The organism is Sphingobacterium sp. SYP-B4668 (assembly GCF_027627455.1).
Taxonomy (GTDB): Bacteria; Bacteroidota; Bacteroidia; order Sphingobacteriales; family Sphingobacteriaceae; genus Sphingobacterium.
In genome coordinates, this window is the sequence record NZ_CP115483.1 from 1,499,459 (window position 1) to 1,614,801 (window position 115,343).

The 115,343-nt window shown below is 41.5% G+C and carries 84 protein-coding genes (1 of these 84 cut by a window edge); 52 read left to right on the top strand and 32 right to left on the bottom strand.

What is annotated here, in order from left to right:
• Positions 1–28 precede the first annotated feature (28 nt).
• From OQ289_RS06505 to OQ289_RS06515, 3 genes are all read right to left on the bottom strand, one after another.
• A complete protein-coding gene (locus OQ289_RS06505) occupies positions 29–436 on the bottom strand; it encodes a GNAT family N-acetyltransferase (protein ID WP_270089926.1) in 408 nt (135 codons plus the stop codon).
• A gap of 97 nt (positions 437–533) precedes the next feature.
• Positions 534–953: a hypothetical protein gene (locus OQ289_RS06510; protein WP_270089927.1), complete on the bottom strand. Its 420-nt coding sequence runs from the start codon at positions 951–953 to the stop codon at positions 534–536.
• Entirely contained in the window at positions 908–1,093 is a 186-nt protein-coding gene (locus OQ289_RS06515; protein WP_033565144.1) for a hypothetical protein, read from the bottom strand. The genes OQ289_RS06510 and OQ289_RS06515 overlap by 46 nt, the downstream gene beginning before the upstream one ends.
• 156 nt (positions 1,094–1,249) lie before the next feature.
• On the opposite strand from OQ289_RS06515, the gene OQ289_RS06520 reads away from it, so the two are divergent.
• Both OQ289_RS06520 and OQ289_RS06525 read left to right on the top strand, forming a co-directional pair.
• On the top strand, positions 1,250–1,834 hold the full coding sequence (locus OQ289_RS06520) for a TetR/AcrR family transcriptional regulator (protein WP_270089928.1): 585 nt from the start codon (positions 1,250–1,252) through the stop codon (positions 1,832–1,834).
• Between the two features lie 151 nt (positions 1,835–1,985).
• Positions 1,986–4,397: an ABC transporter permease gene (locus tag OQ289_RS06525; protein WP_270089929.1), complete on the top strand. Its 2,412-nt coding sequence runs from the start codon at positions 1,986–1,988 to the stop codon at positions 4,395–4,397.
• A 123-nt stretch (positions 4,398–4,520) separates the two neighbouring features.
• On the opposite strand, the gene OQ289_RS06530 is transcribed toward OQ289_RS06525, so the two are convergent.
• A complete protein-coding gene (locus tag OQ289_RS06530; protein ID WP_270089930.1) occupies positions 4,521–5,741 on the bottom strand; it encodes an ROK family transcriptional regulator in 1,221 nt (406 codons plus the stop codon).
• Between the two features lie 372 nt (positions 5,742–6,113).
• Here OQ289_RS06530 and OQ289_RS06535 point away from each other — a divergent pair, with 372 nt between their 5' ends.
• The 11 genes from OQ289_RS06535 to OQ289_RS06585 all read left to right on the top strand — a co-directional run bounded on the left by OQ289_RS06535 (position 6,114) and on the right by OQ289_RS06585 (position 23,588).
• A complete protein-coding gene (locus tag OQ289_RS06535) occupies positions 6,114–7,514 on the top strand; it encodes a sugar porter family MFS transporter (protein WP_270089931.1) in 1,401 nt (466 codons plus the stop codon).
• Positions 7,515–7,547: 33 nt separating this feature from the next.
• Positions 7,548–8,741, top strand: a complete 1,194-nt coding sequence (locus tag OQ289_RS06540) for an AGE family epimerase/isomerase (protein WP_270089932.1) — start codon at positions 7,548–7,550, stop codon at positions 8,739–8,741.
• 223 nt (positions 8,742–8,964) lie between these two features.
• Entirely contained in the window at positions 8,965–10,395 is a 1,431-nt protein-coding gene (locus tag OQ289_RS06545; protein WP_270089933.1) for a calcineurin-like phosphoesterase family protein, read from the top strand.
• Positions 10,385–11,575 carry a glycerophosphodiester phosphodiesterase family protein gene (locus OQ289_RS06550; RefSeq protein WP_270089934.1) on the top strand — a complete coding sequence of 397 codons (1,191 nt, stop codon included), beginning with the start codon at positions 10,385–10,387 and terminating at the stop codon, positions 11,573–11,575. The genes OQ289_RS06545 and OQ289_RS06550 overlap by 11 nt, the downstream gene beginning before the upstream one ends.
• A complete protein-coding gene (locus tag OQ289_RS06555; protein ID WP_270089935.1) occupies positions 11,463–12,866 on the top strand; it encodes a DUF4434 domain-containing protein in 1,404 nt (467 codons plus the stop codon). Before OQ289_RS06550 ends, OQ289_RS06555 begins: the two co-directional genes overlap by 113 nt.
• 99 nt (positions 12,867–12,965) lie before the next feature.
• Positions 12,966–16,133, top strand: coding sequence for a SusC/RagA family TonB-linked outer membrane protein (locus OQ289_RS06560; protein WP_270089936.1), 3,168 nt, complete (start codon positions 12,966–12,968; stop codon positions 16,131–16,133).
• Positions 16,134–16,296: 163 nt separating this feature from the next.
• Positions 16,297–17,880 (top strand): RagB/SusD family nutrient uptake outer membrane protein, encoded by a 1,584-nt coding sequence (locus tag OQ289_RS06565; protein ID WP_270089937.1) that lies wholly within the window; start codon positions 16,297–16,299, stop codon positions 17,878–17,880.
• A gap of 154 nt (positions 17,881–18,034) precedes the next feature.
• Positions 18,035–19,432, top strand: a complete 1,398-nt coding sequence (locus OQ289_RS06570) for a DUF5018 domain-containing protein (protein WP_270089938.1) — start codon at positions 18,035–18,037, stop codon at positions 19,430–19,432.
• Positions 19,433–19,529: 97 nt separating this feature from the next.
• Complete coding sequence (locus OQ289_RS06575; RefSeq protein WP_270089939.1) at positions 19,530–20,606, top strand: SGNH/GDSL hydrolase family protein; 1,077 nt, start codon at positions 19,530–19,532, stop codon at positions 20,604–20,606.
• A gap of 21 nt (positions 20,607–20,627) precedes the next feature.
• On the top strand, positions 20,628–21,974 hold the full coding sequence (locus OQ289_RS06580) for a hypothetical protein (RefSeq protein WP_270089940.1): 1,347 nt from the start codon (positions 20,628–20,630) through the stop codon (positions 21,972–21,974).
• An 84-nt stretch (positions 21,975–22,058) separates the two neighbouring features.
• Positions 22,059–23,588 (top strand): DUF4434 domain-containing protein, encoded by a 1,530-nt coding sequence (locus OQ289_RS06585; protein WP_270089941.1) that lies wholly within the window; start codon positions 22,059–22,061, stop codon positions 23,586–23,588.
• Between the two features lie 197 nt (positions 23,589–23,785).
• Here OQ289_RS06585 and OQ289_RS06590 read toward each other — a convergent pair whose 3' ends face one another.
• Both OQ289_RS06590 and OQ289_RS06595 read right to left on the bottom strand, forming a co-directional pair.
• Positions 23,786–24,616, bottom strand: a complete 831-nt coding sequence (locus OQ289_RS06590) for an aminotransferase class IV (protein ID WP_270089942.1) — start codon at positions 24,614–24,616, stop codon at positions 23,786–23,788.
• A gap of 383 nt (positions 24,617–24,999) precedes the next feature.
• Positions 25,000–25,461 (bottom strand): GyrI-like domain-containing protein, encoded by a 462-nt coding sequence (locus OQ289_RS06595; protein WP_270089943.1) that lies wholly within the window; start codon positions 25,459–25,461, stop codon positions 25,000–25,002.
• 423 nt (positions 25,462–25,884) lie between these two features.
• Between OQ289_RS06595 and OQ289_RS06600 the strand changes: the two genes are divergently transcribed.
• Positions 25,885–26,673 (top strand): hypothetical protein, encoded by a 789-nt coding sequence (locus OQ289_RS06600; protein ID WP_270089944.1) that lies wholly within the window; start codon positions 25,885–25,887, stop codon positions 26,671–26,673.
• 152 nt (positions 26,674–26,825) lie between these two features.
• Here the strand turns inward: OQ289_RS06600 and OQ289_RS06605 are convergent, their stop codons facing one another.
• Positions 26,826–27,719 (bottom strand): metallophosphoesterase, encoded by an 894-nt coding sequence (locus OQ289_RS06605; protein WP_270089945.1) that lies wholly within the window; start codon positions 27,717–27,719, stop codon positions 26,826–26,828.
• Between the two features lie 335 nt (positions 27,720–28,054).
• On the opposite strand from OQ289_RS06605, the gene OQ289_RS06610 reads away from it, so the two are divergent.
• On the top strand, positions 28,055–28,513 hold the full coding sequence (locus OQ289_RS06610) for a DinB family protein (RefSeq protein WP_270089946.1): 459 nt from the start codon (positions 28,055–28,057) through the stop codon (positions 28,511–28,513).
• 168 nt (positions 28,514–28,681) lie between these two features.
• Here OQ289_RS06610 and OQ289_RS06615 read toward each other — a convergent pair whose 3' ends face one another.
• The 8 genes from OQ289_RS06615 to OQ289_RS06650 form a co-directional block, all read right to left on the bottom strand.
• Positions 28,682–30,103, bottom strand: a complete 1,422-nt coding sequence (locus OQ289_RS06615; protein WP_270089947.1) for a BT_3987 domain-containing protein — start codon at positions 30,101–30,103, stop codon at positions 28,682–28,684.
• A 137-nt stretch (positions 30,104–30,240) separates the two neighbouring features.
• Positions 30,241–31,386: a DUF1735 and LamG domain-containing protein gene (locus tag OQ289_RS06620; protein ID WP_270089948.1), complete on the bottom strand. Its 1,146-nt coding sequence runs from the start codon at positions 31,384–31,386 to the stop codon at positions 30,241–30,243.
• Between the two features lie 6 nt (positions 31,387–31,392).
• Positions 31,393–32,421 (bottom strand): glycoside hydrolase family 18, encoded by a 1,029-nt coding sequence (locus OQ289_RS06625; protein ID WP_270089949.1) that lies wholly within the window; start codon positions 32,419–32,421, stop codon positions 31,393–31,395.
• 10 nt (positions 32,422–32,431) lie between these two features.
• Positions 32,432–33,997 (bottom strand): RagB/SusD family nutrient uptake outer membrane protein, encoded by a 1,566-nt coding sequence (locus OQ289_RS06630; RefSeq protein ID WP_033565353.1) that lies wholly within the window; start codon positions 33,995–33,997, stop codon positions 32,432–32,434.
• Positions 33,998–34,004: 7 nt separating this feature from the next.
• Positions 34,005–37,334, bottom strand: a complete 3,330-nt coding sequence (locus tag OQ289_RS06635) for a SusC/RagA family TonB-linked outer membrane protein (protein WP_270089950.1) — start codon at positions 37,332–37,334, stop codon at positions 34,005–34,007.
• Between the two features lie 100 nt (positions 37,335–37,434).
• Positions 37,435–38,541: a FecR family protein gene (locus OQ289_RS06640; protein WP_270089951.1), complete on the bottom strand. Its 1,107-nt coding sequence runs from the start codon at positions 38,539–38,541 to the stop codon at positions 37,435–37,437.
• A 71-nt stretch (positions 38,542–38,612) separates the two neighbouring features.
• Positions 38,613–39,218, bottom strand: coding sequence for an RNA polymerase sigma factor (locus OQ289_RS06645; protein ID WP_052144217.1), 606 nt, complete (start codon positions 39,216–39,218; stop codon positions 38,613–38,615).
• Between the two features lie 475 nt (positions 39,219–39,693).
• Positions 39,694–40,266 carry a YdeI/OmpD-associated family protein gene (locus OQ289_RS06650; RefSeq protein WP_033565128.1) on the bottom strand — a complete coding sequence of 191 codons (573 nt, stop codon included), beginning with the start codon at positions 40,264–40,266 and terminating at the stop codon, positions 39,694–39,696.
• A 344-nt stretch (positions 40,267–40,610) separates the two neighbouring features.
• Between OQ289_RS06650 and OQ289_RS06655 the strand changes: the two genes are divergently transcribed.
• The 6 genes from OQ289_RS06655 to OQ289_RS06680 all read left to right on the top strand — a co-directional run bounded on the left by OQ289_RS06655 (position 40,611) and on the right by OQ289_RS06680 (position 46,707).
• Entirely contained in the window at positions 40,611–40,979 is a 369-nt protein-coding gene (locus OQ289_RS06655; RefSeq protein WP_270089952.1) for a hypothetical protein, read from the top strand.
• Between the two features lie 266 nt (positions 40,980–41,245).
• Positions 41,246–42,172 carry a hypothetical protein gene (locus tag OQ289_RS06660; RefSeq protein ID WP_270089953.1) on the top strand — a complete coding sequence of 309 codons (927 nt, stop codon included), beginning with the start codon at positions 41,246–41,248 and terminating at the stop codon, positions 42,170–42,172.
• 5 nt (positions 42,173–42,177) lie between these two features.
• On the top strand, positions 42,178–44,166 hold the full coding sequence (locus OQ289_RS06665) for a TonB-dependent receptor plug domain-containing protein (RefSeq protein ID WP_270089954.1): 1,989 nt from the start codon (positions 42,178–42,180) through the stop codon (positions 44,164–44,166).
• Between the two features lie 4 nt (positions 44,167–44,170).
• The gene (locus tag OQ289_RS06670) at positions 44,171–44,536 is read left to right on the top strand and encodes a hypothetical protein (protein WP_270089955.1); all 366 of its coding nucleotides are present in this window, start codon (positions 44,171–44,173) and stop codon (positions 44,534–44,536) included.
• A 178-nt stretch (positions 44,537–44,714) separates the two neighbouring features.
• The gene (locus OQ289_RS06675; protein ID WP_270089956.1) at positions 44,715–45,581 is read left to right on the top strand and encodes an MbnP family protein; all 867 of its coding nucleotides are present in this window, start codon (positions 44,715–44,717) and stop codon (positions 45,579–45,581) included.
• 103 nt (positions 45,582–45,684) lie between these two features.
• Positions 45,685–46,707, top strand: a complete 1,023-nt coding sequence (locus tag OQ289_RS06680) for a cytochrome-c peroxidase (protein ID WP_270089957.1) — start codon at positions 45,685–45,687, stop codon at positions 46,705–46,707.
• A 174-nt stretch (positions 46,708–46,881) separates the two neighbouring features.
• Here OQ289_RS06680 and OQ289_RS06685 read toward each other — a convergent pair whose 3' ends face one another.
• The 5 genes from OQ289_RS06685 to OQ289_RS06705 all read right to left on the bottom strand — a co-directional run bounded on the left by OQ289_RS06685 (position 46,882) and on the right by OQ289_RS06705 (position 55,969).
• The gene (locus OQ289_RS06685) at positions 46,882–49,182 is read right to left on the bottom strand and encodes an alpha-L-rhamnosidase-related protein (RefSeq protein ID WP_270089958.1); all 2,301 of its coding nucleotides are present in this window, start codon (positions 49,180–49,182) and stop codon (positions 46,882–46,884) included.
• A gap of 35 nt (positions 49,183–49,217) precedes the next feature.
• The gene (locus tag OQ289_RS06690) at positions 49,218–50,942 is read right to left on the bottom strand and encodes a RagB/SusD family nutrient uptake outer membrane protein (RefSeq protein WP_270089959.1); all 1,725 of its coding nucleotides are present in this window, start codon (positions 50,940–50,942) and stop codon (positions 49,218–49,220) included.
• Positions 50,943–50,961: 19 nt separating this feature from the next.
• A complete protein-coding gene (locus OQ289_RS06695) occupies positions 50,962–54,123 on the bottom strand; it encodes a SusC/RagA family TonB-linked outer membrane protein (RefSeq protein ID WP_270089960.1) in 3,162 nt (1,053 codons plus the stop codon).
• A gap of 188 nt (positions 54,124–54,311) precedes the next feature.
• Positions 54,312–55,154 carry a hypothetical protein gene (locus OQ289_RS06700; RefSeq protein WP_033565120.1) on the bottom strand — a complete coding sequence of 281 codons (843 nt, stop codon included), beginning with the start codon at positions 55,152–55,154 and terminating at the stop codon, positions 54,312–54,314.
• Positions 55,154–55,969 (bottom strand): phytanoyl-CoA dioxygenase family protein, encoded by an 816-nt coding sequence (locus OQ289_RS06705; RefSeq protein ID WP_033565119.1) that lies wholly within the window; start codon positions 55,967–55,969, stop codon positions 55,154–55,156. The genes OQ289_RS06700 and OQ289_RS06705 overlap by 1 nt, the downstream gene beginning before the upstream one ends.
• 183 nt (positions 55,970–56,152) lie before the next feature.
• Here OQ289_RS06705 and OQ289_RS06710 point away from each other — a divergent pair, with 183 nt between their 5' ends.
• The 12 genes from OQ289_RS06710 (at position 56,153) to OQ289_RS06765 (ending at position 69,102) form a co-directional block, all read left to right on the top strand.
• Complete coding sequence (locus OQ289_RS06710) at positions 56,153–57,019, top strand: helix-turn-helix transcriptional regulator (protein ID WP_033565348.1); 867 nt, start codon at positions 56,153–56,155, stop codon at positions 57,017–57,019.
• Between the two features lie 314 nt (positions 57,020–57,333).
• Positions 57,334–58,266 (top strand): alpha/beta hydrolase, encoded by a 933-nt coding sequence (locus OQ289_RS06715; protein WP_270089961.1) that lies wholly within the window; start codon positions 57,334–57,336, stop codon positions 58,264–58,266.
• Between the two features lie 315 nt (positions 58,267–58,581).
• Positions 58,582–58,932: a DoxX family protein gene (locus OQ289_RS06720; RefSeq protein ID WP_033565118.1), complete on the top strand. Its 351-nt coding sequence runs from the start codon at positions 58,582–58,584 to the stop codon at positions 58,930–58,932.
• A 1-nt stretch (position 58,933) separates the two neighbouring features.
• The gene (locus OQ289_RS06725; protein ID WP_270089962.1) at positions 58,934–59,950 is read left to right on the top strand and encodes a bestrophin family protein; all 1,017 of its coding nucleotides are present in this window, start codon (positions 58,934–58,936) and stop codon (positions 59,948–59,950) included.
• Between the two features lie 113 nt (positions 59,951–60,063).
• Entirely contained in the window at positions 60,064–60,489 is a 426-nt protein-coding gene (locus tag OQ289_RS06730) for a hypothetical protein (protein WP_270089963.1), read from the top strand.
• A gap of 203 nt (positions 60,490–60,692) precedes the next feature.
• Positions 60,693–61,229: an RNA polymerase sigma-70 factor gene (locus tag OQ289_RS06735; protein WP_270089964.1), complete on the top strand. Its 537-nt coding sequence runs from the start codon at positions 60,693–60,695 to the stop codon at positions 61,227–61,229.
• 51 nt (positions 61,230–61,280) lie between these two features.
• On the top strand, positions 61,281–61,883 hold the full coding sequence (locus OQ289_RS06740) for a hypothetical protein (protein WP_033565115.1): 603 nt from the start codon (positions 61,281–61,283) through the stop codon (positions 61,881–61,883).
• 104 nt (positions 61,884–61,987) lie between these two features.
• Complete coding sequence (locus OQ289_RS06745; protein WP_270089965.1) at positions 61,988–63,091, top strand: hypothetical protein; 1,104 nt, start codon at positions 61,988–61,990, stop codon at positions 63,089–63,091.
• 137 nt (positions 63,092–63,228) lie between these two features.
• On the top strand, positions 63,229–65,637 hold the full coding sequence (locus tag OQ289_RS06750; protein ID WP_270089966.1) for a TonB-dependent receptor: 2,409 nt from the start codon (positions 63,229–63,231) through the stop codon (positions 65,635–65,637).
• Between the two features lie 19 nt (positions 65,638–65,656).
• Complete coding sequence (locus OQ289_RS06755; RefSeq protein ID WP_270089967.1) at positions 65,657–66,889, top strand: hypothetical protein; 1,233 nt, start codon at positions 65,657–65,659, stop codon at positions 66,887–66,889.
• A gap of 163 nt (positions 66,890–67,052) precedes the next feature.
• Positions 67,053–67,751 (top strand): DUF4198 domain-containing protein, encoded by a 699-nt coding sequence (locus OQ289_RS06760; protein WP_270089968.1) that lies wholly within the window; start codon positions 67,053–67,055, stop codon positions 67,749–67,751.
• 34 nt (positions 67,752–67,785) lie between these two features.
• The gene (locus tag OQ289_RS06765) at positions 67,786–69,102 is read left to right on the top strand and encodes a PepSY-associated TM helix domain-containing protein (protein WP_270089969.1); all 1,317 of its coding nucleotides are present in this window, start codon (positions 67,786–67,788) and stop codon (positions 69,100–69,102) included.
• A 65-nt stretch (positions 69,103–69,167) separates the two neighbouring features.
• Here the strand turns inward: OQ289_RS06765 and OQ289_RS06770 are convergent, their stop codons facing one another.
• From OQ289_RS06770 to OQ289_RS06785, 4 genes are all read right to left on the bottom strand, one after another.
• Positions 69,168–70,511 carry a M56 family metallopeptidase gene (locus OQ289_RS06770; protein WP_270089970.1) on the bottom strand — a complete coding sequence of 448 codons (1,344 nt, stop codon included), beginning with the start codon at positions 70,509–70,511 and terminating at the stop codon, positions 69,168–69,170.
• 77 nt (positions 70,512–70,588) lie between these two features.
• On the bottom strand, positions 70,589–70,960 hold the full coding sequence (locus tag OQ289_RS06775; protein WP_270089971.1) for a BlaI/MecI/CopY family transcriptional regulator: 372 nt from the start codon (positions 70,958–70,960) through the stop codon (positions 70,589–70,591).
• A gap of 186 nt (positions 70,961–71,146) precedes the next feature.
• Positions 71,147–72,202, bottom strand: a complete 1,056-nt coding sequence (locus OQ289_RS06780) for a nucleoside hydrolase (RefSeq protein ID WP_270089972.1) — start codon at positions 72,200–72,202, stop codon at positions 71,147–71,149.
• A 180-nt stretch (positions 72,203–72,382) separates the two neighbouring features.
• Complete coding sequence (locus OQ289_RS06785; RefSeq protein WP_270089973.1) at positions 72,383–75,484, bottom strand: hybrid sensor histidine kinase/response regulator transcription factor; 3,102 nt, start codon at positions 75,482–75,484, stop codon at positions 72,383–72,385.
• Between the two features lie 1,709 nt (positions 75,485–77,193).
• Here OQ289_RS06785 and OQ289_RS22150 point away from each other — a divergent pair.
• Positions 77,194–77,340 carry an IS3 family transposase gene (locus OQ289_RS22150; RefSeq protein ID WP_443020430.1) on the top strand — a complete coding sequence of 49 codons (147 nt, stop codon included), beginning with the start codon at positions 77,194–77,196 and terminating at the stop codon, positions 77,338–77,340.
• Between the two features lie 34 nt (positions 77,341–77,374).
• Here the strand turns inward: OQ289_RS22150 and OQ289_RS06790 are convergent, their stop codons facing one another.
• The 4 genes from OQ289_RS06790 to OQ289_RS06805 all read right to left on the bottom strand — a co-directional run bounded on the left by OQ289_RS06790 (position 77,375) and on the right by OQ289_RS06805 (position 82,667).
• Entirely contained in the window at positions 77,375–79,342 is a 1,968-nt protein-coding gene (locus OQ289_RS06790; RefSeq protein WP_270089974.1) for a tetratricopeptide repeat protein, read from the bottom strand.
• A gap of 875 nt (positions 79,343–80,217) precedes the next feature.
• On the bottom strand, positions 80,218–81,033 hold the full coding sequence (locus OQ289_RS06795; protein ID WP_270089975.1) for a hypothetical protein: 816 nt from the start codon (positions 81,031–81,033) through the stop codon (positions 80,218–80,220).
• A 211-nt stretch (positions 81,034–81,244) separates the two neighbouring features.
• Entirely contained in the window at positions 81,245–82,270 is a 1,026-nt protein-coding gene (locus OQ289_RS06800) for a hypothetical protein (protein WP_270089976.1), read from the bottom strand.
• A gap of 106 nt (positions 82,271–82,376) precedes the next feature.
• Entirely contained in the window at positions 82,377–82,667 is a 291-nt protein-coding gene (locus OQ289_RS06805) for a hypothetical protein (RefSeq protein ID WP_270089977.1), read from the bottom strand.
• Between the two features lie 821 nt (positions 82,668–83,488).
• Between OQ289_RS06805 and OQ289_RS06810 the strand changes: the two genes are divergently transcribed.
• From OQ289_RS06810 to OQ289_RS06820, 3 genes are read left to right on the top strand one after another with little or no spacing between them, the layout of a single operon-like run.
• Positions 83,489–86,923 (top strand): SusC/RagA family TonB-linked outer membrane protein, encoded by a 3,435-nt coding sequence (locus OQ289_RS06810; protein ID WP_270089978.1) that lies wholly within the window; start codon positions 83,489–83,491, stop codon positions 86,921–86,923.
• Positions 86,924–86,948: 25 nt separating this feature from the next.
• Positions 86,949–88,331 carry a RagB/SusD family nutrient uptake outer membrane protein gene (locus tag OQ289_RS06815; RefSeq protein ID WP_270089979.1) on the top strand — a complete coding sequence of 461 codons (1,383 nt, stop codon included), beginning with the start codon at positions 86,949–86,951 and terminating at the stop codon, positions 88,329–88,331.
• A gap of 13 nt (positions 88,332–88,344) precedes the next feature.
• Positions 88,345–89,580, top strand: a complete 1,236-nt coding sequence (locus OQ289_RS06820; RefSeq protein WP_270089980.1) for a TlpA family protein disulfide reductase — start codon at positions 88,345–88,347, stop codon at positions 89,578–89,580.
• Between the two features lie 48 nt (positions 89,581–89,628).
• Here OQ289_RS06820 and OQ289_RS06825 read toward each other — a convergent pair whose 3' ends face one another.
• The 3 genes from OQ289_RS06825 to OQ289_RS06835 form a co-directional block, all read right to left on the bottom strand.
• A complete protein-coding gene (locus OQ289_RS06825) occupies positions 89,629–89,847 on the bottom strand; it encodes a hypothetical protein (protein ID WP_270089981.1) in 219 nt (72 codons plus the stop codon).
• Between the two features lie 339 nt (positions 89,848–90,186).
• Positions 90,187–90,708: a hypothetical protein gene (locus OQ289_RS06830; RefSeq protein WP_270089982.1), complete on the bottom strand. Its 522-nt coding sequence runs from the start codon at positions 90,706–90,708 to the stop codon at positions 90,187–90,189.
• A 2-nt stretch (positions 90,709–90,710) separates the two neighbouring features.
• Entirely contained in the window at positions 90,711–91,088 is a 378-nt protein-coding gene (locus OQ289_RS06835) for a hypothetical protein (protein ID WP_270089983.1), read from the bottom strand.
• Positions 91,089–91,346: 258 nt separating this feature from the next.
• On the opposite strand from OQ289_RS06835, the gene OQ289_RS06840 reads away from it, so the two are divergent.
• From OQ289_RS06840 to OQ289_RS06875, 8 genes are all read left to right on the top strand, one after another.
• Entirely contained in the window at positions 91,347–92,333 is a 987-nt protein-coding gene (locus tag OQ289_RS06840) for a hypothetical protein (protein WP_270089984.1), read from the top strand.
• A 204-nt stretch (positions 92,334–92,537) separates the two neighbouring features.
• Entirely contained in the window at positions 92,538–93,110 is a 573-nt protein-coding gene (locus tag OQ289_RS06845; protein WP_270089985.1) for an RNA polymerase sigma factor, read from the top strand.
• Between the two features lie 118 nt (positions 93,111–93,228).
• Positions 93,229–94,416 carry a FecR family protein gene (locus OQ289_RS06850; RefSeq protein ID WP_270089986.1) on the top strand — a complete coding sequence of 396 codons (1,188 nt, stop codon included), beginning with the start codon at positions 93,229–93,231 and terminating at the stop codon, positions 94,414–94,416.
• 198 nt (positions 94,417–94,614) lie between these two features.
• Positions 94,615–98,097: a TonB-dependent receptor gene (locus tag OQ289_RS06855; RefSeq protein WP_270089987.1), complete on the top strand. Its 3,483-nt coding sequence runs from the start codon at positions 94,615–94,617 to the stop codon at positions 98,095–98,097.
• An 18-nt stretch (positions 98,098–98,115) separates the two neighbouring features.
• On the top strand, positions 98,116–99,825 hold the full coding sequence (locus OQ289_RS06860) for a RagB/SusD family nutrient uptake outer membrane protein (protein ID WP_270089988.1): 1,710 nt from the start codon (positions 98,116–98,118) through the stop codon (positions 99,823–99,825).
• A gap of 27 nt (positions 99,826–99,852) precedes the next feature.
• Positions 99,853–100,980 (top strand): glycan-binding surface protein, encoded by a 1,128-nt coding sequence (locus tag OQ289_RS06865; protein WP_270089989.1) that lies wholly within the window; start codon positions 99,853–99,855, stop codon positions 100,978–100,980.
• A 1-nt stretch (position 100,981) separates the two neighbouring features.
• On the top strand, positions 100,982–102,256 hold the full coding sequence (locus tag OQ289_RS06870) for a DUF4434 domain-containing protein (protein WP_270089990.1): 1,275 nt from the start codon (positions 100,982–100,984) through the stop codon (positions 102,254–102,256).
• Positions 102,257–102,305: 49 nt separating this feature from the next.
• Complete coding sequence (locus OQ289_RS06875) at positions 102,306–103,814, top strand: Gfo/Idh/MocA family protein (RefSeq protein WP_270089991.1); 1,509 nt, start codon at positions 102,306–102,308, stop codon at positions 103,812–103,814.
• A 78-nt stretch (positions 103,815–103,892) separates the two neighbouring features.
• On the opposite strand, the gene OQ289_RS06880 is transcribed toward OQ289_RS06875, so the two are convergent.
• A complete protein-coding gene (locus OQ289_RS06880; RefSeq protein WP_270089992.1) occupies positions 103,893–105,371 on the bottom strand; it encodes a hypothetical protein in 1,479 nt (492 codons plus the stop codon).
• 192 nt (positions 105,372–105,563) lie between these two features.
• Between OQ289_RS06880 and rbsK the strand changes: the two genes are divergently transcribed.
• The 7 genes from rbsK to OQ289_RS06915 form a co-directional block, all read left to right on the top strand.
• Positions 105,564–106,481 (top strand): ribokinase, encoded by a 918-nt coding sequence (gene rbsK / locus OQ289_RS06885; protein WP_270089993.1) that lies wholly within the window; start codon positions 105,564–105,566, stop codon positions 106,479–106,481.
• A gap of 37 nt (positions 106,482–106,518) precedes the next feature.
• The gene (locus OQ289_RS06890; protein ID WP_270089994.1) at positions 106,519–107,526 is read left to right on the top strand and encodes a GRP family sugar transporter; all 1,008 of its coding nucleotides are present in this window, start codon (positions 106,519–106,521) and stop codon (positions 107,524–107,526) included.
• 44 nt (positions 107,527–107,570) lie between these two features.
• Positions 107,571–109,133, top strand: a complete 1,563-nt coding sequence (locus OQ289_RS06895; protein WP_270089995.1) for an ADP-ribosylglycohydrolase family protein — start codon at positions 107,571–107,573, stop codon at positions 109,131–109,133.
• Entirely contained in the window at positions 109,120–109,938 is an 819-nt protein-coding gene (locus OQ289_RS06900) for an endonuclease/exonuclease/phosphatase family protein (protein WP_270089996.1), read from the top strand. Before OQ289_RS06895 ends, OQ289_RS06900 begins: the two co-directional genes overlap by 14 nt.
• Positions 109,925–110,938, top strand: a complete 1,014-nt coding sequence (locus OQ289_RS06905) for a Gfo/Idh/MocA family protein (RefSeq protein WP_270089997.1) — start codon at positions 109,925–109,927, stop codon at positions 110,936–110,938. The genes OQ289_RS06900 and OQ289_RS06905 overlap by 14 nt, the downstream gene beginning before the upstream one ends.
• Positions 110,939–111,329: 391 nt before the next feature.
• Positions 111,330–112,862 (top strand): ADP-ribosylglycohydrolase family protein, encoded by a 1,533-nt coding sequence (locus OQ289_RS06910; protein ID WP_270089998.1) that lies wholly within the window; start codon positions 111,330–111,332, stop codon positions 112,860–112,862.
• A 116-nt stretch (positions 112,863–112,978) separates the two neighbouring features.
• On the top strand, positions 112,979–115,343 hold the 5' portion of the coding sequence (locus OQ289_RS06915; RefSeq protein ID WP_270089999.1) for a SusC/RagA family TonB-linked outer membrane protein. 842 nt of this gene lie beyond the right edge of the window; the window shows 2,365 of its 3,207 coding nt (coding positions 1–2,365); the start codon lies at positions 112,979–112,981; the stop codon falls past the right edge of the window.

The following is a 115,343-nucleotide window of genomic DNA, read 5'->3' on the forward strand; positions in this document are numbered from 1 at the left end:
TTATGAAACGACCATCCCTTATGAAGAACTAATGTTCGTTCCCTTTGTATATCCACATCGGAGAGGTTTGTCCGGCCCGACTGAAACCAACTTTCTCATAAAATTCAATGGCTTTGCCATCGGCTGTCAACATCTGCATGTGAAAATTGCCATATTTCTCCTGCATTTTGTTGACTATCATTTTCCCGATGCCGTTGCCTTGATAGAAAGGATGTACCAATAAATGTGGATAATAGACTACGAGGTATCCGTCAGAGATAGCATTCCCTATTCCTACTAGTTTGTTGCCGTCCCAAGCGGAGATTAAGGAATCGGAATTTATCAGCGCTTTGTACAGTTCATTCGGTTTATCAGCAGCGCTCCATTTATTTGCGCTATAAAGATCAAGTATAGCCTCGAGTTCTATATCCCGAGTATCAGAGATTGTAATAGACATTGTATAATGTTTGTGTGCGGTGTACAAAGTGTTCGAAATCCTATTTTATTCCAATAAAGTTAAAATTTTTGAATGAATTTTGTAAATCTATGTAATGCTAGGAGAAGTTGTACCTCTTATGGGTATAGGGTTGATGGACATAGTAGTAAAACATGCCTCCCAAAAAATATACGACTACATCCCATAAATCGGAGGTATGATGGATGGTAAATTCTGGCATCATCCATTCAAAGACATATGAAGTAGCAAGTGAGATGAGTAAAATCTGAAATAGTGGATAGCGGAAAGGTTTTTTAGTTTGGAGAAAGTAGATACCAACGGCTTGAGACACGTGAATTATAAGTGGAACGAATACAAAGTCGGTTAACCAGTTGTTGAGTAAAGGGATAGGGTGTCCACCTTGTCTAGTAAAGCGAATGAGTATCCAGCTGATGGAATAGCCAATAAAATAGCTATCGTCCAAGAGATAAACTAATGCACGAACGAAACGGCTACAAGCATGGCTAACGCTCCACATGTCATCAGTATCAAAAACATATACCACCCAATTGCTTTTTGCTTTTTCTGGAAGGATGAATCCTCAGGGCTATTTTCAAATAGGGTCTCGCGAATCTCCTTTAGATTTCTGGATAACCAACCCTTTTTTCTTTCAGTCATATACCTGCTATTTATTGCAAAAATACACATTCTTTCTTTAATTAGAACATTTGTTCTATTTTTGACAAAAAAATAGTTGAAGGAATGACATGAGCTTCGATACACGCTGTCCAATCTGATGACGCGACCTCTAATCGACATTAAAAAATGTAATAGATGAAAACAAGTGATAAGATTTTGGATGTAGCCCGGCAACTTTTTAATGAATCGGGAATTCGGAATACAACGACAAGGGGTATAGCGGTTACAATGGCTATTAGTCCTGGAAATCTACACTACCATTTTAAACATACCGAAGATATCGTCATTGCGCTTTTTCGTCAGTTGATAGATTGGTATGATCATATTATTGAACAGGTTCAATACTTAAGCTTGGAATGTATTGATGACTTAATCCCAATTTTAGAGTTGATATATGAAAAAATGGACGAATTCCGATTCCTGTTTCTACATTTCGTAGAAATTGGGATTTGGATACCTGATATACGAATAGATTATCAACACCTTGTTGCAAAGCGAGAAAATCAATTCATAAATTGGTTGGAGCGATTGGAAGAACAGGGAGTATTAGTAACACTATCCCCTCAAATAAAGACTAATTTGGTGAAAAAGCTATTTATAGTTGGTGATTTTTGGATGTCCTATAATACGCTTTCCTATCGGTATTCAGGTATTGAAGCCAAGAAGGATTATGTTGACACCATGATGTCTCTGTTGTTACCTTACGTAAAAGACAGATAAGAAATCCACTGTCCGAAAGTGGACATCCAATTGTGCGATGGCGAACACCTAGTGGTATTGGTGTCGTCTCAATGTTTTGAATAACAGTGTTTTACTTTTTGGCCGATATATTGTTCGCAGGTATGATGAACGGAAATTCAGTAATTGTACCATGATAAAGAACTACTTCAAAATCGCTTGGCGTAATCTCAGAAGGCAACTGACCTTCTCCTTGATTAATATTGTAGGCTTGGCTATTGGATTAGCGACTTGCATTTTGATTAGTATGTATGTTTTGGATGAATGGAGTTACGATCGTTTTCATGCTCATGCAAATCGAATTGTTCGGGTTGTTTTTAAGGGTACTGTCCCTGGCGGCAAACTCAATGAAGCCCATGTCATGCCGCCTGTTGCCCAGGCTCTGAAGATCGAATTTCCAGAGGTTGAGGAGACGGTACGTATACGCTCAGGCGGACGTCCTAAGTTTGTCATAGCCGACAAGCTTTTTTACGAAGAGGATATGGCTTTTGTTGATCCGACTATTTTTAAGGTTTTCTCTCTACCCCTTGTTGAAGGTGATTCCCAAACGGCTTTGATTGAACCTAACACTGTTATTCTTTCGGAATCCACTGCCGAAAGGTACTTTGGGACCACGCAGGTTGTAGGGCGTTCGCTGACAGTTGAGGATGATGCCAAGACTAATTTGACTATTACTGGGGTAATGCGTAACATTCCATCCAACTCCCATTTTCAATTTGATATGTTGATTTCCATGGCCAGTTTTTCTGGTGCGCAATCAACATCTTGGATGGAGTCCGAATTTTTCACCTATCTACTTCTTCGTGAGGGTACTGATTTTAGACAGATGGAAAGCAAATTGCCAACCATTTTTGAAAAATATGCAGGTCCACAAGTACCCGAAGCATTTGGGATGAGCTACACAGCCTTTCGTCAAATGGGGAATAAGATCGGTCTCTATCTCCAACCCCTCACCGATATTCATTTGTATTCAGACTTTGCCTATGATCTAGGGTTGTCAGGAGATATCCGCTATGTATATATTTTTGGATCCATAGCGGTATTTATGCTTATCATTGCCTGCATCAATTTCATGAATCTATCTACAGCGGGCGCATCCAAACGCGCGAAGGAGGTTGGTATACGCAAAGTGTTAGGGTCTAGTCGAAAGGCACTCGTTCTTCAGTTTTTTGCAGAATCCTCGATGTTGGTTTTCATCAGTTTGCTTTTAGCCCTAGGACTGGTTGCTGCTGGTTTACCCTTATTCAATAAGCTTTCCGGTAAAGCATTTGACGTGACAGTATTCCAACATTTTTGGGTTTTTCCAGCAATCTTATGTTTTGGTCTCGTCATCGGTGCCCTAGCAGGGAGTTATCCAGCACTTTTCTTGTCATCTTTTAAGCCGATTAGGGTCCTAAAAGGGAAGTTGTTTCCAGAAAAGAGAGATGTCGGTCTGCGTGGAAGTTTGGTCGTTTTCCAATTTTTTATTTCCATCTGTTTACTCATCTGTACTGTGGTCGTTTATCAACAGCTTCTTTACATTCAGCAGAAGAAATTGGGATATGATAAGAGCCAAATCTTGATTATCCAAAGTTGGCCGCTTGGTAAAAGTGAGGGTGCCTTTTATGCAAAGTTGATGCAAGATTCACGTATTCTTCATGCCACACATTCCCATTACATCCCTGCGGGTCCAACAGCCAATAATAATTTCTTTGTCCATTCCCAATCCGCTCCTCATGAATGGGTAAAAACGTTACGCTACGATGTCGATGAGCACTATATTCCTACGTTGGGAATAGAAATGAAAAGTGGACGTAATTTCTCTAACACCTATGGTACAGATTCTTTGAGCGTTATCCTGAATGTAACTGCAGCCAAGACTTTTGGATGGAATGAACAAGAAGCTCTTGAGCAGACCATTATCAATAAAGATCATCAAGTATATCGTGTCGTAGGTGTTGTTAAGGACTTTCATTTTAAATCACTGCATGAATCCATATCGCCATTAGTCATGATTATGCAAAAAACCACGGGAAATTTGTTAATAAAGGTGAAGACAGAAGATATGACTGCAATTTTGAATTCGTTGAAAAAACAATATGAATCTTTTCGTCCCGACTTTCCGTTTACCTATTCTTTTCTTGACGATCGGATTAATGACACATACCAGTCTGAGATCAAGACAGCCTATCTGCTTGGTATATTCGCTGGATTGACTATTTTCGTTGCCTGCTTAGGCTTGTTCGGCTTAGCGATGTATACGGCTAATCAACGTACAAAAGAAATCGGTATACGAAAAGTATTAGGTGCCTCTGTTCCCAATATCCTTCATCTTTTATCCAAGGATTTTATTAAACTTGTGCTTATTGCGCTCATGGTTGCTACTCCGATTACTTGGTGGATCATGCAAAAATGGTTAGATGGATTTGCCTATCGAATAGAAATTCCTTGGTGGTCTTTTGTGATATCGGGGTTTGGCGCAATTATTATCGCTTTGTTTACAATTGGCTTTCAAGCAATGAAAACTGCGATTGCTAATCCTGTGGATAGTCTACGAAATGAGTAAATTGAACGGATCAAAAGCGAGTGATAATCTGCCCAATGCTTTCCATTTACAAAAATGAATAGTATCCTGTTATTAAGTAGTTGTCAGCGTTGAATGCCATCGTAAATTTTTCTCAGTACGGATTTAATTGTTTATATCCAGTAATCGATCTCTTACTAAAAGGCAAGCTCCAATCACACCTGCTTTCTCCTGTAATTCTGAAAGTTTAATTTTCGTATCCGTACTCACTAAGTTTAGTGAATATTTGTTGATTGCGCTCTTAATAGGGAGCAGTATGTAATCGTGAGTTCGAGCCAATGAACCGCCTAATACGATCAGCTGCGGATTGTATAGGTTTATTAACATGGCTATTGCTCGCCCCAGCTTTCCACCAATCTCGGCTAACAGCTCAATCGCCAATACATCGTCATTTTGTACAGCTTCGAGAATATGTTTCAATTTGATGTCATCTGGGTCTATGGTCTTGGTCAATGTACTAGCATAACCTTCTCTTATTTTTTGAATAAAGAGGTTATTCAGTGCTCGTCCTGAAGCTTCTGTTTCTAAGCAACCCTTTTTTCCACAGTGACATAAAATTTCGTTGTCGAATAAAGGAATATGCCCGAATTCGCCAGCAAATCCCGATTCCCCGTAGTAGATGTGACCGTTGATTAACGTTCCCATTCCAATACCATAATCTAGGTTCAAGAAAAGGACATTCTTTTCTTGCTTCACAACTCCCGCCATGAACTCGCCGTAGGCCATAGCCCTTGAATCGTTTTCGATGAAGGTCTTTATTTTTAATGTATCTTCCAAATATTTGCTTAGCGGCGTCTCGCTGAAGTGAAAAAAACTGTAACTGTAGCCGGTCTTGTAGTTAATCCGACCACTAAGATTCAGACCCAAAGCTAAGATTTTGTCTTTTGGAACCCCTGATTTTTTGATAAAGTTCTTAATAATTTGACATAGGTCATCAAGAGACTCTTGACTATTGGCGAGTTGGTAAGGAAGGTTCTCCGCAATAGAAACAATAGTCTTGTTTAAATCTATCAATCCTATATTTACATGATTGTGTTTCACATCAACACCTACAAAGAAACCAGACGTAGGTACTAAACCATACATATTCGGCTTGCGTCCGCTGAGTGTCGTTGATTTCCCATAATCTTTAACCAATCCGTCTTCTATCAGTTCATTGATTACATTGGTCACCTTAGGTACACTTAGTTTCAACTCTTTGCTCAGTTCGGCAATGGTGCTGTTTCCGTCGTTTGAGAGTATAGCAATTATGTTCTTCTTAATGGAGTTGTTCTTATAAGCAACTCCAGAAACGTTTTCGTTTTCTATTTCTTCAAAAAATGTCATGATTCCTATTAAGTTTAGCAAAACTAACAAATAAAACTGTACATATTTAATTTTGTGTTCAGTAATCGTTAATTCATCATTATTATTTATATCTGATGGGTCAATCTTAAAATAAAATAATAAACAACGGTTGATATATTAAATTTTATTTTTAATTTAGCCCTTGAAATTGTTCGAACCCTTATCTCCGTATAGAAATATAAGATAGAACGAAATACCAAGTAACTGTGTAAATATTATGAATAGAAGCAATAGAAGCAGAATTTTTATGGTAGTCGAGTTTGTTACACTCCAATATGTTAGAAGTTTTGTTTGAAAAACAACGTAAAACCTTATACTATATAATAACCTGAAAAAAACGAACCTAATAAAATGAATCAAACAATTAACTTAAATTATATCGGTTTTTTATCGATGGTCGCAGCCATAGGAGGCTTTCTGTTTGGATACGATACTGCTGTTATTTCGGGAACCATCGCTCAGATAAGTTCACAGTTTGGATTGGACACTGTCTCACAAGGCTGGTATGTAGGGTGTGCACTGATAGGGTCCATAGCTGGCGTATCTTGTGGAGGATTCCTCGGCGATCGTTTCGGGCGGCGTAATACGTTATTTATTTCTGCTTTTTTATTTACTGTTTCAGCGGTATACTGCGCGCTATCATCGGATTTCAATCAATTGATATATGCTAGGATTATAGGTGGTGTTGGAATCGGTGTTGTATCTATTGTATCGCCAATGTATATTTCTGAATTGTCGGTGCCACAGTACCGAGGTAGATTGGTGTCGCTTTACCAATTGGCGGTCACAATTGGTTTTTTGGGAGCATACTTGGTCAACTACGCACTTTTAAATTATTCCTTAGGGGATGCACAATATCTACAAAATAGTTGGTTAAAGTTAGTTTTTCACGAAGAGGTGTGGCGCGGTATGTTGGGTGTATCGGGATTACCAGCTATCTTTTTCTTTATCATTATCTTTTTTATTCCGGAGAGTCCACGGTGGCTGGTCATGAATGGTCGTACCGAGCGTGCACAAAAAATCTTGACACTTATTTATCGCTCCGAGAATACAGCTGGGGCTGAGTTGGACAAGATACAGCAGGTAAGTATGACAAGCCAAAAGGTAAATTGGAAATTGTTGGCTCAGCCGGGTATAAGGAAAGCTGTTTGGATAGGAGCGGCTATAGCGATTTTGGGACAATTTATGGGCGTCAACGCAGTGTTGTATTATGGTCCTACAATTTTTGAAAGTAGTGGTATTTCTGGTGGCGATTCGCTTTTTTATCAAGTCATTGTGGGATTGGTCAATGTGCTGACTACGGTGTTGGCGGTCTTTATTATTGACAAAGTTGGCCGTAAGAAATTAGTTTATATGGGCGTGTCGGGAATGATATTCTTCTTGTTGCTGATTGGTACGTATTTTTTCTGGGGATCGGAAATTGGTCTATCCAGCATGTTTATGCTGATTTGCTTTTTAGCATATGTTTTCTGTTGTGCAATCTCTATTTCGGCAGTCATTTGGGTATTACTTTCGGAGATGTACCCCAATTCTATCCGAGGACTGGCTATGTCAATTGCAGGTTTATCGCTGTGGATAGGAACTTACCTGATTGGTCAACTTACCCCTTGGATGTTGGAGAATTTAACGCCTGGGGGGACATTTTTTCTCTTTGCGGCGATGTGTATCCCTTATATGCTCATCGTTTGGAAATTGGTGCCCGAGACCACGGGCAAATCTTTGGAGGATATCGAACGTCATTGGATTCATTAACCTTAAGTATAGTACGTAGAATAATACAATAACATGAATTTTAAGAAACTTAGTGAACAGTACAAAACGGAACTGTTGGAGAACGTATTGCCCTTTTGGTTGGAAAAATCATTGGATAGAGAGCATGGCGGATACTTTACTTGTCTAGATCGGGAGGGAAAAGTTTTTGACACGGACAAATTTATATGGCTACAGGCACGAGAAGTATATATGTTTTCATCCCTGTACAATAAGATCGAAAAGAACCAAGCGTGGTTGGATGCTGCTGATCATGGCGCTGCTTTCTTATTGGAACGTGGGCATGATGGAAACTTTAACTGGTACTTTTCATTGGATGTTGAAGGAAATCCCCTGACCGAACCTTATAACATTTTTTCCTACACATTTGCAACAATAGCTTTTGGACAGTTGAATTTAGCTACCGGCAATCAGCTTTATGCAGATGTGGCCATGAAGACATTTGACATCATCCGCTCGAAGGTGGATAACCCCAAAGGCAAGTGGAATAAAGCGGTTCCTGGTAGTAGGGCGCTGAAGAATTTTGCGCTGCCTATGATTCTTTGTAATCTGGCATTAGAGATTGAGCATTTACTTCCAAAATCATTATTAGATCAACTTATTGAGGATTGTTTACATGAGGTGTTGGAAGTGTTTTATAGGCCGGAGTTGGGTGGGATTATCATCGAAAATGTGTGTTTGGATGGAGAATTGTCAGACACTTTTGACGGACGTGTGGTCAACCCTGGACATGCTATCGAAGCGATGTGGTTCATTATGGATCTAGGTGTACGTTTGCAACGCGAAGACCTCATTCAAAAAGCAGTGAATATCACCCTTAATATGTTGGAATACGGATGGGATAAAAAATATGGAGGTATATTCTATTTTATGGATAGGTCAGGACATCCACCTCAACAGTTGGAGTGGGATCAAAAGCTATGGTGGGTTCATATGGAAACCTTGATTTCTTTGATAAAAGGCTATCAATTGACTGGATCGCAAGAGTGTTTGGTATGGTTTGAGAAAGTTCATAACTATACTTGGGCCCATTTCAAAGACGTCGAATATCCAGAGTGGTATGGTTATTTGAACCGTCAAGGAGAGGTCTTGCTGTCCCTAAAAGGGGGTAAATGGAAGGGTTGCTTCCACGTACCACGTGCCTTGTATCAATGTTGGAGGACATTGGAAGACATCGCACAAAAGGACTTGATTGTTCATGTTGTTTAGTTTAGGCTGGCTCTTGAGCCAGCTTTTTACCACATTCAAAATGTATCAGTGAAAGTAAAAGTAGATGTGTTAGTCGACGATCTAGCCCCAAATTACCGATGTCTTGTCTCCTATCGAAGATGCAGCCCGGTAACCCCATTATCTGTCACTATCATAATCCTCTAGCTGAATATTAAGGACCCTCGTCTTGTCGAGTTTGTTGCACGCTTAAGTTAACTCAAGTATGAAAAGATTGACCATATTATGCTGGTTTGTTTCGCTTTTTTCTGTGGTCGTATCCTATGCCCAATCCGTATCCAGGAGTGTCCAAGGTCGAGTGACGACTACAAATGGAGGTGCCTTGGCAAACATATCCGTAACTGACGGACGGACTATCGTACTTACTGACAAAAATGGAAATTATCGATTGACTACAGCGCCAGGTGCAAAGCATGTATATATCACTATTCCTGGAGGCTACAGAATACCTATAAGAGATTATGCGCCTTGTTTTTACCTGGAGTTGAATGATGCAGCATTTACCAGATCTTATGATTTTCAATTGGAGCCGACGCTACCGGATGATCGCCATGCCATGATTGTTGTCGGCGATCCACAGGTGTACACGCATCAGGATGTGGAGGCTTGTCGGCCATTTATCCAAGACATGCAGAAGTACATATCTTCTCATTTAGAAGGATATCCTGTCCATGGTATGGTTACGGGCGATATGGTTGGAGATAAACCTGAGCTTTTCGTCCCCTTAAAGGAGGTCTTTTCAGACATACAAATTCCTTTTTTCTACGCCAAAGGCAATCATGATATCCAATTCGGGACACGATCCAATATTCAAGCTGATTTGGCCTTTCAAAAGTATTTTGGTCCTAATTATTATGCGTTTAATAGAGGAAAGATTCACTACGTAGTGCTGGATAATGTTTTTTATCTAGGGCGAGCACAAGAGTATATCAGTTATTTACCAGAAGAGCAATTGGCGTGGTTGGAACAGGACTTGAAGCAGGTGTCACCGGGAAGTACGGTTGTGCTGATGCTACATATTCCTACAACTAACAAAGCATTTCGAAAATCAGAAGGGCAACAGGTTTTAAAAAATTCCGCTTTTCTATATGACCTATTGCAGCCGTACCAAGTGCATATCATCTCTGGACACACTCATTTACAAGACCATCATCGACCTGCTCCACATATCTGGGAACATACACAGAGTTCTATTTCCGGTATTTTTTGGCAGGGGCCGGATTGCGCGGATGGTACGCCTCCCGGATATATGGTATATATGGCAGATGGAAATCAGTTATCCTGGAAATACAAAGCTTTAGGCCTTGAAGACCATGTACAGTCCCGAGTATATGCTGTAGGGGATAATCCAGAGCGGCCAGATGATTTAACCGTGCTGATTTGGAATTATGACCCTACTTGGACGGTATCTTGGTACGAAGACGATGTGTATAGAGGTGCCATGCAGAATTACATTGGGCGCGACCCACAGACGACGAAAGAGATTATTAAAAATAAGAAAACCTACAGCTACGATTGGATTTGGACGACAGAGACAGATCATCTTTTTTTCGCCCGTCCGCAGCGGAGTGGTAGTAAGCTGACTGTAGAGATACGTGATGGTTTCGGCAATATATCTAAAGAATATGTACAATAAAGTAAAATACAACATTTACATCTTTAGCCTATGGATGCTATTGGCTTCTATAAGCTGTGTTAAAGCCCAAGGCGTGGCATCCGGCATCGTATCATTGAACAGTTATGTTATTCCGCTTGATCAACCGGGGGTGGCGATTGGAAAAATTATCAAGCCTGAAGTTATTAAAGGGAATCGGGTCAAGCTAAGCGCTGATACCTCGGGTTTGTTTCGGATATCGAAAGATGGCATCATTAGCTTACGCAAAGGTACGATGGTGAACACGGAGAGTGGTCCCCACGCGTATGGAATAACTTTGAAAATAGCGTCTGCATATTACCATATCGAACTTGTTAGAAATGAATTTATTCGCAATAAAGTGATAGCCCATCGTGGGGCTTGGCGTCAAGCTGGTGTCATGCAAAATTCTATTCGCTCATTTTTGCATGCTGCTAACCTAGGCTGCGAAGGGTCTGAATTCGATGTATGGTTGACTAAAGACAAGGAGGTTGTTTTGTCCCATGACCCACATATCGGTGGATTATCCGTCGAAGAGTCGACGGCTAAAGATTTGTATGCATCTACGTTATCTGGCGGAGATCCTGTTCCTAGGTTGATCGAGTTCATTCAAGTGGCCAAACAACAGAACAAAACCAAAATGATTTTGGAAATCAAGTCGTCACCTACGGGACGTAGTCTAGAATTGACTGATTCTGTCCTATCCATTGTACATCGGTTGAAGGCGCAGGGTTATATCTCATACATCAGTTTTGATTATGAGGTTCTCAAACGGATTCGTCAACTTGATCCATCGGCAGAGACGGCCTACCTCTACGGGAATAAAACTGTGGATGAGTTGAAACGTGACGGTATCTCTGGTTTGGATTATGATTTCTATCAATACGGTAATGACCCTATGCTAGTGGAAAAAGCAAAACGTTTGGAACTTTCAACTAATGTTTGGACAGTGAATGAGGCGGGGGCCTTACGGAAATTCTTACATAGTGGAGTCGATTTAATTACTACTGACGAACCAGAAATCCTCCTTCAGTTAATACAAGACGAAAAAAGTAAAATACATGAGCAATATGAAGAACTTGAATTTATTATGGCTAATCCTGTTGGTAGCAATCCCATCGTTGACTTGGGCAAAAGAGGGAATTTCACTGACGCTGATACCTCCTACTACCATTACGAATAAAGTAGATCTCGATATTCGAGCTGGACTTAAAAATGAAGAAAATAGATTTAAAAAAATTGAATTGTCAATTTACCACCAAACGGAGAATCCCAAAAATCTGTTACACTACTCCAAAAAGGAGATTGCTCCTGGGGGGAGTTTCGAGGTAAAGCATGTGCTGCCTACGACCAATTTAGTTGGTAAAAATACGATTGTTTTAGTAGTAAAGGATGGTGGAAAGACCTACCGCGAGAGCAAGGAGATTGACGTGATTTCATCTGATATACGGTCGACTCGATTGATTGATGGGGCTTGGGCCGGCATTTACCATTGGAGTGAAACCGAGGGAAAACATTGGAATGCAGACATCAAGAAGATGACCGATGACCAATGGCGGGAAATGGTGCGAGGTATGCACAAATTGAAAATGGATATTGTCGTCATACAAGAAGTCTTTCGTAATGAAGAATATGTTGGCAAACATCAAACAACTGTAGAAAACTATAAAGGTCAAGCATTTTATCCTTCTAAACTTTATGAGGGTAGAATGCCGATTGCTGCCAATGACCCTATTGAAGCCATCTTGTCGGAAGCAGATCGGTTGAATATGCATGTTTTTTTAGGTGTGGGCATGTTTGCTTGGTTTGATTTCACAAGTGAATCTCTGGAATGGCATAAAAAAGTAGCGCAGGAATTGTGGGATAAATATGGACATCACCGATCGTTCTATGGATTTTATGTATCCGAGGAGAGTGGCGGCAATCTTGATAATTGGGAACAGACAGAAGGTAAACGTATACAACGGAAGAAAGAAATTGTCGATTTCTTTAGAGAATTTAAAGCGTATTGCAACAGTATAGCCCCCGCAAAACCCGTTATGCTCGCAACTAACAGTATGCAGGTACCTACGGGATTGGATACTTACCCTGGACTTTTACAAAATCTAGATATTCTTTGTCCTTTTGGATTTGCTCGTATGCCAGAAGGTGACTTGACTGGCAAGGAGTCCGCTGACTTGCTACAGTCGCTGTGTGATACGGCAGGTGCTCACCTATGGTTTGATTTGGAAACTTTCTTGTTTAACGAAGATCAGTCCCTTTACCCCCGTCCGATGGATGAGATTATACGAGATTTGAATTTATTTCAAAATTTCGAAAAGATACTCTGCTATCAATTCCCGGGGGTGTTTAATGATCCCAAGATGTCCATCCGAGTAGGAGAAAAGCGGACATTGGATCTTTTTAAAGACTATCAGGAGTACCTACAAAAAATAACCGCAAAAACGTTGCCTCATAGCCTTCATAGGAAGTAACCTATGGCGTGAGCATGTTTGCTCAATATACTATAACACATATATCAATATCAAAGACAATCATTTTTTTATTCAGAAACAATTAACCAGTAATCTTTTATGAAGACATTAAAAAAAATGCAAGAAAGAGGGAGAAAGCGGTTTCGATATGCTTTGCTGTCGAAGAGCTTGCTTCTGTTTTGCGTCGTCTCCTTCGTGCTTACCGCTGCTCATGCCCAACAATCTCGAATTGAGGGGGTGGTTCGTAGGGCCCTAGACCGCCAACCTCTTGATGGTGTTACCATCCGTTCTACCAACCAGAAAGTGAATGCTTTCAGTAATTCCAATGGGCGTTTCTCCTTGCTTGCAGAAGGTTCGAGCGTTCGTCTCTCTTTTACGACCATTGGCTATGTGTCGAAAGATACGGTGGTCAAAGTAGGCGCAGGACCCATCGAAATCTTGATGAATCAGGATAATAGCCAATTGGATGAGGTAATCGTGGTGGGCTATGGCCAAATGAAGAAAGCTAGCGTGACCGGCGCGATCGCACAAGTTAGCGGAGAGGAGCTTAAACAAGCCCCTACTGCAAATTTATCATCGATGTTGCAAGGTCGCTTGCCAGGATTGGTAACCCGTCAAACGAGCGGGCAGCCAGGATCTGATGGGGCATCTTTAACGGTGCGTGGCTACAACACGTTGACTAATAACAATCCCTTGGTTATTGTTGATGGCATCGAGCGAGAATTTCCACAAATCAATCCGGATGAGGTGGAGAGTATCTCCATATTGAAGGATGCATCAGCAGCCATTTACGGCGTGCGTGGAGCAAATGGGGTAATCATGGTCACTACCAAACGAGGTAAGGCGCAGAAACCAACTATCACGTACAATGGCTCCTATGCGTTGAGTACCAATACTTCCTTTCCCGAATTTTTAAATGGAAGGGACTATGCTTATTACTACAATAAAGCCCAAGAACTTGATGGGGTGGCTGAGGCTTCCAGACGATTTACCACCGCAGAAATCGATCGCATCACCAACGGCGATCCAGAAGGGGTATATGGTAATACAAATTGGTTCGATTTGTTGTTTAAAAACAGTGCACCTACCCTCACCAATAATTTGACGCTAAACGGTGGAAGCGATCGTTATCGCTATTTTGTATCTGCAGGAGCTTATAACCAAGATGGTATTATCGATCGTACTTCTTATGATCGCTATAACGGTCGGATTAATTTTGATGCAGATGTCTTGGATAATTTGAAACTGACATTAAACGTGGCTTATCGGGATGATGTCCGTAAAGAACCTGGATTATCTGCTGGCTTAGGCAATAGTTATGCGTCTATCTTCGCTCAGGCCATGATGTCTTATCCCTATTTGCCGGCTTACAATGCCAACGGTGTGCCGGTAGGAAGTCTAAACCCCGGTAATGGCAATCAGAACCCGATAGCAGCCCGAGATTTATCTGGTGAGAATTCGACCCGTTCCAATCGCTTGCAAACCAATTTATCCTTAACGTATCAGGTGCCCGGTGTATCGGGATTGAGTCTCAAGGTCAATGGCGGCTATGACAAAGGATACAGTATGAAGAAAAGCTATTTACTGCCGTATCAACTGGATGTGTATAACAATTCTACGAAGCAGTATGCATTGGGTTGGGCGCGCCATGCCAATGCTGGGGTAGCAAGCTTGAATCAGTGGTTTTCTGATTCTTGGCAAAAAACTATCCAACCATCTATCAGTTATGCCAACAAATTTGGAGATCATACGGTCAATGCATTACTTCTCTATGAGTATATGCGTACAGACAATAGCGGTCTTTCGGGAGGACGCCGAGGATATCCCATTACCGACATCATGGATCTGACTTTTGGCGATGAGGTTATCGATGATTTGGTAAAGGGGGGACATAGTATGTTTAGTCGGGCCGGATACTCATTTCGTTTCAACTACGACTATGCTGATAAATATCTTTTAGAAGTATTGGGTCGCTACGATGGTTCACCTCTGTTACCAGGAGAGACACGTTGGGATATCTTCCCTGCAGTATCGGCAGGTTGGCGTATTTCCAATGAACCCTTCTTCCGAGATAATGTGAGTTTTGTCGATAATCTGAAGTTGAGGGCGTCTGTAGGTAAATTAGGAAATGATCTCATAAAAAAATATCAGTATTTAAGAGTGATGGAACCGAGTGTTAATCCAGTAGTGTTGATTGGAAATACCCCGTCGAAGTCACTGAATATCTATGCTGTTCCCAATTTTGACGTGCGCTGGGAAACGACCATGACCTATAATGGAGGTGTGGAAGCCAGTCTGTGGAATGGCCTATTAGGAGTAGAGGCGGATGTTTTTTATCGGGTGACCAAAGATATCTTGCAAGGACAGTCTGGGCTTAGACCGCCATCATTCGGCGAGTATTTTCCAGAAGTAGTTAACTCAGGAATCGTAGATAGTCGAGGTTTTGAGCTTATCTTGACGCATCGGAAGCAAATCAATGACTTTAGTTACAATGTCCGAGGTAACCTGAGCTTCGCCCGCAGTAAGGTGATTGAGACTACCGAAGATGCAAACGTGCCCGATCATCTACGTCGTACAGGTAAGCCAGTCGGGCTTAAATATGGCTTCGTAGCCGATGGTTTTTTTCAAAGTCAGGAAGAGATCGATCATAGTGCCCTTTTTGGCCCTACCCGCCCCGGCGAAATCCGATTAAAGGATCTCAATGGCGATGGACGCATTACGTGGGATCAGGATTGGACAGTTATTGGTAAAGGAGATTTACCAGAAATGATGTTTGGCCTGAATTTCAGTGCAAGCTATAAAGGTTTTGATGCCAGTGCTTTCTTTCAAGGGGCTGCTCTTTCAGATGTTGCACTATCTGGATTATATACCAACTCCGGTGTACACGACAATACATTTTACACCATGCCCTTCTATCAAGACGGCAATTCGCCCAAATATTTGGTCGAGAAAGCCTGGACTCCTGAAAATCCCAATGCTACTTATCCACGCTTGAGTACACAATCTGCGCAGAGTGGGGGCAAATTTTCGTCCTTTTGGATCAAAGATGGTTCTTATCTTCGTTTAAAAGCAGCTCAAATTGGATATACCTTACCAAAATCTTGGTTGAACCAAGCCAACATACAGCAGCTTAGGCTTCACATCTCGGGTAGCAATCTTTTCACTTGGAGTAATTTGGATTATTTGGATCCGGAGATGCCAAGTGTCAATCAGGGATATTATCCACAACAGCGTATTTACGAATTTGGTCTATCCTTGACGTTTTAATTATGGCGACACAGACTTTGCAATCACAGATGAACACAAAGTCGTATGAATGCAAAAATAATATACAGAAATAAGGTCATCCGAATGAATTTAGCTAAAGGATGACAACAAATAATCAAATGGACCGCCGGTTGGCGGATCACGAAATAATTAAAAAATAGATATGAAATTCAAACATATATTTTGGACTCTTTCGATGGCGACCGTCATTACAGTGAGTAGCTGTACAATCGAGCCTGAATTGACAGATGTCTTTTCCGAAAAAGTTGCTTGGAACAGTGAAGCCAATGTGGAATTATCATTGAATAAATTCTACCCATTAATTGGGCAGACCTACTATTCTGCTCATGTCAATCAAGATGCCTATGCCGATTTGCTCAAGAAAAATACGCCCAATGACGAAGTCAATCTACTCATATTAGGGTCTTCTTCCATCACTCCGGGAGCCAATGCGCTCGATAATTGGGCATGGAGTTATTTATGGATTCGTCATTGTAACGAATTTTTGGACGGATTACATACAAAAGGGACCGGTCTTCCTTCGGAATTCTACCAGCGGGCCGAAGGCGAGGTGCTATTTTTCAGAGCCTATGTATACTTTGAGTTGGCCAAGCGATACGGCGCTAGTGTCATCTTATACGACGGCTTGAGCGATGATATTGGCAAATCCGTGAGTACTCCCGAGCAAGTCTGGGATTTTATAGCTGCTGATTTGGACAAAGCCGCAGCACAGTTGCCGGCTACCGTTCCCGCTACAAAGCGAGGAAAGGTGACCAAAGGGGCTGCATTAGGACTTAAAGCTAGGGCGATGTTATATGCCAAGCGTTGGAAGGCATCCTCTGACGCAGTGGTTGCTTTGCAGGCATTAAATCTGTATGATTTATATCCCGACTATGCGAAATTATTTAATCAGCGTCGTAGCGAAGGTACGGATAATAAGGAAAGCGTGCTGGAGTTTGGGTTTTTGACGCCTAATTTTACCTATTCATTTGACTACTTCTTCGGGCCACCATTGGATGGGGGATATGCGCAGATCAGCCCGACTGATAATTTGGTGAGGGAATACCAAATGGCAGATGGGTCTAATTTCAGTTGGAGTAATCCGACCCATGCCGCCAATCCCTACGAAGGAAGAGAGCCTCGTTTTTATGCCTCCATTTTATATAATGGGGCACCTTGGAAGGGACGGACAATGGAAACTTTCGAAGGGTCAAAAGACGGGTATGCTGTAGGTGGTGGTACCACGTCCACAGGCTATTATATGCGCAAACTATTTGATGAGAAGCTAACCGATCTGGGACGGGGAGAGTTGACATTTTATTTTATGCGCTATGCTGAGGTGTTGTTGATCCAGGCGGAGGCTCTTGCTGAACAAGGACAGCTTGTATTAGGTGTCGAGGCTTTGAACAAGGTGCGACGTCGGGCTGGCTTTACGACTGACCTAGCTGCCACGAATAAGAACCATTTATTGGATTTGATTCGTCATGAGCGTATGGTTGAGTTGGCTTTTGAAGGGCATCGTTATTGGGATTTGAGACGCTGGGGACTTGCTACGACTTTGCTCAATGGAACACATGTTGAAGGGGTCAAGATTACGAAAGCGGCGGAAGGTAAATTTAATTATCAATTGGTTGATGCGGATAACGGACGGACACGAGTGTATCCTGAAAAATATAATCGTTTCCCAATTCCTATCGCTGAGATTCAGCGCAATCCGAATATTCAACAATTTGACGAGTGGAAGTAAGGTAAATGATATAAGCAATGGAACCTGTTATGTATATATCGCGTGCTAACAGAAGCTAATTGTTGGCTTGGTTACACAACATGAGATCATACAGGTGTGAAGCCAGCGGTATACCACAAGGTTGCATTGCTTTTTTAACGCAATTTGTATTCTAATGAAAAGATTAATAACATATACGCTTATAGCGAACATGGCACTTGTATTGGGCTCGTGTCAAAAAGTGGAGTTGCATAAAGGTACCAAATTCGACAAAGGTCTTTTGAATTTTATGCTGACCATTCCTGGGCAAACTTCTGAATATACAGCCCGGCAATTGGGACCTTATGCCAATGGTGATACCATTTATGTAGAAGTCCCTACGACAGAAGATGATCCTTTGGATTTGTCGCAATTACGAGCTACTGCCAGTTTAGAGAATAACGCGACTGTAGAGCCCGCCCTTACTGGCATAATGGATTTTACCAAACCCTTGGATATACGCGTTACTGATGGAGATGGAAATGTCAAGCAGCATGTCATCAAGGCAGTAGCTACTCTTCCACGGACGACCTTTAAAAAATTGTGGTTTAATACGTCGGATCAGCTAGGAGTGTTGCGGACCAATATCTCGGGTTTTGCCGTGGTTAAGGACAAGTTGCTAGTCGCAGATTTCTCAGGAGGAAGTCTAGGGGCGACTGTGGGGGTACGCGTTTACAATGCTAACGACGGAAGCTTTGTGAAGACAATCCCAGCTCCAACGACCTTTTGTATGCAAGTAGTTGCTGATGATGCCGATCATTTTATTGTCAACAGGTACAATATCTACAGTGCAGGTTTAATGCTGTATTACTATGAAGATATCGATAGTGATCCTAAGCTTATCCTCGATTATACGGCAGCGGCTGGAGCACCGGTAGAGTTAGGGCGCAAAGTGACAGTAATAGGTAACTTGAAACAAGGTAAAGCCTATGTATATGCTACAGCTCCAGCAGTCAATAATCAGATTTACTATTGGGAGTTTAATGACGGTGTCGTGAAAGATAGCAATCCGACGGTGATTCGTTACGCAGCGGCAGAACCATGGACGTATGCTACCGTGCAACGCAAATCCCTAGAAGCCAATTCGGACCATTACCTAACATATTGCAATTATGTCGCCTCGGATGCCAACCGTGAAAAAGGAAGTCGTTTTGTACAATTTTCTCCCACCATGGATGTCATCGAAATGGCACCTTCCAATCATTACTATAAAGTTCTGGATTTTGAAGTATTTACAGTAGATGGCAATCAATTCATGGCCATGTTGACGCAAGGCTTTTTTGCCTGGGATGCAACGCATGTTAAGGTATATGATATTACCGATCCATCCAAAATGACTTTGGTAGCCCAGTCAAGCGGCTATAGAGATTTTATGCTCTTCGAGTCTGATGCATATGGTGGTACCAACTACAATAGGTACGGTGATATAGATGTTCGTGTCGTTGGTAAAAAGATTTCAATCTATGCCACTATGGCTACTAATGATAAGGCTTACGCTGGTGTCATGGCCTATGAAATGAAATACAACCGCTAGTTTAGCAAATTCACTATGCTGCTTTATTCGTGATGTTGATCAAGGAATAAAGCAGCAATTTAACGAAATTATGGTTCATAGATGTATAAGTATAATAATGATTTGGGCCCTCGCGCTCACGGGTTTTTCTCAAGACGGAAAAGCAAAGAGGATACCCGCCAATTCTGTTAGTATCACCTATTTGGGGCGGACACTTATCGGTGATGGTGGAGAGGTAACATTTGATTGGCCAGGGACCTATTTTCAGTTTATGCTAACGGGTGAATCTTGTTCCATGCGAGCTTCTGATACGGGTGAAAGCTATTATAATGTTTTTGCAGATGGTCAGTTGGTCAATCAGATCATGATTTCTAGCCGGGATACGACTGTTCAGCTTGTGTCTAAGCTGAACAAAAAAAAGGCTCATCACATTATCGTTCAGAAAAAATCTGAAGGAGAGTTTGGCAGGACGACTCTTCATGAATTTGTCGTGGGGAAAGATGCTGTTATCAAGCAGTACCTGAACAAACGCAGTCGTTTTATTGAATTTATCGGCGATTCTTACACCGTTGGATATGGTACAGATGGAAAGCACCGTGACGAGCCATTTGCTGTAGCTACAGAAAATGCAAACAAGACTTATGCGCGCATGGTCGCAGATTATTTTGATGCTGACTATGCTTTGATAGCGCATTCGGGGCGTGGAGCTGCCCGAAATTATGGAGATTCGCTTACCCAGTCGGCATATACAATGAAAAATGCGATGATGAATACGCTAAATAGTGATACATCAACTCGTTACTCCTTTGCACAGTACAAGCCTGATCTCGTTGTTATTAATTTGGGGATTAATGATTTTTCTACCTTTCCTAATCCCTCTCAATTGGAGTTTCAAGAAGCTTATAGACGTATTATCAACCAAGTGCAACATGCGTATGGTTCTAAAGTAAAGATACTATGTGTTATTCCTTATTTAGGAGGTGCATTGGAGCAATATATCAATAATTTGGTTGCCGATCTGAAAGATCCTAATATAGGAGCGACCGCTTCATTGCGTGGGGTAATCAATAGCGACTCGGATATGGGAGCAGCGTGGCATCCCGGATACGCAGGACATCAAAAAATGGCCACGTTTATGATTCCATACGTCTCTACCTTTACAGGTTGGCAGATGGAAGATAGGTTTATTAAATAGATTCATTAAAAAAATTAGATTATGCGAATTGGATTATTAAAAATATTAGCTTGTCTTTACCTTATTGTTCTATGCGGTTGTAAGACCTCCCCACCTAGCCCCAAAGACAAGCCAGGGGGAGAGGGTGATGACGATCACACAAATCAAGTTTTTGTCGAAACTGACCAATTGAAGAAAATAAAAGGTAACTCTATTCAAATCGATCCAAGTGTACTCTATCAACAGGAGATTTCGCCAGAAAGATTGATTGCCGATTTGAAGATGGCAAATATCAAATCTGTTCATTTTTTTATCGCTGGTTTTTGGGATGGTAGCAAAAATGACCAACTGCTACGTCCCGAATATCTTACCGCTTTAAAAAAGGAGGGAATTGGTATTTGGATTATGTTGCTGGGAAATTGTATATACGGTACATCTACACTGCCAAAAGAATGGCACATGGAGTTTTTGACACCCTATCCAAGTCAGGGCATTAGTTTTTACTCTTTTCATCGCCCCGAATTTGTAGATTGGCAAGTCAATAGGGTAAAGCAGATTCTTCAGAATTATGAAATAGAAGGGGTTGAATTTGCAGAAAGCTACTTTCCAGAATGGAAGACGCTAGCCGGAAATGGTTTTTACGGAGACATAAGCCTTTTTGCTCGTAAAAAATTCACAGAAAAATATGTAGGCAGCAATTCAGCGACTTTATCCTTTGATTTTATTCGAAAAGATATCACACTTTACAACAAATGGGTAGACTTTAGGGTTGATGCCATTCTCCAATTCAATAAAAGGATAAAAGCTGCGGTCAAGGAAGTGGCGCCAGATGTATTGTATGCGGCATGGGGTATGGGTGTACGCAACGGCACAATGGGTGAGATCCGAGAACATTTCGGCTTGGACATGATTCAGTTGGTGAAGGATGTGCAGCCGGATATCATGGTCTTGCAGACATCGGCACAAGATTGGTTGGATCCCCAATTGCCGTACGACTATCTTAAAGAATATGCGGCCTTGACCAAAGCTATACAAGCAGCCAATCCTAAGGTTGCCTTAAGTATTCAGGCAGACATAGTTTCCTTGGGATATAGTGATCCTAAGGTTGCAAAAAGATTCCCAGAGTGGTGGTTACGCTTTTTTGATTTCTCTTTGAAATCAGGTTACTATACCAACACGGCCTATGAATACGCTTTTTCCAAAAAAGATGGAATATGGCTTAAGGAAAATCTGTCCGATCGTACGCCCCGTAAACTTTATAAAGATGCATCCCTACAAGCGGAGGTCTTAGCTGAGGCGGTAGTACCATTAGCGCTGGTGCAGACACAGGGAGACCACTGGAAAATGGTCTATACCGAAAAGGGATTAGGTTGGTTTTATCTTAATTAATCAATTTCAAAATGCGATTCTTTATAACCTGTGATATGGGTTGTATATTGCGAACACAAATTTTAAAACAAATCCCTAATATATATGAAATTATATTCTCGTAAAACATGCTTTTCCTTCCTTATGTTATTGCTCGGCCTGTTCAGTAGTCAGATTCAGGCACAGACCGTAAAGCCGTTGAAGGGAAGCTGGATTAATCTTCCTTACCAGGACGTACGGAACAAGTATATGAATCCGGCTCATGTAGATTATATGAGACCCGAGTTTTGGAAAACAAAGATGGCAGAATACGCCCAAATGGGACTTTCTTATATTGTCATTATGGCGGTGGCCAACGATCAGAAATCTTTTTATCCATCTCAATTTATGTCACCAGCCTATCCAGAGGGGCAACAGAGCCCTGTTGAGGCGATTATGGAAGCTGCGGATAAGCACAATATGCACGTATTCATGAGCTGCGGATGGGCTATCGATCAAGATGACAATATTCGCGACCCTAAGATCAAGATGCTCCAACAGCAGATCATGCAAGAGACGGCGACGCTTTTTGGTAAGTATAAGTCCTTTTACGGTTGGTATCTACCAGTTGAAGATAGCATGGAACCCATTCTTCCAGAGCAAGCTATTGAAGCTGCCAATGCAATGGCAATCACGGCTCGTAGTTTGACACCCAATAAGAAAATTATGATATCCCCTTATGGTATTTGCCATGCGGATATCGACAATCCAAAGTTTGCAGAACAGATTAAAAAATTGAAAGTAGACATTATTGCTTATCAGGATGAGATCGGATGTGTACGTGAACCCATGCCTATACCAAGGATGAAAGCCAATTTTAAAAAACTAGGGCAGATACATAAAGAGACTGGGATTCAATTTTGGTCCAATGTTGAATCTTTCACATGGGAGCGCGAGGACAACTCTCGTGAATCCGCCTTGATTCCAGCAGCCTTCCCGCGATATTTATCCCAAATTGTAGGCGCTTCCATGGCTGGAGCTGAGCAGGTTATTAGCTTTTCGGTCTATGGGATTATAGACGATGTCAAGTCTAGTATGCCTATCGGGCAACCAATTGAGTCGGCTCAGTCATTCGTTGACTTTACGGAATGGCAGCAAGGTAAGGGACGTTGGCCTTTACTGGAAAGGACGTTCAAAGGAGACGTGCAGCACGAGGGAGTAGGGGCTAGAGTGACTTACGAAACAAAGCCTTCCCAGACCTACAATAGCGGTAGCTTGACGGATTCTCGACTTGGACAGGAAGATTATAGACAGAGCCAATGGGTAGGTTTTGAGAATGGAAAAATGAGCCTTGTCCTTGATTTAAAGAAACAGGTCTCCCTACGATCGTTGGCTGCTAGATTTTTACAATATCGTCCTTCGAATATCGCTTTGCCTAATACTGTGGATTTTTACGTTTCGACAAATGGGAAAACTTTTGAAAAGGTCAAAACTGTGGTCATGCATGCTTCAAAGAATGATCGTCATGACTGTTGGATTGATATCGCTTTGGCCGACAGTTTCGATATGGAAGCGCGCTATATTAAGGTGGTAGCTAACCAAGATGTTGCCGCCAATATCTTGTGTGATGAGATTTTAGTCAATGTAACGAAGTAGTTGACTGTTTCATTAGCTTCAAGGGAGCACTTGGCGATACCCCAAGTGTTCCTTTTTTCTGTTTGGATTACCTTAAGTAAGGCTTTCCAATTGATTGCCTAGGTAGCTCACAATAGTGCGGCTTATCTGCATATCTTAAGTTCTTGCTGAAGAAACTGATAATGTTAAGGACGCTATCACAGTTTGGGCTTTTAACACTATCCATTTTTGTAAATCAAATTTTGCAAAAGTCGTTGCAAACGTTTAGTAATAGGTCCTGCCTGTGGGGCAAATTCCTTATATCCCAATACGGATGTCACAGGTGTTATATTTTTGGTAGTAGAGCTGATAAATGCTTCTGATGCACATTTCAAATCCTGTAAATTGATATCCCGGACTTCCACATCTATTTCAGTAGACGCCAGCTCTAGAATCTTTTTACGGGTGATACCTTGTAAGACGTCATCGGCCGGAGAAAGCAGTTTGCCCTCTGGACTTATCAAAAAGAAGTTGGCGCGTGGACATTCGGAGATTAACCCATCTTGTACATACACCACATCATCGGCACCTTGTGATTTCGCTGCTTTTAGCGCATGTATCCCCATGACATAATCAATCGATTTGACCTGACTGAAAGGGCGGTGATAGTCAAATGGTAATAATTTTAAGCCTTCTCGCTCTAAGGTGATGTTGCGTTTCAGCGGGTGCTGGCTGATAATTAAATTCGGTTCGGAGATACTGTACCCATCTGCGCTGTATCCTCCCGTTAATAGTAGTTTAATGCCCGAATCAGGCATGGCGTTGGCCCGCATCAATGTGTCGATTAGACTTTTGAGTTCCGTTTGGGAGTAGTTAACTGGCAGGTCCATCAAATTGGCCGATTGTTGAAAACGATTTAAGTTGTCTTCCAAAAAAATTGGGACACCCGCAACAGTTTTAAAATAATCGAAAATGCCGTATCCACGTACAATCGCTAGGTCATTAATGGATAATTGGGCTTCGCTCTCTGGAATTAGCTTTCCGTTGAAAATCACATGAGAAATTAGCATGTCCTGTTTGTGTTAAGTGTGCTTTTGTGCAGGCAAACCTAGGTAATACCTAGTTCAAATACAAGTTTTAGTAATCTACTAAGTCTTTTTCGAAAAGTACAAGACACCCCTTTTTTGGGGATGCATACCCTTTATTATTTCCCGTTGTGTTTGTTGATGGGTATACTGGCATTAATTCTTAGAATAAGTAAATGGGTTCTTTCAAAAATAAATATGGTTGTGACCACTGGATGGAGCTAAGGAGTCCATAAGTTTATGGGTATAGCTCTTTGATCAAGTGCAATCCAATCTTCCTCTACTTCCCATTTGTCGTATGTCAGTAACACAAAAGTGGGCAAATTCCCTCCCTATTATCTGCTCACTTTTGCGCCAAATAGAAGGTGTTATTCTTTCACAGATATAAAAGTCTCGACCTCCGCTTGATCTCCGTCGTAATATTTCTTTCCATGAACTGTAAAATCTGCCTTATAGGCTCGATTTAAGTTGGTATTTTGCCATATTTCTAACCAAGTATTGAAAACAGCTTCCGGCATTTTACCTTTTGAAACAAATTTCTGGTACGTTGCTGTTTCGATTGTTAACCCAATCATTCCGTCGGGAATGTTCTCCAATGTATGAACTGGAAGACCAATGATGGTAGTATAAGGCCCGGTAAAGTCGGTCTCGTAATCGGTATATACGGCGTAAATTTCTTCACTTATGGCATTTGGAATTTGTTTTTGAATCTCTTCGCTCCAGAACTTACTCCATAATGCCTCGATATCTTTTGCGGATTTTCCATTATCATTGGTCGTCCTGGTTGAAATTCCGATTACATTAAACGTTTTAATAATTTGATTGTTCATAGTTCTATTTGTTTTTGTCCGTATTTGCGACTGGGCTGTGAATGGTTGAAGTAGGAATATAAAAAATACCCAAGGATATACTTGTTTCATGATTTCTGTGCTTTTATTTGTGTAATCAAATTTAAGATGTACCTGTGACAACCCTATGTCAAGAGGGAGGACAATTATTTTGCAAATTGACTTTTATTTCGGGTGTAAAGCGGATATCATAGTAGATGAGGAGCACCGGCTCCAGTAACAGTTAGAAAAAAAATAGGCCTATCAAGAGTCTAGGGAAAACGGGAACGTAAAACGCAGTGAATAATGTAATAGATTTTCAGGGGTGTAGCAATTTCCATCGTCTGTGTTATTAAAAAAATTACGTATATTTAACGCAGGCTATTCACGAGTGTAGTTATCATTATTAACTTAATATTATCCCCTATGGCGACTCTATTCAAATACCTATTTATCATCATACAGTTTGTGTGCCTCTGTGTTCCTATGCATGCACAATTCAATGTAGATAAGTACGACAAGCTTAATTTTCTTTTAGGGACGCTCGATGAGTATATGGGGTATGATCGCAGTTTTGTACCTGCCCGTGGGCAGCGTAGTTATCAAAAGGTTGACATCTTCTATAAAGAGGAACTCAAAAATACTTTCTTTATGCAGGACCTTTTTAAAACTCAATATCCAGACCTTTATATAGAGAATAATTTTGCTCCAAAAGGAATCGTACTATTTTCTCCAAAACTCTCACAAGAGATAGATCGTTTTTTTGAGTATAAGCCTTCTGGTAATTATTCATTGGCTGGAGACACCGTGTATGCTGGCACAATAAAATCCGATATGATTATTACTGAACAGCAAAAACGTTCTTATATTCTTGGGATTCTCGTCCGCGCTGGCTATAAAAAAGATGGTGCAGGAGTTTATACAGTTGGTCTGCCCAATGCTGGACCTAAAGCTGCGTTCCTATCCAAATTGCTCCAAGAATTAGCGTGTGAGGATGTACAGTATACAATTTCGCAAGGTTGGATTCCAGTCGGGCACTATGTACGGTTTAAACCTTCCATACAAGTTGGTGAAATAATTGATGATGCTTACCAGCTCAGAAGTCAGATTGCAGCAATAGACGTCAGTACGGTAGCCTTCAAGTCAAACGGCCGTCTAAGTGCCCGTTTCAAACAGAGCCCTTTGGATATATGGCGTTTGACGCTCGATAACTGAGTTCGTGTCCTAATCTGTTTTTTCACCCAATAGCTCTATTTTTTTATATTGAAATGCAAACCCTATGATGTTCTATCTACGCTTGTCTTCCCTTCATATTACTACAACAGGGTTGATGTAAAAGATTGCCATATTCCTCTTTAGGAATAATTTCAGAATTCAAATACTCTCGATGTCATTCTTCCGTAACCAGTAAGCACAATTCTCTTGGAATATAGGTCTATAGTACCGTAGGAATTTGTCTTATCCGTTTCAATCATACCTTCCAATGTAACCATAGGAATCCCTTTATAAGTTCCAAAATTGCCCTCGTGATGATGTCCCGATATTACAGCGCGGATATTGGTATATTTGGTAATTATGGATAGAATTTCCCTGTTGTTCAAAGTTTCCAATCCGTTCTCGGGAAATAAAGGGTGATGCGTAAATATGATGACATCTTTCGATTTTTTTTGCGCCTCTTTTATTTTTTTTTCCATCCATTGGAGTTGTTTATTTCCTACACCTCCATTCCAAGGTTGCGCATTCTTCCTTTTTTCCGATGTTAGACCGTCGTTCATATTTTTCCACGCCTCCTGTTCAGATGAACCTAGCTTAGTTGCATATTCGGATAGTTCATTTGTATTGAGTAAAATAAAAGTCCAATTGCCTTTCTCAACAACGTAGTAGGGGGCTTGCATGCCCAACTCCTTGTATAGTTGAGTGCCGTCTTTAGTATCGACGAAGTCGTGGTTGCCCAACATATTGTATACTGGTGAATGCAGTCTTGCAAGTCGTCGTCGTACCGGTTCAAGATCTTTTGTTCCCACATCAACCAAATCACCGAGTACGATCGTAAAATCAACTTTCCCATTATTTAGGACCTCCGAAGCCGTGTCTAGTTTTAAAAGAGAGTTACGATAGAAACGACTACCTTTACTATCTTTGTCTGCATATTGTGGATCGGCTATTACTCCTAAACGTATCTTTGTCGATTTTTCTTGCGCGTAGTTGATGTTATGCAAGAGTGAGCACAGAATAGGTATCAATAAAAATCTTATTCCCATTTTTGAATCTTGTTTTAGGTCAGTATTTGCTATTATTTATGCCAGATAAATACTCTTTCTTATCTTCATTTCTGAAATATCATAGGAAGTAAAGTCGATTCCTTACTGTCTCGATGATGCTCATTAATTGGATGTAATACAAACTTAATAGATTTTTCGAATTTTTAAATATCAAATGACATCAATCGATTGGGTGCATTTAATTATATTTACAAATGAGATTTAATTACCCAGCGATGGATGAAGAGGGATATTAGGTATAAGATGTTATATCCAAAAACGCTATAAATATCGGATGATTTCATCTTTTTTGCTTGAAAACAAAAGTATGTACTATGGATGCAATATTTTTTAGGCCGTTGTTTGATTATTCCCATTATTATAATCAACAGTTGTCAGCAATCTTTGTTAAGAATTCAACTTTAGGTGATTCAAAGTCTATGCGATTATTTTGTCATATACTGAATGCTCATCACATCTGGAACTCGAGGCTGTTGGGGAACGCTATCCAATACAATATTTGGGATGTTCATTCTGAATCCCTCCTCAGTGAGATAGACGCTGAAAACTTTCGAAATACGGGATATATCTTGAGCAACTTGGACCTACAGAATATGGTGTCATATCAAACCATGAAGGGACAGCCCTTTGAAAATAGGATTTGTGATATTTTGTTTCATGTTATCAATCATTCGACCTATCATAGGGGGCAGATAGCAACTGATTTTAGACAAATTGGAATAGAACCACTTGTAACAGATTATATTTTTTGGAAAAATGTAATAAATGAATAGGTATCTTAGATACCATACTTGTAAAAATATTCCTAAGGTTTCTAATATCTAATGCCATCGTAAATGGGGAAGGGAGTGGGAGAGGGACTTTTGGGAAATCTTATATAAAGGGCTGCCATCCCGAAGAATGACAGCCTAACTATTACCTAAATAAATAAAGTTTTTGATTTACCAATCTTTGCTATAGATTTGGCTTCGATCGATTACCAGCTCATCGTCAAACAGTATTTTAGCGACATTTTGTAATGCAGGTGTTTGAAGCCATTCGAAGTTGCTCCTGTTTGGGTCAAATGCAAAAATCATGTGTGCCCCAAATCCCCCTGTTCGAAGATTGTTTAAAGCCGTTGCTGAGGGCAACCTACCTAGTGCGTACTCGGCCGAAGACATTCCCCAACGAGATTTGGGAAGACCTGGATAGCGGGTAGATAAATCAAAGCTACCTCCATAATCATGCAGTGCATAGTCTACATACTGTCCAGCAGGCGCTTCTGCAATAGCACTTGTACCACCAAAATTATTCGTTCTGGAATACACATATACCATTGTTAGCTTGTTGGGCATGGCCATTTTTGTTTCATATACGAGTCGGGCTGCTGCTTTATTGGACGGCGATACAAACCCTGGAGGAACAGGATTCTGATAGGAAGAATACTCATCGTCAAAAAATACCCCATCCAAATTATAGGCATCACACACGGCCTTAATCTCTTGGGCAAAAATCTTAGCCGCAGCATCAGAAAGATTGGCTACTCCCGAACGGTCGTGGTTCCCCAATATACTCAAGATTACTTTCATGCCCTTATCCTGCAAAGGTTTAATATATTTAGCACGATTGGCCAATAGGTGTGTCACATTTGGATTATGTGTTACTTTCACCTTACCTGTAGCAGCATCATAGTTGATATTCGAAGAAAACAAGATGACCATATCGATGAGATATTTATCACTATTCTTTAGCTTCAAGCTCAAATTATTCAACGGGTTGGTATCATTCACCTCCATACAACTGATAATCTTGATTCCAGTACTTTTGTCTGTTGATGGTATTTTTGTTAAGTCATTTACAAAAAGTAGCAAGTCGCTAGATTTGGAGAGTACTCCACCCACTAGTAGCGTTGTACTTAAGGGGATGACATACGTTTCTTTTGCGTCTACCTCAGCACCTGTCTTCACAGACACATGTACGGGGTCAGAAGACACTGCATTGGCTTTCACTTCTACCTGACCATTGCCCGAAAAAGTCACCAAAGTTTTCGGAAAAGGTTTGAAAGTAGTTCCATTCTTTTGGTTATATGCGTTGAGGACCTCCTCATTGTATATGACGGCTCCCTTCACACCTTGTGTATTGGGTTTGGAAAGCTGCAGCAGTACATCGTATGTTCCTTCACTACGAAACTCCAAAGTAGAGTTATCCATTCTACCATCTACCCCGGCTAAATACCCAATAGATTCTGCATTTACTTCATATCTTGACTCGTCTATTGATTTGACGGTGATAGCATCATCCTTGCAAGATTGCAGGGCTATCATGGAGAATATTGTGACCAGTCCCCAAAGTAGAAGACTGTATTTCTTTGCTAAATATTTCATGTGTGTATAATTATTACATGAGTTCGTTACACTCGGTTTGATTTTCAACAGTCACATGAAATATCCACACTATATTCATTCGTGTTTGTGCAGTCTGTGCTACATGGATATTTCATATGTTTATAATTTATCGTCTATTATTTTGCAGGCAGTGATACCGGTGTCCATTTCACGGCTTTTTTCGCTGTCAGATCATTGCCATTGGCTGTATGATCCTTGACCACACTGCCACTACCTTCATTACATTTCCAGTAAGCGACCAGACCGTCGGCAGTAGGACTTACTTCGTAAGGATTGCTGGCAATTTCCTCCGCAGTTCGTTCGACATTCCAAATACGACATTCCGAAATATCACCTGCTAAGAAACGTGCATCCTCATATGATCTACCAATGTAGAATCCATTCGGCCCATTTACACCAAAGCTCACTGTGGATAAAGTCGTGTTTGCTTCTGATTGTAGTTTACCATTTACATATACACGAATCTTCTTGTCCTGACCATTAAAAGCTACTGCGACATGTACCCATTGATTGGTCGGTAATCCTTTAGTAGCAGCATCAGAACCAGGCATGTTTCCAGCAGATGTAGCTACTTGAATCTGGTTTGGAGGGAAGTTTGCATCGCCTAGACGAATCAAGAATCTACCCTCGATTCCCATAATCGTACTGATCATGCGGTCGTAATTGCGAACCTGGATCAAAGCCTCTAAGGTAAATTTTGATAAGTTATTGACAGGTGCTGGAGTTTTCCATTGATCGATGTGTAGGTAGTTATCTTCGATATCCGCGACAACATCTATCAAAGCCCCGCCTTTAATGACATAGAATACTGTTTTTTCACTCTCTAATATGGATATACTTCCTCCCGTAAGCGATATTGGGAGCACGAAGATTTTTTCTCTATCAAGACTGTTGATTTTATCAAACGTTACCGTCACGGGTGCAGACTCTACCGATCCCTGACTTATTTGAACTTTATTGTTGGATATTGTATAAAATTCGGAGGGTAGTATCTCTACTTTTTCATTGTAAATTTTGGTGTATACCTCCAGTTTTGAAGGGTCAACACCGAGATTGACTTCCACAGGAGCCGATTCGAGGTTAGCCATAGCTACTTTAATATCAAATTGCTCCATAGTAACGGACGGTTTATTGATAATCCGCTCCAATTTTCCTGTCGAAATGTAGACTTTATTATCGAAGGTCTCCTCGCTTTTGCAGGATACAAGTAGGGTCAACAACGCTACCATGAACCCTAAGGAATAAAAATGTTTCTTTCTCATGGTCTCTTATTTTACTTTTATTGCCGGATTTGTAATTTGAATCGCTTCCCTACTATATTGATAACTTTTTAATACATTGAAGTAGTCGTAGGAAAGGTTTTTATAGCCCACTCCCTGTATCCGTAGGCCATTTTGCAAAGATGCAGCCCATCGTGCCGTAGCTATAGCTGCACGTGTACCGTCTGCAAAATAACCCAGTTTGGCCTCGTCGGCTTTATAGGATGTCATGCTGGCTAAGACTATATATTTGTCTACGGGTACATCGTTCGTGGTTGCGGATAATAATGCGTAGCCCAGTCCTCCAGCATCTACTGCATTTTCGGTTGGTAAAATAATGTAATTCACTTCTTGCAGGATGTTTTTGCCGATTAGGTATTGAGGGTTTCCTTTGAAAAATGATGTTTTGTCTACATTTTTTTCGAACCAAGGACTTACAAGTCCAAAGAAGAGGTTTTCCTCTGCCTCTACCTGCATTTTTTCAGCGGCTGTCAAATGTAACAGCTCTTTCCCCTGATAAGATACAATCAGTCCTTGGTAAGGGTACTTGTCTGCCGCAGTAAGAATGGTATTGATTGTATCTTTTACGAAATCATCCAATATCAGCGTTTTATCTTCTTTTTTGACAAAGGCGGTCTTAATACTGTTAAAATCAATTTCAAAGATGACTTTGGTACCCTTTTTCTCCAAAAGGTTCTTCATCTCGCTGGTCTCTCTGTCCACCAAGGCTATCGGAGATTCTAAAACAACGAAATCCAAGCTGTCGGGCACTTTCGAAAAATGGTCGCCTTGGCTTACAAGTTCCTTCCTACTGTTATTGAACCAACCCATGTTTATTTTATGAGGATTCCTTTTAAAGGCACGAAGGTCTTCTAGATATTTTGCATAGAGTTTCGGATTTTGTTGTTCCATATCTTGGCTTGATATCTCCAAAGGCTCCGCCTCCGTCCATTCATTACACGCTGTTACACTTGCCAGTACTGCTCCAAGCAGTAGGGCCATGCTGTATTTCTTTATCTTGAAAACTACTAAATTCATAATTCAAATATTACTTTTTGACCCACCATAGATCTGTACCCATATTATCGGCACCTTTCAATAAATTAGTTACTGCATCCGTGACATTCTTGCCATTTTCGGTATACTCTTCCTGTGGATACGGTAAGCGTCTCGCCATACGTTTGCTATCCACGCGGCCACCACTATTATTGACCATTACCTCCATTAATTTAGGATATCCAGTACGGCGGTATTCCGTCCAAGCCTCAATTCCTAGCGGAAAGTTGGCAATCCATTTTTGGGTAATGATACGTTCCAGTTTTTGTGAAGTCGTACCGGCCTCTTGCCATTTGATTGTGATGGCACTTGGTACACCAGCATATGAAAATGTACCTAGTGGATCCACATATGCCGCAGGTCTGTTGGTGCTGTTATTTAAATAATCGTCTGCACCATTTACATTCCATTGTTCAAAAGATAAACGTATTCCTTGGTTATAAAGGGCCTCTGCATTGGCACCAGCCATATTCCATCCCTTCAAAGCCCCCTCGGCCTGAAGAAAGGAAGTTTCTGCGGCATTAAACCACAACAGTTTATCACTTTCTGCTACATTCATGTTGGTGTACTCTTTCGGGGTATTTCCACTTGGGATTTGTATTCCTGAACGAATGCCATAGTAACCATTTGTTATCGTTCCTGTAAATGTAGAAGGTGTAAAATACTTCGCCCTACGAGGATCGACGTAACCGTTCATATAGGAAGTGATATCGGCAGATACACGAGAATCTCCGTTATTGTATTCATACATGATGATACGGAATGGATTTCTGTTGATGGGCTTTATAAAAGCATTGTCCGAATTGCTACGGATTACACCCACTTCATGGTTTACTGCTTCTTCAGCTTTTTGACGACCCTTTGTAGGGTCTACATCTGAAATATGGATGGCCAAGCGCAATTTTAGAGAGTTGGCAAGTTTAATCCATTGCAATACATTGCCGCCATATACCAAGTCTGCCTTACTCGAGAAATTTTGTGTTCTACGCTCTGTAAGTACGTTGATTGCAGCGTCCAATTGTGTAAACATTAAGTCATACACTTGTTCTTGGGAGTCATATGGAGCTTCCAAAGCACCATTTTCACCGACTTTGGAATAGGGAATGGGACCGTATATATCCGTCACTCTAGAGGCCGCCATCACTTTGATGATGTCAGCTACAGCATGTACTGACACATCTTGAGACACTTGTCTAATAGTCTTGGTCTGTACAAATAGTTTGGGCAGTATATCATTAAATGGTACCCGCGCCCAACCATTTTCAGGATTATACGTAGCAAAGTTCTTACCGTTGAACCCATTGTTTGAATCAGCCAAATAACCGCCCATGGAGCCACCTAACAAGCATTCGATAAATTGGTTTGCATTTACATCTAAAGGCACTACCCATGCTTGTAGACCAATCATTGCTGAAGATAGCACATATGCGTCGCGTTCCACCTCCTCAGGAGTTGCGCCTGCAGGATCTGTGTTGTATTTGTCGAAGTTTTTGGTACAGGATAAGTGTGTCATTGACGACAGCATCGCTCCCCAAAATAAAATCTTATATAGTTTCATAATTAGTTTAAAATTTAAGACGAACATTAAAACCTAGATTGCGGGTACTTGGCGTCATAAAGTAGTCTATACCTTGATAGTAATTGCCTGTACTCGCCGTAGATTCTGGATCAAATGGTGCTTTGTTGTAAATCATCAATAGATTACGGCCCACTAAGTTTAAGCTCAGGGCAGCTTTATTTCCGAAGAATGATTTTGGGAATGTGTATCCAATCGTTGCTTCCTGCAACCGTACATTGGTCGCACTATAAGTGTAGAATTGCGGAATACCTGAGTTGATTCCTACTACATTATAGTAGGCTTCCGCATTCACTTGGTCTGTGCCATTCACAATAAAGCCACCATTGTCACGCGCTTGAGCCGAAGCCTCCGAGACACCGTAGTAGTCCATGTACGCCTGCGTCGCTGAATAAACCACTCCACCAAAACGAGCTGCAATCGTAAAGTCAGCCATCCAGTTTTTGTATTGGAAGCCATTTCTCCAAGCCATATTAGATTTTGGGAATATACTACCTAAGTAGATGTCGCCCACATTGTTATTATTCACTACTTTTCCATCTGGTGTCACATACACTTGTCCATTGTCGTCACGTAGCAAATCAGACAAAGAGTACAGGTCTCCTAGTGTACCTCCTTCTTTGAGGATAAATCTAGCTTGTGAAAGTCCACCTACGTCTAAACGATTTTTATTGATGACCGCGCCGGTTTCAGGATGTACATAGTCCCTTACCAACTCTTTTATTTCATTCCTATTCACAGTGAGGGTATAGTTGGAATTCCATTGAAAATCAGCCCATTTCTTTTCATAACCCAATCCAATTTCGATACCCCTATTGACTACTTTACCCGTCTGTACATACAGGCGGTTATACCCGGATGAGACAGAGAGTTGAGGGTTAAATGTTTGATTGAGCGTAGTTGCATGGTACAAGGTCAGGTCCAGGTTAAATCCGTTCAAGAATTTGGCATTCAATCCCACTTCCGCCGAGTTGGTACGCTCTGGTTTTAAATTAGTGATAGGGTAATTCGATAAGGCCTTATATTGTTGTGTGGCAACATCCCACTCATATACAGGATTTGCTAGAAATTCAGGGAAAGGTCTTCCTACAGATGCGTACGAAGACCGAACCTTTAAATATTGAAATACATTAGACATATCTACAATCTGCGATAGTACTGCTGTACCACCTATCGAAGGATAGAAGAAGGAGGATTGGGTAGACTTTGGTCCAGCCAAATTGGAATGCCAATCATTTCGACCAGTTGCCGTCACAAAATAGGTATTCTTATAACCCAATTCTACACTCGCAAAGAGCGATTGAGACTCTCGGCTTCTATCGATCATCGGTGTTTTCTTCCGATCGTCAATCTGGGTAATGTCAAATTTGTTGGTCAAGCCATTTTCCATAATTGGTCCTCTGATTGGTAGCGAACCTGTTTTGTCATGTAAGATTATACCGCCTAGATTGGCCTGTAGTGTAAAATCATTGAACGACCTGTTGATATTGGCCATCACATCTCCATAGTATTGATTGGACTTTTGCTCATCTAAACCGAAAAATCCATTTCTCGAACCCTCAGTGATAGTGGTATTTGTGCTAGCATATAGTTTTTCTGTAAATCGACCTGTCGTATTATCCATACGGCCACGAGCTGATAAGCTCAACCAATTATTCACTTGATAATTTAAGCTAGCATTTATCATGTAGCGGTCTTTGTTCGTCTCTCTTAAGTTACGATAGTTAATCCAATATGGGTTTTGACCTACCACCTCGTTCAATCCCTGTGGCCAGTATTGTTCATATATTTTGCGTGACACATTATATCTTTCGTACATACGTATGGCATCCCAGTCATCACCACGTGGGAATAAATAAGCTGTAGTCAACGGATTAGAATATATTCCCTGATTCGTCATATTCAAATCGCGTTGCTTGATATAGTTTAATCCAGCATCCAAAGTCAATTTATCATCTAAGAATTTGGACGTATTGCGGAAGGTAAAGTTGTATCGATCGTATTTGTTGTTGGGTACGATACCAGTAGCATTGACAGCGCCCGCCGATGCATAGGTTTGGTTTTTATCCGTCCCGGTAGAAAATGAAATTCCCTCAGTAGACACTATTCCGGTTTGCAGGTAATCTTTGGATGGTGAGTAGTGATAATTGTTAACATCCGTTAGCGGAGCTCCCCAGCTTTTGTCATTGACACCTGAGGCCAGCCCCGATCCAGTACCATATCGATTTTGGAAAGAAGGCATGACAAACGCGTTGTTAAACTGTGTGTTTTGTGTTAAGGTTAACGATGTCTTGCCGGCGATACCTTTACGGGTATTCACAATAATAGCTCCATTCGCTGCATCCGATCCGTACAAAGCCGCTGCCGCCGCACCGGTCAATACTGACATTGACTCGATGTCATCGGGATTAAGGTCGGCAATACCTTCTGATGTGCCCGTGGAAGCGAACTCAGAGCCTTCCGTGGATTTTTTATTAAACATAGGAATACCGTCGATGACATAGAGTACATTGTTGTCCTGCTCGATGGTTTTGGCTCCGCGCATCACAACCTTAGCGGCTCCCCCAATGCCTCCCGAACTACTATTAATCGTTACCCCCGCAATTTTGCCAGTGAGGGAATTAATCATGTTGGCATCTCTTACCTGCGTCAGATCATCACCCTTCACTTGTTGCACATGATAACTTAGCGCTTTTTCTGACCGTTTAATGCCCAAGGCTGTTACGACCACCTCATCAATTGAGGCTTCTTCCTGGAGCAGTTGAATTTGAATTTCTTTGTTTACATTTTCAACGACTATTTCTTGCGATACATACCCTACATAACGTATTGAAAGGATGTCCCCTGGTTTTACATCGTTGATTGTAAAGATGCCTTCTGCGTTCGATTTAGTCCCTTTGTTTGTCCCTTTCAGCAAGACACTTGCACCCAAAAGTGGTTTGCCCGTTCCATCAACAATGAGTCCCTTGACCGCTTGTTGCGTCGCTTTTGTTGGCATCTCAGCAGTCGTCTGCGTTTCTTTTGCTGGCAAAGACGTTATGAGCAGGGTGTTGTCTTTCTGGTCATAAGATAAGTTTTGATCCTGTAACAATGCCTTCATCACCTCATGCAGACTTGCGTCTTTGAAATCGACATTCAAAAGGCGATTGTCATTAAGCATTTGGTTGGAATACAGTACATTATACCCCGTTTGTTTTTTGATTTCCCTGATGAGATCAATGGCCTTGATACGTTGTTTGCGCAACGTAATACTCCCTTGACCCGCAGCTGATATGGAAATCTGAAGCATAAGCATAGAGATGCCTACAGTTCGTATCATTTTAAATGATTTAAACCACATAATTCTACTTTTGGATTTTAATTGATATTGTTGAGTTTATAAAGTTATTGCTGCCCCGAAGGGTCTTTTTGGTTATTTATTATTTTATAGTTATGATTCGATCTTGAATATCAAATTTTACCTTAGAAGTCACCTTTAAAAGATTTAAGACATCTTCAACCTTTGCATATCGAGATATCTCGCCATTAAAGGTGATGTTTCGAGTATCCATGTTCTCAAACGTATAGTCTACATTGTACCATCTACCGACACGTTCCATTATGGATTCCAAGCGCTCATTTCTGAAAATAAAGGCATTATTTTTCCAGTCCACAAAATCATTGACATCCACATTCTTGACACTCACATGGTTTCCCTCAACATGGGCCTGCTGCCCAGGGCGCAATCTTTGTTTCTGATTGATGAGTACCGATCCTTCTAACAGCGTTGTCAGGTTGCGTGCGGCATGGTAGGTATTGACATTAAAAACAGTTCCTAATACTTGGATTTCCTGTTGTTCTGATTTGACGACAAAAGGTCGTTTGGTATCTTTAGCGACGTCAAAATATCCTTCCCCTTTCAGTTCTACAATACGCTTGGTTTGATGGTGCATATCTACTGCAAAGCGTAAGGAGGATTCAGCATTTAAGGTTACTTGGGAGCCATCAGGAAGGACAATCTCGTATTGCCCACCCCGGGGAGTCGTAATGGTATTATATCCCTTGCCTACAGCCAAGTTGGGGTCTATTCTATACTGTAGTAGGCCCTCTGTCGTTTTCGTGATTGAAATACCTTGGTCCTTGGTCGTTTCCGAATGGTTGTCTGTCAACGCGATTTGACGACCATCGCTTAAGGTCAATACAGCTTTGTTTTCTCCAGGGAAAATATCTGTGCTCACCAATTCGGATGATAAATCTATAGCATTATTTCGTTGGGATACGAAATAAGTGCTTATAGCGAGCGATATCACAATTACGGCTGCTGCGACCCACCGATAATATATGGGCTTGATAATCGTCACAGTAGGTGCACGCTCTGTTTTAGCTTCTATTTGCTGCCAAAGTCTGATTTTATCAGGCGCACTAAGGGGATGTCGATCTTTGATCTCCTGTTGCTCAAACCACAGCTCGAGCAGTTGCCGTTCTTCGACCGTACAAGTGCCTTGGGCATACTTATTCAGTAATTTTTTGATTTTATCCTTGGTCATAATTGATTATTTTACTGCCTAATCACATACATGTTGCACAAGTAAGTCTTAGGGAGTATAAAAAAAATCAATTATTTTTTATCCCATAAAAAAGCAACCAAAATAAGTCCTTCAAGGGTTTTGTATCCAAGTTTATACCGAAAGACTTTGAGGACATTTTGGACTTGTTTACGAACTGTTTTTTCTGAAATATCCAATCTTTCGGCTATCTCTTTATACGACAAGTATTCTTTTCTACTCAGACGGAATATCTCTTGTGCCCTTGGGGGCAATTTTTCCAGCTGACTATCCAGATACATTTGGAGCTCCTTTTCCTGAATTACTCCCAAAATAGGGTCATAAAAAGGAGACACAAAATCTACAATACTTTGCATGTACTGATCTCTGTATTTCTTTTTTCGTAATTGATACAGCGCTTGTTTACGAACAGACATGAACAGCCAGGCACCTAGATTTTCAATCTTCAGATCAGCTCTACGCAACCACAAAGAGGAGAATACTTCTTGGATAATATCCTCCCGATCGGAATTGTCGAGTGCAATCTTTTGTGAAAATAGATATAATTTATCGACAAAACGGGTGTACACTTCCGTGAATGCTGCGTAATCTCCACGCTGAATTCCGAAAAGTAAATCTTGTTCAGACCAACTAAAATAGTGTGTGACAGCATTTCCCATGATTACGTTTTTTACGAATAGAAATTATAACTGGTGGGTCAAATATAGGGGATATTTTAAAATGTTAGATATCCTATTAACAAATTTATAACGATTTAGCTACATTATAATCACATAAATGGCGTCAAATCTTCTTCTATGATTAAACTTACCTACGTCATATTATCAGATTCATGGTAGAATCTTTCTTCTGTCCAAAGTCAGATGTAAGGAGCTTAACCACGTTATTTGGATAAGAATTTATTCCGATACAATGAAAAATATCACTACGTTATTCACATTTTTTAAATACGTACGTACCTCGCCGCTAGCTAAACATTCCTCCTAGAAAATCCGCACATAGGAATGAAGAGAGCTTAAGTAGAATTGCAGACAGTAACAAACCCTCCAGAGTATGATGTCCGAAGGAGGTCTTGATGTATTTTCAATTGCTTTCTGCTTAAAATAAGACGGTGGCTTTAGACAAGTAGAGTCTCTAAAATTGCTTGGGCTTCCGTTGCTGTCCCGCTAATTCGGCTATTTCTTTTATACGATTTTGGCGGGTTTCAGGTCGCTTTGCAAGTACCACCCATTGTAACATCATTTTTTTTATACTCTTACTTAATCCTAAAAAATATTCCGTTGATCCAGGGTGCTTTGTGAAAGCATTTTCCAAGTCCACAGGTATAATCACTGCTTCTACTTCGTCAAGGATAGTCCACGAGCCGTTTTGTTTAGCTATTTCAATGCTTTCATAACCAGCTTTTTCCATTAATCCCTTTTCTATAAGTTGTGCGACTTTCTCTTTATTGATTTTTGACCAAGTACTTTGGGCTTTCCGTTTGCTGAAAAATTGGTGCGAGGTTATGTCATCTATCTTTATTTTTTTACTATCTATCCAACCAAAACAAAGAGCGATATCAACAGCTTCCCGCCAAGTAATTGATGGTTTCTCCGATAGTTTAGCATGAAAAACGAGCCATATAGACTGCTGTGAACGATGATTCCTCTCTAGCCATGTTCGCCAATCGGTTTGACTTGTGGGATAAAAAATTTCTATTTTTTGCATGCTTGTGCCCTCCTTTCCAAAAATAGACAATAAATACATATCCTATATCTAATTCTGTATACCAGGGACAACCTTCCAAAAAAATCTACTCAACTATTTGCATGGGGTGTTACCTCCCCATTACAATCCTGCATAGTAGGAGATGGTTCTTATGTAAAGGAATTAGTCTATAACATGAATCCATCAACGTGTCACGCTTTTAGCACATCTTTTTGCAACAACTTCTTAAATTACCGTGGGGGTCGCAGCAATTTCAGGTGACCTTTGGTGCAATCATATTGCACATAAAAATGAAATTATGTAAGTTTGAAAAAAAATAACTCCCATAAGGCATAAGTTAGGTTTTGAAAAGATTTTGTACATATATACTATTGGTCGCTTTGACACTGCAGTCGTTTTACCGCAGTATCATGACCGTAGACTATCAGATACACTTGCCGGACTACCTAGCCAAATGTATCAATAAAGACCGAGTACAGCTTCATTGTAATGGCCAGTGTGTGTTGATGGGGAAAATTCGAGATAACGAAAAAAAAGAAACCAAAAAAAACTTAGTGGTTTACGAATATAGCTCCCTCTATATCCACAAGGAGAACGATAATCACATCGTACAACAGCCACATGAGGAATTTTCCGAAGATCATTTTTCGCGATATCTCGTTGACTATCGGTTCACCTATAACAACCCTATTTTTCATCCCCCCATTAGTTAATTTTCACCAGTAGTACATATAGCTTACACTCATCTGTCGTAATCGTTTGGGTAGACCTTAGTCCTTGGTGACAATATAAGGTTCCATATGTGGCGCCGGTTAAGTCGGTAATGTGCTATTCATTTTGGCTACTATCTTTCAGGGGTGTTTATGATTAGGTATTTTCTTATCTTTTTTCTCCCTTCAGGATGCCATAAACCCAGTTGTCCTCTAGAGGATTACTACTACTGGTTTCTAATTATTTTTTCACTAAACATTCATCCATAATGAATAAAGCAATACTATTTCTAGCCGTATTGTGCTTTACAATGTTGTCCTGTACCAAAGAAAAGACGGACTACGAAGCAGAAATCGATACGGTAGTTCCGGAGAGCCAGGAGTTTAAAGAAGCCTATACAATCCATAGCGATGGATATAAAATCAGTATTGAAGCCTTGAACGGCACCTTGTATACAGGCTATAACCAACTCCGTTTCAAGGTTAGCAATAGTCAGACCAATCAACCTGTCAAGGCTTCTGCTATCACATTCCTACCCATCATGACCAGTGGTGATGGGACTCAGGTGTCCTGCCCACACCAATATCATACGTCTTTAACGCCAGATGGTACTTCTTTTTTAGGATACTCGGTATTTACGGAAGAAAGTACTGCAGGACGCAATTGGCATCTCTATCTTAGCTTTACCATTGCTGAGCAAATCCATTCCATTAAGCAGGATATCTCTATTCAGAAGCAGCCTAACAAAAACCTCAATATGACGACATTCATTGGAAAGGATGACGAACAATATTTCATCGCACTGGCAGCACCACAGAAGCCCAAGGTAGGGGAGAACGAACTAATAGCTGGCATTTACAAATTCAACAGACCCACTAGCCCACCGGTCATGAGCTTTCCTGATCCCTTACAGTTTTCATATACCGCAGTAGAAGACTATATCCTACAATTGGATCCACGTATGCCAGAACCTTCCATGGGCAACCATTCATCACCGAATAATAAGGATTTGACAAAGCATACTGATGGCTTATATCACGGACTTGTCAATTACACCATGACCGGTAACTGGACGTTGAATTTTATCTTGCTAAATCAAAATGGACGCATCCTAAAAGGCACCCAAGTCCCGACTGATTTTACACCTGGAGTTGTAGGCGTGAAAAGTGACTTACATATTGACATCCTATTCTAAGAAATATGAAAAATATAAGTTTTGCCTTTTTTGCTCTTTTAATTGGGATGGATGTAAATGCCCAAATCAGGCCGATCCAAGCAGATAGTACTAAGTACCTTGAAGAGGTGAAAATCAATGTCATTGCTAAAAAGAAAATTGAGACCGAATTGAAGATGGCGGTTTCTGTAGATGAATTTTTAGCCTCCTCTGCCAATATCAGTTTTATCAAACGAGGGGCTTATGCGTGGGAACCTTTATTGAACAACATGAGTACAGAACGTTCTGTCATCACCATCGATGGGATGCATGTTTTTGGAGCATGTACTGACAAGATGGACCCCGTCACCTCATATGTCGAAAGTAACAACCTTTCGTCCATTGATATCGCTTCTGGTCAGGAAGGAAGTATGCACGGGTCGACGATTGCTGGTAGCATTGATCTGAAGAGGAAAAGTACCTCATTTGGCCTCGAAAAGCAGTGGAACGGCGCGTATCAGACAGGCTTTGAATTCAATAACAAACAATTTTTCAATCTTGCGAATCTCTCTTATTCAAGTGACAAGTTTGTAGCAGACGGAAGCATTTCTCTTCGCAAAGCAGGCAACTATTCCGATGGCAACAAGGATGAGGTGCGCCATTCTCAATATAACAAATTCAATACCTCTTTAGGATTGGCGTACAAGACTGGTTCACTTTCCTCTATACGCGTAGATGCAATTTACGACAAAGCCAAAGATGTCGGTTTTCCGGCGCTCCCGATGGATTTGTGGCTCTCTCGAGCCATCATTACCTCTGTATCCTACAAGCAATTATTTGAAGATGGAATATGGAAAGCCTGGGATACCAAGCTTTACTTTAATGCTATAGAACATTATATGGATGACACCAAGCGTCCTGAAAATTTAGTTCATATGGACATGCCCGGTTGGAGCACCACGTACGGACTAGTATCCCGGGCCAATTTGAAGAGCGGTGACTTAGTTTCGGAAATCCAGCTCAACGTATACGATAATCTATCCATTGCGGAGATGACCATGTATCCACAGGATAGGAGCAACAAGACGATGTTTGCCTATAGTTGGCCTTGGGTTACGACCCGTTTTGCTGGTCTTTCCATGAATAATTCTTGGGATATCTCCGAGAGGAGTCGGTTGAATTTTGGCGGTTCACTAGGCTATAATTACAACCACTCCAAATATGTCGAATTCAATTGGATTTTCCATCCCGGAGCTCCCCAGCAGAAGAGTAGAGTACTCCCAGGCATACATGCTAGTTATCAACTCGATGTCGATCGGTTTGATTTTTCTCTTGGTACGGGTTATGGCCATAGAGCACCTTCCGTTTCAGAAGGCTATGGATATTATATTTATAACAGTTTTGATCGCTATGATTATATTGGTAATCCCGATTTGAACAACGAGATTTCATACGAGGCCAATGCCAGTGCGGGCTTTAAAAACGAAAAGCTGCGTGTCGAAACTAAAGTAAATTATTTCTATATCCAAAATTATATAATTGGACGAATCCTGAGTTTAGGTAGCCCGATGAATTATCAGTCTGTGGGTGTCAAAAGCTATACGGCGCTAGAGCACGCCAAGCTTTTCAATTTCGCTTTGAGTGGCACCTACGATATTCTACCTCATTTACATTGGAAGGGCACCCTTACTTATGCACGCGCTACCGATGATAAGAGTACCAATTTGCCATTCATTCGTCCATTGAGTTATCAATCCTCCCTACATTACATGCACAAAAAAATAGGTATACAGACCTCTGTCCATGGTGATTTGGCACAGGAGAATTATAGTCCCGAATATGGAGAAGATCTCACCTCCGCTTACCAAGTGTGGAATATATCTGCAGACTATACCTTCAACTTCAAAAAAATGACAACCATTTTGCAGGTAGGCGCTGAAAATTTGTTCAACACCTATTACAGCACCTATGCTGATTGGGGAAATATCCCACGGATGGGGCGCAATGTCTTTACATCGTTAAAGTTCAATTTCTAGTACTATGAGGTCGGTTTTTTGTGTTTTGATGATGATTTTGTCCTTGTTGATCGGTTTTCAGCAAGCAATTATTGTCGTACATTTTAAGCTAAATCAGGCAGCTATCGAGCAGCAATTCTGTGTCAATAAGGATAAGCCTCAATTGCATTGCCACGGAATATGTCATTTGAAAAAGCAGTTACAAGAGACCGAGAATACAGATACGGCTTCCCTCAATATTTTTCAACGGGTGGACATGCTGCCCATTACGATTTTTAAATTTGAAGCTTATAAGCTCTCGATTGAATTATTGTGTACTCCATCCATCTACAAAGAAATCCCATACACTGACCCCTATCTCGAAATCTTTGTACCGCCCCCACTGGTTTGACAATTATCAACAATTTCATTCAATCGCACTTCATTCATCTCGATTCCCAGAGGCTGAAGGGCTATTGATAATTCTACGAAACATAAATTATAACGATAATATGATGCTGCGATGTATACAGGTCCTCAGGATAAGTGGTACGAGCGCAAGCACTCATTAACAATTTGAAAATAATAAGATGAAACCATTCTCAAAATACCTTTTACTTTTCGTTGCTTTGCCGTCATTAATAGCCTGTGGCAAAAATGATAACAATCCTGTGGCGAATAATATCACTTTACAGTTCAACAATACCCTCAACAATACCACTATCCAGCTTGGTGATGCTACATCCCTCACAGCAACTAAAGCCACCTCCGCCGAAGGACAGGTCCATCATTTCTCCGAAATAAAATATGTAGTTAGCAATATTCGCCTCATCAAGGCCGATGGCAACGAGTTTCCATATCATATCAATGATTTGGATAAAGGGGCTGCTGTAATCAACCATTCCAAGCCACAGACACTAGATTATATTTTGAGTAATATTCCAGCCGGTGAATACAAGCAGATAAAATTTGGATTAGGAGTAAAGCAGCAGCTGAATAAGCTAGATGAGGTCAAATTTCCAAAATTCTATACAGAGGCTGGTGCCAATGACACCAAGATGATGTGGGAGTGGGGGACAGGCTATCGCTTCACCAAATTGGAAGGTTTTTACGGTACAGACAATAAGCAGATGTCCATCCACACAGGCAGTACCATAGAAGGTTCTGCTGAGCCCTATACACAAGGGGTAGACGGCTATCGAGATATTACATTGAATCTAACGACGCTTGCAATAGTAGGTCGCAATGCACCTAAGATTACCATCAAAGCAGATTTTGATAAGTTGTTGAGTGGAAAGACCAATACCATCAAGCTTACAACAGGCACAGGAATGGGCGACAATGCGACCCCCAATACCCACACTGCCCTTCAAATGGTCAAATTTGTGGATAATTTAGGCGGAGATGGAGCCAGCGATCTCTCCGGAATGTTTTCCATCAGTAGTGTAGAAAATTAGCATCCTTTCATGAGCCACCATAAGTCCATTGCGTATGGTGGCTCTTTTTCTGGATTGTTATCAGCTAGCAGTCAGCCCACATTCAGAAATAAATAGTAGATAAATGAAAAAAATACTCAGCGTCATATTCACGTTATTATTGCTGTTATCCTGCAATAGAGAAGAAAGTTTGACGCCAATATCGGGTGACAATCCTCCACTTCAGTTAGCGGTCCCCGTTGGTTTTCCCTCGTTGAGCCGATTCGTTGCAGAAAATAGTCCCACTACACATGGCGTAGCATTGGGCGAAAAATTATTTCACGAGAAAAAATTCAGTGGTAACAATACCATTTCCTGTGCCAGCTGTCACAATCAGTCCAATGCCTTTGCTGATAATAATATTCAGGCCATAGGTATTTATGGTAGGGTGGGGCTGCGCAATACACCTTCAATCCAAAACATGGCATTTATGGAGTTCTATAATTGGGATGGACATATCCGCCAATTGGAAAAACAACCCTTAGTTCCCATCATCACCTATGAAGAAATGAACTCTTCCATTTTAGAAGTAATCGGGAAGTTAAAAGCAGATCCGCAATATCCTGTCCTATTCAGAAAAGCATTTGGAGATGAAAGCATTACTTCTGATCGGATCTATCAAAGTATTGCGCAGTATGAGTACACCTTAATCTCAGCCAATAGTAAATATGACAAAGTAAGACGGAGTGAGGGAGAGACATTTACCATTAGTGAAGCGCAAGGGTATAAAGTATTTAAAGCCAAGTGCGCCAGTTGCCACAGTACTGAACTGTTTACCGATCAGAGTTTTCGAAATATCGGTTTCCCGCTAAATCCCAGTTCAGAAGAAGCTGGACGCGCCCGTGTGACCGGTGTTCCTGAAGATTATATGCGTTTTCGAGTACCGTCCCTAAGGAATGCGGCCTATACAGCCCCTTATGGTAGTTTCGGGCAGTTTCCATCCTTGAAGGCTGTTTTGGATTATCTTGATAATGGAGTTTTGGATGCTGCCAATCTTGATCCTATTTTGAAAAACAACGGTAATCGGATACCACTTACCGAGCAGGAGAAACAAGTTCTAATTTCCTTTATTAATACCTTGAGTGATCGTTCATTTTTAAATCATTGATTTTTGGATAATAATTATTGTTGAAATATACCGCTTCAAAGATATGGGTAGAAAGAGGACCTTTAAATACTCTTTTTGGTGTTTGTAATGGCTTAATTTAAAACATGCTCGACTACATTATTGAGATAGTTGTGGGAAAGCAAATCGAATAGTGGGGACAACGTCCCCACTATTTTATTGAAATGTTTGATTGGTTACACCCAATGCAAATTCGTGTTTTCCAGCCCCGATGTCTTTCACCAAAATATAATTTCCGGTTCGCATTGCCCCTTTTACTAATTTTCCATTCTGCAAAAGTGTGAAATCTTTCACATGTTCAGGAATGGGAATATAGACATCGGCCTCGATATTTGCTGGCAAAGATACCATCAGTTTGAAATCGATAGGTTGACTGTCAAACCCAACTTCGATAGCTCCACTGATAGTTGGTATTTTTGCCTTAGCCCAAGTTAGCCCTGATGGCTGGGGCTTAATACTTACCCTTCTGAAACCAGCTGAAGTCGGAGTAATCCCTATCAATTTCCGAGGGAGTATATGGGCTGGAGATGAGCTCCAGGCGTGGCTCCAACCATTATTTTTTTTGTACTTATTGTCCCAAGCCTCCGTGGTCATAGTAGCTCCTACAAGGAGCATGTTATACCAACTTCGATCACTTTTTGACGTCAAAAGTGACAGTGCGTATTCTCCTTCTTCTGCATCAAAAAGCCCCTCTAATAAATAGTTGGCACTGTAAACACCACAGGCCATACCTTTTGACTTGATATAGTTCAGCACCCGATTTCGTTCCTTCTTTGGGACCAAACCAAATACCAAAGGATACAGATTTGCATGAATCGATGCATGGTCTGTTCCCATCCCGTCTGTATAGACACCTCTTTCACTATCGAAGAATTGGCGTTGGAAGATGGTATATAGCCTTGTGTGTGTTTTTTGAAATTGTTCAGCCTCTTGCTGCTTTCCAGTAATACGTGCCATATGTTCCATTAATCTCAATGTGTGGTAGTGGAAGGCATTTACTACTGTATTATAATCGGTAAAGACATAATTATCTGTTTCGCCACCTTGGGGAAGAGCGTCTGAGCTATGGGACCAATCTACAATATCCTGTAATGTCTTCCCATTAAAAAAAATGGATTTTTTAAATTCATCGGTTATTAAACCCGTGGTTGTCGAAATTAGTCCATTGGGCATGGTCAGAGCATCCATCAATTTAGGTCGAATATCATCATAATTTTTTAGGATTACGCTCGTATCTCCAGTATGCAAGAAATCCATCCATACCATCATGATTGAATGAGATATCCACTCCGTGGGCCAGGTCGCGTGGTAAATCATATTTTCCAAGCTATACCGAGCTGTTGCAAATTCACGGTCGACTGCATAATGTCCCAGTTGGTGAATATAAGCGTCCGCCTCATACATCATCCGTTCACGTTGGCTCGCAGCGTAATCACCATTAAAAGTATTCGCGATAATGGAATAGCGGCATAGGTCATAAACCTTGTTCAACAACGTGTCGCTGCTCACAAAATAGGATGCGCATTCATCAAATGGCACATGAAGACTCAATTGCTCGGCAGAGACTAGTGAAACATCTAAATCAGAACCCACTACTTCTAGGAACTGAAAGGGGATTACTTCCATCATGTGTATAGGCATCACTTGACTATGTGGATAACGAGCCTTAAAACGTGGGATGTCTAAATAGTAGGTGTGCATACCCGCCTTTATGGGTAACGTGTACTCTTGGTATATCACACCGCCGCCCGGATTAGAATCGATGGAATCGCCGACATTTTTCTCGCCAATACGAATATATAGCGTCGTGTCTTTGCGTTCACTTGGAGCTGTCTTCCAATTCAAGGTAAGTGCCACATTGGCGAATCCGGCCCGCTCAAATGCGACAAACCAAGTACCATTTGACTTACGACTCAGACGTACCGGATACGCGGGATGATATTGGATAGGAGGGCGGTCTTCAAATGTCCACATTCCTTGGTCTTGCATTGTATCCAATCGTACCCAGCGACTTTCGCCCGGCCATTGTTTGCTTCGTGCGGCATCACCTATATTGAATTGCTGGATTTTACTGTATTCAGAAGGTTCGCCACCTTCATTCCAGACACGGACCTTCCAATAATATGTCGTATATGGCTGCAGTGTTTTTCCGGCGTAGGGAATATGCAACGCATTTCTGCCTTTGGTTTTCCCACTGTCCCACACATCTGGGGAGCTCCCTTCCAGTGCGGCCATAGATGATGCCACCAAAAGTTGGTAGGCTGTTTGATGGTCGTGGCTACCAGTTGTAGGTACAATCCAACTAAATGTAGGGACCAGTGTTGTAATGACAGATATTTCGGGTTTTGTCAGCAAGTTGGTCATTAGTCCTGTAGGTGTTACAATTGTGTCGAGAGGAGCAGCTTTAGCCATACCTACTATCATCCACACCAAGCAAAATGTTAATAACTTTCTCATCAATTTAGTTTTTAGCCTACACAATATATCATCAATTATCTATTTTGCCAACCTTCATTTTGCGGAAGTGGTACATCCTTGTTCGTATCAATGACGGTGTTGGGAATTGGCCATAGGTTGTAGTCAAATGTTAAGGTTGCTTTCGCTTCTGGCCAAAATGCATGTTTACGAATCCGATTGACTGCGATGGTACCTCCCATGCGCAGCAGGGTGTTCCAACGGCTTTCTTCGTACAGTAGCTCTCTCGCGCGCTCGTCCAAAATCAAGTTGAACTGATCGTCGACATCGGCTGCAGTCACCAAATAGGTACATTTTGCTCGTTCGCGTAGCAGGTTGATATCCGTAGCGGCGCCAGCTTTATCTCCCAATCGTTGTTTAGCCTCTGCTCGCAGTAGGATAGTCTCCGACAAACGGATGAAGTAATCGTCTCGAAACAAGTTGCTTTTATTCTCGCCATCTGCTAATCCAGTGTAACGATCGGTAGCAATTTTACAAGAAATGGGGTAGCATAAACTTTGATTCGCCATATTTGTGTTGGCATCATTGCTACCATTATACATGAGTTCCCAAGGCACGGGTTTCCCAAAATATGGGGATGTGGACACATTTCCGATGATATTTCGACGGAATACGATATCTGAATTTCGCAGGTCATTTCCCCATTGGCCTACATAGATTTCGTCACGTGCATACATGGTCGGTACAATCTGGGCGATACCCCTGCCCCCCACATCCTCATTCGTTCCTGTAAGGTGAGCGGGGACAGCATCCCGGAATACGGGGCCATATGTACGGGAATAGGGTAGCTTAGATTTGCTATCTTCTGCACGGTAAGCCATATAGTCGATCTGTAAAGCCCAAATTGATTCTGTATTCCCATTTTGATAATTGACATTTTCTTCCTGGAACAGGTCCCAATAGACGTTTCCTTGGGTTTCCTCTTTACGTGAACCGAATCGGGATTTCATTAAAAAGAATGTTCCACCGTTGATGATTTTGTCGGCGTTTGCTAGTGATTGAGTAAAGGCTGACTGCGCGGCCGTCACATTCCCATCGGCTGCTAGCTGTGTGCCCATTGCGAGGTATGCCCTAGATAGCATGTGTTGAGCCGCACCACGAACCAACCGACCACCACTAGCTGTTGTTAACGGAAGTCCGTTTTCCACAGCCAACAACTCGTCTATAGCAAATTGATAGGTTTCAACCCGTGTGGTGCGCGAAAAATCATACTTTGGTGCGGTCGTGATTTCCGTCACAAGAGGTACCCCCCCAAAGAGTTCGGCTAGATTTAGATAGGCAAATGCCCTAAAGAATCGAGCCTGAGCCACGGTGTAAGCTTTCTCTTCAGCGCTGGACCAGGAGATGTGGGACAAATCAGCAGCATAGATTGCTAAGTTTGCCTTGGCAATGATTTCATACCATGCACTATATATCTCATAAAACGCGGTATTATCCGGATTGATATTGCCATAGTTGTTGAAGGAAGCTCCTCGACGAATACTGGCCACGTCGAACATGTCCGTTCCGTTGCCACGAAGTACAAAAATCCAAGCTTGCTCAGTGGGGTTGGCCCACAAATCACGAAGCTGTGAATAAATGGCGACTAGTGTTTGGTCGATTTGGGCTGATGTGCTGAACGCGTTGTCAACCGTGTAGAAGGTCGGCGGTACTTCCGTCAAAAAATCCTTGTCCTTACACCCCACTATACCCCATGTTAGGCTTATGATTGTGATGACACTGTATTGATAAATCCTTTTCATATCTCTGTAGTGATAACGATTAAAAACTTAAGTTAATACCCAATGAATATGTTGAAGCAACAGGTAGACGCAATGCTGATTCTGTCTCCCGGAGTCGGGTTCCCGTTTCAGGATCGCCGCCAAACCAGTTTGTGAATGTGGCCAGATTCTTGGCTGTTGCAAATACCTTTAGCGAACTGATATGCGCAGCGGACAACCACGGCTGTTTGAATGTATAAGATAATGATATATCTTGTATACGTACGAACCCACGATGTTGAAGTCCAAGAAAGCGCCCGTCCCCTGCAAACAATGCCGAGGGGTATTCATTGCTTCTATTTTCAGAAGTCCAATACGGAATATCAGGCAAATTATCGTTGAATCTTCCAGTTCCATTGACTAGGTAAGCCGGTAGATTGGACTTAAGGTACATATTATTGCCACCGAATGTACCTGTCACCATTATGTAGAAGCCAAAATTCTTATACGAGAGGTTATTGCTGAAATTCAAACGAAAATTCTCTTTGTCAACGCCCAATACTTTTCGGTCGGCTGCGGTGATACCGGGCTGTCCGTCTAAGTCCCGGTATTTTGGTGCTCCCGGCTTAGCGCCCGTCAATGCTATGTATTCGGTGTCATCTTCCTGTACGATACCGATTTGTTCATAACCATAGATGGCGCCCAATGATTCGCCGATGAACAAACCATTGGCAATGTCATCATCTTCCCGTCCATCGCCATCTAAGTCATCTCCATAGAGAGAAACCAACTTATTGAAGTTTTTCCAGAAAGTGAATGTTGTACTCCACATGAGGTCTGTTTTCTTTATATTTACTGTCCGCAGGGTCGCTTCTATCCCCGTGTTATTGACCTGTCCCATCGACGTTAGCATTCTTTTGAATCCAGTCATCACTGGAATATTACGGTTAAATATTTGGTCGGTGGTTTTAGAAAAATAGAGGTCCAGATCAGCAAAAACACGATTACCGAGCCATGCCGATTCAAATCCCGCGTTCCAAGAAGACGTAGTCTCCCAACCCAGTGATGTATTGCCGAGTGTACCTTGGTATAGTCCATAGTAAATTCGCCCCGGTGTATTCGAAAATTCATACCGTGCTCCGCCACTGGCTGCATTTGCTACTGTTGATAATGTCCCATAGGGAGCAACACCTTGATTCCCATTTTGACCCCATGACACTTTCAACTTTAAATCATCCAAAGCTTGGATTGGCTTCATAAATGTTTCGTTGCTAATTCGCCAAGAAAATCCAGCTCCAAAGAAATTGGCCCATTTGTTATCAGTCCCAAAAACGGAAGCACCATCGCGACGATATGATCCCGTAAAATAATAGGTATCGTTTAAGGAATAGTTGACCCGACCTAAGTATCCAACATTCGAACGTTCATAATTACGCGTCTCTAGATTATCGGCATCTGTTCCATCATAATCGATCCGTTGTACGGTTGCTTTGTGTAGTCCTTGCAGACCAAGTGTGGTATTGCCATTTGCGGCAAAATCTCGTCCGGTCATGACATTGCGTTGATATTTTATATGGTCGCGCGTAGCTACCAAAGTGACATCGAGAGAGTGACGGTCAAATTTTCGATTGAAGTTGAGGATATTATCCCATACGTAGCTATTCCCTTTACGCTTCTCGATACTCCCATTAGCATTCGTTAACAATGCTTGAAGAGTCGCAGGCGAATACCGGTCAGGAGATTCTCCTTCCTGCACATAGTAATCCTCGTAGAAAAAATTTCCGAAATGTGTCTCATCCTGATTAATCAGATAGTTTATGCGATAACTCAATCCCTCTACCCAAGGGGCTTTTACCACAGCGTAGGTATTCAATCGGTAATTGTATAAAAAATCCTCATTATCTCGTGTACCGTCATTTACGCCCCAAAGTGGGTTTACCCCCGATTGCGTATAGGGGTATTTCTCTAGGTTGCCTTGGTCGTCGCGGTACATCACACCATAGGGAGACATGGTTTGCGCCTCGTTTATGTTTGCCGCTATCCCTGAATAATCTCGTTTGGAATAGCCAGCATCAACCCCAACTTCCAGCCACTTAGTAACATCCATATTGATTTTACCCAAGAGTGCTATACGGCTAAATTGATCCCCCACAATGATACTCTTATTATCGTCATACGAAGTAGATAAGTAATAGTTAATGTTCTCTGTGGCACCTGATATAGCAGCTTGGTAATTTTGCATTACCCCAGTACGGGATACTTCGTCTAGCCACACCGTCTCACGCCCTGTATCCCGATTAGACAATTCACCCTTCTTCAGCCAGTTGATGGTGCCAGGAGTGTACTGATTTCGAGCATTGACCATCTCGATCCATTCCTCACCTTTTAACATTACTGGTCGTTTTTGCCATTCCTGAAAGCCCACCGAAGAATTAAAACTTATCATCGGTTTGCCACTGCGACCACGCTTGGTACTAATAGCGATCACGCCGTTGGCCGATCGTGAGCCATATGCTGCTGCCGATGTTGCATCCTTGAGTACATCGATGGTGGCGATATCATTTGGATTGATGTCACTCAGACTACCCATAAAAATTACGCCGTCCAATACAATCAAGGGAGTATTCGTTCCATTAATCGAATTTTGTCCACGTATTTCCATTCCTGGTTCTCCACCGGCTGAGTTTGTCGAGCCGATATTCAATCCACTGATGCTGCCTTTTACAGATTCCAATACGTTTAGATTTGGGGCCAAGGCAACGGGCGAATTTTCGAGATTTAGCGATCCTACTGAACCAGTAAAATCTTTCCGTTTCGTTGTGCCGTAGCCTACCACCACCACCTCATCCAGATTGGAAGATTCCGATTGAAGTATTACGTCGATAGTGCGCTGATTTCCTATAGTAGTTTCTTGAGATAAGTAACCTATAGCGGTGAATATTAATACTTCTCCTGCTGATGCTTGTATCTTAAATTCTCCCTTGGCATCGGAGGCAGCGCCACGCGACGTTCCGCGTACGAGTACGGAGACACCTTCGATAGGCTTCCCCATTTCATCTCGCACAAAGCCAGTAACAGGCTCCTGACTCGTTGTAATCGGTAATGCTGTTGCCATCAGGGTGAATGTCGGGGCGCATAACATCAACATTGTCATCATGCCCATACAAAGCAATGGATGAATACCCTGTTTCTTAGAACAGATTGTCGTAAATACTTTATTCATAAAAAAATCTTGATTAGGGTTATAAATGGTCTCTATCGCCCTCCGTAGAGGTCAAGACGTTTAATGCACATGGCGGTTGTATGAGATAAGTTTTAATCTCTTTATTCGAAATCCTCCTTTCAGTTTCGTATGGTTTACATGTCAATTATTCTTAATACAGACCATTCTTGTAGAATCGATTCTTTGTATTATTCGAGATAAGCCTTATAACGCTCTTCTAACATCTGTCGCATCCAACAATTGATTTCCCATTGACCGGCAATGGGTTGCTGAGTGAAAGGCTGGTATTGCATATAAGGGTAGGGCCCGAATTCAGGCGTAATGGTAGTACGATTTGTCCCGATTGTCTTTAAATAGGTTATCCACTGATCCCACCAGGCAAGATGGTGCTGCAGAGCCTGATGGTTTTCGGGGGCACGTGGATCCGTAACCTGTGGTCCCTCTAAAAATCCCACACGTGCATGTAGATGTCGACCATGCTTGATTGCTAAATCGATAGCTTCCACCTGATCCTCGAGATAACTCTCAGAAACACAGACCCAATGTGAAAAATCAAGAGCTAGCTCAAGAGATGGGAATTCCGTTAAATAGTCTTTAACTACATGTGCTGCAAATGACCATTTGTTGCGATGCGTTTCTTGGACAATCTTAATCGAGGATTCTTCACTAATCCGGTCACAGATAGCAAAGCATATTTCCATCTGTGATCGACTGTAATATTCTCTTCCAGTTTGCGAAACAATAAACTCTGGTTTCGAATATCCATCTTGATACTCCAGTAACGTATATAGGTTGCGTTCAAGTGCATATATATATCGATTGAAATCTTTTCCTTCTTGGAGTTCGGCATGGAGTAGGATGTAAGAAAGACCCGAATCACCGAATGTGGTGACCATATCTATGTTGTTCGGCTTATCGCCCAATGGAAAAACCTCTACACCGGCAAAGCCTTCCTGCTTCACTTTTTTGGTGAATTGGCACCATGGGATGTGTTCGGCACCCCAGCGTGGGCAATAGAAATCGATTTGCATTATCGTTTATAGATAAGTGGATTTTGCACATCATTATCCAACACGTCTCCTAGCTGAATGGTTTTCAGGTATTCATGAGGCAAGATGTTGGGAATCCCGTTGTAGATGTTTCCATCTGGCATATAGGCACATGTCATCGCACGACGAAATCCTGGCGTCATATTGGCATGGGCTCCATGGATAGTCAATCCGTTGTGGAACGAACAGCTACCAGCTTTCATGATGGCAGCATATGGTTTCGTCCGTCTAAATTCTGGATAGACCTCGAAAATACCCCCCATGTTTTTCCCGATTCCGGAATTTTCGAATGTTGTTGTTTTGTGCGATCCTGGGATAAAGAATAAACATCCGTTTTCTAAAGTGGCGTCGTCCAATGCAATCCAAATAGATAACGCTCGTCTATCCGAAAATGACCAAAATGGAGTGTCTAGATGCCAAGATGTAGGATTAGCCCAAGGACGTTTGATGAGCGCTTGATCATGCCAAATACGGATACCATCTACACCCGCGAGGTCTGCCGCCATCTTGCCGATGCGTTCATCAACCATCAAGTTCTTCATATCTCTGTTCGTTTGCCAAAGGTTCAAGAGTTGATCGAATACATTGTTGAAATATGCAGCATCTGTATTAATGCCATCATCATCGCCAAGACGAACGTCTTTTCCTGGCATTTTTTGACCGTTACGTTCCTCTATAGCTTTGGTGACTACGCTGCGCCAGTGTTCCAGTTCTTCCGTATTCAAAAAATCCTCTACAACTAGGTAGCCGTTGTTGCGGTAAAAATCAATTTGATTTTCGCTCAAGTTGGTGTTCATAATGCACTTATAATTGGTAAATCAGTATTACAAATATCGTCTTATACCTGATAGATAAAATGACTGATTCTGATGTTTTTTTTGCACTTTTTGATATTTTTAAATATTTCAATGTGTAGATTTTATCTTGATAAATCCTATTGGATTTGGTATGTTTGATATGCTGACTCATACATGCTCATTATGACCAATTACCACAAATACCTGCATATACGCGATATTGATCGTGATTTGGGTTTTTATGTGACCACGGTAGGGTATAGTAAAATTGACAAGTATACCCACTATCCAGATGTTGACCAACATCCTGCAGACCATGTCTTTTCTTGGAATAACGGTCGTATCCTTGATGGATATTACATCGTCTTTATCACGGCTGGGCGTGGGGTATTTGAATCCGCTAATACTTCGCCTCAAGTCATGGAACCCGGTATGTGTTTTCTTTTATTTCCAGGTATTTGGCACCGGTATAAACCTGATCCTGCATTTGGATGGGAAGAATATTGGGTGGGCTTTAATGGCAATTATCCCCAACATATCATGAGTCGCCTTTTCAATCCTGAGTCCCCATTCATTAAGACGGGGCTGAGTAAAGATGTCATGGGGGCGTTGACCCAGTTATTGGGAGCAGTTTCTCAGGCCCAAATCGGTTATCAACAAGTCATTTCAGGCACCACACTACAGATTATTGGATTACTTAATCGAATCAATCTAACCGAAAAGACAGATAGTGATCCCGAAACCATTTGGGTATCCAAAGCCATATTCAAGTTTCAGAACGAATTAGCGAATCCAATCAACATGGAAGATTTGGTTGCGGAATTCCCCATTAGTTATTCGAAATTCCGAAAATCTTTTAAACGGCTCACGGGTAAATCTCCAAATCAATATCACCTTGATCTTCGTCTTGACAAAGCGCAAGAACTGTTAAGGACCACGCGACTCTCAATCACTGAAGTGGGGTATCAAACAGGTTTTGATTCTCCATTCTATTTTTCGAGGCTTTTCAAAAAGAAGTTTGGGCTTTCTCCAAAGAATCTGCGCGGATGATAGTCGTGTAGCTTTCATTATTTAATTTAGAAAAACTACTAATTTTCATGCGTTGGCAGAAAATACGGGTTGTAGTAACCTCAATACCTTCATTGGGAAGACTCGTCACAGTTTTAATTATTAAAGACAGTATGATATTATTTTCACGACCGGTAAGAGCAGGATGGGTTGTATTTCTTGGTAGAACGTCATTTTATTTCGATACATTTGGTAAACGATAATTGCACTGGATGGTTTTTCCAATTCAGTTGACATGTGGGATTTTCATATGATAAGGTACCTTTACCTTTTTTAATTCGAAATAATAAAACCTAATGATGAGGAAAATAACCGTATTGCTTTTTACAGTACTTACCAATTTAGTATGTCTGGCTCAACAAGGTGAAGAAGTGGAGCTGTATGTCCATATTCCCGGACAAAAAATATCACAAACCTATAAAGAGAAAACAGAGACCGTTGTAGACGTACATCCGTTTCTATGGACAACAAAAGTTTCAAAACCCACACTTAATTATTTCCAACCCGCTGCCTCCGCTAAGACCGATGTTGCTGTAATCATATGTCCAGGCGGTGGGTATGGAGGATTAGCCGTTAGCCATGAGGGCTATGATGTGGCAGCTGAATTTGCGAAAAAGGGTATTTCTGCATTTGTATTAAAGTATCGTTTGCCTAATGAGGAGATCATGGAGGACAAGAAAATCGGTCCCTTGCAGGATGCGCAGCGCGCTATACAATATGTTCGGGAGAACGCGTTGAAATATGGGATAAATCCAAACAAAATTGGTATCATGGGATTCTCCGCTGGGGGACATCTTGCTTCCACAGCCTCTACACACTTTACACGACATACCATTCCAAATAAAAATAACACAAGTCTTCGCCCTGATTTTTCCATTTTGATGTATCCTGTGATTACTTTTGGCGAGTTTACGCATATAGGTTCCCGAAATAATCTGATTGGACAGGAAGCTACTCCCGAATTAATTGATTTATATTCAAATGAAAAGCAGGTCACTGCCCAAACACCCATTACATTTCTCGTTCATTCCAATGATGATAAGGTGGTGCCGGTCGAAAATGCCTTTGGCTATATGAGAGCTTTAAATAAATTCGGAGTAAAGAATGAGGCTCATATCTACGCCACAGGCGGGCATGGGTATGGGTTAGATAGTAGCAGAATAAACGATGTGTGGTTTGATCGATTACTCAATTGGATGAAGGGTAGCGGCCTATTTTCCAGTAACTAGACGCTTGTTTTGAATCGAGTGAACATCTCACGAGGTGGATTTTCGGACGTAAGATAGATTTATCAGCGATGTCCTGGTCTACCCAAGATGTAATAAGAATAGCTAGTACTGCGCTCACGTATGTTGACGTAGATAATAGGTATTCACTATATATCCATTAGTATCCTCTAAGACGTTTTCTTAGATTCCGAAAAGTTCACCATACTAATATCGGATTATCTTGTCAAATTCGAATCATCAAATATAAAGAGATTATGATATTTTTTGCAAACAGATGATAGCATATGTCTGTTTCATATTTAAAATCTAAAAATTATGATAGTAAAAATCATCAATTCGATCCTGATTCTCTTTGCCGTTTTTATGGGGACAAAGCATGGCTGGAATATGTTAACCGCTAAACCCGAAATGCTAGAAATGTTCGGAAAATGGAATTTTAGTAAAAATGCTGTAATCTTTAATGGTGTTGTGACCTTATTGGCCTCTCTCCTGATTTTATTCCCTAAGACATTTGTTTGGGGAAATTTACTCATGGCCATCGGGATATTGATGATTATGTGTTTACAACTCCTACATAGAGATTTAAAGGGGGCGGCAATAGAGGTTCCCTTTCTATTGCTAAATCTGGTTATTGTTTATTTGCAACATCCGTTGAAAAACCCTTAGCATGAATACGGCAAGTCATTATAAAATACAGCATTTCATTCCATGGACACGGAAGAAGATTTATACGATGCTTTTACTAAGTATTGTACCTACGGCATTGGTTTATTTTTTGGGTTGGAACTGGTTAGCTATTCCTTGGGTTCCCGTCGCTTTGATAGGTACAGCTGCTGCTTTCATTTCGGGGTTTAAGAATACACAGACCTATAATCGGACTTGGGAAGCAAGGCAGATTTATGGGGCAATTATTAACAGCAGTCGTGCCTTTGGAGTAATGGTACGAGATTTTGTGCGGGTAGACGATTCTGCAATCGCCGCAGCATTGCATAGCGAGATTATTTATCGACATTTTGCATGGCTCACAGCCCTACGTTTCCAATTGCGGGAAGTTAAAAGTTGGGAGAATGTCAAAACCAAAAGTTACAACCGTGAGTATCTAAAGTACTACCAGGTCCCAGAATGGGAAAGCGATCTAGAGCGTGAGTTAATGCCCTTTCTGTCCAACGATGAGAGACAGGAAATTCTTTCCACCAAAAACAGAGCCACCCAGCTATTAGCACGTCAATCTTTGCAGTTTAAGGAACTCAATATCCAAGGAATCATCGCGGACTTCAATTATATAACATTAGAAAACCAATTGAAAGATTTGTATGATCAACAAGGTAAGTGCGAACGTATCAAAAACTTCCCCTATCCCAGGCAGTTTTCGAGTATCAATCTCTATTTTACTAGCCTGCTTTGCTTTCTGATACCCTTTGGGTTTATTGGGGAGCTGTCCAAACATACTGAAACATTTGGTGAATGGTTTATTTGGATGAGTGTTCCGTTGAGTGTGTTGGTCGGTTGGGTATTTTTGGTATTGGAGCAAATAGGCGAAAGTACCCAAAATCCTTTTGAGGGTAATGCTAACGACATTCCAATAACCCAAATAAGCCGTAATATCGAAATTGATTTAAGGGAAATGCTGGGTGAGAAAGATTTACCACCTGCTATTCAACCTCAAAATAATATTTTAATGTAGCTATGAACAAATAATATCTTCCCAGTATCACCAGAAAGGATACGAGCTTTAGGAAAGTAGAATGTTAAATTTAATGCAACACTATGATAAGGGCCAATAAGCCAATGCTAATCATGATACTTTTGATTACATTCGGCACAACACAGAACATCGTGGCGCAAAAGCTAATCAACAACCGATCTGGAGTCAATAATCTAAAAACAGAAAGCAAAATGGATTTATCGAAAATATCAAACCTAAAGGTGAAAAAAGCCATTGAGGCACTACAATCGAACGACAAAAAAGCTTGGTATTCTTATTTCACCGACAATGCCCAGTTTTCTGACGATGGTCGGGAAATGAACTTTAAATCGTTCTTTGACAATGCTTTCGATAAGAAGGAGAAATTCCTGGACATTCGGAAAGTGGAAAACGAAGGCAAGGATATCTACGGAGATTTTTACGCGGGACAATGGGGGACTTTCTTAGTTTATTTTAGATTTCATCAAGACCATGATGGAAGGTTTAATCGGTTAGAGATCGGTCAAACCTCGGATTAGTGTGAAAACAAATAGTCCTATATAGAAATAAGGAACAGGTATTGGCTTAAACAGGCTATTTAACTGTAGCTTAAATATGCTATTTTGTGAAAGTTAAATCTTAATCCGTCTTCTTCTCTTTTAAGGTTTCTGATTTTTTAACGTTTGTCCATTCATTGCCCACTATTTGTAATGAGTCTAAATATTGCTATATTTATGCGGTTTTGGAAAGTTCTCAACATATCATACAAATCGATAAAAAGCAATTTGAATTTCTCTTTCAATTATATTGGAAGCGCATGTATGCATTTGCTGTAAAAACCATACAGCATGAAGATGACGCAAAAGAGATTATTCAAGAAGTGTTCAAGTCATTGTGGGAAAGACGAGAAGAGTTGAAACTTCACGATGCAGAACGTTACTTACTCCGCTCGACCAAATTCAAATCATTAGAATACCTGAGGAATAAAGGAAACAAACAACGCCATCATGATGTGATTTTGCATCGTGTGCCCACTTATTATGAAGACCAGCAAATACACTACAAGGAGCTCCAAGACCGATTGAATGCTGTTGTCGAAACTTTGCCCAAGCAGTGTAAGCATGTTTTTAAAATGAGCAGAGAAGAAGGTTTAACAAACAAAGAAATTGCTAAAAATTTACTTATTACTGAGCGAGCAGTTGAATATCATATCCATAAAGCCTTGACAATCATTAAGTCGGGAGTGAACGAATTACACGATATAAATATTGCCAAATAAAATTAGGATTGCTATGTTTTTTGTATTTTTGAAATGACTCAACGTTATTTAATGAATATTAATCCAGAGATGCTCAATAGATATGCGTCAGAGCAATGCTCTGAGGAGGAAAAGCTATTGGTCAACAAATGGCTAGAAGACGATTCATGGGCAAGCTTGGATAATACCATCCCTGTCAAAGATGAGGTTGGCGATGAGATATGGAAAGATGTGAGTCAGGCTACCGTATTGGTTAAAGCAACAAAGTGGTGGAAATATCTATCTGTAGCCTCTGTGTTATTTTTAATTGGATTTTCTTTCTTCTATTTCAAATCCGAGAATCTAGATTCACTTACTTTTTCAAATAAATCGTTTGATACATCCAAGTTTTTCGCGGAAACTCACTACGATGTCATTTTAGGTGGTAATACGAATGCAAGTATTGATTTGATCAATAATAAACTGAGCTTTTCGGGAGATTTTATAATCAAACCGAAGCGCGATTTTAAACTATTGGACACCGATCACAATACGTTGAGTTTTAAAGCCGGACGAGAATACTTTGTTTCCGATTCCCCTGATTTTGGTAAAATTATCGTGTTTCAGAAAAGCGATTTGGCTTTCTTGCCATCTAGTATGCAAAATAAAATCATAGCCCAATTTCAAGATATTTAGCACATCGGATGAGGAAATTAATATTATTATATTGTATTTCGACTTTTCTTTTTTCTTGTAACCAAACCCCTGAAAAAAATATAGATCCAAATTTTGTTCTTTGTTTGTTCAATAAAGACGAGAGTCCCACTAGCTTCTTATTGGTTCAAAACTTGGACGAAGATGAAAGCCCTTCCGTGCAAATTCCGTTGTCTACCTCCCGAATCCGAGAAAGAGAGTACATCCAAAAAAAAGGTTTTTTCTATCGATTGTCCAGTCGAACAAATGTTTTTACCAAATATCAAGTTCGAGGCGCTGAACTGGTGCTGATAGACAGTTTACAATTAAGTAATCCTAATTTTGAAACTTTCTCTTGGAAAGATGATGCACATTTACTAGCTGTCAGTCGGGAAGAAATAGCAGATAAAAAAAGTCAAGCTCGAGTCTATCAAATCAACGTAAAAGAGATGAAGATCGTGAAGGAAGAAACGATTGTCCTACCTTTTGCAACCCAACAATATTGGGCCTTGCATGTTGGCCTTGTAGATTTAGATAAAGACGATTTATGGCTCGCTTATTCTTTTTTTAAATCAAAAGGAAAATATGGACATACAACGTCCGACACGACCTACTATGCAACAATAAATTACGGTAATTTTCAACTAAAAAGTATCCAGAAAGAAGTCCGTTCAACCTATCCCGGAGGTTTCAACATTATACAATCCTATAGTTTTAAAGACGAACAAGGGGATTATTATTTTATGACCAACCCTGGGATAGCTTTGGGAAATAATATCAAGCGACCTACAGCCATTTTTAGAAAGAAGAAAGACCAGCATCTCGTCGATGAAGATTACATGATTAATATTTCCGAATCAATAGGTAATCACGCCTATGGTATTTGGTATGCTGGTGATGGCAAAGCTGTTATTCGTAACGAACAACGCACATTATTTAAGGACTTTTCTGACTATCACTCAGTGTATCAGTTTGAATACAGGTTGGTAGATTTAAAGTCCGGCAAAATAGAGAAGATTCCTTTCCCATTAGATAAAGGTACGCAGAAAGAAAATGTATGGAGCGATAGACGCTATGTCTACGCAGCAATCGATGATTCGAATGATGAGCATCGAGTGTGGAAATACAATCTACAAACAAAGGAAGTCTCTAAAGGAATCAAACTACCCAATACCACAAATTATACTGTGCGCCTAGATTATTTAAAATAATTTCCATCCATATTACACTAATTTTATTCTGCTTGGAATCAGTGTTTTAGATTGTTTTTAAAAAATAATTAACGATCTACCTTCGTAAAAGTTAAGTATATGCTACACTCTTATGTATACTTAATCTAAATAAGGCATTGAAATCAACATTTACTACTATACTACTTGTAATATTTACCGTATTTGCGCAAGCACAGACATCCACTAAGAATACCGTTTCAGGATTTGTAAAAGACAATTTTGGCAAACCTATTCAAGGAGCTACTGTTTCCATTCAAAGTGTTACCACCTTATCTGATGTGGATGGATATTACAAAGTGATAGCAGCTCATTTATCAAGTGACGCCCTACTCCAAATTACTGCCTTAGGTTACGTTTCAGAACAACGGTCGTTAAACGGGAAATATACGCAAGACTTCCAATTGAAGGAAAGTCAAAATGCCATTCAAGAAGTATCTGTATTCGGTCGAACAGAGAATGAACAGCGCCTTGCCGAGATAAAGCGCTCCGGATTTAATGTAAGTGTGATAGACTTGAATAAGTATGCCAATGAAGCCGCCAACCTAACTCAGGTCTTGAAGAGAGCTACAGGCGTGACCATACGAGAGGATGGCGGTCTAGGTTCCAATTTTGTGTTCCGTATAAATGGGTTAGATGCAAAAATATATATTGATGGAGTACCCATGGAAAACTTCGGTTCATCCATGTCTTTAAATAACATCCCTGTAAATCTTATTGATCGCGTAGAGATTTATAAAGGGGTGGTGCCTGCTTTTTTAGGGTCAGATGCTTTAGGTGGGGCTGTCAATATTATTACCAAGCGTCGAGCCAGACCCTTTTTAGACCTCAGTTACTCACTAGGCTCATTCAATACCCACCAAGCAGCCTTAGTAGGGACATTTACCAACCCCAAGAATAACCTGTCATTTCGGTTGAATGCTTTTTATAATCATTCGGACAATAGCTATAAAATGTATACAGAAGAAAAGTATGGCGTCGTTCTAGAAGAAACCGTCGATAATAAGTTTGTGCCGGTTTCCGAAGTTAAGCGATTTAATGATGCGTATACATCGGCGATGGGACAGTTTGAAGTTGGCTTTAGGGATGTGTCTTGGGCAGACCAGTTTTATGTTGGATTGACGTATTCTCAAAATCATAAACAAAATCAATTAGGAGCCAGTATTAACGCTGTCAACGGCGGGGCGTGGTCCGAAAGCAACTACTTGATGCCGACATTGAACTATAAGAAGAGCAACTTTATTGTGGATCGTTTGTTTGCCGATATTTTTACCAGCTACAGTTATGATACCCGGCACGTCAGGGATACCGCTTTGTACAACTATGATTGGTCTACGAATTGGATTTCCAATCAGATCGGTTCAAAACCCAATGACCCCGTTCATAACAAGTTTAATCTCTCTAATTATCTCGCTAGAGTCAATTTGAACTATGACTTTGATGAAGAACGTAAGCAAAGCTTAAATTTCAATTACAATTTCAATAATAATCATCAAAAAGCCTATGATATGATCGCAAACTATGACCAATCAGGCCTGCCCTCCAACCTGGGGCGACATATTTTTGGTTTATCATGGCAAAATCAATGGTTTGACAAACGCTTGTCCAATGTCTTAGCCTTTAAATACTATCGGTTGGACGCCTCGAAAGACGTGGACGAAAGAAAATTTGATGGTGATAATAATTTGATAAGCGGGGATATAGCACATCATCAGAATGCCTGGAACTTTTATAGTATGAGCATCGCTTCCAGGTATAGAATTACAAAAGATGGTGGCTGGAAATTCTCGTACGAAAAAGCCTATAATTTGCCTACGATGATCGGGCTTTTTGGAGACGGTCAAAATACAGTTTCCAATTGGGATTTAAAACCCGAGCGTAGCGACAATTTCAATACAGGCTTCTATTACAATACCTTTATCAACGAAGATAATTTTTTGAATGTCGACGTTACAGGTTTCTATAGACTAGCAGGTGACTATATCAATACACGTGTGGTGACACAGGATGGGGGCGATTATTTCCAATATTATAATATCCCTGGTGTTAAGTTATACGGATTCGAGGCAGAAGTGAAGTATGGATTCAAAGATTTGGTAGCCATCACGCTCAATGGCTCATATGACAAAGCCATTGACAACAAAAAGTATACAGACGATTCCAACCAACAGGTTAGTTTGAATTATGGCTATCAAGTTCCTAATCGTCCTTGGGTATACGGCAATATGGATGTAAGCCTCATTCAAAATGATTGGTTTCAGAAGGGGAGTCGAGTTCAGTTGTCTTATCTTTCTCAATACACCCATTGGTTTTACCTAACCGAAGCCCACTTGGGTTCTCTCGAGTCCAAAAATCATATCCCATCTCAAAATATTCACTCAGCTGTCCTAAGCTATTCTTGGGATCGCAATAAGTATAACGTTTCCTTTGAAGCGCGTAATTTGACGGATGAGCGAGCTTACGACAACTTTCGCTTGCAAAAACCGGGACGTGCATTTTACCTCAAATTGAGATTATCCTTAATGTAAAAACAAAATAAATATTTTTATGAAAATTAAACAATTAGTAATGGTTTGCTTAGCAGCTACATCATTGCTTGCATCATGTAAAGATTCCCCAGATACGCCTAAACCAGACGAAACTAAACCTACTTCCAATAACTTGTATAGTGTATGGGTTACAGCATCCACAGGTTCATATATCCTCACAGCAGATAATTTGATGAAGGATACGTTGTTGACACCGAATAACAATCAAGGTATCGATATATCGGCTCATCTTCCTGCCGCTTTCTATGGTGTATATGCCTATGCATATGAAGGCAAGTATTACCTGTCAAATGATGGAAAGCGCTTTAGCCAGTTCGAAGTAATAAATAGCAAATCTTGGAAAGAGACGGATAATTATGCTTTTCCAAGTGCATTTTATTTAGGGAAGGTATTGAATGAAATCAGTGCCAAAGATGAGTTGGTGATGACCAAAACTGCTGGGACTTTCAACGCTACAAAAAATGCACTCGAACAACCCATTTATTTTATGAATGTCAAGGATATGACACTTAATAAGACGTTGACCGTAGACATTCCATTTTTAGATTACACTCCGCTTACCCCTGATAAGACCCCTTATATCGCTCCTTATATGGTGCCAACTAGTTTTACTGTCCGAGGAGACAAATTGTTTGTGGGACACAAATTCAGAGGGTCGGATGGGACAGGAAATAAAGACATATTGGATTCAGCATTAGTGTATGTTTGTGATTACCCTTCAATGGCTAATGGTAAACTCTTGAAAGACCCGAGAGGGGGGATAGTCGCAGGTCACTGGGAAGTGAATAAAACCACATTTTTAGATGATAATAACGATTTGTACTTTTTAACTAAGAAAATAGCAACAGCAACATACGGCCTATTACGCATCAAAGCTGGGCAGACGGAGTTTGATAAAGACTATTTCTTTGATTTGAAAGATTATAATGTATTCAAAAATACATCATCTTCCACCATCCAAAAACTGGGTAATGGCAAAGCATATATCAGTCCTTACGTAGTAGATCCTGCCAATAAGAAAGTCGTTGCCGATTTACGCATTTTAGTTGGCGGGGGAGAACCGAAGACAACGATGAACTTTATGGAAAATGGCAAACTGTATGATGCCTTTAAGACCGATGAGTCTAGATGGTTTATATACGAATACGATCCAGTAAACAATTCGGTAAAACGTGGAGCTGAAATCGATCCAGGGATTACCCATGTTTATCATCTTAATAAACTCAAATAGAGGTAATTCTATTTTGATGGACAAGTAAGTGGACCTTCTGAAAAGAAGCCTTACTTGTCCATTCAGTATAGAACCAAATTATGAAATCAAGGTGTAAATAATGTTGACACACAGCGCAAATATTATTTACTCGAGTTCTCATCAACAAATAAAAAATAATTAGATGAAAAAATTAATATTATCTATCCTCACACTTTTTGTTGTGTTATCAGCTTCGGCACACGCTGTATTTATCGAGACTACGCTGAAAGGCGTTAAAGGTAAATCCCATGCCGTAAAAATCGTTTACGGTGAGCCAGATGAGCATGAAGCTATTGCAAAATGGTGGTGGTATAAAGAAGGCATGCAAGTTACATTGACCCTCACAAAGCCCGATGGAAGCAAAGAAACTTTGAGTACCACGGCGCAAGCAGATCATCTTTTGGCCACATTTGTACCAGATCAAGATGGATACTACCATGTGTCCTTACAGCGAGATACCGAGCGCAAAGAAGGTGCGAAAACTCAATACCAAATTAATGCCGTTGGGACAATCCAAGTGGGCAATTCTACATTAGGAAATACAGCATCTAATATCGGTAACGAATTGCTGGTCCATGCAGATCAAAGCACTTATAAAAATAAGAAAGAAGTTTCATTGACACTCTACCAAAAAGGTAAGCCAGCGGCCAACTCTTTTTTTCAGATCATCGCACCAAGCGGTTGGATTAAATGGGTAGAAACTGACGATAACGGCATTGCCCGGTTTATACCGGAGTGGAAAGGCAAATATTTTGCCGAAGTATCAAAAAAAGAAAAAGTAGAAGGGCTGGCTTTTGAAGAATATAGTCGTGCTACTTCGATGAGTTTTGAAGTCAAGTAATTTGAAAATGGCTGTAAGGGAGAAAAAGAGGAATTTGTCAATATTTCGATTGGTCAACAACTGGCTTCATCTTTGGCTAGGGTTGATTTCGGGTATCATTGTATTTGTGGTTTGTTTGACGGCTTGCCTTTGGGTTTTCAATCATGAGATTATAGACCTGATGATTCCAAAAAAGGAGAGACAGTATATTCTTGCCTCGACTCAATCCTTGATTTCTCCATCGGAGATTATCGCTATTGCAGATTCACTTTATCCGGATGATCTTGTTCGAGGGATTACCTATACCCGAGATTCTCCGGTTTCATTTTCAGTTAACATAAAAAGTAGCGATACTACAAAAAAATCAAAGACCGAAGTTAATCTATTACATCCCTATACCGGTGAGTACTTAGGCCTACAAGTTGAAGATAATTCCGAAGAAGCCCAGTTGAGAAAGAAGCTAAATAGCTTTTTTGCTTGGACCCTTAGCGGTCATCGATTTTTATGGTTCCCTCGGGATATTGGACGTCCTATTGTCAATTATGCAACCTTGATTTTCTGTATCACGTTAATCACCGGTTTAGTTTGGTGGTACCCGAAGAAATGGACCAAATCCACACGTGAAAAAAGCTTTAAAATCAAGTGGAAAGCAGGTTGGAAACGGGTCAATTTGGATCTTCATAATGTTGTTGGGTTTTACTCTTTCCTGTTGGTTCTTTTATTAGCCGTGACGGGCATGTACTACGGTATCACTTGGATTAATAGCGCATTGTATTGGTCGACTAATTGGGGGACAAGTTTGCCTGAGCGTACATCGGTAAGTTCGGACACGAGTCAGATTGCTCATTCCGCACTTTTTTCACAAGCATTTGATAAGGAAGTACACACTATCTTGGCACAATATAAAGATCCTCACTATCTCACAATCACCTACCCGGATACGGTCAAAAAAGGAGGGACGATCTCCGTATACATTCGCAACGATATGGATAGGCAGTTTAATAATCGGTATTACTCTTTCGATCAGTATACAGGAGCGTTTCTGCCTAATCGTATTTCACTATTCAATAAGGATTATTATGAGCTAAGTGCAGGTGAAAAGTTCCGAAGGCTTAACTATGATATTCATGTCGGCTCTATTTGGGGACTCCCGACCAAGGTTCTCGCCTTTTTCTTAACATTTATTGCCGGCTCCCTACCAATTACAGGTTTTATCATTTGGTACAATCGCAAATGGGGAAAGAAAAAAGGTCGAACCAAAGTCTTGAAACGTTCTGATGCCGTTTTGGATTCGAAGACGACATCTGTAGCCGACTATTCCACTCTCGAAAAGCCACCCATTCGCTTCCGACCCAAGATCAAGGATAGTTAGCGCTTGAAGTTTTCGAAGTACGAGTTTATGACAACATCTGTACTTCGAAAACTATCAAATGTATGTTATTTAGGGTCATTATGATCTGCAAAAACCTTATCGTAATAAGGCTGGGTCAACACGTCTAATTGATGCGTATATGAGCGACCTACCTTTGCTTTTCCGTGCAGCTTGCTCACATAATACAATACGACATCCTCCTCCTCTAATTTTTTTAAATCCGTATTTTTTGCTTTTTTACCGTCGATCCAAACCCCGTACACTTTTGTATCTTGCCACTTGTTGAATTCCTGACTTGTTGGTGTTCTCTTTTTCGGCTTTGTCATAGATGCGACCCAATGCTTGGGCGAATTGATGTCATGAGGCGATAATGTCCGTTCTTTCACCTGTTTTTCAGACATCAGCGAGGCAATGTATGCCATTCTTTTTCTATCCACCGACTGCACATTGATTCCAGTGATGGTTTTTCCGTTGTTGTCCTTCCTCGTAGTCGTGATTGAGCGCATTACACTGTCGTATTCCGCCAATAGCGCTGAGGAAGCTCCAAGACGCTTTATTGTGTCTGTTTCCATTATATGGGCTGTTGCCGATATTGCTGTATTCGCCATTAGGACGTTCTTTTGTGCGAAGATTGCTGAGGCTCCGATCATCACGCAGGCCGTGAGTACAAACAAACCGAATTGTTTTTTCTTGGATGTTTTTTTAGTCATCATAATTAATCGATTTTTTAACTGTTTATAATTTAATTGACTTGTTAGGCTTGATTCGAATTTCTGCGCGGGTAGATCTAGTAAAAGATAGCAATACTCCTCTATATGGTCTTGATTCTGAATCACGGCGCTGTCCGCTAAGTACTCATGATTTAATCGGATCGATCTTTTTATGAAATTATTCATCGGATTGATCCAGAATATACAGGATACCACTTCTGCCAATAAAATATCCAAGGTATGCCATTGATCGACATGTGTTTCCTCATGCCGCCATACGGCTGGGTGGATACCTTCATTATAATCCGTCTCATTCACGAATATCTGTTGCAGAAAGGTATAGGGTGTGGGTGTTGATTTGGTCAGTATAACGGTATAGTGTTGACGTTCTATTTTCCGACCCTTACGGATTTGGTATTGGATTTCCAATACACCCGCAGCAAAACGAGTCAACAGTATTAGAGCAATGGAAAAGTAAACGAAGCCAATAACGTATGTCCAGCTGAAGACATCTTTTTGATGAGGTATCCTGCTATTATCGATTATATTCTGTGTTGTTGTATACTGGACATATGCTAGATTGGGTAGGAGTGGGGCTACTGATGTGGGATCGTCCTGCTTGATATTATACTCCATCGTCGGAATACATAGCGGTAGTACCAAGGCTATTAATAGATACGCTCTTTTGAAATTGTGCATGTTAGACTGTGCGATCCATAGGTGGTAGGGTATATACAGCACTATTGAGCACAATATATAATTGATGATATAGGCTATCATTTTATTTTCTTTAACACTTCGTTATCAATTATTTCTTTCAGCTCCAATAGCTCATCTTGGCTCAGGTTTGTACTTTTTGTAAAAAAGGAAGCAAACTGTAGAGGAGAGCCATCGAAAAAATCTTTGATGAGATTGTTTACATGCTTTTCAAAGTATTCTTTCTTATCGACAAGAGGATAATACCGTCTAGAGTTTCCGTACATCCGATAGCCTACATAACCTTTGTCCTGCATGCGCTTTAAGAGTGTCAATACGGTGGAGTTTGCAGGAATGGGGTCGTCATAGGATTCCATGATTTCTTTAGTGAAAGCATTGTTGTGCTTCCATAATATTTCCATTAGTTGTTCTTCTGTCTTCGAAAGGCTCATAATCTACAGTTGTTTATTTACATCTACAAATGTAGATTAACTAATCTATATTCCAAATTATTTTTCAATTTTTATAAAAAATAAGGAACATCCGCAGTCGTTTCTTTCCAAGAATAGCGATTGTTGATACAGTAGATGTTATTGAAAAAAGCCACATGGTCATCCCATGTGGCTTTATCCTATTACCTATTTGGTATTTTGATGCTGGCTTTTGGTTGATGATATCAACTCTACAAATCGGTCTTTTATTCGTTGGCTCTGCTTCTCATCGACCGTCAGGTATCGATGCTTTCCACGTTTCCCCTCTTCGAATAAGGATTCACCTGTAGCGGTGATTGTGACTTTCCCCTTTTTGGAATACCCAAAATAATGACTTCCCTCCTCTATAGCCTCCAGTACACTTGTAAGGTCCCAGGTTGGGCGATCATACGTCATGTCCATGTAACTTTTATAAGCTACCACCAAAGGTACTGTTCCGGTATAGGCAAGGTTTTGTTCAATAGTTGCGCCAGGGTAGAGGATTTGATTGCCCACCTCAAATGGACTCACTATTATGGCCGTAGGCCATTCGTCAAATACCTTTTTTGCAGAAGCTATATCTTGGACGATATTGTATTCCTGTGGATTGATACCATTGAAATTTCCCCCCATGACCGAGAGCCGCTTGACTTTCTGCGATATTAGCTGCTTTCCTGTGAGGGGAGATATATCATCTCCTTTTGTTTCCAAAAGTCTGGCCAGATTTGTTAAATACCCCACACTGACTATTGTCACTGAGCCATCTTTCTGGTTTGCTAAGACTTCTCTATAAAAGCGAGTCGATTCTGTGAAATCATGGTCATTGGCCAGCTGTCTTTTAAATTTGGTTCCGTCTGCATTTGTGTGTTCATATGTTCGTGAGGCAAAATTGATAGGCACAGTGTCTTCCATACCATCTTTTACCATTGCTATCGGAATATGGGGATATCCATACCACGTATTCATGATGTCGATAAATTTAGGTGAATACGGGCTGTCCTTATTGATCGATATCCCCAATAGGTTGATTCTATCGATATCCAAATATTTATACAACATATCCAGCGCTAGGGCATCATCGATATCATTCCCTATATCTGTCTCGAAGATTATATTCACTTTACCCCCGGATTTGTAGTGATTGGGGCGTTGAGCTTCAGATTTATGAACGGAAAAAAGCATCATCGACACCAGCAGTAATGTATAGATTTTTTTGTTCATCATGTTATAGTCTATGTTTTGATTTGACCTCTCCTCAATTATACGATTATTTTACGTGTTAAATACCTTATGTAACTAAGGGGTCTGTAAGTATGATATCTATTGAATTTGTGTTGTTATTTACAAAGTAGCGTCCGAGGATTGCAATCTTCGATCAGGAATAATATGGTCTAACATCACTTTTTATAACTTTTCTTTTTCCGAAGGTAAGAAATTGAAATGTTTCTTGAACACTTTGCTGAAGTAAGCCGGTTCGCTAAAACCTGATTTCCATGAGGCTTCCGATACCGAATGCCCCTCTCGCAGTAGCTTCAGTGAATAGTTAAGTTGTACTTTTTTGACAAAGTGCGCGGGCGTTACACCTGTTAGTACTTTCAGTTTCCGTGTAAGCTGACTGGTACTCAATCCTATTTCACTGGCTAACAGGCTCACATCGATTCCATTCTCCATGTGTAAAATCACGATGTTGTTCAATTTTTCAATAAATATTCTATCCACTAGATTGAGTTCTGGTATTTCATTTTCAGCAGGAATGAGTAGTTTGTCAGCAAATTTACTACGGAATGCCTGTTGTTGGCGTAATCGGTTTTTGATGCGTAAACGGAGTTCTGCAACGGAGAATGGCTTAGTCAAGTAATCATCAGCTCCATGCTCCAGTCCCAGTATCTTATCGCTTTGTTGAGCTTTCGCAGTCAGCAGCATGATGGGAATATGGCTTGTGATTTCATTTCTTTTGATGACTTCAGTAAGCTGAAAACCACTCATCTCCGGCATCATGACGTCACTGATGATGATATCAGGTACATGTTCAATTGCCAATTCTATGCCTTGTTTCCCATTTTCTGCCTCCAAAAAGCGAAATTCTGGTTCCAGATTTTCAATGATAAACTTTCGCAACTCCCGCTGATCTTCTACCACTAGTATCAAGGTGCTGCCTTCATTTAAAATACCCTGATTCTCTCGAGACTCTTCCATATGGTCTGATGATAGGACTATCGATGCATTGTCATGTTCAGCGTCCGAAGTCGAACGACCTTCGGCCAGCCAGATCGTAAATGTACAACCACCATCTACATTATTTTCGACTGTCACATCGCCACCATGAAGTTGGGACAATTCTTTCACTATGGATAAGCCAATTCCCGACCCTTCGAACACCTCATTTTGGTGCGCCTGGTAGAATCGTTCGAAAATATAAGGTAGGTTTTTAGCTGGAATTCCCGACCCCGTGTCACGTATTGATATAAATAGCTTGTTGTCTATATAATCTACGGTAACTTGTATGCTGCCTGCATACGGTGTGAATTTTAGGGCATTTGACAAGATGTTGTTGAAAATACTTGCCAATGCTTCTGACGAATACACAAAATCGCGGTGCCCAAATTTTACTTGGGCTGCAGAAGTCACGGTTGTTTTCAGTTCGATCTTTCGCTCTTTTGCTAACGAGTGGAACGCTTGCACATAATTTTGAGTTTCGTTCAGCAAATTGCCTGTCTTGAAATGCAGACTATATTTACCAGTCTCTATTTTTGTCAGATCCAACAGTTGATTAATTAGCTGTAATAGACGTTGTCCACTATATTCCATCTCTTTATACCGTTTCAAAGATTTAGTATCTCCGTCTTTTTTCAGTATCTCTAAGTGGCCATTGATCAGTGTGAGTGGCGTACGAAATTCATGTGAAATATTGGATAGAAATTGTGATTTAAAAGCCTCTGTGTCTTTTGCTAGCTCAGCCTCACGGCGTTTCAGTTCAAGATTCTGCTTTTCCAGACGTAGTTTTTTATTTCCCACCCAATAAGTATATAGGCCCATTGCCGTTAATACAATGATAGTCCCCAAGATTCCGTAGGTTGTATGGGCCACCATCGTCTTTTTGTTCAGCTCTTCTTGCTGTTTAGCTTTTATCTCTGCTTCCCTCTTGTCAAATTCATATCTCATCACTGTTTTTGAGAGATCTTGTTGCTTAAAGCTATCTTGGTACGTTATGTATTGTTTGTAGCTTTCCAATGCAGCCCGATGATTGCCCAGATGCTCTTGGATGGAAGAGAGTGTACGGTAGTCTGCTATTAAATGCGTTTTTTCCGCTGTTGTTTTATGGTAGGCCAACGCCTTTTCCATATATGCTTTTGCTTTCACATATTCCCCTTGTTTGTTTAGGATCTGAGCTCTTAAAGACCAAGTTGCTGCTTCGACGGATTTGGAGGCACCATCCTCCGCTAGTTGTAGATAATGAAGGGTTTCGTCCAATTTGCCCTCGACCCATTTTACCTTGACCGCAATTGTATAATATGTCATTGCTGTCAAACTTCGGTCATCGTTTTGTTTGGCTATCGCCAATGCTTTGTTGTAGTATTGCATCGCTAGGTCCCCTCGATGTCTTTTGTTATAGACATTCGCTATCAGATTGTAGGACTCTATTATACCTGAGTAGTTTTGGAGCTGCTCATATATTTGTAGTGATTCTCGATGGTATTCCAATGCTTTTTTATCGTTTTCTATTTCGATGTATATCATTCCCAAACCCGCCGATGTCCAGGCTACACCCTCTTGGTTTTCTATTTTTTTGTAAGCTTCACGAGCTTCTGTCAGATATTTGGTCGCGTCTGTGTAATCGCCTATTTCTCGATAGCGTGTCCCTATATTGGCCGAAGTCTGGGCTATGCGCCATCCGTCGTTATGCTTTTTGAAGATTGGTAGCGCCTCCTTGTAGTACTTGATTGCTTCTAAATAACTATCCATTTGCCAATATAATACGGCAATATTGTCGCAAGAGTTGGCAATACCATATTCATCTTTTGATTGTCGACGTAAAGCTAATGCTTTCAGATGCGCTGGGAGTGCCTTTTCAGGCTTCATTTCTGCTGTATAGATGTGGCCCATATTGTCATAGACATCACCTTGTGTGAATAAATCGTTGACTTTGTAAGCCAGCGTAAGACTTTGTTTCAGACTGTCCAGGGCTACCTCGTAATTACCTAATTCCCGTTGCGCCACTCCAATTTTTAACAATGCTTTGGCCCAGTTCTTTTCGTCATTACTTTGTTTGGCAAGCGTCAGTGCTTGTTGGGCATATAGGATAGCTTGCTTGTAATCTCCTCTTTCCCTTTCATATTTACTAGTTAGGATGAGCAAACTTGTCTGTTGATGGAGATTTTTTGTTTTTGTTAAAGCGGTTTTTAGCGAATCGATTTTCCGCTGACTATCTTTGGGAGGTGTAGCACTGGAACTTGCAATGAATATAAACAGGAGTACTAAAAGTATAAGCGGTACGTGTCTGATCATACGTCTAGGTAAATTGGATTTTTTTAAATTAATATTCAGCAATAAAAATATTCTTTAAGATTAAGTTTACAATTACGGGTCGGCATGATAATCACTTTTAAAAGTTCTCCCTGTGAGAGAGCTTGCAGTTAGGTGTTCCACTGCCATATAACCGTGATGGTAGATTGCTTTTTTCGAGAGTTAAATTATGCAATTCTCATAAATTATGCAATTTACTGCTTTTTGAATTAAATACATATCTAAGGGGAGGGGGACAAATCGAGATAAAGGGGGGGACATTTTTTTTAGATGCCGATTTTAGTTTATATTACGGAACCCGTTATCCAATTGTTCTGGAGCAGAGAAATACGGTTATAAATGCTCCTAACCATTCTGGGCTGCGTGTTTTTAACCTATAAAATGCGTTAATTCTCCTATATATCTTTACCCAACTACACTAATTTTGTAATAATAAAATCACGCAAAACCGCGAGATATGATGTCAAACTCTTGTTGATTAACCTTATGGATTCATCTACTTTAAATATTTTTTATTCTAATCTTACAATGAAAAAATTATTCTTGCTATTTTTTATGTGGATCTCTACCTTAAATTCCTTTGATGCTCAGGGGCATGAGGTGTCATTTATAACCGGTATCATTCTGAAATAAATTCCAGTATTCATGTTATGAAAAATACCTATAAACTAACTTTATACATAGAAGAGGATACGACTGCAAAACTAGAATTTATTGTCACCATTGATTCGACATGTGTCAATCCCGAGATTTTTCTTGATAAATCCCAAGAAAAATACAATTCCAGATTTGTACAAAAAGTAGTTCCAAAGAAAGTCACCAGACGATCTGTGGATTGCGATTAAAGGTCGAATGTAGCCGGTGCAGGGATTTGAAAGCCCCTGCATCCCTATTCATTATTGACCGGTATCCCCAAGGGATACCGGTTTTTTTGTGTCCTTTTAAAAAATCATGACTGTAATGGAGTATAGATATAGGGGTTGGATCGACAACGGGATTACTACAGGCAGGAGATTTTCAATTAAGACTTTCTTATGGTCTAATTCAGTATTAGACTAGTCTTTGCATAGGGTTAATATAGCCTTTACATAGCCTTACCCTAGCCATTTGCTATGTAAAGGCTATACTAAAGCTAGTTTAAAAATAGCTTAAGGTAGAAGTTGTTGTTAATTAGATGTTAACTTGTGCCACATCACAAAAACAAAGCCTAGAAGCAATCTCAAACAGGTCATAAAAGTGGAGGCGAAGCGGGCGAGAAGACAATTTGGAAAATAGGTGTGAGCCTAGCTCAAGCTTGCAATCGTGGTTGAGTATAGTATATGCCTACCCAATTATATTAGTAAAGCGGAATCTCTGAAAGTATTTCTCATTAGACATCTTTCTGTATAAATTGGATAAGACAAATAAAGAAGAAGTGACAATATTCTGTATCCTGACTACTTGTTCTATGATGCGTAATATCGTTCGTTGTAATGAAATCCTTAATCCAAGGACACGTTATGAGATTATTCCAGAGTTTTTAAAAATTGAACCTTATATGCAACACCTTGCTTTTTTCAACTTGTATCATGCTCAAATTTTGCGCAATGAACAAATAGAAAAAAGTACTTTAATACTTGAACAGTTTATAGTTACCCCGTAGCAGTTATTATTTTAAGCCCAAGGGAGAATCTCTGTTCAACCTGCAGGTTATGAATGCCATAGACCATAAGTTCCTGGACTGCCCCTTCTACGGCGTAGAGCGCATGACGGACTATTTGAGGCAGGATCTGGGTTATTTCGTTGGGCAGAAGCGTGTTCGTAGGCTGTATAAGCTCATGAACCTGAAAACCAAATAGGGAAGTTTACCCTTTCAAATACACTACCTGAACTTTAATTAAAAGGGTGGTCACTTCTCATGCAAATTATATTAGAATTTAATTGAGTGATTCTATCTTTAAAGAGTTCAAAATTTGTTGCTTTTGGTCCAAAATAGATATTTCTCAAATAACACTCTTGAGCTTTTCTAAATGGTAAATATTCCAAGTACATACGACTAAAATCTTGTGTTGTTTTTATTTTTGGATTATCAATTAACGGTTCAACTTGGATAATTCTGCATTCTTGTTCTTCTTTAAAGTCATAATGTTTTACTAGATATCTTAAGTGAATTAGTAGTGAAGGAACAATTCGGATAATTTCATTTTTTTTATCTATATCCAGCTCATCATTATAGTATGTTTGGATTGTACTGTTAAGTATTTCAAGTAAATCCTCTACTTTATTTTTAGTGTTTTCTATCCGACTTAGGTATTTTTTTACCTTATCATCAACTATGTTTCTGTCTTCGTTAATACTTTCTCTATAAAATACACAAGGCTCCTTATGACCTATGGAAATAACGCGTCGAGAAATGGGATCCAAATAAATACATCTAAAAATCGATTGCTTTACATTATTGTCTATTTCTTTTGTGGGAGAAATTAATGAATTATTGATTGCAATATTTTCAGCGAAGTAGCTAAAAGATAATTCCAAACCTATTCCACTACCTTCAACATTTTCTTTTTTTCCATAAAGCCTAAATTGATTTAAACTGTCAGGATTAAAGGTGAAACTCCCGACGAATGCTTGATAGATGTTAGGTGAATACAAACCAGTAAATCCTAAAAAATTCAACAAAGGATATCCTTCTCTAGGGTCATTGGCAGTAGTTACTGTATTTAGTCTAAAAGAGGAATTATTAAAAATTAGTGTATTAGCCGTTTCTGTTGTTGTATAATGTGAAAATGAAAACTCTTCAATTTCAGAAGCATTAAGGAGTGCGATTATTTCTAATGAAATTTTATAGACATCATAATAGAAATTTTTATTTACTATTGAGTTACGCGTGGTTTCTAAAAAATATATATCCATTTTTATCATACCACTAATTATTTGATCAATATCTTCTTGTGATATAGATATATCACTATTTTTTAATTTTGATATTGCGTCCACCGTTGAAATACTCCCTCGACAGTAATAGTACCCCACATCTTCTAATTTCTCTTCAGTTTCATTTCCGGATTTTATCATAGAAAATAATAATTCTCCCTTATTTAGCCAAAACTGGGGGATGTCTTGTTCTAATTCGGTTGCTTTACATATATATTCCCATGCTTCTTTAATATTTAATTTTTCATTATGTAAAATTGCTAAGTTATTATATGCGTATGCATTTGTATTATCTAGCTTTACAGCTTTTTCTAAATTCTTTTGCGCAGAATAAAATTTTTTGTCCAATTGGAAAGCATGACCTAAGTTGCTGTAGTACATGCTGATATGTTTATTTAAAGAAATAAGTGCCTTGAAAATTTTTATTGCGTTTTTGTATTTATTTTTTTCAATTAATAAAAGACCTTGCGTATTTAAAGCGCTTTCATTTTTGCTGTTAATACTTAATGTTTTATCCACATACAGTTGGGCTTTCTTATAATCGTTAATTGAGTGATAATAATAGGCAAGTTGTGAATTGCTAATTTCAGTTAATTCTAACTGTTCCATTTTTTTAAAACATTCTTCTGCTAGTTGTTTATTTTTTGAAATTAAATAGTATATCCCTAGGAAACCCCAGCTTTCTGATTGATTATCGTCAATTTTTAATGATTCATCTAAACAAGATTTAGCTTCTATTGGTCGATTAAGCCTCAGCAAACAAGAGCTTTTGAAATTTAAAGCCTGCCAATTATCGGTGTTTGTTTTTAGCTCATGATCTAAAATACTTAGAGATTCTCCATATTTCCCAACTTTGAATAGATTTTCTGAATCCTCTCTCCATGAAGTTCTAGGCTTTTCGTTACTAGTATTGATTTGTTTCATACTTAAGTTAATGGATAATTCAATTGACTATTTATCTCTGTACTCGAGATAAATTAATTTTCATGAAAGACGTTAAAGCGATAGGCTTGCTAATAGTAAACGAAGAGATTATTTACTTTTTACTTCAGGCAACTACGCTAATACTTATATTACTTGAATATTCATGTTAATTTAGTAAATATAGTGACTTATTCTATCAGCTAGTGAATTAGCTTCTCGGACATAGACCAATTTGTCATCAGGATTTTAATCGTTTTGGCCGAATAGAAAATAAATACTAGGTTTCTTTAGTTCTGGTAGCTCTTTGGAATCCAAAAATAAATTTCGTGGTATTTTTATTGCTTGACCAGTCCAATTGGACATATAAGAAAATATTACACCCTCTGGATTTCCAGATGCTAGATAATTTGTTATGGTTATCCCTCTCTTATTCATTCACTAATTATAATATCGATTTTCAATAATAAAGCTAACGATTTGACTTATATAATTCAATTTTATTTGTCTTTTTTACAATCACGCATTGTAAATAAACAAAGTTAGGAATATCATGTTCTGCAAAATATGGGAAACCGTAATGTTGCCTAGTTTAGATATCTTGATTAGAAGAGGAATAAAGGATTGCCTGAGGATCATCTTTTATAAATTCAGAACGTTAATTAGTATCATGTTGTATTAAAGGTGTTTAAGGATTGTTTTTAGTATTCATCCTGCGGATGTATAATTGGTTAAACATAGCCTCTGCAGTTCGCAGGGGCTATATCGTTTATCTGTATGCTCTTTATGTCTATAACGGAGGATGACTATACCGAAATGTAACGATATGAGTGATAGTTGTACGAAGACAACGCAATATGCAACTAACTAAGCATATTTCAAATTGCTACTCTTTTGAAATCAAAATCTTGTTCTATCCCGAAGTCAATCGACAATCCTTTATAGATGAGATGGGCATATTCGAAAAGAGAATGAGTGATCGCATGGGCCTGATAAGGTGTAAGTTCAATCTTTTTGATCGAACCGTTTTCCGAAATCGTAAAATGCTGGTCAAATAAAGCTTTTCGATGCGCTTCTTTTATATAGCGTTCAAATTGTGGATTTGTAACTAATCTAGAATGTACTACCAGATTTCTGATATGAGCGATCAAATCAAACCAGTGGCTCATATTTTTGTTCCAAATGTTATTTGATTCGTGCTGTTTGAAGAAAGGAGAAACTTTTCTCAATGCTTTAATAAATCCTTTATTACCTGATCCTTGGATATAGTAGATTTCTTTTCTAACATCCGTAAAAGTATTATGTGTATTTGGTAGCCTCAATACTTGGCTTAGATTTGGATTCTGAACAATAAGTTCAGATAAGATGTTCTTAAGAAATGTTTCGAAGACTTCAAATATCTGAGTTATGGTAAGGCAGGAGGTATAACTTAACAATCTGGTCACTTCATCAGGCAAATTATCTGTAGATAGCGTATATCCCACGTTGGTGTTGTAAAGATTATCACCACCCTCTAATTGTGATAAATCCCTATAAGTGGTGATCATACCAATCAGTTCATAATTTGGGAAAGAAAAATTCTCCTGTAACTGTTGGCCTCTTGAGGATACTAAGTTGTCAAGAACCAGCAAGTTTGCATCCAGGCTTGTGCATTCAATAAAAAGGGATTCAATGTGTTTTTTTAGATAGTTCAATTTTTAAATATATTATTCTTTATCAAATCGTTTCATAAAATCTATCATGCTTAGTTTATATCCATCTAGCTTGTAGGATTCTTGAGTCAGACTACTTCATTACATACGATACAATCGCATCTCTCATGAATCTTCGTTAGCTAAACGAGGACGAGAGGGGTAATTAATCATTACTGAACAGCTTACAGGGATAATTTTATTGTCAAACTTGCTACTCATTTTCGTCCTCTTTTTTAGTGCCTCGTTTCAGCTTAATTACTGAGAGATTATTGGACTTTCTATACTTCCGGTCTTCTTTGCTTTCGATGAATGAGCAGTTCGTAAGGAATTCGACATGGGGTGAGTTTACGTCGACTTCTAACGTCAATGGGGACTTTTCATCGAGATCCATGACGTAATCAAGTAATCTAGTCGCCATATGCATTTCTCTAAAATCTGGATGGACTGCTATATTCACCAGCTCGCGTTCGTTAAGCTCAATAAATCCCAATACTCCACGTACAGCATGTGTAATTTTGTATCGATTATTTACTGCCGAGCCACTAACAAGGTCAACTTGTGGTGCCGGAAGTTCGGATACTTGATCCAAAGCCGAAATGTCAAATAGCTCTGAGTAGGTATACCTGGAGTTATCTGTATTTCGTTGGAGCAATGTCTCAATTCCGGTCTGTCGTCTACAGAGTTTTTTAATGGATACGGCTATATCCTGAGCTGTGAATGGTTTATCGAAGTACTCACGCAGATGGATAAGAACGAATAGGGAAGTCTTGGGGGTAAAAAAGAACCCCTCGCTGATCAGAAACTTTAAATAATCGGTTAGTAGTTTGTTCTCAACTTTCCGTTCACCGGTAACTACTTTCTTTTTCCATTCCAGATATTCAGGTTCTACAGCTATTTTTTGTTCGAGACCATCTTTACATTCCGTACGATCTTCATAGTTGACTGTAAAACGGTATATAGTCGTTTTTTTATTATGATTGGCTGCGCTGTTAAGCTTTACTTCTTCTTGTGATCCTACATAAGGAGGTGGCATGACATTCGTAAAAGAAGTTCGGAATATCGGGACAAAAAGCGTCCATAAATCTTGCTTGAATTTTTTCTTGTTCGTTGGGTCTAATATTTCGAAAAAATAACCATCTGCTTTCCCCAATAGAAATGAGACATCTTCGTCAGAAAGAGATGAGTCACTTAGAAGCTTGTACACATTACGCAAAACTTCGAAATCGGTCCGAAGCATGATAACAAGCGGACTTTTTACTCTCGTATTTTTCTTGACGTTCCCCAATTTAGATTAATAAAACCCTAAAATAAGCAATTTATCCCATTGGAGAGGATACAGGTTGCTATTTGGAGAAGTATTTGTCGTTTTGTAAGCTTAATTTGTTAGCTTTTTCTGCTACTTTTAATGCTTGTTCTATAATCAAAGAATTAGGTTTCCCATATTCATGGAGGTGCTTACTTGTATCGTCAGCGCTCATACCGTTAACAAAACAGTCTGCATTGATCATTTCGTTTATTACTAAAGTACAATCATCAATATTAGACAAACTAATAATCTCCTTGACAAATCTACTGCCGTCACTTTCCAGTAGTTCTTCATCAGGAGGATAAAAGTCTCTAACATTGCAATTCAAAGCGTTAGCTATTAGTATCAATGTGTGATGTGGATACTGGGTTTTGTAGACTGTACTCTCGTGTCGCGATATCACATATTCATCTTGATTATTAGTTATGTCTAACGACAATTGCCTTGCTGAAATGCCATGAATAAGTCTAGTTAACTTGACACTATTGATTACGTAGATTGCAGAATATGATAATTTAACCATAACTGCAAAAAGGAGGATTTTGTACAAGAATATATCTGATAGAAAATTATGAATTTTGTATTATATGTGTTATGTTTGTATTGTATTTAGCAGATTAACTAATTGTTTTTCTGTTAATAAATAGGCGAATGACGCTGTATCTTGTCCAGAGAACCTAGGAAATTTTCAGGAAAAGCAAGATCGGGAGTCAAAGCCCCATTCTCTTATCTTTGTGAGTAGAGATGGGTGCTTACTCTTGTTCTCTTTTCCAGGCTTCCTAGGGCCTTCTGAAGGAATGAGGTAAGTCCCATCTCTTTTCAAGAGAGGATCTCATCCTATACATAAATACATTGTTCATAAGCCATGACCAAAATGAACAATGAGAAAAAAACAAACAAAAAGAAAGATTATTAAACCTCCTTAATACCCAAGGAACGGAAGTCATTGTTAATGACTTAAATCGAAGTATTTGCCAGTTATAAACCGACAAAGCCCAATTGTAAAGAGCAAAGGTATCTACTCGATTTTATTCAGTTAATTTTTTATTTAAATCAGTGTGGCCTGATCGAGGATTAGGTGCGTGTAGGTTATTGATAGAAGAAGCGCTTTGACCCGCCCTCACTAGGTCACACTTAATGAACCTTAGAATGATGAATTTTAATAGGGGTGGGAGCGGACTGTCCGATCAGGAATACCGCGAAGCCCTCTTTGATCCAATTATTAAAGCCTTCCATCTGTATTTCCGTATTAAGCTTATGGTATATATCGTATTGCTGATGGCCCTTGCCATGGTCTCGAACGGTTTCAATTTTTTAGCTAAGGTACTGAAGGGTATACAGGCCATCCTGACATTGGCCTGTATAGTTTCTATGTTCAATGTTTCGGCCCAGGAGCTGTCCGGCAACCAAGGGGCAGCGACTGGGCACGTCCAGCAGCCGAGAGTCGTACTCCGCGGTGAAGTACGCTCGGCTGTCGATGGGCGCCCCATTGAAGGGGTATCCATCCGAATCGGGAAACACCACAGTAGCAGCGATAAAGAAGGGAGGTTTACCATAGCCTTACCACAGCGACAGGGGGGCTTGGAAGTACGGCATCTGGGCTATCAGGCCCAAAAAGTAGGCTATGGCCCTACATCTTCCTATATCACGATCCGCCTGATACCTGCCGAGAATACCATCCAAGAGGTAGAAGTGGTCTCTACCGGATACCAAAAGATACCTAAAGAAAGAGCTACGGGGAGCTTTGAATTCATCGGGACAGATCAGTTGAGCAGAAGTTTGGGCAAGGACCTGCTCTCCAGGTTGGATGGGATTTCTTCGGGTATCCGGTTTGATAAGCGGCTTTCCTTTCTGAAAGAAAGTGCCGTTGATCAGATAACCATCCGGGGCCTGAGTACCCTAAGGGGCGACTTCCGGCCCTTGGTGGTCTTGGACAACTACCCCTTTGAAGGCGATCTTAACAGCATCAATCCGAACGACGTAGAGAGTGTAACCATCTTAAAGGACGCGGCGGCGGCATCTATCTGGGGGACCAAAGCCGCCAGCGGTGTCATCGTGATAACGACCAAGGCGGGACGGTTCGACCAGCAGCGACAGCTTACGGTAAATATGAATACGCGCATCGGGAGCAAGCCCGACCTGTACTATCTCAATGAAATGAGCAGCGATCAATTCATCGATATGGAGACCATGCTGTTCGATAAAGGATATTACAATTATTCCATCAGCAATCCCACTACCACCCTCTCCCCGGTAGTAGAGCTGTTGGACCGTGCACAAAAAGGAGAGATTTCCCGAGAAGTAGCGTTGGCGAGGATCGATATCCTAAGAGGACAAGATGTAAGAAAGGACTATCTAAAGTATGTCTATCGCCCATCCGTCCATCAGCAGTATTTCGGGAATATTTCGGGAGGCGAGCGGAATTCGAATTATTCGTTGTCCATGGGGTATGACAGGAACCTGAACGAACTCGTCACCTCCCGGTACAATAGGCTCACCACGAAGAGTGCCGTTAGCTTCCGTCCTTTTGAACGGCTGGAAATCACGGCCAATGTACACTTGGCCAGGGGGAACAATATCAACAGTGGCCAACCGATAGGCTACGGCTCTCTTTATTCGGGAGGAGGCAAGAAACATTATCCATACCTACGATTGGTGGACGATCAGGGTGTCCCGGTGGACGTAGGGACGGTCACCTACAGGAAGGCATTTACGGATACGATCGCCTCGGGCAGATTGTTGGACTGGAATTATAATCCCTTGGGAGAAATGGACGATAGCGAGTTGAAGACAACGGTCAATTCCATCAACTTCATGTTCCAGGCCAAGTACAGGGTGCTAGAGGGAGTACATGTCGAAGGGGCCTATCAACAAGAACGTGAGTTCGGTATCACGGAAAATTGGCATGGTATCGGTGCCTATTCGACCCGCAACCTTATTAACCTGTATTCGGATTGGGACGATACCAAAGTGGTCCGCAATATACCCATCGGCGATATGCTTACACGTACCGTGGCAGAAAAGGATGCGAGGACATTCAGGGGGATGTTGCACATAGACCGATCGGTCCGGGAGGGGACCCACCGGTTCAATGCCATCATCGGTGCCGAGAATAGGGAACTTCTATCCAAAAGTGCATCGTCCATGTTGTACGGATACGATAGGGAAAACCTCAGCTTTCAAAACGTTGACCATAAGACCATATTCCCCTTGGTAAAGGGACGGTTGGGGGCGCAGCAGATCCCTTCGTCCATTACACTGGTCAATCACCTGAACCGCTTCGTGTCGGTATTTGCCAATGGCTCCTACACATATGATGACCGGATAGTCCTATCGGCAAGCTTCAGGAAAGACGCCTCGAATATCTTTGGGGCGACGAGCAATAAGCGGTGGCAACCGCTGTGGTCATCGGGTATCGCGTGGAACGTTAGCAAAGAGAGGTACTACGGGCTGTCCTTCCTTCCTCACCTGAAGATAAGATTGACGTACGGCTACAACGGCAAGGTCAACAGCGATGTACCCGCAGTGGCCACGATCTACCATCAAGGAAACGATTATGTAACTGGGCTCCCTTATGCGGTCATGAACAATCCGCCCAATCCCAATTTTAGATGGGAACGCGTGGGTATCTTCAATGCTGCGGTCGATTTTGCAACGGCCGATAATAGGATAGGTGGTTCGATAGATTTTTTTAGGAAAAGAGGTGTCGATATCATCAGTGAAGCGCCCTTGGATCCCACTACGGGATTCGATTTTATCTCGATGAATACCGCGAGCATGCTCGGAAAGGGCATCGATGTACAGATCAACACCCTTAATATCAAAAAAAGTGGATTCACCTGGGGGAGTACGCTCTTGTTCAATTACAACCGCAATATCGTAACGAAATACGATTATCAGCACAGTAGCGCATATACCTACACACAGGCCGTGAAGACCATCAACCCGGTAGAGGGTAAAGACCTGTATGCATTGTATGCCTACCGCTTTGCCGGTCTCGATCCGGAAAATGGCGATCCGGTCGGGTTTTTGGATAACGAGAAGAGCACGGATTATTACGGCATCCTCTTCGGTAATATGGATGCCATCAAATATATCGGACCTACGGTGCCCATATATGCTGGTTCGCTCCAAAATAGCTTTACCTACAAAGGGATTAACGTTTCTTTTCTTGTCAAGTACAACTTTGGGAGCTATATGCATATCCCCAGTATGGAATACAATTCTTTTGGGAGCTATTGGGTCGGAAATGCAGATTATGGAAGGAGGTGGCAACAGCCTGGGGACGAACACATCACAGATGTACCTTCTTTTTCCTATCCGCTGGACTATGCCCGGGATGAATTTTACACGCGTTCGGAGGCACTGGTATATCGTGCCGATCAGATCAGGATAAAGGATCTGAATATAAACTATTCACCAAAGATCAAAAGTGGTACTATCAAAAATATAAGAATCTATGGCAACATAGATAACCTCGGGATAATCCTATGGCGAAAGAACAAAAAAGGGATCGACCCTGAAGTAGAGGAAAACATACCCTTTCCCCGGATTTATTCTTTTGGGATATCTACAACCTTCTAACACATTATTTTATAAAACTCATAATATGAAAACTTTTAGGTACAGCGCGAGTAGGCATTCGCACTATTGGTTGGTCATTTATTGTCTTTCGATTTTTTCGTCATGCTCGGATTATCTGGATACCAAGCCAAGTGCCCAGATGAGAGTGCCAAAGACATTGACGGATTGTAGGGCGCTGCTCGATGATTATAATACGATGAACCAGTCCTACCCCACAATGGGGGAAATCGGTTCGGACAATTTTTATCTGGAACATGAATATTGGCAGGCCTTGGCCACACTGGAAGAAAGAGGTGCGTATATATGGCAAAAAAATCAATACAGTTCCGTATTCGAATGGGCAGGACCCTATAAGGTCATCTACAATGCAAATCAGGTGTTACGGACATTAAAGGGTATAGACCCCAAAGTAGCCGTTGCCGAGTATAACGAGGTCGAAGGTGCCGCGCATTTTTTTAGGGCATATGCCTATTCACAGTTGGCACAGCTATATACGACTCCCTATGATGCCAATACCGCCGATGAGCAATCGGGCCTACCGCTAAAAATGGACCCCGATCTGGACGAACCTATCGAACGGTCGACATTGGCGGAGACATACGACAGGATACTGTCGGACTACAGGAGCGCAGCTCGGTTGCTGCCCACCAGTACCGATATGGTCACCCGGCCGAGCAAAGTAGCGGCCTGGGCTGCATTGTCCCGTATCCATATGGCCATGGGTAGCTATGACGAAGCTAAACTATATGCAGACTCGGTACTGATGCAGGGATACGACCTAATGAAGTATACCACATTGGACAAGAGTAGCCTGACACCATTTGCGAGGTTCAATGATGAGGTCATATTTCATTCGATATGTATGGGGGCGAGCGCATTCCAGCAAGGCTCTTGTAAGATAGACAGCACCCTCTATCGCTCATATGCAAATGGCGATCTGCGGAAAGAATTGTTTTTTATGGACAACGGCGACGGTAGCTATTCTTTTAAAGGGAACTATGATGGGCTGTTCAACCAAGCACCGTTCAATGGTCTGGCAGTGGATGAGATACTTTTGAACAGGGCAGAATGCTACGCTCGGGAAAAGGATATCGATGCAGCCCGGCAAGATATAAATGCACTATTGTCCTCGAGATGGGAAAATGGAGACCTTGGCCCCATATCTACAACGGATAGTGAAGTACTACTGGGGATTATATTGGATGAGAGGCGCAAGCAGCTTGTTTTTAGGAATATAAGATGGAGCGATCTCAGGAGGCTCAATATGGAAACAAGTAGACAGACAACCCTGCAGCGAAAAATGGCGGGGATTACATATGAATTGAAACCCAATGACAAACGGTATACTTTGTTGATACCCCATAAAGTGGTACAGATGTCGGGGATTGAACAGAACGAACATGATTAACGGATATTTAAATATGAAGAAGTTGGCTATTGTTATGGTAACATTGCTCATCGGTCATTTTGGCCATGGACAGTCCAGTATTGGACAGTCCCAAAGAAATGTCGAAGTCGGTGATCTAGTGCCGGATTTGGAGTTGGGAGACTTTATGGTCGACTCGAAGCCCCTTTCGTCCCTTGGTGATTATGGGGATAGGTTGTTGATCCTGGATTTCATGGCCACATCCTGCAGCAATTGTATCGAAGCACTACCAAAGATGGATCGGTTGCAGGCCAAGTACGGTCCTGCGATACAGATACTTCCTGTCACCTATGAAAAAAAAGATAGGGTAGCGCGCTTCTTTAAAGCGAACGATTTATTGAATGACCTCAGGCTTCCTGTAATCGTCGGAGATACGGTATTGACCAAGTATTTTAAACATCGTTATATATCCCATGTCGTATGGATAGATAAAGGAAGGGTCATTGCAATGACAGGGTCGGATTATGTGGACGATCATCAGATAGCAAGGGCATTGGAAGGAAAGGGGCTGGATCTGCCTGTCAAGAATGATTTTGTTGCATTTGACTACTCCAAAAAATTGATCGATATAGATGACATTGTCCCGGTGGGCTCGTCTACCTTAGTGCGGTACCTGGCAGGTGCAAATTTAAAATACGGAGAAGACCGGGATTCACTTAAGAATAGGGTTAGGGATTATATGGTCAATGTCCCTGTCATACAGGCTTATCTCTACGCGCTGGGGCAGGATCAAACACTGCCCTATATGAAAAATAACCGTATCGTGTTGGAAGGGCTGGATAGGGAGAAGTACATATTCCGCAAAGAAATGGGGTACCAGGAAGAATGGGACCGTATGAATTGTATCGGTTTTGAATTGATCTCGGACATTGGGCAGTCCAAAAGGTCCCGCATGAAGAAGATCGTTTCACAATTGGACTGTATGCTGGGGTTGGATGGTAGGGTAGAAAAAAGAGAGATAGATTGTTGGGTGGTCAGCAAGTTGGATGGTGGCTCGGATATTCAAGACGATCCAGCTCGGCGAAGCTTTAGTGATTTTATCTTTTTTATAGATCTGAACGCCGATTTTCCGCCTATCATCGACGAGTCGGGTTATACCGGCGAGGTGGTCGTGTATCCATATAAGGATTTTGATTCACTTAAAGTGATGTTGAATAAAAATGGATTGGATATAACGAAGGAAAGACGTGTAACCGAGGTCTTTGTCCTGACCGCTGTGGGAGAGGGGTAAGGTAGGAAGGCCACCGACTTGCGCCAGTGGCCTTCCTTGTTGCGAATGCTACGCTTTTAATATTACATTAGCTGTATTGGCATGTGTATTCAGGGCCTGCAGCATTTCGTTGCGCAATGCCTCTGTGATTACTGGAACAGTGCCACTGGCTGTAGCATTAATCGTACATATTTGGCTATTACCTGCACACGGGGTGGAAGGTGGTCCCGGTAAATAGCTCGACGGTAGACCCGGTTTGGTAGGGTCGTTCAAATGAAATATTGCCATTTTTCTATATTTTAACTTTTGTATAATTGGTGTTTTATAAAATCAATGATCGCGATGCCTTAGCAAAATGATCGCTGTGCCGACGACTCTCGCCGATACAGTTGTCGCTACTTGGTTACAAGTTGACGTCTTTCTAGATCAGTACCCGCCTCCCGGGAAAAACGCTGAATTTTCTTTTACACTGTGTTACTTTCATTCCGGGTCCTCCAATTATTAGATATCGCTTTTTAGCCTTTTTTTCGTCAATACTAAGTTAGGCAGGGAAGAGTGTACGTGCAGTTTGGATTTTGAAAGAAAAAACGTGTAAAATTGAAACTTTTGACTTACAATTTTGCAAGTCTATAGTCTGCTGTAGTATGTGGGGAGGATGTGCAGGTAAGAGCAGATATATTTAAGCGGGATCAAATGCGCATATCCTTTAAAATGTTTTAAAAATGTCCCTTTTCGTTCTGCTGCGCTCAGGAGTAACAATTCTTCACGTAGTAATCGCTGTCTATACCAGTACATATACAATCGGTCATAGGCAGGGATCAAATGTGGAAAATCGGACATCAATTGATATTGTTCCTGTACATCCAGGACGAATATTTCACTGTCCTGGAGTGCAACGATAGACTCATGCCAGCTATCTTCTGGGTAGATAATAAAATCCTCACCTTTCATAAAGTGCTGTACATGGCCAGTATCATCGTTGATTCGCATAAATAGACCCTGATTGACAAATATTAGGTTTAGGGGAGAACTCTTGATAATCCGATCTTTGCGTACGGTCTGTTGTTTAAGGATAGAGCCTAGTCGCTCTTCTAGGTCCGGCGAGATAGCGATATATGGGTGAAGGTGAGGTAATAGCTGAGCATTCATGGTTACCGATAGTGAATCAAAATCTGTAAGGTCCTAGTCTTTTGGATAGCAGCTGTGCCAAACGATAGACGCTGTAAAGTGGCATAAGACATCAAGATGTCTTTGTCCTTTTTGCCATCTGCAGGATCTTCTTTGGCAAATGTAATCGTATTGCCAATGTTCATTTCATAGGCAATGGCACTAGTCAATTCTTCAACAAAAGGAGCGGGTATCGCATCTATTTGTTGCTGTTGGGTGGCGGTGAGGATAAAGTGGTCATTCATCCAAACAGCAAAATTGTTTTGAAGTTCTTGCATGCTAGTCGCACGTTCAACAACCGACAACGATAGCTGGTCAGCTTGTACAATTGCTACTCCAGTTGCATTAAAAATTTGTTTCATAATTATTCGTTTTTATTTGTGTTCTACAAAGAAAGGGAATGAGGAGGGGGCGGTAACAACTCAGGAGGTTGAATTTTAACTGTTTTCTGTAAAATGTGGATAACTCGGCAATTTAAAAAGTGATGGAAGTCACTTTTTTTTGTGACATAAAAATTTGTTTTGTTTTTAAAATATTGTTTTATAATTTACATGCTGCTTCTAGCCAAGCCTTAGTCGGATTTCAAAATGTGCCGAATTATATTATGTTTAAACCTTGTTATGAAGAGTATATTTTTCAAGTATTTAATCTATGTCCTCCCTATGGCGTATCTACTCACGACCAACAGGAAATTTTACCTCTTTGGTACTTTTGCTCACAATGGTAAATTTTGGGCACTCTTTGCGATTACTGTTTTTTTGACAACGGGGTATATATTCTATATCGAGTTTGTCTATTGCTTTCTCACCTTGATTGGCATTGGAAGACAATCCAAATGGAGCCGGCCTAAAAAACGATTGTATTACATGTTGACAGCTATCCTCCCTATCTTTATTTTTAATGTGGCTTTACTGGCCTTTGCCTTCTTATTGAAAAACAAAAATCTCTTCAGCAGTAATTATTGGACAGGTGGGGTTTTCTTTTTTCTGGGGTGCTTCATATCCTATGCACTTTGGGTTTGGCATAGACCCGATCAGGCCCTTTTATTTGGACATATGGAGCGCTGGGTGGCTTCTCTTATGGAACGGATAAAAATTGAAGCTTCGTTGAAGAACGAAAGTGAAGCTGAATCAGAAATTCCAAAGGTGACTGATTGCAAAATTAATGTAGCCGATGGCACGATCAAGGAAACAATCCTATTGGATATCTTGCTCATCAAATCTTGTAAATCCATCACCACCTTATATCTCAGGTCGGGCGAAATATTGTATACCAAGCAGAAGATAAAGGACCTATTGCCTACAGCTGCACAACAATGGTTTGGGGAGTATCAAAAAGGGCATAGAGCCAATTTGGCGCATATCGTCGCGATAAAAGAGTATCCTGCGCAACTGCGATGGGCAAAGACACTCTACGATCGCTTTGTGGCAAGTTGCTCCTTGAATCGATTCCAAATCGATAACCTGTTGGTCATCAGCCCACCCTATTTGACCAATATTACCGAAGACTTGTTGGACTCCCAGAATTGGCGCGGGAGTATATTGAGCCAAAGAATAGAAGTTGCAAACGATGAGGGGCTACTCGATACAAACGATACGCCCGATTGACAATATAGCTATACACCCATATAGCCAAAAGCCATAATAAGTACAAGAATAGGAAAGTAAATAATTGCTTAACATTTTTTACATCATTTTTTAATTTTGCATTGATGGCAAAACATTTTTATCTTGACCTCGGATAAACTGTACCTGGGGGTCGAATCCCTTACCTAAACAAAACTAGTGCGCGATAATTTTAATCATTGAGGAATGGGATCGAATTTAATAGAGGGATTTGCCAATGGGAACGAGGGTGCCCTAACGGACATATTCTATCGACTGAACCCTACTTTAATTCACTTTGCAATCAAATACCTCAAGGACGAAGATGCTGCTGAAGAGATTGTATCCGATTCGTTTGTCAAAGCCTGGGGCCTTCGTACCCAATTTACGACACTCGAGAATCTAAGAGCCTTTTTGTATGTAACCACCAAAAATGCCTGCCTCAATCAGCTTCGAAAAGTCGTACACGAACGCATGACGGACGATTTTCAAGAATACGAAGCCTTGATCCTACAAGATCAAGACACGCTAACCAAGATCATCCGTACCGAGCTGGTCCAACAATTATATGAGGAGGTCGAAAATCTTCCCCCTCTACAGAAAGAGATATTCAAATTCTCTTTTTTTGAAGAGCTGGACCCCCAAGAAATATCAGTCTTTCTCCAAATCCCCATATCATCTGTGTACATGAATAAATCACGCGCTATCAAAGCACTTAAGAATAAGCTTTCACTGGATCATACGACTTGGGGACTACTGATGCTTCTCCTATTTAAATAAAAATTAGTCTCATTCCGCTGATTATCATTTGCTTTTGTTTTTTATTTAGAAAAATAATAAAAGGGAGGATAGATTGTGTGTGGAAATGTGTTATACTCCTAAACCGAGCCCAACACCCATGAACAAAATAGATAATATCGTAAGCCTGATCCGCAAGCATCTTTCAATGAAAAAGGGTGAAACCCTTATAGACAGATCAGAGGTGCTCACGCAACATCCGGATCTGGAGAAGATAGTGGATCGGTTGGACGATCGGCAAAAGCTACTTGCAGAATACGCAACTTATCATCGTATCCGGATGGGGAGCCAAGATAGGCAACAACAGATGTTGCAAGATATTTTGACGAGAGCACGCCGTGAAGACGATCGCTATAGACGGAGGGTGCGCAGGCTCACAGTGTTAAAGGTATCTGGAGTAGCGGCATCTATCTGTATATGCTTGGGGATGCTCTACTGGCAAATGGGGATGCATGTAGACCCAATAGATAATAGGCACGCGATATCCGAATTTGCTGAAATAAAACCAGGGCATAATAGCGCCAACCTCAAAATCCAAGGGATGCAGCGAAGCATCGAATTGAAGTCCAGCGAAGCAGGGATCGTGATCGATCAGCATATTCAATATGCCGATGGTGGTGGACTGATACAGGTGGACGAAAAAATAGCAGCAAATCCCATCATGGAACTCACTACCCCCAAAGGCGGTGAATACCAGATTACCTTATCAGATGGCACCCAGGTCACGCTGAATGCGGATAGCAAGCTGATCTACCCCCGTTCCTTTCGAGCAGACCAAAGGGTAGTCGAATTAACAGGCGAAGCCTATTTTGAAGTCGCAAAGCGAAAAGGAGCCCCTTTTATTGTAAAGACGCTGCAACAGGATGTCCAGGTATTGGGCACTCATTTCAATGTCAATGCCTATGCGGATGAGGCCCGTTCATATGTGTCCCTGATTGAAGGGAGTGTTAAAGTAAGCAAGGCTAATTTAACTAAACTATTGATTCCTGGGCAGCAAACGATGGTTGATAAAGGCAATATGAGCGTACAGAAGATGAATGTCGATGAGGTACTGGCATGGAAAAGAGGAGAATTTATGTTCAATAATGAAAATATGGAAAGCGTGATGTTGAAATTGTCACGTTGGTACAATATCGAGATCATCGTATCACCGGATTTGAAAGAACTGTCCATATGGGGGTCGGTATCCCGATATGATTCGTTTGACAAAGTATTGGATATCATTAAGATTATAAACGATAAGATTAAATTCAGAAAAGAAGGAAGGAGGGTGTACATTATGAAATAAGACTTTTTCACTGTACATCGGAAAAAAAAGCTGAAAGAGTTGATCCCTCTCTCAGCCTTGATCCGGTTTTCAAATATCAACAAGGGCCGCAAAACCACTTTATGTTTAACAATCAAAAACCATCCAAAGGTAATGAAAAAACACATACTAACCTGTGGGTATAGGAGACTATTCCCAATTTTTAAATGCCTAATAGTCATGAAATTGATCGTACTAATTCTTTTTGCCAGTATGACCTATCTCCAAGCGGATGTGTACGGTCAGGCAGTAAGTCTGGTGAAAAAAGATATCGCAATCGTCGATTTGTTTAGAGAGATAAAAAAACAGACGAGATACAATGTTATCTGCGATTCGGAAATCATCAACGAGACCCCATTGCTCGATGTCAATCTGAAGAACGTGCCGCTCCAACAAGCTTTGGACCGTATCCTGGAGCCACGAGGATTGGCATTTGATATCAGGGACAGGAACATCATCATTAAGAAAATAGCGACCGATAGACGAGCTACACCTAGAGGAAATAGGGGAACCCTAGAGGAAATGACGCAAGTGAAAGTCGCTGGGGTTGTCGTAGATAGCTTGACAGGTACACCGCTATCAGGTGTTACAATTAGAAATCAAATCACGAATGAAGCTAGTGCTTCCGATCAGAACGGTATATTTTATGTGACCAGTAGTGGCAACAATTTAGAGCTTGAACTATCTCTAGTGGGCTATCGAAGAAAGAAAATCAATCATCCGCCCAACCAAAGCCAATTAAGGGTCAAGTTGGCTCCTGTATCGACAGAGATCGACGAGGTGGTCGCTATTGGATATGGTACTGTCAAGAAAAAGGACTTGACGGGTGCCGTTTCCTCCGTAAATATGGAAGAGCTGAAGCAATTGAACCCCGTGAGTATTAATCAGGCTCTGCAAGGTAAGGTTGCTGGCGTGGTCGTCAATCAGGCCGACGGTGCACCTGGTGCTGGAATTAGTATCCAAATCCGTGGAGCCAATTCTTTCTCCACCAGCACTGAACCGCTCTATGTAATCGATGGTGTACCCTTCAACAGTGGTGAGGCACCTACTACCGATTATGCAACCAAGCAAAATAACAATCCGTTAAACCTGATTAATCCTAAAGATGTCGTTTCTATAGATGTACTGAAAGATGCATCTGCTACGGCCATCTATGGTTCGAGAGCGGCCAACGGCGTCATCATCATCACGACCAAGTCTGGTAGTAGTGGAAAGACAAAAGTAGATTTTAGCACAAATTTGTCCACATCTAAAGCGACCAAATATATGGATGTGTTAGATGCCGCCACCTATGCTGAATATCGCAATGAGCAGGTCCGAAATGGATATCTCTACGATGGACGGCAGCAAGTACCTGATAGTGATTTGCCTTTTCCGCTTCCAGGACGCTACAGTTACAAATTGGCAATCGACCCGATCACCGGGCAGGAAGTCCGTATAGACAGTACCTATATGCCTAGTCCGGATGATTTTAGAAATGGGTATATGAACGGAGGGACCAACTGGCAGGACCAGATCTTCCAGACGGCCTTTTCTCAAGATTATAACCTGAGCATGTCGGGTGGGGATGCCAAGGGGCAGTATCTCTTTTCTTTAGGTAGCTTGGACCAGCAAGGCATTATCTTGAATTCGTATTTCAAACGCTATAATGTACGCTCTAACGTGAATCGAAAGATTACAGATTGGTTTGAATTGGGAAACAACCTAACGGGATCTAAGTCTGAAAACAGATTGGCCCGGACCAACAGCGAGACCTATGGTATCATCCCCTCTGCTCTGGGATATAACCCTACATTCAATATCTTTGATCCTGATCAACCGTCGGGGGTAACCGAAGATTCATCCACCGGGTTGGGCAACCCTTATCTCTATGTTCGTACAGCCAAGAATATCCTGGGCTCATTGAACCTTTACAACAGTTCCTATGCCCAGGTCACGCTTACAGACAATCTCAAGTTTAGACAGAATCTTGGCTATGGGTTGAGCCAAAATAAGCGAAATATTTACTACAACCGTTTCGTTAGTGGGGGGATAGCACCCGTAAATGGATATGGGGAGCAATCGGATAATTACTACGAGAGCTTGACTGCTGAATCCTTGTTGTCCTTTAATAAGCGAATCAAAGACATGCATCAAATCGATGCAGTGGTGGGCTGGTCTACCGAGACCGTACGCTGGGGCGGTAAAGGAATGAGTGGATCGGGCTTCCCGAATGATATCACCGAAGAGAATGATATGGGAGCTGCTCTGATACAAAATAGAAGTACCTCCAGCAAAGGCAAGAGTTCGTTGATGTCGTACTTTGGAAGGGCAAACTATATCTTCAACGATAAGTATATGGTCACGGCAACATTCAGACGAGATGGGTCTAGCCGCCTATCCAAAGAAGGACGCTGGTCCAACTTTTCCTCAGCGGCAGTAGCATGGCGACTCTCAGATGAAGAGTGGGTGAAGGACCTAGGCATCTTTGACTTGTTAAAATTAAGGCTAAGCTACGGTCAGACGGGTAATCAGGGAATCTCAGCATATGCTACTCGCTCCCGGATGACTTCACAGCCTTATCCTTTGAATGGTAGCATCGCAAGCGGATTTGCCGAAGATAGATGGGGAGGTCCCGCTGCGCCTAATCTGAGATGGGAAACCACCACACAGCGCAATGTTGGATTGGATGTCAATATCCTTGAAGATAGACTCAGCTTGGTAGTGGACTATTATCAGAAGAAAACAAAAGACCTACTACAGTATGCGTTTATTCCTATGAGTACGGGGTTCAGCAGTATCGCAACCAACTACGGCAACGTAGATAATAAGGGGTTGGAGATCACGGCCAATCTTGCGGTACTCCGCGAACGGGAGTTTAAATGGAATGTCAACGGGAATATCTCGTTCAATAGAAATACAATATCTGGATTGGAGGCCGACCAATTCTCTGATGTAGCTTGGGGGATAGAAAGTGTATTCTTGAGACGGAATGGACATGCTATCGGAACACTGTACGCTTACCAAGAGGATGGATACTTTGATAACGAAGCCGAAGTACGGGCAAATCTGGCCTATAGAAATGAGTCTGACGCCAAGATACGAAGTATGATAGGACAGGTCAAATATAAGGATACCAACAGCGATGGTGTTATCGATGATCGCGACAAGGTAATCCTAGGGGATACCAATCCTGACTTTACGTATGGCCTGACCAACAATTTCAATTACAAGCGCTTTTCATTGAGCTTCTTTTTGCAAGGGACGAAGGGCAACGACATCTTGAATGTCAATCTCAATAGCTATGACTTATCGGGGTCGGTCAATATGCCACAGTTTGTCTGGGACAATAGATGGACGCCAGAGAATGCGGAAAACGCAACCTTCCCACGGGCAGATAATACCTTCACTCGCTCGCTAAAGGCGTCGAATAGATTCATCGAGGATGGATCTTATCTTAGACTCAAAAATGTAACTTTTGGGTACCGTTGGGATAAGCCTATCCCGCTGTTGGAAGCAATCAATTTTACCCTTTCGGCAAACAATCTATTCACCATCACGAAATACCGCTGGTTCGATCCGGACGTGAATACGTTTGGTGGTGATGCATCCAGAAGAGGGGTCGATATGGCATCCTATCCAACTGCTAGAACTATTTCTTTCGGAGCGAATATTACATTCTAAACTAAAATGCACACTATTATGAAAAAGATATGCTACGCATTGTGCGCGACAGTAGTGCTGTTGATGACGACAGTCTCCTGTAAAGATTTTTTGGATGAAGAGGCCTACACGTTTGTGTCGGGAGAAGACTTGATACAGGCCAAGAATTATAATGAGTTGATTTCAGGGGCCTATACGACCTTGGCCTACCCCTTTGAATGGGGCAACTACCACAATGTGGTCAACTTTGATACGGACTACCAGTCTGGTCCACTGTGGGCATTTGGGGCACTAGGGGCTGGTAATTTTTATGAAAACGGATCGGTAAGAGGATTTTACCAATCATATTACCAAGCGATACACCGCTCCAACTATCATTCTTATTTGATTGCCCAGATGGATCTACCGGAAAATGTCAAGAACAATGCGCTAGGACAGCTTGCTTTTCTGAAAGCATGGTCCTATTTCAACCTTGTCCAGTTCTTTGGGGAGGTGTGCCTGTACAAGACCTCGGTATCAGAGGGGGCACCCCTGGCTGTGCCGAGATCGAGTGTCAAGGAGGTTTATGAATTTATTATCGAGAATCTCAAATTTGCAGAGGTAGCGATGTACTCGACTAGGGATGCGGGCTATGAAAAAGGACGGGTATCCCGGGGTGCTGCGAAAGCGTTGTTAGCTAAAGTGTATGCGACGATTGGGTCGGCAAGCATGCCTACGGGGAGTCAAATCAGTGTGTCTGGCGGGCCATCTTTCACCCTTGATGACGATAAAGTAAAAGTGCGTACTCCTTTTCCGATAAAAGTGACCTTCAGCAAAGATCAAGTAGGTGGATATGCGGCATTCGACTCGAAGGAATACTATAAACTGGCGATGGACAAGGCTAAAGAATTGATCGATCTAGGAGATTTTGACTTATACGGCTCACAACAGCAGCTTTGGAGCCCATCCAGTAAAAATGGTCAGGAATTTATCTTTACACTGCAAACATTGGCTGGAAATGAATCCTTGAGTAATTTCGTGGCGACGGACTATTCGGGTTATTTTCTTGAAAACGGCCAATTGACATCGGGATATTATGTACAACGTGACCACTGGTATCAAATGTTTGATGATGGGGACGAGCGCATCACGTGGGGGGTACGTCACCGTACACCATTCTCTTTTGATGAGACCACCAACACGCTGATGTACTCCTATTATCCGGCCAAGGACAGTTTAAAAGTGAAGCAGGGAATCGATGGCTATCAACCTACGGATATTTTGCGCTACGATGCCCATCTATATGGATCCAAATTGACCAAGTTTACGCAAATATCAGTCCCCTTGGACGGCAAGCGCACGGATTTCAATTTCCCTTTTATGCGCTATGCAGAGGTCTTGCTCCTATATGCCGAAGCAGCTAATGAAGTGAACAATGGTCCTACGGCCGAAGCGATTCATCAAGTTGAAAAGCTGAACCGCAGAAATAAAAGTAAACTGGTGTCGGCTATACATGTCGATAACCCTTGGACACAGTTGTCTTTCCGATCATACATTTTAGAGGAAAGAGCTAAAGAATTTGCTTCTGAGGGAATTCGTCGCTTTGATCTCCTGCGTTGGGGTATTTATCTGCAGACCATGAATGCTTTGGGTGGGACGGATGAAAACGATGTCATCAAACGTCGAGAGGCCAAACATCTCTTGATGCCACTTCCCGCTGACGAGATCAACACCAATGAATTCATTGACGTCAATAATCCCGGTTGGTAATGAGTATTCATCAAAATGAAATTTGAAATGAAAAATATAATAAGACTATTCGGCTGCTTCGTCTTTCTTTTCGCATGTATATCCTGTGAAAAGGACGAAGCGACCTCTTCAGGTGTACCAAAGGCTGTAAAGATAACCAGCATGAAGGACCCCAATACAAATATTGATAAAGGGAATATGGGCGACTGGATTGCACTATATGGTGAGCATCAACAACAGCCAACAGCCATCAGATTCAACGATGTAGAGGTGGATCTTAAACAAATATATATAGAGAATGATGTCATATACCTGCAGGTGCCTGTAAAGATGCCACAGGAGGTCAATGATAGGATTATGGTGGTGACCAATGCTGGACAGGTGGAGTACCCCTTCGAAGTGAATATCCCCGACTTGGAATTGACAGGGATGTTCAATGAATATACTTTACCGGGTGATACAATCAAGATTTATGGAAAATTTTTGGAATTGTATGAAGTGGACAGCTCTACGACCAAAATCTCTTTTGATGGTATTGAAAGTCCAGTAATCTTTGCTAATGATGTCTACTTGACGGCTCGTGTACCACTAGAGGTCAAGAGCAACATCAAAGTGAAAGCAATCAACAGCAAATTTGATGTGACGGCGATATGCAAGGGATACTACCGAGATAAGAACCATGTCATCACGAGCTTTGATCCAGACTTTCCGTATGTGAGTGCGACGGGGAAGCAATGGCTAAGTACAGGGCCGACTCCCAAACCGGTATCGGATACCTATATTCGATTTGAAGTCGATCAAACAAAATATCCTGATGGACTCGGTTGGTTTTACCTGATGGAAAATTCCTTTGATTATGATTTGGATATGTTGAAAAATCCAGATCAATATGAGCTGAAATTTGAATTGAATATGAATGTACCGATTCAAAAGACGAAATTTTTCATCTATTATTATTGGGCGTATAATCCAACCGCTATTGGCAGTGAGTATTTCAATGTACAAAATTTGAATACTTGGCAGACGGTTACCATTCCATTGGATAAGATTATGCCAATGGGCTACACAGGTACGAGTACAAGCTATTCCCTCAATTTCAGGGTCGAAAATTTTGCGCCGGTGGAGCGTGTAGCTATGTATTTGGATAATATCCGGGTTTATAAGAAAGGGTCGTAACATGAGAAATTCACTATTGATGATTATGTGTTCGATCATCGCTCTTTTTTGCTGTGGAAAATCACCCCAACAAAAACCTGCTGCTGATAGCGAACTGTTTATTGGAGATTTTCTTCAACCGTATCTGGTTGCCAATTGGAGCGATGCGCAGTGGACTGCCCACTTCGAATCGTTGAAGGAGGTTGGTATAGATCATCTGGTATTTGCCGCTGCTGTATTGGAGGACAAGCAGGGACACAAGACGTCCTTATACCCCTCTACGCTTGCGGGTGTGGATTTTGGATATCGAGTAGACTTGATTGAACGGTGCTTGCAGATGGCCGAACAAAATGGGATAAAAGTATTTGTTGGCCTCAATTTCAGTGAGAACTATTGGGACGTATACTTTAAAAAACCGTGGTTCTTGGATCAAATGAAAGCAGGCAATGCTATCGCCGACGAGTTGTACACCAAATACAAAAAGAAATTCCCTACATCGTTCTATGGATGGTATTGGGTATGGGAAGTGGATAATTATAATACCCGAAGTATGGCAAGTGAAGAGAGCCTAATCGAGGGATTACAGACCACCGTGACCCATATCCAGAAGCTAAGCCCAGAGATGCCAATCATGCTGAGTCCATTTATGAATTCGCAACTAGGGGAGGCCAAATCCTACGCTGACATGTGGGGGCGAGTATTTCAAAAGGTTCCCTTTCGGGCTATTGACATCTTTGTCCCGCAGGATTGTATCGGTGCAGGTGGATTGAAATTGGGCCAGTCTAAATTGTGGTTCCAAGAGTTGTCGAAAGCTGTTGACGCTCATTCCAAGATACAATTTTGGGCAAATATTGAAAATTTCGATCAACGATTTTGGACTTCGGCAACACTCGATCGTGTGATACAACAGATTGAAGATGTCAAACCCTTTGTGGACAAATTTATCACGTTCTCATACTCGCATTACTATAGTCCGACCGTGAAGGGACGCAATTTCCACGAAGGGTATAAGTACTACACGCAGTACCTGGATCGGCCAATAAAGGAAAAGCCACTGCAACCCATTTTAACAAGTAAGGAACCGGTAGCCGATGGTATAAAAATTAGTTGGGAAAATCCGAATAGCATAACCATGGCTGTAGGGTATCGAGTTTATCAGGGCAACGATAGGATCCTGGAAAAGGAGCAGGTCCAGAAAACCAATGTGGAGCATATTAAAGTGCCCATTACAACAGGGAAATTAAGATTGGTGGTGTATAATGAATGGGGCATGGAGTCGAGTGCCATAGCTTTATAAGCGTGGGTAACCAAAATAAAATCGTTTAATAATTATAAAATCTAAAATTATGACAGAATTATCAAGGCGTAAATTTATTAAGAATGCCGGGGCACTCGCCGCGGGTTTTACCATCGTTCAGAGCCACGTGCTGGGGAAGGCATTGGGTCATGTGGCCCCAAGCGACAAGCTCAACATTGCGGGTGTCGGTGTCGGTGGTATGGGCCGTCGTAACCTGGCCAACATGAAGACGGAGAATATCGTTGCGCTGTGCGACGTAGATTGGCGTTATGCCAACAAGACCTTCCAGGACTATCCGAAAGCGGAGCGTTTCCGGGACTGGCGGGAGATGTTCGACAAGTTCGGATCTTCCATAGACGCGATCATGGTGGCCACGCCGGACCATTCGCATGCCGGTGTGACGGCGCATGCGATGACCTTGGGCAAGCACTGCTATACGCAGAAGCCCCTGACCCACTCGGTGTACGAGTCCCGTCTGTTGGCCAAGCTCGCCAAGAAGTACAAGGTGGCCACGCAGATGGGCAACCAGGGCAACTCGTTTGATTGGTGCCGGGAGATAGCCGAATGGATACACGCCGGGGCGATAGGTGAGGTTACCGAAGTGCATTGCTGGACGGACCGTCCGATCTGGCCCCAGGGGCTGATGAAGCCCAGTGGCGATATGGCTGTGCCCAAGGACCTGGACTGGAACGGCTTCATCGGTTCGGCTGAGATGCGTCCGTATAATGCGGTCTATACCCCATGGAACTGGCGGGGATGGTGGGATTTTGGGACTGGTGCCCTTGGTGACATGGCCTGCCACATCATGGATCCGGTGTATTGGGCCCTGGACCTGAAATATCCGAGCAAGGTGATCGGCAGCTCAACTTTGAGCAACCTGTACTCGCCGCCCCATGCGCAGATCGTGGAGTACACGTTCCCGGCGCGCAAGTCCGTTGGCAATGTGAAGATGCCGGAGGTGAAAGTGAGCTGGTACGACGGAGGGTTGCTTCCGCCGCGTCCTTCGGAACTCGCCGCAGGAGAGATGATGGGCGATTCCAACGGAGGTATCATCTTCATCGGAACCAAGGGCAAGATCATGACGGGCTGCTATGGCATGAACGCGACGCTTTTGCCCAAATCGCGGATGGCCAATTTCACGAAACCGAAGGCCAAGTTTGCCCGTATCCCAGGTGGCAACGGAGATATCTGGAATACGAATGCACATGAGCAGGACTGGATACGTGCGTGCAAGGAGAGTGCCGGCAGCCGTAAGGAGTCCAGTTCTCACTTCGGTTTTTCGGGTCCGTTCAACGAGACGGTGGTGATGGGCGTGCTTGCCGTTCGGCTACAGGGCCTCCACCGGGAATTGCTGTGGGATAGCGAGAACATGAAGTTCACGAACATCTCTGCCAACGACAAGTTGAACATCGTATCTGTCGACGACTTCAAGGTCATCGATGGGGACCCGACGTTCGACCGCAGGTTTATCGAGATGAATGCGCAGGAAGCGGCCAATGAGTGGGTAAAGCATACCTATCACAATGGGTTCAGCTTGCCACCGATGCCGAACAGCTAAATTTTTTCATATTGTTGAGCAGCATTTTCCGGTGAAAACTGGAGAGTGCTGCATTTTTTGACAGCATCAATCCATAAGCTACTTCACCTGATACTGCTCGGCAATCCAATCTGCAAAATTGTAGTACTTATTGATTTGTCGTTCGTTTTTGTCAGCCCGTATACTGTTGAAATGATCGGCTAGCTTTTTTAACTTCATTTGCTTCCAATGATTTCCGCGGCTGCGGACATCGTCTTTGATAGTTTGAAACAGCAATTTTTCGCTTTTGTACAATTTGTCCCGCTTGGCAAACGTCCTTTTGAAGGCGCGTATCTCATAGTCCAGATGCTCGTGGTCTTTTTGTTCATAAGTGATGATGAGGTTGAGGATACGCATTACCCTACAAAGGAAAGATTTCGTGCCTAGGTGCAGATGTCCCTGTTGGATTAGCTTGTTCTTGGCGGCCCGATAGTCTTTGTGCATAAACGCGACGATGCTACAAAGCAAGGTATATTCTAATACTTTGTCATCAATGGCATGGACATCAAATAGTGGGGGGTGTTGCTGGATTTGTTGCAAGAGCTGTAGTGCACTATGGGCATCTTTGTTGCCGATGTGCATCGTGAGCGAAAAGTTTAGATGAGATAAACGGACGAGAGAAAGGAAATGTTCGGGATGATTTTGCAGACAAAAGGTATTTAGGGTCAGCAGGTATTTGTTCATCTCACGGTGGTAGCCAATGCTTCGCAAACTATCCAATATTCCATCAAGGGTAGAAAGATAGTCGTAAGGCGGACTATTCCACTGTTGCCTGTGTGAGTCGAATAGGTCATTCAATTGTTGGAATATCTTAAGGGCAGAATGATAGTCGCCGGTATGGATGAAAAAGAAAGATTGAAAGAGTAAATGCAATTTTTGCAGGGAAAACTGATTTTTGCTACCTCGCACGGAAAGGCTTAACTCGGCTAATAGCAAGTCTTGGGTCATCTTGCTGTCCTTGACGATCTCTCCACTGAGCAAGCGATGCTGCAATAACTCGTAGAGGCTGTAGTGCTCATGTAGTTGTTTGGAATGGAGGATGCTCGACTTACTTTTCATCTGGATGTCAATGAGGTCTTGCTCGCTCATGTCCTCGAAATTGGTGGTGGATAGGTAGCTCAATTCCATCCGCAGGGCTACTTGTAGCAACTCGTGTTGCTGGGCCTGTTCGGCTAGCGTCTTGACCTTACCCAGTTCGAAAAGTGCTCGTCTATCAATGGATCGTTCAAAGAATAGACGAGTCATCATGAGGCCATACAGCTGCCTATACCAGTCGTCTTGCTCGATTCTAAATTGCAAAAGATGGTCGCCCAGCAATCGGATGAGGTAAAGGGCTGTGCTCTCAAGGGCGACTGTGGGATGTAATTGACCGAACTCGCGGATGATACTGATGGTATCTTGCTGACTGTTGCTTTGGATGAAGTCATAAAGTATATAGTAATTGGTCTTTTTTTTAGAGTCACCGATTTTGAGCTGGAAATGCCTCTTTTCGACTGTTGATAAAGACTGTATAAGTCGGATCAAATCTTTTATTATCATATAGAAGTTTAAAAAATGGGGATTTTATTTTTTATAAAATGGTTAAAATCAAATATATAATATTTTTTACTAAGTGTGGGTTATATTTTTAAAAATTTATATAATTTAAAAATTGGCCTTTTATTCTTGATATAACCTATTACTTTTGAAATACAGTATAAACCAACAAATACGTAAAACTTAGTAATATATATGAGTAGCAATAAAATTATTGTAGCAGGTAGCATGAATATGGACATGGTCGTGAAGACCACACATATCCCTACACCGGGAGAGACAGTCTTAGGTGGTGATTTTTTTATGAATCCGGGTGGAAAGGGCGCAAACCAGGCCGTCGCTATTGCTAGACTTGGTGGCAATGTTTCCTTTATAGGTAAAATCGGCAATGATATTTTTGGAAAGCAATCATCTCAACTCTTTGATGATGAAGGGGTGGATACGGGAGGAATTCTGTCGGATGATGAGCTTCCTTCGGGCATAGCACTGATTACCGTTGATCAAAAGGGTGAAAATAGTATCGTAGTGGCTCCGGGAGCAAACGGTAGTTTGGAGCCGAAGGATGTAGAAGAAGCCTTCCAACGATATACGGATGCAATGATTCTATTGGTACAGTTGGAGATACCTCTACGTACAGTGGCACATGCGATCAAGATTGCGAAAGAAAGAGGAATGACCGTCATCCTCAATCCTGCTCCTGCGGCGGAAATTGATTCAGGGCTTTTTGAGTTGATAGACATTATCACGCCCAATCTCAATGAAGCGGAAAACTTATCCGGAGTCAAAATTGTCGATTTGGATACGGCTAAGTTAGCCTGTGAGAAAATCAGAGAAAAAGGGGTGCGCAATGTGATTATCACTTTAGGGGAGCTGGGAGCTGGTGTATTGGAAGAAGGAGAATTTTTCCATGTGAGTTCCCCAAAAGTTGAGACGGTAGATACGACTGCGGCAGGTGATGTATTCAATGGAGCACTAGCGGTAGCCGTGGCGGAAGGTAAGTCCATACGGGATGCGGCCTCATTTGCTTGTATAGCGGCTTCCATAGCGGTGACCAAAATGGGGGCACAGTCGTCCATCCCCTATCGCAATGAAGTGGTGCTCCGGATGGTGTAACGAATAACAATCATTAATCCTAATAAACCCTAAAAATATGTTTATCATCACAAGTTATACCCTAGCCATTGTTTTCTGCTCGATTACTATGATTTGTTGGGGGTCATGGGCCAATACTCAAAAGCTAGTACAGCACAAAATGCCTTTTGAACTATACTACTGGGACTATGTCTTGGGGATATTTATCATCGCACTGCTCAGTGCATTTACGATGGGTAGTATCGGCACGCAAGGGCGCAGTTTTCTGACAGATATTGTACAGGTGAGTCCGGAGAATCTAGGTAATGCTTTCCTGGGTGGGGTGGTGTTCAACTTGGCGAACATCTTACTAACAGCAGCTATCTCTGCAGCGGGTATGGCGGTGGCTTTTCCAATAGGAATAGGACTGGCACTGGTCATTGGTGTCATTCTGAATTACCGCTTAGAGGCCAAAGGAGATTTGACCTTACTCACGATAGGGGTATTGCTGGTGGTGCTGGCAATCGTATTCAACGCTGTGGCATTCCGCAGGCACAAGGGGGAGCGTGATAAAGGCAAGGTCGGGAAATGGGTGTTGGTATCTATCGTGGCTGGGATTCTGATGTCGACTTTCTATCCTTTCGTCGCTAAAGGCATGGACCTTGAAAACTTTGCAGCTCCACAAGCAGGCAAAATGACGCCTTATACGGCATTTGTAGTCTTTTCGATAGGCATCTTGATCAGCAACTTTGTGTTCAACGGTATCCTGATGAAAAGACCACTCTCGGGTAGTCCGATTGCAATCGGAGCCTATTTTAAGCTCGGATTCAAATATCACCTCATTGGATGGTGTGGCGGAATCATATGGGGTGTAGGCAATCTCTTCAATTTGATAGCAGCAGGAAAAGCGGGGCCGGCAATCTCGTATGGATTGGGACAGGGCGCGACATTGGTCGCTGCACTTTGGGGAGTCTTTGTCTGGAAAGAGTTTAAAGGAAGTACTACATCTACCAATCGGTTGATAACGGTGATGTTCCTGTGTTTTATAGCAGGGCTAATCATCATCATACAAGCTGGTCAAAATTGATCGGGAATTAAATAATAACATATTATAAACGTAATACCATACACATGATGATACAGACATTTATAAAAGGATTGACATTGGCTTTACTGGTTTCTCTGGCAGGAACTTCTTTAGCGCAAAAGGCTAAGTCATCTACTTTGACAAAAGCGCAGCTGTTGAATAAAATAAAAGGGGGCTGGGCTGGTCAAACAATAGGTACGACCTACGGCTGGACCAATGAATTTCAATATGCAGGAACCTATATTCAGGATTATGAGCGTATTCCATGGCATAATGACTATATAAACGAAGCGATGCGCGTATTCCCTGGGCTTTATGACGACGTCTATATGGATTTGATGTTCATGCATGTATTTGAAAAAAAAGGATTGGATGCACCCATGGAGGAGTTTGCAAAAGCTTTCGCCGATACTGAATTCCAGTTGTGGCATGCCAACCAAGCGGGGCGTTACAATGTCCAAAATGGTGTGCCTGCTGATCGGGCGGGTCATTGGTTGAACAACCCCCATGCCGATGATATCGATTTTCAAATCGAAGCAGATTTTGCAGGCCTCATGAGCCCAGGCATGCCGCAGGCGGCAACAGATATTTCGGAACGTATCGGTAAGATTGTCAACTCAGGAGATGGCTTATACGGTGGCGTATTCGTAGCGAATATGTATAGTTGGGCATTTGTGTCTGATGATATTCCTACGGTAGTTAATAATGCGCTGAAATCTATTCCGAAGGAAAGCAAATTCCATCAACTGATCAGCGATGTCATTAAATGGCACAAACAGTATCCAAAGGATTGGAAACAAACTTGGTTCCTCATCCAAAGAAACTGGGCGGAAGAGGTCGGCTGTCCGAGCATGGTCTTTCATCCCTTGAATATCGATGCCAAAATCAATGCTGCATATGTCGTCATGGGCCTGCTCTACGGCGAAGGCGACTATACGAAAACGATCGAAATTGCAACTCGAACGGGACAGGATTCGGATTGTAACCCGGCGACAGCCCTTGGTATATTGGGGACTATGATCGGCTATGACAAGATTCCGCCACTGTGGATGGAACCACTACAAAAGGCCGAAGACAAAAAATTCAGTCACTCGGAGTATGCACTGAACGATGTCTATAAGGTAGGATTGCAACAGGCGTTAGAGAATATCGAACGTAATGGTGGCACTATCGCTGGTGAACAAATCACGCTTCCAAAAGCGAGTATCAAAACGGCTGCTTTTGAAGAGAATTTTAAAGGGCATTTCCCGAAAGAGCGAATCAAATTGGAAAAAATCATTACCGATACGATATCCTTCGAATTTGAAGGTATAGGATTTGTACTTCGTGGTGCGTCCCGCTCATCAAATGCGAATGATACAGCTCCTGTGATAGCTGAACTTTATATTGACGGTAAGAGAGTGGAGACGGCTAACTTGCCGTGGCAAGCAAATAAAGCACGGGCCGATTTATTTTGGAGATATCAACTGCCTAAAGGCAAGCATCAAGTAACCATTAAAGTGAAGCAGGCTACAAAGGCACAGGATTTATGGATTGCAGACTATTTGGTCTATGATAATGTAAAGACGAGTGGCATTCGGATAGGAGGGCAGCATGACCATCATTAGAAGCGGACTTACGTTCCTCTCTTTATTGATATGCACCGTGTTGTGGGGCCAGGAGCCGATAAAGGTGATGAGTTACAATATCCGTATTGCAAGTCCACCTTCAAAAGGATGGGGCATCACTGAAATTGATTCTATTGCTGCCGTAATAAATCGGAGTAAACCTGATTTGGTAGCTCTGCAGGAGGTGGATGTGCGCACCTCCCGTTCTGGAAAGGAATTGGATCAAGCGCAGAAGCTGGGGGAGCTGACAGGCATGCACGCTTTCTTTTCAAAGGCTGTGGATCGAAGCGAGGGGGATTATGGTGTCGCTATACTTTCCAGATTTCCGGTGGTGCGAGCCGATGCCTATCGTATTTATTCTCCCGATTCGACGCTGAATGAGAATAGGGCACTGGCAGTGGTGGAAGTAAAACTGGAAGGAGGTGCTCTTATTTTTGCTTCCTTTCACTTGGATCATTTGAATGACACGGTCAGGGATTTTCAACTTGATCAGATACTGAAGCATCTGAAAAAATACAAGAACAAGCCCATTCTGATGGGGGCGGACCTGAACATGGATAAGCGCAGCAGGTTATTTACGAAAATAGCGGATCAGGGGCTTCATATCTTGGAAAACAACCGTAAGAGCCTGACTTTTCCGAATGATAAACCCAAAACGACTTTGGACTATTTCCTGTTTAACACGTCTTTTCAAAAACGTTTTAAGGAATTGGACTTTATGGTACTCACAGCAGAAAGCTACGCTTCCGACCATCTGCCTATTATCTTAAACTTAAATCATAAACAAACCAATGAACAATACTAATTTCTCACGTAGGGATTTTCTAGGGAAAATGCTAATAGGCGCTACGGCGATAGGAGGTGTAAGTCTAATGCCCAACAGTTCGGGAGTGCTTGCTGACCGCAGTAAGCTCAGGCTTTCTAATAAAAGAATCGGTATCATCGGGTTGGACACTTCACATAGTGAGGTATTCAGCCGGATGATCAACGAAGGGAAGGAGGATATGCTGGGTTTCAAAGTAGTGGCCGCCTATCCGCACGGAAGCAAAGATATAGCCTCGGCTCTTCAAGAAAAGCCGGGCATCATAAAAGCTGTCCAGGCGATGGGAATTACCATCGTGGACAGTATCGAAGAACTGCTCAAGCAAGTGGATTGCGTCCTGTTGGAATCTAATGACGGACGTGTGCACCTAGAGCAGGCTCTTCAGGTATTTAAGGCTGGGAAGCCGGTATTTATAGATAAGCCAATTGCTCAGAACTACGCACAGGCAAAGGCGATATTTCAAGCTGCAGAAAAGTACAAGGTCCCTGTATTCTCTTCTTCGGCGTTGCGTTATGATGTCAATGTCCAAAAAGTAGTGCAAGGAAGTATCGGTAAGGTAACCGGTGCAGATGTGTATACGCCCGCTGTTATGGAACCGAGTCACTTAGACCTTGCTTGGTATGGCATACATGGGGTGGAGATGTTGTTTACGGTGATGGGGTGCGGCTGCAAAACAGTAAGCCGTGTTCATCAAGAAGGGACCGATCTACTGGTCGGTGTTTGGAACGATGGTCGGATTGGGACCGTGCGTGGTATCCGACAGGGAGCCAGCAACATTGCAGGAACAGCTTTTGGAGAAAAGGGAATTGCGCCGTTAGGGCCGTTCAGTACCTACGAACATTTGGTCAAATCCATCGTACAATTTTTTGCTTCGGGAGTGGCTCCGGTATCTTCCAAAGAGACGTTGGAAATCTTTGCCTTTATGCAAGCGGCTGATGCAAGTCGAAAAAAGGGTGGGGCAGCGGTCGGGCTCCAATTGTGAAGCAGTGACAAGTAACACTGAAAATCTCCATTCGGTGCAAATCCTACCACTATAGACTCCTATTGGAACCGCAATCAAAGCGGTTCCAATATTATAAATACTATTTTATTTCTTTAAAAATATTATTCATAAATGCTTGTTGTTAAAACAAGTGTTGTGAATTGGAGGTGTTATACTTGATTTTGAACTTTAAACCTGTTTGTTATTTATTGTTTTATGTATGTGTTGGTCATTTATTAAATAAAAACAATTAATAAAGCTTTTAATATTAAATTTTATTTTTAATTTAGCTTTTGAATACATCACTAATATGAGAGCCTATCAAGAAGGAGTGATGTTCAAGACCATACAAACCGATTACAATGTTGAATAAGCACAAATGACCTAGATTATGAAACAGATAAACTATCTATGCCTAGCGCTAATCCTTTTGCTGAGTGTATCTTCGGGGTGTATGGCCCAAGTAAAAACGACTAGTGAAAAGAGCGTCAGGATATCCAAAAGCAGCCTCCTGGACAAAATAAAGGGTGGATGGGCCGGACAAAATATAGGTGTGACCTATGGAGGGCCAACCGAATTTCACTACTGTGGTGTCATGATGCCGGACACTGTACCTCTAAAGTGGTACGATGGCTACATGAAGGAAACCATGATCAATATCCCCGGTTTGTACGATGATATCTATATGGACCTTACTTTCTTGGATGTATACCACCGTCTTGGACTGAATGCGCCTGTAGATTCCTTTGCCAATGCTTTTGCATATGCTACGTTCCCGTTGGATCAGGCAAATCAGGCTGCCAGATATAATATCCTCCATGGAATTCCTTCACCCAAATCGGGACACTGGCTCCACAATCCGCATGCGGACGATATTGACTTCCAAATTGAGTCGGACTTTATCGGGTTAATGTGTCCCGGAATGCCCAATACGGTTTCAACTATTAGCGACAAGATTGGGCATATCATGAACTACGGCGATGGTTGGTACGGAGGCGTATACATGGGGGCCATGTACGCGCATGCATTTGTGAGTGATGATGTGCAGTATATCGTGGAGGAGGGATTGAAGTCAGTCCCGCAAAAAAGTGAATTCTATCAATGTATTGCAGACGTCATTAAATGGCATAAATTATACCCGAACGATTGGAAAAAAAACTGGCAACTGCTGGAAGATAAATGGTCGAATGACCTCTGCCCAGACGGCGCATTGATGCCTTTCAATATCGATGCTAAGATGAATGCGGCTTATGTAGTACTTGGATTACTGTATGGAGAGGGAGATTATGGGAAGACACTAGAAATATCGACTAGGGCAGGGCAAGACTCCGATTGTAACCCTTCTTCTGCTGGTGGTATATTGGGTACGGCATTGGGCTACAATGCAATACCAGCGTATTGGAAAATGGGGTTGAAAGAAGTCGAGGATCTCAACTTTAAGTATACCGACTATTCGCTGAATAGAGCTTATGATACCAGTTACAAGCTTGCATTGGAGGTTATCAAAAAAAATGGTGGGAAGATAGTTGGCGATGAGGTCATCATCAAAAAACAAAAGCCTAAAGCTGTGCGATATGAGAAGAGTTTTCCTGGATTGTATGCCAATAGTCGTACAGATCATTATGTAACAATACAGGATACGAATAGCATTTCGTTCACTGGTCGAGGATTTGTATGGCGGGGTACGTACACGGGGGTGAAGCAATACGCAGCTGACTATACCTTTATCGTGGATGTCTATATTGATGGAAAGAAAACCGAGCGGGTAGAGTTACCCACAAACAACTTAAAGCGTAGACGGGATATTTGCTGGGACTATACGTTGGACAATGGCCCGCACGTGGTGAAGTTGGTGTTGACCAATCCCCATCCGGAGTATGAACTGAAATCATTGACCTATACGGTATATGGACCTAAGAAATAACACATAAAACCATGCAAATCATGAAATGTAACCTATGCTGTATTCGGCTATTATAGCCGGATATGGCGTGATTTAAACCTAACTAACCCAATTATCTATTTTAAACTTTCTTAATTATGAAAGAGTTTTTGTTTTTTCGCCACCTGAGATGGCCCGACCAAGAGCGTGGCAATAGACCCGTATGGCTGGCTTTACTATTTGCCTTATTTTGGACAGTAGCCGTTCCCAGCCACGGGGAGGCAGCCACAATACTACAGGAGACCATTACTGGACAGGTGTTGGATAGTGCTGATAATCCGTTAACGGGAGCATCTGTCGTCATTAAGGGGACAGGCATAGGGACACAAACGGACAAAGATGGCCGATTTGAACTGGCTGCTACCGGTAAGGAGGTGGTGCTGAGTATAACCTTTACGGGTTATGTGCCACAAGAGGTGAAAGCAAAGCAAGGCCATGTCCTCATCCGCTTAAAAGAGGTGCGTTCCGACTTGGACGAAGTAGTGGTCGTCGGCTTTGGTACACAAAAGAAATCGGATATGGTTGGAGCCGTGACTTCTATCAAACCGTCTAATCTGCGCGTGCCAGCGAGTAACCTGACTACCGCATTGGCCGGGCAGGCTGCTGGTATTATTGCTTATCAGCGGAGTGGTGAGCCTGGGCAGGACAATGCAGACTTCTTTATCAGAGGGGTGACTTCATTTGGCACAGGAAAAGTCGACCCGCTGATTTTGATTGATGGGGTGGAGCTCACGGTGACTGAATTGGCGCGGTTGAGACCTGATGATATTGAAAATTTTTCGATCATGAAGGATGCTACCTCCACGGCGGTGTATGGTGCGAGGGGTGCCAATGGAGTAATTTTCGTGACGACCAAACAAGGGAAAGAAGGGCCGGCCAGCATATCATTTAGAGCGGAGAGCTCGGTGGCCACTCCGACCAAGAACGTAGAATTGGCAGACCCTGTTACCTTTATGCGGCTCTACAATGAAGCACAGTATGCACGTACACCTTTTGCGGAACCCCTGTACTCCCAAGAAAAAATAGACGGGACGGCCGAAGGGCTCAGCTCGATTATATATCCAGCGACGGATTGGAGAAAGGCCTTGTTCAAGGATTATACCCTTAATCATCGATATAATCTAAACGTTAGCGGAGGGGGGAAGGTAGTACGTTACTACGTGGCGGGCTCTTATGCCAAGGACAACGGAGTGCTCAAAGTTGATCCTGTCAACAATTTTAACAACAACATCAAGCTGAAAAGCTATACCCTCAGGGCCAATGTCAATATCGACCTGACTAAATCCACAGAATTGATCGTGAGGCTGAATGGTAACTTTGATGACTATACGGGGCCAATAGAAGGTGGGGCTGATCTGTATAATAAGGTAATTAAAACCAATCCAGTAGATTTTTTACCATATTATCCTAAAGTCGGGGATAAACAACACGTCCAACACATTATGTTTGGCGGGGTATCTGATCGTCAATTTTTGAATCCATATGCTGACATGGTCAAGGGATATAAGGACTACGATCGGTCATTGATGATGGCTCAAATGGAGCTTAAACAAAACCTGAGCTTTGTAACGGAAGGATTGACGTTCCGATCCATGTTCAATACAAATAGAACGTCAAGGTATGATATTGTCAGAGCTTATAAGCCTTTTTATTACGAAGTAGATGCTTATGATAAGCGGACAATGGAATATTCGCTTAAAGGATTCAACCAAACTACCGGCGAGGAGTTTTTGAGCTTTGGACTGGACGATCAGTTGCGGCAACAGCACAGTGTTTTCTATTTAGAATCGGCGTTGAACTATAGCCGAGTCTTTGGCGGGAAGCACTCTCTTAATGGATTGTTGGTCTATATCATGCGGTCGGGGACCGATGCCAAAGGGCAAAGTCTACAGCTGTCGCTTCCGAGTCGTAACCTAGGGGTGTCCGGGAGAGGAACCTATTCTTACGATAGTCGTTACTTTGCCGAGTTTAACTTTGGATACAACGGTTCCGAGCGTTTTCATGAATCCAAACGATATGGATTCTTCCCTTCGGTGGGTTTAGCTTGGAGCGTGTCGAATGAAAAATTCTGGCAACCCTTGCAAGATAAAATCAACAAGTTGAGACTACGGGCTACCTATGGCTTGGTAGGTAATGATGCTATTGGACGTCCTCAAGACAGATTTTTCTACTTATCGAACGTAGAAATGAATGCTGGTGGACGGAGTTACTTCTTTGGGAGAGAAAGTGCATACGGTCTGAACGGAATCAACATCACCCGATATTCTAACCCGGATATTACATGGGAGACATCCAAGAAAGTAAACCTGGCGTTGGAGTTGGGGTTATTCAATAAATTCAATTTGCAGGCAGATTTCTTTACGGAGAGACGGACCAATATCTTGATGGATCGTGCAGATATCCCTTCAACCATGGGACTTACGGCACCCGTCATGGCCAATGTAGGAGAGGCTTCTGGACGTG

What these genes read in the sequence shown, in the direction of transcription:
- OQ289_RS06800 (WP_270089976.1), bottom strand. Translation starts at nt 82,270, where the DNA reads ATGCTTCGGACCGATTTCGAAGTTTTGCGTAATGTGTACAAGCTTCTA.
- OQ289_RS06880 (WP_270089992.1), bottom strand. Translation starts at nt 105,371, where the DNA reads ATGATAATAAAAGATTTGATCCGACTTATACAGTCTTTATCAACAGTC.
- OQ289_RS06640 (WP_270089951.1), bottom strand. Translation starts at nt 38,541, where the DNA reads ATGACCAAGGATAAAATCAAAAAATTACTGAATAAGTATGCCCAAGGC.
- OQ289_RS06605 (WP_270089945.1), bottom strand. Translation starts at nt 27,719, where the DNA reads ATGGGAATAAGATTTTTATTGATACCTATTCTGTGCTCACTCTTGCAT.
- OQ289_RS06725 (WP_270089962.1), top strand. Translation starts at nt 58,934, where the DNA reads ATGAATACGGCAAGTCATTATAAAATACAGCATTTCATTCCATGGACA.
- OQ289_RS06620 (WP_270089948.1), bottom strand. Translation starts at nt 31,386, where the DNA reads ATGAGAAAGAAACATTTTTATTCCTTAGGGTTCATGGTAGCGTTGTTG.
- OQ289_RS06685 (WP_270089958.1), bottom strand. Translation starts at nt 49,182, where the DNA reads ATGAGAAAGTTATTAACATTTTGCTTGGTGTGGATGATAGTAGGTATG.
- OQ289_RS06675 (WP_270089956.1), top strand. Translation starts at nt 44,715, where the DNA reads ATGAAACCATTCTCAAAATACCTTTTACTTTTCGTTGCTTTGCCGTCA.
- OQ289_RS06715 (WP_270089961.1), top strand. Translation starts at nt 57,334, where the DNA reads ATGATGAGGAAAATAACCGTATTGCTTTTTACAGTACTTACCAATTTA.
- OQ289_RS06665 (WP_270089954.1), top strand. Translation starts at nt 42,178, where the DNA reads ATGAAAAATATAAGTTTTGCCTTTTTTGCTCTTTTAATTGGGATGGAT.
- OQ289_RS06560 (WP_270089936.1), top strand. Translation starts at nt 12,966, where the DNA reads ATGAAGACATTAAAAAAAATGCAAGAAAGAGGGAGAAAGCGGTTTCGA.
- OQ289_RS06835 (WP_270089983.1), bottom strand. Translation starts at nt 91,088, where the DNA reads ATGAAACAAATTTTTAATGCAACTGGAGTAGCAATTGTACAAGCTGAC.
- OQ289_RS06585 (WP_270089941.1), top strand. Translation starts at nt 22,059, where the DNA reads ATGAAATTATATTCTCGTAAAACATGCTTTTCCTTCCTTATGTTATTG.
- OQ289_RS06515 (WP_033565144.1), bottom strand. Translation starts at nt 1,093, where the DNA reads ATGACTGAAAGAAAAAAGGGTTGGTTATCCAGAAATCTAAAGGAGATT.
- OQ289_RS06535 (WP_270089931.1), top strand. Translation starts at nt 6,114, where the DNA reads ATGAATCAAACAATTAACTTAAATTATATCGGTTTTTTATCGATGGTC.
- OQ289_RS06830 (WP_270089982.1), bottom strand. Translation starts at nt 90,708, where the DNA reads ATGAATGCTCAGCTATTACCTCACCTTCACCCATATATCGCTATCTCG.
- OQ289_RS22150 (WP_443020430.1), top strand. Translation starts at nt 77,194, where the DNA reads ATGAATGCCATAGACCATAAGTTCCTGGACTGCCCCTTCTACGGCGTA.
- OQ289_RS06890 (WP_270089994.1), top strand. Translation starts at nt 106,519, where the DNA reads ATGTTTATCATCACAAGTTATACCCTAGCCATTGTTTTCTGCTCGATT.
- OQ289_RS06630 (WP_033565353.1), bottom strand. Translation starts at nt 33,997, where the DNA reads ATGAAACTATATAAGATTTTATTTTGGGGAGCGATGCTGTCGTCAATG.
- OQ289_RS06670 (WP_270089955.1), top strand. Translation starts at nt 44,171, where the DNA reads ATGAGGTCGGTTTTTTGTGTTTTGATGATGATTTTGTCCTTGTTGATC.
- rbsK (WP_270089993.1), top strand. Translation starts at nt 105,564, where the DNA reads ATGAGTAGCAATAAAATTATTGTAGCAGGTAGCATGAATATGGACATG.
- OQ289_RS06525 (WP_270089929.1), top strand. Translation starts at nt 1,986, where the DNA reads ATGATAAAGAACTACTTCAAAATCGCTTGGCGTAATCTCAGAAGGCAA.
- OQ289_RS06690 (WP_270089959.1), bottom strand. Translation starts at nt 50,942, where the DNA reads ATGAAAAGGATTTATCAATACAGTGTCATCACAATCATAAGCCTAACA.
- OQ289_RS06905 (WP_270089997.1), top strand. Translation starts at nt 109,925, where the DNA reads ATGAACAATACTAATTTCTCACGTAGGGATTTTCTAGGGAAAATGCTA.
- OQ289_RS06815 (WP_270089979.1), top strand. Translation starts at nt 86,949, where the DNA reads ATGAAAACTTTTAGGTACAGCGCGAGTAGGCATTCGCACTATTGGTTG.
- OQ289_RS06700 (WP_033565120.1), bottom strand. Translation starts at nt 55,154, where the DNA reads ATGCAAATCGATTTCTATTGCCCACGCTGGGGTGCCGAACACATCCCA.
- OQ289_RS06895 (WP_270089995.1), top strand. Translation starts at nt 107,571, where the DNA reads ATGATGATACAGACATTTATAAAAGGATTGACATTGGCTTTACTGGTT.
- OQ289_RS06820 (WP_270089980.1), top strand. Translation starts at nt 88,345, where the DNA reads ATGAAGAAGTTGGCTATTGTTATGGTAACATTGCTCATCGGTCATTTT.
- OQ289_RS06600 (WP_270089944.1), top strand. Translation starts at nt 25,885, where the DNA reads ATGGCGACTCTATTCAAATACCTATTTATCATCATACAGTTTGTGTGC.
- OQ289_RS06635 (WP_270089950.1), bottom strand. Translation starts at nt 37,334, where the DNA reads ATGATACGAACTGTAGGCATCTCTATGCTTATGCTTCAGATTTCCATA.
- OQ289_RS06850 (WP_270089986.1), top strand. Translation starts at nt 93,229, where the DNA reads ATGAACAAAATAGATAATATCGTAAGCCTGATCCGCAAGCATCTTTCA.
- OQ289_RS06910 (WP_270089998.1), top strand. Translation starts at nt 111,330, where the DNA reads ATGAAACAGATAAACTATCTATGCCTAGCGCTAATCCTTTTGCTGAGT.
- OQ289_RS06900 (WP_270089996.1), top strand. Translation starts at nt 109,120, where the DNA reads ATGACCATCATTAGAAGCGGACTTACGTTCCTCTCTTTATTGATATGC.
- OQ289_RS06520 (WP_270089928.1), top strand. Translation starts at nt 1,250, where the DNA reads ATGAAAACAAGTGATAAGATTTTGGATGTAGCCCGGCAACTTTTTAAT.
- OQ289_RS06615 (WP_270089947.1), bottom strand. Translation starts at nt 30,103, where the DNA reads ATGAAATATTTAGCAAAGAAATACAGTCTTCTACTTTGGGGACTGGTC.
- OQ289_RS06555 (WP_270089935.1), top strand. Translation starts at nt 11,463, where the DNA reads ATGAAGAACTTGAATTTATTATGGCTAATCCTGTTGGTAGCAATCCCA.
- OQ289_RS06730 (WP_270089963.1), top strand. Translation starts at nt 60,064, where the DNA reads ATGATACTTTTGATTACATTCGGCACAACACAGAACATCGTGGCGCAA.
- OQ289_RS06740 (WP_033565115.1), top strand. Translation starts at nt 61,281, where the DNA reads ATGAATATTAATCCAGAGATGCTCAATAGATATGCGTCAGAGCAATGC.
- OQ289_RS06595 (WP_270089943.1), bottom strand. Translation starts at nt 25,461, where the DNA reads ATGAACAATCAAATTATTAAAACGTTTAATGTAATCGGAATTTCAACC.
- OQ289_RS06565 (WP_270089937.1), top strand. Translation starts at nt 16,297, where the DNA reads ATGAAATTCAAACATATATTTTGGACTCTTTCGATGGCGACCGTCATT.
- OQ289_RS06590 (WP_270089942.1), bottom strand. Translation starts at nt 24,616, where the DNA reads ATGCTAATTTCTCATGTGATTTTCAACGGAAAGCTAATTCCAGAGAGC.
- OQ289_RS06860 (WP_270089988.1), top strand. Translation starts at nt 98,116, where the DNA reads ATGAAAAAGATATGCTACGCATTGTGCGCGACAGTAGTGCTGTTGATG.
- OQ289_RS06825 (WP_270089981.1), bottom strand. Translation starts at nt 89,847, where the DNA reads ATGGCAATATTTCATTTGAACGACCCTACCAAACCGGGTCTACCGTCG.
- OQ289_RS06580 (WP_270089940.1), top strand. Translation starts at nt 20,628, where the DNA reads ATGCGAATTGGATTATTAAAAATATTAGCTTGTCTTTACCTTATTGTT.
- OQ289_RS06610 (WP_270089946.1), top strand. Translation starts at nt 28,055, where the DNA reads ATGGATGCAATATTTTTTAGGCCGTTGTTTGATTATTCCCATTATTAT.
- OQ289_RS06695 (WP_270089960.1), bottom strand. Translation starts at nt 54,123, where the DNA reads ATGAATAAAGTATTTACGACAATCTGTTCTAAGAAACAGGGTATTCAT.
- OQ289_RS06510 (WP_270089927.1), bottom strand. Translation starts at nt 953, where the DNA reads ATGTGGAGCGTTAGCCATGCTTGTAGCCGTTTCGTTCGTGCATTAGTT.
- OQ289_RS06645 (WP_052144217.1), bottom strand. Translation starts at nt 39,218, where the DNA reads ATGGGAAATGCTGTCACACACTATTTTAGTTGGTCTGAACAAGATTTA.
- OQ289_RS06710 (WP_033565348.1), top strand. Translation starts at nt 56,153, where the DNA reads ATGACCAATTACCACAAATACCTGCATATACGCGATATTGATCGTGAT.
- OQ289_RS06570 (WP_270089938.1), top strand. Translation starts at nt 18,035, where the DNA reads ATGAAAAGATTAATAACATATACGCTTATAGCGAACATGGCACTTGTA.
- OQ289_RS06790 (WP_270089974.1), bottom strand. Translation starts at nt 79,342, where the DNA reads ATGAAACAAATCAATACTAGTAACGAAAAGCCTAGAACTTCATGGAGA.
- OQ289_RS06780 (WP_270089972.1), bottom strand. Translation starts at nt 72,202, where the DNA reads ATGATGAACAAAAAAATCTATACATTACTGCTGGTGTCGATGATGCTT.
- OQ289_RS06870 (WP_270089990.1), top strand. Translation starts at nt 100,982, where the DNA reads ATGAGAAATTCACTATTGATGATTATGTGTTCGATCATCGCTCTTTTT.
- OQ289_RS06855 (WP_270089987.1), top strand. Translation starts at nt 94,615, where the DNA reads ATGAAATTGATCGTACTAATTCTTTTTGCCAGTATGACCTATCTCCAA.
- OQ289_RS06775 (WP_270089971.1), bottom strand. Translation starts at nt 70,960, where the DNA reads ATGAGCCTTTCGAAGACAGAAGAACAACTAATGGAAATATTATGGAAG.
- OQ289_RS06625 (WP_270089949.1), bottom strand. Translation starts at nt 32,421, where the DNA reads ATGAATTTAGTAGTTTTCAAGATAAAGAAATACAGCATGGCCCTACTG.
- OQ289_RS06845 (WP_270089985.1), top strand. Translation starts at nt 92,538, where the DNA reads ATGGGATCGAATTTAATAGAGGGATTTGCCAATGGGAACGAGGGTGCC.
- OQ289_RS06840 (WP_270089984.1), top strand. Translation starts at nt 91,347, where the DNA reads ATGAAGAGTATATTTTTCAAGTATTTAATCTATGTCCTCCCTATGGCG.
- OQ289_RS06575 (WP_270089939.1), top strand. Translation starts at nt 19,530, where the DNA reads ATGATTTGGGCCCTCGCGCTCACGGGTTTTTCTCAAGACGGAAAAGCA.
- OQ289_RS06505 (WP_270089926.1), bottom strand. Translation starts at nt 436, where the DNA reads ATGTCTATTACAATCTCTGATACTCGGGATATAGAACTCGAGGCTATA.
- OQ289_RS06545 (WP_270089933.1), top strand. Translation starts at nt 8,965, where the DNA reads ATGAAAAGATTGACCATATTATGCTGGTTTGTTTCGCTTTTTTCTGTG.
- OQ289_RS06875 (WP_270089991.1), top strand. Translation starts at nt 102,306, where the DNA reads ATGACAGAATTATCAAGGCGTAAATTTATTAAGAATGCCGGGGCACTC.
- OQ289_RS06540 (WP_270089932.1), top strand. Translation starts at nt 7,548, where the DNA reads ATGAATTTTAAGAAACTTAGTGAACAGTACAAAACGGAACTGTTGGAG.
- OQ289_RS06785 (WP_270089973.1), bottom strand. Translation starts at nt 75,484, where the DNA reads ATGATCAGACACGTACCGCTTATACTTTTAGTACTCCTGTTTATATTC.
- OQ289_RS06550 (WP_270089934.1), top strand. Translation starts at nt 10,385, where the DNA reads ATGTACAATAAAGTAAAATACAACATTTACATCTTTAGCCTATGGATG.
- OQ289_RS06530 (WP_270089930.1), bottom strand. Translation starts at nt 5,741, where the DNA reads ATGACATTTTTTGAAGAAATAGAAAACGAAAACGTTTCTGGAGTTGCT.
- OQ289_RS06810 (WP_270089978.1), top strand. Translation starts at nt 83,489, where the DNA reads ATGATGAATTTTAATAGGGGTGGGAGCGGACTGTCCGATCAGGAATAC.
- OQ289_RS06755 (WP_270089967.1), top strand. Translation starts at nt 65,657, where the DNA reads ATGAAAATTAAACAATTAGTAATGGTTTGCTTAGCAGCTACATCATTG.
- OQ289_RS06705 (WP_033565119.1), bottom strand. Translation starts at nt 55,969, where the DNA reads ATGAACACCAACTTGAGCGAAAATCAAATTGATTTTTACCGCAACAAC.
- OQ289_RS06865 (WP_270089989.1), top strand. Translation starts at nt 99,853, where the DNA reads ATGAAAAATATAATAAGACTATTCGGCTGCTTCGTCTTTCTTTTCGCA.
- OQ289_RS06720 (WP_033565118.1), top strand. Translation starts at nt 58,582, where the DNA reads ATGATAGTAAAAATCATCAATTCGATCCTGATTCTCTTTGCCGTTTTT.
- OQ289_RS06650 (WP_033565128.1), bottom strand. Translation starts at nt 40,266, where the DNA reads ATGCAAAAAATAGAAATTTTTTATCCCACAAGTCAAACCGATTGGCGA.
- OQ289_RS06760 (WP_270089968.1), top strand. Translation starts at nt 67,053, where the DNA reads ATGAAAAAATTAATATTATCTATCCTCACACTTTTTGTTGTGTTATCA.
- OQ289_RS06680 (WP_270089957.1), top strand. Translation starts at nt 45,685, where the DNA reads ATGAAAAAAATACTCAGCGTCATATTCACGTTATTATTGCTGTTATCC.
- OQ289_RS06770 (WP_270089970.1), bottom strand. Translation starts at nt 70,511, where the DNA reads ATGCACAATTTCAAAAGAGCGTATCTATTAATAGCCTTGGTACTACCG.
- OQ289_RS06660 (WP_270089953.1), top strand. Translation starts at nt 41,246, where the DNA reads ATGAATAAAGCAATACTATTTCTAGCCGTATTGTGCTTTACAATGTTG.